The 115,343-nt window shown below is 72.0% G+C and carries 85 protein-coding genes (1 of these 85 running past the window's edge); 42 read left to right on the forward strand and 43 right to left on the reverse strand.

The features are described from left to right. Positions 1-484: 484 nt before the first annotated feature. The gene (locus ACIHFD_RS09270; RefSeq protein WP_397366301.1) at positions 485-1,054 is read left to right on the forward strand and encodes a DivIVA domain-containing protein; all 570 of its coding nucleotides are present in this window, start codon (positions 485-487) and stop codon (positions 1,052-1,054) included. Between the two features lie 132 nt (positions 1,055-1,186). Further along, positions 1,187-2,329: a hypothetical protein gene (locus tag ACIHFD_RS09275; RefSeq protein WP_397366302.1), complete on the forward strand. Its 1,143-nt coding sequence runs from the start codon at positions 1,187-1,189 to the stop codon at positions 2,327-2,329. 126 nt (positions 2,330-2,455) lie between these two features. Here the strand turns inward: ACIHFD_RS09275 and ACIHFD_RS09280 are convergent, their stop codons facing one another. After that, entirely contained in the window at positions 2,456-4,258 is a 1,803-nt protein-coding gene (locus tag ACIHFD_RS09280) for a cytochrome c oxidase assembly protein (RefSeq protein WP_397366303.1), read from the reverse strand. A gap of 184 nt (positions 4,259-4,442) precedes the next feature. Here ACIHFD_RS09280 and ACIHFD_RS09285 point away from each other — a divergent pair, with 184 nt between their 5' ends. Then, the gene (locus ACIHFD_RS09285) at positions 4,443-6,404 is read left to right on the forward strand and encodes a beta-N-acetylglucosaminidase domain-containing protein (RefSeq protein ID WP_397366304.1); all 1,962 of its coding nucleotides are present in this window, start codon (positions 4,443-4,445) and stop codon (positions 6,402-6,404) included. 12 nt (positions 6,405-6,416) lie between these two features. On the opposite strand, the gene ACIHFD_RS09290 is transcribed toward ACIHFD_RS09285, so the two are convergent. Then, positions 6,417-8,267, reverse strand: a complete 1,851-nt coding sequence (locus ACIHFD_RS09290) for a glycoside hydrolase family 35 protein (RefSeq protein ID WP_397366305.1) — start codon at positions 8,265-8,267, stop codon at positions 6,417-6,419. A 91-nt stretch (positions 8,268-8,358) separates the two neighbouring features. Here ACIHFD_RS09290 and ACIHFD_RS09295 point away from each other — a divergent pair, with 91 nt between their 5' ends. The 9 genes from ACIHFD_RS09295 to ACIHFD_RS09335 all read left to right on the forward strand — a co-directional run bounded on the left by ACIHFD_RS09295 (position 8,359) and on the right by ACIHFD_RS09335 (position 18,186). Then, positions 8,359-9,396: a LacI family DNA-binding transcriptional regulator gene (locus tag ACIHFD_RS09295; protein WP_397366306.1), complete on the forward strand. Its 1,038-nt coding sequence runs from the start codon at positions 8,359-8,361 to the stop codon at positions 9,394-9,396. Positions 9,397-9,602: 206 nt separating this feature from the next. After that, positions 9,603-10,925 (forward strand): carbohydrate ABC transporter substrate-binding protein, encoded by a 1,323-nt coding sequence (locus ACIHFD_RS09300; protein ID WP_397366307.1) that lies wholly within the window; start codon positions 9,603-9,605, stop codon positions 10,923-10,925. A 1-nt stretch (position 10,926) separates the two neighbouring features. Further along, positions 10,927-11,820, forward strand: a complete 894-nt coding sequence (locus tag ACIHFD_RS09305) for a carbohydrate ABC transporter permease (protein ID WP_397366308.1) — start codon at positions 10,927-10,929, stop codon at positions 11,818-11,820. 11 nt (positions 11,821-11,831) lie between these two features. After that, on the forward strand, positions 11,832-12,698 hold the full coding sequence (locus ACIHFD_RS09310) for a carbohydrate ABC transporter permease (RefSeq protein WP_350727557.1): 867 nt from the start codon (positions 11,832-11,834) through the stop codon (positions 12,696-12,698). A gap of 29 nt (positions 12,699-12,727) precedes the next feature. After that, positions 12,728-12,907: a DUF6903 family protein gene (locus tag ACIHFD_RS09315; protein ID WP_350727556.1), complete on the forward strand. Its 180-nt coding sequence runs from the start codon at positions 12,728-12,730 to the stop codon at positions 12,905-12,907. An 11-nt stretch (positions 12,908-12,918) separates the two neighbouring features. Then, positions 12,919-14,316 (forward strand): alpha-L-fucosidase, encoded by a 1,398-nt coding sequence (locus ACIHFD_RS09320; protein WP_397366309.1) that lies wholly within the window; start codon positions 12,919-12,921, stop codon positions 14,314-14,316. Then, positions 14,313-15,401: a hypothetical protein gene (locus ACIHFD_RS09325; RefSeq protein WP_397366310.1), complete on the forward strand. Its 1,089-nt coding sequence runs from the start codon at positions 14,313-14,315 to the stop codon at positions 15,399-15,401. The genes ACIHFD_RS09320 and ACIHFD_RS09325 overlap by 4 nt, the downstream gene beginning before the upstream one ends. After that, a complete protein-coding gene (locus ACIHFD_RS09330) occupies positions 15,398-17,767 on the forward strand; it encodes a discoidin domain-containing protein (protein WP_397366311.1) in 2,370 nt (789 codons plus the stop codon). The genes ACIHFD_RS09325 and ACIHFD_RS09330 overlap by 4 nt, the downstream gene beginning before the upstream one ends. A gap of 167 nt (positions 17,768-17,934) precedes the next feature. Continuing rightward, the gene (locus ACIHFD_RS09335; RefSeq protein ID WP_397366312.1) at positions 17,935-18,186 is read left to right on the forward strand and encodes a hypothetical protein; all 252 of its coding nucleotides are present in this window, start codon (positions 17,935-17,937) and stop codon (positions 18,184-18,186) included. Here the strand turns inward: ACIHFD_RS09335 and ACIHFD_RS09340 are convergent. Next, positions 18,166-19,224, reverse strand: coding sequence for an LLM class flavin-dependent oxidoreductase (locus tag ACIHFD_RS09340; RefSeq protein WP_397366313.1), 1,059 nt, complete (start codon positions 19,222-19,224; stop codon positions 18,166-18,168). The two genes, ACIHFD_RS09335 and ACIHFD_RS09340, sit on opposite strands and share 21 nt — an antisense overlap. 134 nt (positions 19,225-19,358) lie before the next feature. Between ACIHFD_RS09340 and ACIHFD_RS09345 the strand changes: the two genes are divergently transcribed. Next, positions 19,359-20,051: a hypothetical protein gene (locus ACIHFD_RS09345; RefSeq protein ID WP_355209769.1), complete on the forward strand. Its 693-nt coding sequence runs from the start codon at positions 19,359-19,361 to the stop codon at positions 20,049-20,051. A gap of 7 nt (positions 20,052-20,058) precedes the next feature. On the opposite strand, the gene ACIHFD_RS09350 is transcribed toward ACIHFD_RS09345, so the two are convergent. Next, positions 20,059-20,685 (reverse strand): TetR/AcrR family transcriptional regulator, encoded by a 627-nt coding sequence (locus ACIHFD_RS09350; protein WP_397366315.1) that lies wholly within the window; start codon positions 20,683-20,685, stop codon positions 20,059-20,061. 84 nt (positions 20,686-20,769) lie between these two features. Between ACIHFD_RS09350 and ACIHFD_RS09355 the strand changes: the two genes are divergently transcribed. Continuing rightward, on the forward strand, positions 20,770-21,972 hold the full coding sequence (locus tag ACIHFD_RS09355) for a cytochrome P450 (protein ID WP_397366316.1): 1,203 nt from the start codon (positions 20,770-20,772) through the stop codon (positions 21,970-21,972). 78 nt (positions 21,973-22,050) lie between these two features. Continuing rightward, on the forward strand, positions 22,051-22,950 hold the full coding sequence (locus ACIHFD_RS09360) for a CHRD domain-containing protein (RefSeq protein ID WP_397366318.1): 900 nt from the start codon (positions 22,051-22,053) through the stop codon (positions 22,948-22,950). A 117-nt stretch (positions 22,951-23,067) separates the two neighbouring features. Here ACIHFD_RS09360 and ACIHFD_RS09365 read toward each other — a convergent pair whose 3' ends face one another. The 4 genes from ACIHFD_RS09365 to ACIHFD_RS09380 form a co-directional block, all read right to left on the reverse strand. Next, positions 23,068-24,363, reverse strand: coding sequence for a hemolysin family protein (locus tag ACIHFD_RS09365; protein ID WP_397366319.1), 1,296 nt, complete (start codon positions 24,361-24,363; stop codon positions 23,068-23,070). A gap of 65 nt (positions 24,364-24,428) precedes the next feature. After that, the gene (gene mgtA / locus ACIHFD_RS09370) at positions 24,429-26,954 is read right to left on the reverse strand and encodes a magnesium-translocating P-type ATPase (protein WP_397366320.1); all 2,526 of its coding nucleotides are present in this window, start codon (positions 26,952-26,954) and stop codon (positions 24,429-24,431) included. Further along, positions 26,938-27,306 carry a metalloregulator ArsR/SmtB family transcription factor gene (locus tag ACIHFD_RS09375; protein ID WP_350727544.1) on the reverse strand — a complete coding sequence of 123 codons (369 nt, stop codon included), beginning with the start codon at positions 27,304-27,306 and terminating at the stop codon, positions 26,938-26,940. The genes mgtA and ACIHFD_RS09375 overlap by 17 nt, the downstream gene beginning before the upstream one ends. 19 nt (positions 27,307-27,325) lie before the next feature. Then, positions 27,326-27,589 (reverse strand): Sec-independent protein translocase subunit TatA, encoded by a 264-nt coding sequence (locus ACIHFD_RS09380; protein WP_397366321.1) that lies wholly within the window; start codon positions 27,587-27,589, stop codon positions 27,326-27,328. A 198-nt stretch (positions 27,590-27,787) separates the two neighbouring features. On the opposite strand from ACIHFD_RS09380, the gene ACIHFD_RS09385 reads away from it, so the two are divergent. Both ACIHFD_RS09385 and ACIHFD_RS09390 read left to right on the forward strand, forming a co-directional pair. Beyond that, positions 27,788-32,521 (forward strand): amino acid adenylation domain-containing protein, encoded by a 4,734-nt coding sequence (locus ACIHFD_RS09385; protein ID WP_397366322.1) that lies wholly within the window; start codon positions 27,788-27,790, stop codon positions 32,519-32,521. Next, entirely contained in the window at positions 32,518-42,015 is a 9,498-nt protein-coding gene (locus ACIHFD_RS09390) for an amino acid adenylation domain-containing protein (RefSeq protein WP_397366324.1), read from the forward strand. The genes ACIHFD_RS09385 and ACIHFD_RS09390 overlap by 4 nt, the downstream gene beginning before the upstream one ends. Before the next feature lie 57 nt (positions 42,016-42,072). Here the strand turns inward: ACIHFD_RS09390 and ACIHFD_RS09395 are convergent, their stop codons facing one another. The 19 genes from ACIHFD_RS09395 to ACIHFD_RS09485 all read right to left on the reverse strand — a co-directional run bounded on the left by ACIHFD_RS09395 (position 42,073) and on the right by ACIHFD_RS09485 (position 66,015). Beyond that, complete coding sequence (locus ACIHFD_RS09395; RefSeq protein ID WP_397366325.1) at positions 42,073-42,777, reverse strand: BTAD domain-containing putative transcriptional regulator; 705 nt, start codon at positions 42,775-42,777, stop codon at positions 42,073-42,075. Between the two features lie 253 nt (positions 42,778-43,030). Continuing rightward, on the reverse strand, positions 43,031-47,125 hold the full coding sequence (locus ACIHFD_RS09400; protein ID WP_397366326.1) for a DUF4157 domain-containing protein: 4,095 nt from the start codon (positions 47,123-47,125) through the stop codon (positions 43,031-43,033). 2 nt (positions 47,126-47,127) lie between these two features. Continuing rightward, positions 47,128-48,450: a DUF6519 domain-containing protein gene (locus tag ACIHFD_RS09405; RefSeq protein WP_397366327.1), complete on the reverse strand. Its 1,323-nt coding sequence runs from the start codon at positions 48,448-48,450 to the stop codon at positions 47,128-47,130. A 10-nt stretch (positions 48,451-48,460) separates the two neighbouring features. Then, on the reverse strand, positions 48,461-50,527 hold the full coding sequence (locus ACIHFD_RS09410; protein ID WP_397366328.1) for a phage tail protein: 2,067 nt from the start codon (positions 50,525-50,527) through the stop codon (positions 48,461-48,463). Beyond that, positions 50,524-53,028: a putative baseplate assembly protein gene (locus tag ACIHFD_RS09415; protein WP_397366329.1), complete on the reverse strand. Its 2,505-nt coding sequence runs from the start codon at positions 53,026-53,028 to the stop codon at positions 50,524-50,526. The genes ACIHFD_RS09410 and ACIHFD_RS09415 overlap by 4 nt, the downstream gene beginning before the upstream one ends. 75 nt (positions 53,029-53,103) lie before the next feature. Beyond that, positions 53,104-55,695, reverse strand: a complete 2,592-nt coding sequence (locus ACIHFD_RS09420) for a putative baseplate assembly protein (protein WP_397366330.1) — start codon at positions 55,693-55,695, stop codon at positions 53,104-53,106. Continuing rightward, on the reverse strand, positions 55,692-56,060 hold the full coding sequence (locus ACIHFD_RS09425) for a GPW/gp25 family protein (RefSeq protein WP_357745506.1): 369 nt from the start codon (positions 56,058-56,060) through the stop codon (positions 55,692-55,694). Before ACIHFD_RS09425 ends, ACIHFD_RS09420 begins: the two co-directional genes overlap by 4 nt. Beyond that, the gene (locus tag ACIHFD_RS09430; RefSeq protein ID WP_397366331.1) at positions 56,057-56,401 is read right to left on the reverse strand and encodes a hypothetical protein; all 345 of its coding nucleotides are present in this window, start codon (positions 56,399-56,401) and stop codon (positions 56,057-56,059) included. Before ACIHFD_RS09430 ends, ACIHFD_RS09425 begins: the two co-directional genes overlap by 4 nt. Before the next feature lie 14 nt (positions 56,402-56,415). Further along, positions 56,416-57,003, reverse strand: coding sequence for a phage baseplate assembly protein V (locus tag ACIHFD_RS09435; RefSeq protein WP_350727532.1), 588 nt, complete (start codon positions 57,001-57,003; stop codon positions 56,416-56,418). A gap of 9 nt (positions 57,004-57,012) precedes the next feature. Continuing rightward, positions 57,013-58,122: a hypothetical protein gene (locus ACIHFD_RS09440; RefSeq protein WP_397366332.1), complete on the reverse strand. Its 1,110-nt coding sequence runs from the start codon at positions 58,120-58,122 to the stop codon at positions 57,013-57,015. Further along, a complete protein-coding gene (locus ACIHFD_RS09445) occupies positions 58,112-58,426 on the reverse strand; it encodes a LysM domain-containing protein (RefSeq protein WP_350727530.1) in 315 nt (104 codons plus the stop codon). The genes ACIHFD_RS09440 and ACIHFD_RS09445 overlap by 11 nt, the downstream gene beginning before the upstream one ends. After that, complete coding sequence (locus tag ACIHFD_RS09450; protein WP_397366333.1) at positions 58,426-59,106, reverse strand: hypothetical protein; 681 nt, start codon at positions 59,104-59,106, stop codon at positions 58,426-58,428. The genes ACIHFD_RS09445 and ACIHFD_RS09450 overlap by 1 nt, the downstream gene beginning before the upstream one ends. Further along, positions 59,103-59,336 (reverse strand): hypothetical protein, encoded by a 234-nt coding sequence (locus ACIHFD_RS09455; RefSeq protein WP_397366334.1) that lies wholly within the window; start codon positions 59,334-59,336, stop codon positions 59,103-59,105. The genes ACIHFD_RS09450 and ACIHFD_RS09455 overlap by 4 nt, the downstream gene beginning before the upstream one ends. Then, positions 59,333-61,441, reverse strand: coding sequence for an ATP-binding protein (locus tag ACIHFD_RS09460; RefSeq protein ID WP_397366335.1), 2,109 nt, complete (start codon positions 61,439-61,441; stop codon positions 59,333-59,335). Before ACIHFD_RS09460 ends, ACIHFD_RS09455 begins: the two co-directional genes overlap by 4 nt. Beyond that, positions 61,438-62,625: a DUF4255 domain-containing protein gene (locus tag ACIHFD_RS09465; RefSeq protein ID WP_397366336.1), complete on the reverse strand. Its 1,188-nt coding sequence runs from the start codon at positions 62,623-62,625 to the stop codon at positions 61,438-61,440. The genes ACIHFD_RS09460 and ACIHFD_RS09465 overlap by 4 nt, the downstream gene beginning before the upstream one ends. Beyond that, positions 62,622-63,311, reverse strand: a complete 690-nt coding sequence (locus tag ACIHFD_RS09470) for a hypothetical protein (RefSeq protein ID WP_397366337.1) — start codon at positions 63,309-63,311, stop codon at positions 62,622-62,624. Before ACIHFD_RS09470 ends, ACIHFD_RS09465 begins: the two co-directional genes overlap by 4 nt. Beyond that, positions 63,308-63,946 carry a hypothetical protein gene (locus tag ACIHFD_RS09475; protein ID WP_397366338.1) on the reverse strand — a complete coding sequence of 213 codons (639 nt, stop codon included), beginning with the start codon at positions 63,944-63,946 and terminating at the stop codon, positions 63,308-63,310. The genes ACIHFD_RS09470 and ACIHFD_RS09475 overlap by 4 nt, the downstream gene beginning before the upstream one ends. 12 nt (positions 63,947-63,958) lie before the next feature. Next, positions 63,959-64,489 carry a phage tail protein gene (locus tag ACIHFD_RS09480; protein WP_192784721.1) on the reverse strand — a complete coding sequence of 177 codons (531 nt, stop codon included), beginning with the start codon at positions 64,487-64,489 and terminating at the stop codon, positions 63,959-63,961. 26 nt (positions 64,490-64,515) lie between these two features. Continuing rightward, the gene (locus tag ACIHFD_RS09485; protein ID WP_397366339.1) at positions 64,516-66,015 is read right to left on the reverse strand and encodes a phage tail sheath family protein; all 1,500 of its coding nucleotides are present in this window, start codon (positions 66,013-66,015) and stop codon (positions 64,516-64,518) included. A gap of 164 nt (positions 66,016-66,179) precedes the next feature. Here ACIHFD_RS09485 and ACIHFD_RS09490 point away from each other — a divergent pair, with 164 nt between their 5' ends. Further along, complete coding sequence (locus ACIHFD_RS09490) at positions 66,180-66,911, forward strand: DUF3592 domain-containing protein (protein ID WP_397366340.1); 732 nt, start codon at positions 66,180-66,182, stop codon at positions 66,909-66,911. 15 nt (positions 66,912-66,926) lie between these two features. Here ACIHFD_RS09490 and ACIHFD_RS09495 read toward each other — a convergent pair whose 3' ends face one another. Both ACIHFD_RS09495 and ACIHFD_RS09500 read right to left on the reverse strand, forming a co-directional pair. Next, positions 66,927-67,592: a carboxymuconolactone decarboxylase family protein gene (locus ACIHFD_RS09495; protein ID WP_397366342.1), complete on the reverse strand. Its 666-nt coding sequence runs from the start codon at positions 67,590-67,592 to the stop codon at positions 66,927-66,929. Then, positions 67,589-68,971 (reverse strand): cytochrome bc complex cytochrome b subunit, encoded by a 1,383-nt coding sequence (locus ACIHFD_RS09500; protein WP_397366343.1) that lies wholly within the window; start codon positions 68,969-68,971, stop codon positions 67,589-67,591. Before ACIHFD_RS09500 ends, ACIHFD_RS09495 begins: the two co-directional genes overlap by 4 nt. 150 nt (positions 68,972-69,121) lie before the next feature. Between ACIHFD_RS09500 and ACIHFD_RS09505 the strand changes: the two genes are divergently transcribed. The 6 genes from ACIHFD_RS09505 to ACIHFD_RS09530 all read left to right on the forward strand — a co-directional run bounded on the left by ACIHFD_RS09505 (position 69,122) and on the right by ACIHFD_RS09530 (position 79,986). Continuing rightward, complete coding sequence (locus ACIHFD_RS09505; protein ID WP_350727519.1) at positions 69,122-69,607, forward strand: SigE family RNA polymerase sigma factor; 486 nt, start codon at positions 69,122-69,124, stop codon at positions 69,605-69,607. Continuing rightward, the gene (locus ACIHFD_RS09510) at positions 69,604-70,776 is read left to right on the forward strand and encodes a hypothetical protein (RefSeq protein ID WP_397366344.1); all 1,173 of its coding nucleotides are present in this window, start codon (positions 69,604-69,606) and stop codon (positions 70,774-70,776) included. The genes ACIHFD_RS09505 and ACIHFD_RS09510 overlap by 4 nt, the downstream gene beginning before the upstream one ends. 160 nt (positions 70,777-70,936) lie before the next feature. Then, positions 70,937-71,869 (forward strand): sulfotransferase domain-containing protein, encoded by a 933-nt coding sequence (locus tag ACIHFD_RS09515; protein ID WP_363971160.1) that lies wholly within the window; start codon positions 70,937-70,939, stop codon positions 71,867-71,869. Positions 71,870-71,888: 19 nt separating this feature from the next. Then, positions 71,889-73,103 (forward strand): peptidogalycan biosysnthesis protein, encoded by a 1,215-nt coding sequence (locus ACIHFD_RS09520; protein ID WP_397366345.1) that lies wholly within the window; start codon positions 71,889-71,891, stop codon positions 73,101-73,103. 21 nt (positions 73,104-73,124) lie between these two features. Further along, a complete protein-coding gene (locus ACIHFD_RS09525; RefSeq protein WP_397366346.1) occupies positions 73,125-74,777 on the forward strand; it encodes a non-ribosomal peptide synthetase in 1,653 nt (550 codons plus the stop codon). Continuing rightward, a complete protein-coding gene (locus ACIHFD_RS09530; RefSeq protein ID WP_397366347.1) occupies positions 74,770-79,986 on the forward strand; it encodes an SDR family NAD(P)-dependent oxidoreductase in 5,217 nt (1,738 codons plus the stop codon). The genes ACIHFD_RS09525 and ACIHFD_RS09530 overlap by 8 nt, the downstream gene beginning before the upstream one ends. Here ACIHFD_RS09530 and ACIHFD_RS09535 read toward each other — a convergent pair. Then, positions 79,967-80,665: a thioesterase II family protein gene (locus ACIHFD_RS09535; protein ID WP_397366349.1), complete on the reverse strand. Its 699-nt coding sequence runs from the start codon at positions 80,663-80,665 to the stop codon at positions 79,967-79,969. The two genes, ACIHFD_RS09530 and ACIHFD_RS09535, sit on opposite strands and share 20 nt — an antisense overlap. Before the next feature lie 69 nt (positions 80,666-80,734). Here ACIHFD_RS09535 and ACIHFD_RS09540 point away from each other — a divergent pair, with 69 nt between their 5' ends. From ACIHFD_RS09540 to ACIHFD_RS09555, 4 genes are all read left to right on the forward strand, one after another. Beyond that, a complete protein-coding gene (locus tag ACIHFD_RS09540; protein WP_350727512.1) occupies positions 80,735-81,457 on the forward strand; it encodes a sulfite exporter TauE/SafE family protein in 723 nt (240 codons plus the stop codon). A 102-nt stretch (positions 81,458-81,559) separates the two neighbouring features. Next, positions 81,560-82,264, forward strand: a complete 705-nt coding sequence (locus tag ACIHFD_RS09545; protein WP_397366350.1) for a molybdopterin-dependent oxidoreductase — start codon at positions 81,560-81,562, stop codon at positions 82,262-82,264. Beyond that, entirely contained in the window at positions 82,230-82,877 is a 648-nt protein-coding gene (locus ACIHFD_RS09550; protein WP_363971171.1) for a cytochrome b/b6 domain-containing protein, read from the forward strand. The genes ACIHFD_RS09545 and ACIHFD_RS09550 overlap by 35 nt, the downstream gene beginning before the upstream one ends. A gap of 48 nt (positions 82,878-82,925) precedes the next feature. After that, a complete protein-coding gene (locus ACIHFD_RS09555; RefSeq protein ID WP_350727510.1) occupies positions 82,926-83,477 on the forward strand; it encodes a CGNR zinc finger domain-containing protein in 552 nt (183 codons plus the stop codon). Positions 83,478-83,493: 16 nt separating this feature from the next. Here the strand turns inward: ACIHFD_RS09555 and ACIHFD_RS09560 are convergent, their stop codons facing one another. Both ACIHFD_RS09560 and ACIHFD_RS09565 read right to left on the reverse strand, forming a co-directional pair. Continuing rightward, complete coding sequence (locus ACIHFD_RS09560) at positions 83,494-84,027, reverse strand: hypothetical protein (RefSeq protein WP_397366351.1); 534 nt, start codon at positions 84,025-84,027, stop codon at positions 83,494-83,496. A 73-nt stretch (positions 84,028-84,100) separates the two neighbouring features. Next, on the reverse strand, positions 84,101-85,555 hold the full coding sequence (locus ACIHFD_RS09565; RefSeq protein WP_397366352.1) for a S10 family peptidase: 1,455 nt from the start codon (positions 85,553-85,555) through the stop codon (positions 84,101-84,103). Between the two features lie 102 nt (positions 85,556-85,657). Here ACIHFD_RS09565 and ACIHFD_RS09570 point away from each other — a divergent pair, with 102 nt between their 5' ends. Together ACIHFD_RS09570 and ACIHFD_RS09575 are read left to right on the forward strand one after the other, a co-directional pair. Beyond that, complete coding sequence (locus tag ACIHFD_RS09570; protein ID WP_397366353.1) at positions 85,658-86,131, forward strand: ATP-binding cassette domain-containing protein; 474 nt, start codon at positions 85,658-85,660, stop codon at positions 86,129-86,131. A 57-nt stretch (positions 86,132-86,188) separates the two neighbouring features. Then, positions 86,189-86,902, forward strand: coding sequence for a PAS domain-containing protein (locus ACIHFD_RS09575; protein WP_363971191.1), 714 nt, complete (start codon positions 86,189-86,191; stop codon positions 86,900-86,902). A gap of 10 nt (positions 86,903-86,912) precedes the next feature. On the opposite strand, the gene ACIHFD_RS09580 is transcribed toward ACIHFD_RS09575, so the two are convergent. The 3 genes from ACIHFD_RS09580 to ACIHFD_RS09590 are packed head-to-tail and all read right to left on the reverse strand — an operon-like array spanning position 86,913 to position 93,671. Next, a complete protein-coding gene (locus ACIHFD_RS09580) occupies positions 86,913-87,428 on the reverse strand; it encodes a hypothetical protein (RefSeq protein ID WP_397366354.1) in 516 nt (171 codons plus the stop codon). Between the two features lie 31 nt (positions 87,429-87,459). Continuing rightward, positions 87,460-93,288, reverse strand: a complete 5,829-nt coding sequence (locus ACIHFD_RS09585) for an NUDIX domain-containing protein (RefSeq protein ID WP_397366355.1) — start codon at positions 93,286-93,288, stop codon at positions 87,460-87,462. Beyond that, positions 93,288-93,671 carry a YbaB/EbfC family nucleoid-associated protein gene (locus tag ACIHFD_RS09590; RefSeq protein WP_397366356.1) on the reverse strand — a complete coding sequence of 128 codons (384 nt, stop codon included), beginning with the start codon at positions 93,669-93,671 and terminating at the stop codon, positions 93,288-93,290. Before ACIHFD_RS09590 ends, ACIHFD_RS09585 begins: the two co-directional genes overlap by 1 nt. A gap of 98 nt (positions 93,672-93,769) precedes the next feature. Here ACIHFD_RS09590 and ACIHFD_RS09595 point away from each other — a divergent pair, with 98 nt between their 5' ends. Further along, positions 93,770-94,075: a hypothetical protein gene (locus ACIHFD_RS09595; RefSeq protein WP_397366358.1), complete on the forward strand. Its 306-nt coding sequence runs from the start codon at positions 93,770-93,772 to the stop codon at positions 94,073-94,075. A 22-nt stretch (positions 94,076-94,097) separates the two neighbouring features. Here the strand turns inward: ACIHFD_RS09595 and ACIHFD_RS09600 are convergent, their stop codons facing one another. From ACIHFD_RS09600 to ACIHFD_RS09620, 5 genes are read right to left on the reverse strand one after another with little or no spacing between them, the layout of a single operon-like run. Then, on the reverse strand, positions 94,098-95,345 hold the full coding sequence (locus ACIHFD_RS09600) for an amidohydrolase family protein (RefSeq protein WP_397366360.1): 1,248 nt from the start codon (positions 95,343-95,345) through the stop codon (positions 94,098-94,100). Beyond that, positions 95,342-96,148, reverse strand: coding sequence for an ABC transporter ATP-binding protein (locus ACIHFD_RS09605; RefSeq protein WP_397366361.1), 807 nt, complete (start codon positions 96,146-96,148; stop codon positions 95,342-95,344). The genes ACIHFD_RS09600 and ACIHFD_RS09605 overlap by 4 nt, the downstream gene beginning before the upstream one ends. Continuing rightward, positions 96,141-97,823, reverse strand: a complete 1,683-nt coding sequence (locus tag ACIHFD_RS09610; RefSeq protein WP_397366362.1) for a dipeptide/oligopeptide/nickel ABC transporter permease/ATP-binding protein — start codon at positions 97,821-97,823, stop codon at positions 96,141-96,143. Before ACIHFD_RS09610 ends, ACIHFD_RS09605 begins: the two co-directional genes overlap by 8 nt. Then, positions 97,810-98,838 (reverse strand): ABC transporter permease, encoded by a 1,029-nt coding sequence (locus tag ACIHFD_RS09615; protein WP_397366363.1) that lies wholly within the window; start codon positions 98,836-98,838, stop codon positions 97,810-97,812. The genes ACIHFD_RS09610 and ACIHFD_RS09615 overlap by 14 nt, the downstream gene beginning before the upstream one ends. A 5-nt stretch (positions 98,839-98,843) precedes the next feature. Continuing rightward, positions 98,844-100,349, reverse strand: a complete 1,506-nt coding sequence (locus ACIHFD_RS09620) for an ABC transporter substrate-binding protein (RefSeq protein WP_397366364.1) — start codon at positions 100,347-100,349, stop codon at positions 98,844-98,846. 290 nt (positions 100,350-100,639) lie between these two features. Here ACIHFD_RS09620 and ACIHFD_RS09625 point away from each other — a divergent pair, with 290 nt between their 5' ends. Beyond that, positions 100,640-101,734 (forward strand): Lrp/AsnC family transcriptional regulator, encoded by a 1,095-nt coding sequence (locus ACIHFD_RS09625; RefSeq protein ID WP_397366366.1) that lies wholly within the window; start codon positions 100,640-100,642, stop codon positions 101,732-101,734. A 48-nt stretch (positions 101,735-101,782) separates the two neighbouring features. Continuing rightward, positions 101,783-103,036: an amidohydrolase gene (locus ACIHFD_RS09630; protein ID WP_397366367.1), complete on the forward strand. Its 1,254-nt coding sequence runs from the start codon at positions 101,783-101,785 to the stop codon at positions 103,034-103,036. Here ACIHFD_RS09630 and ACIHFD_RS09635 read toward each other — a convergent pair whose 3' ends face one another. Further along, positions 103,037-104,167, reverse strand: coding sequence for an acyl-CoA dehydrogenase family protein (locus ACIHFD_RS09635; RefSeq protein ID WP_397366368.1), 1,131 nt, complete (start codon positions 104,165-104,167; stop codon positions 103,037-103,039). It lies immediately after the preceding gene. A gap of 136 nt (positions 104,168-104,303) precedes the next feature. On the opposite strand from ACIHFD_RS09635, the gene ACIHFD_RS09640 reads away from it, so the two are divergent. Next, positions 104,304-105,788, forward strand: coding sequence for an ATP-binding protein (locus ACIHFD_RS09640; protein ID WP_397366369.1), 1,485 nt, complete (start codon positions 104,304-104,306; stop codon positions 105,786-105,788). 95 nt (positions 105,789-105,883) lie between these two features. Further along, the gene (locus ACIHFD_RS09645) at positions 105,884-106,372 is read left to right on the forward strand and encodes a flavin reductase (protein ID WP_350727492.1); all 489 of its coding nucleotides are present in this window, start codon (positions 105,884-105,886) and stop codon (positions 106,370-106,372) included. Positions 106,373-106,386: 14 nt separating this feature from the next. Here the strand turns inward: ACIHFD_RS09645 and ACIHFD_RS09650 are convergent, their stop codons facing one another. Further along, complete coding sequence (locus ACIHFD_RS09650; RefSeq protein ID WP_397366372.1) at positions 106,387-107,019, reverse strand: response regulator transcription factor; 633 nt, start codon at positions 107,017-107,019, stop codon at positions 106,387-106,389. 159 nt (positions 107,020-107,178) lie between these two features. Here ACIHFD_RS09650 and ACIHFD_RS09655 point away from each other — a divergent pair, with 159 nt between their 5' ends. Genes ACIHFD_RS09655 through ACIHFD_RS09665 form a run of 3 tightly spaced genes read left to right on the forward strand, consistent with a single transcriptional unit; the run spans position 107,179 to position 110,331 of the window. After that, a complete protein-coding gene (locus ACIHFD_RS09655; RefSeq protein WP_350727490.1) occupies positions 107,179-108,264 on the forward strand; it encodes a Gfo/Idh/MocA family oxidoreductase in 1,086 nt (361 codons plus the stop codon). Then, complete coding sequence (locus ACIHFD_RS09660; protein WP_397366373.1) at positions 108,261-108,668, forward strand: gluconate 2-dehydrogenase subunit 3 family protein; 408 nt, start codon at positions 108,261-108,263, stop codon at positions 108,666-108,668. The genes ACIHFD_RS09655 and ACIHFD_RS09660 overlap by 4 nt, the downstream gene beginning before the upstream one ends. A gap of 34 nt (positions 108,669-108,702) precedes the next feature. Continuing rightward, positions 108,703-110,331: a GMC family oxidoreductase gene (locus ACIHFD_RS09665; protein WP_397366374.1), complete on the forward strand. Its 1,629-nt coding sequence runs from the start codon at positions 108,703-108,705 to the stop codon at positions 110,329-110,331. 7 nt (positions 110,332-110,338) lie between these two features. Here the strand turns inward: ACIHFD_RS09665 and ACIHFD_RS09670 are convergent, their stop codons facing one another. After that, complete coding sequence (locus ACIHFD_RS09670) at positions 110,339-111,274, reverse strand: NADP-dependent oxidoreductase (RefSeq protein ID WP_397366375.1); 936 nt, start codon at positions 111,272-111,274, stop codon at positions 110,339-110,341. 212 nt (positions 111,275-111,486) lie between these two features. Here ACIHFD_RS09670 and ACIHFD_RS09675 point away from each other — a divergent pair, with 212 nt between their 5' ends. The 4 genes in view from ACIHFD_RS09675 to ACIHFD_RS09690 are tightly spaced (at most 14 nt apart) and all read left to right on the forward strand, a layout consistent with a single transcriptional unit that may run on beyond the window. Further along, positions 111,487-113,055: an ABC transporter substrate-binding protein gene (locus ACIHFD_RS09675; protein ID WP_397366376.1), complete on the forward strand. Its 1,569-nt coding sequence runs from the start codon at positions 111,487-111,489 to the stop codon at positions 113,053-113,055. 14 nt (positions 113,056-113,069) lie between these two features. After that, positions 113,070-114,017, forward strand: a complete 948-nt coding sequence (locus ACIHFD_RS09680) for an ABC transporter permease (protein ID WP_350727485.1) — start codon at positions 113,070-113,072, stop codon at positions 114,015-114,017. Positions 114,018-114,019: 2 nt separating this feature from the next. Beyond that, positions 114,020-114,889, forward strand: a complete 870-nt coding sequence (locus tag ACIHFD_RS09685; protein WP_364248579.1) for an ABC transporter permease — start codon at positions 114,020-114,022, stop codon at positions 114,887-114,889. Continuing rightward, positions 114,886-115,343: the start of a dipeptide ABC transporter ATP-binding protein gene (locus ACIHFD_RS09690; protein ID WP_397366377.1), read on the forward strand. Its footprint extends 1,639 nt past the window's final position; the window shows 458 of its 2,097 coding nt (coding positions 1-458); the start codon lies at positions 114,886-114,888; the stop codon falls past the right edge of the window. The genes ACIHFD_RS09685 and ACIHFD_RS09690 overlap by 4 nt, the downstream gene beginning before the upstream one ends.

The following is a 115,343-nucleotide window of genomic DNA, read 5'->3' on the forward strand; positions in this document are numbered from 1 at the left end:
CCCCGCGCAGCCGGGTGCTGGCGTGGGCCGGGGCGTCGATGATCGCCCCCGGTTTGAGGCCGTCGGCGCCCCCCCCCCGCCCCGCGCGGCCCCCGCCCCCCCCCCCCCCCGGCGCCAGCACGATCACCATCGCGTCGGTGAGCATGGTGCCCGTGGTGATCAGACATGCGCCTTCCTCTCCTCACTTCTACACATGAACATCTGATCAGGCGTTTAAACCGAATGTAGCTTGTCAATTACTCTCCGTGGAGGTTAGGTCGCCCAGAAAGGAACCGCGATGACCACGCACCCCGACCACCACCATCACGACGAAGCGGCCTGCACGGCCGACCCGGACGAGCCGGCGGACGAGAGCACGGCCTGCTGCCACGACGATCACGACCACGACCCGGAGTAGCCCACGCGGGTGTGCCCGCGGCCGCGGCGGCGGGCACACCCGGCCAGCTTCCAGCGCCCACGGCGAAAGGTTCGGTGACGGCCCGCCATGCATGTCACACACGAAGAGCACGACCACGGCCCTCATCTCCCGCACAGCCACGCGTCGGTCGGCGGCGCGCCCGTCCCGCTGCCGGTTCAGGGGAACGTGCCCGGCCAGTTCGCGCTGCTGACCGCGCCCATGGTGCACCACCAGGTCTTCACCGTGGTACACCTGCGTTCGGGCTACGACCTGGCCGAAGTGGACACCTTCCTGGCGCACGTGGAGACCACGCTCGGCCTGCTCTGGCAGGACAACACCCGCCTGCGCGAACGGCTGTCCGCGCCGCCCACCGGCGTCGAGGGAGAGACGATCGCGGCCGCCCAGCGGGAGGCCCTGCGGATCCTGGCAGCGGCCCACGAGGACGCCGAACGACTGCGCGGCGAGGCCGCGGCGGCGGCCGACGCGCTGGCCCAGGCCGCCCGCCAGGCCATAGTGGAGCGGCTCGACAGCGTGATCACCGACCACGGGCGACAGTTGCACCACACCCTGCGCGCCCTGCTGGACGATCTCACCGCACCCCCGCCCGAGGGGACGGCTGCCGTACACACCCATGACGACCCCGCCGCGCCCGAGTGACGCCGGTCCCCAGCCGGGAGCCGTCCCCTTTCCGAACCGCTGCCACCACGCCACAGCACCGCAGTCACGACTCCAGAGCACCGCTGCCACCTCGCCAAAGCACCGCTGTCACCTCGCCAGAAAGGCTGCGCCATGTTCGTGCCGCTCGAAGGCCCGGCACCATCGGTGGCCGCGCAGGAGTCGATGCCGGGCTGGGCGACCTGGGCCGCCGTGGCCCTGGTCGCGCTGTCCACGCTCACCGGCGCCTACCTGGCCAGGCGCAACACCGCGAGCGTCAGTGTCTGGCTGGCCGTCGCCTCGGCCCTGATGCTCGTCACCGCCCTCATCGACCTGCTGCCCGATGCCTGGGAGGAGGCCGAGGCCACCGGCGTGCCGCTGTGGGTGGTGGGGCTGGCCGGGGTGTTCGGGTTCGTGGTCATCACGTACTTCACCCGCAAGGGGTGCGGCCACAGCCATGACGACGGCGGTCCCGGCGGCCGTCACGCGCCCGGCGTGCACCGGCGGGTGAGGCAGGCCGTGAGCGCCGCCGTCTACGGCGGGGTGGGGACCGCCGCCGCGCTGTCCCTGCACCGCATGATCGAGGGCGCCACCCTGGCGCTGGCCGCCTCCGCCGTCGTGGTGGCCGCCCTGGTGATCCACTCGGCCAGTGAGGGGCTCGCGCTGACCGCCCTGCTCGACCTGGCGCGCAAACGGCTCGCACCGTGGCTGACGGTCTCCTGCCTGGCCCCGGCGGCCGGCGTCGTGCTGGCCACCGTGGCGCCCCTGCCGCCCCAGAGCGTGCCGATCCTGCTCGGCGTGATCACCGGGGTGCTCCTGCGTACCGCGCTGATCGGCCTGACGATAGCCCGCGACAGCCGGCGGCTCTCGCGGCGGCACCTGGTCCTCGCGGCCGCCGCCGTGGCGGCCGTGGGCGGTCTGCTGGTTTCGGCGCAGGCTCTGCTCGCGGCCGGCCGCCCCGAGGGGGCCGCGCCCGTCGCCGCCGGGCCGCGCCCGAGCCCGGCACCGCTCTCCCGGCAGCTGACCCCGGCCGAGCTGCGCGTCGCGGTCGCGACCGGACGGATCGGCCTGGAGTCCCTGCTGTCCCGCAGGGACGCGACCACCATCGGGGCCGACGCCGCGGCACTGCTCCGCGTCCTGCCGGGGCACGCCCCCGACGAGATCACCGAGACCCTGCGGAAGGCGCAGATCAACGGTGGCGCCACCATCGGGGACCTCACCCTGCGCCAGCGCCACCTCCTCCTCGCCGCCCTCAGCGACGCGACGCCGAGCCGATGACCAGCAGGAGAGGCCGCACCATGCGGCTGCGGGCGCGCTCAAGGATCAGCTCGCCGAGTCGGCGGGCTTGTGCGTGTGCCTGGCCTCACCGTTCCGGGCCGCGGCGGTGGGCGCCGGGCACATGCGTCACGGGCTTGGGACGTGCCGCGCCTGCCGTACGGCCAGGAGGGCGAGCGGGAGCAGCGGGACGAGCAGGTGGACGGCCCCGGCCAGCTGCTGGTCGGTGAGGAGGTCCGGCCCGTCGTCGGGGCCCACCAGGTAGAACCAGTCGGCCGCGACCGGCGGGCCGAGCAGCAGGAACGCCCCCACGGCGAGCTGCACCAGCAGCACGCCGCCCAGCAGCCCGGCACGCAGCGGCCGGGAGACGGGGCGCGGCATCGGGTCCACGCCGGCCAGCACCCAGAAGACCAGCAGCCCGCCACCCAGGAACAGGGCCATGGTGAGCAGGTGGGCGGCGTGACCGGCCAGCGACCAGACCAGCCAGCCGGTGCGGTACAGCAGCGGGAACGCCACCATGTACGCCGCCGGTAGCAGGGCGAGGAAGGTCAACCTGCGTCTCCGGAGCCGGGCGCCGAGGTCGCCGTACTGGGAGGACTCCGTGGTGGCCCGGGAGGCGAGGGTGAGCGGGGCGCCGAGGCAGAGCAGGAGCGGAGCCACGACGGCCAGCACGACGTGCTGCAGGGCCTGGATCGACAGCATCGCCCGCGCGTAACCGCCGATCCCGGAGAGCAGGACGAGCGCCAGGAGCGCCAGGCCGGCGTACCAGGCGAGCGTGCGGCCGAGCGGCCAGTCCCCCACGCGGCGCACGCCGACCAGGTATCCGACGGCGGGCAGGGCCAGGCAGAGCAGGATCAGCGAGTCCGGGCGCAGCTCGGTGAGCAGCGCGCCGGGCGTGAAGGGCGGCAGATCGTACTCCAGCAGGCGCTCATGCGCGTCGCCGGCGCCCGGCGGCGGGGGCGGCGGCGGGGTGCGGGACAGGCCGACGGCCAGGCCCATGGCCGCCATCATCACGATCATCTCGCCCGCCGCCAGCCGGACGAAGACGTGGCGCGCGCTCCGGTCGGCGACGTGCGCGACCGTACGGCTCCGGTGGGTCCAGCCGAACAGGCCGAGCAGCGCGAGCGCGGCGGTCTTGGCCAGCAGGAACTGCCCGTACTCGGTCTGCCAGAGGTCGGACACGACGCTCAGCCGCACCCACGCCCCCACCACCCCGGAGACGGCCACCACCGCGAAACAGCACAAGGCGATCGTGCTGAACCGGGACAACACGGCCCGCAGGTCACCGGAGCGGCGGAAGTGGATGAGGACGGCGCCCAGCCCGCCGACCCACAACGACACGGCGATCAGGTGAGCCGTCAGCGCGGAGACCGCGACGTCGTGGTCGGCGGCCGAGGCGGCGTGCCCGACGTAGGCGGGGGGCAGCAGCCCGAACGCGGCGACCGCCGGCGCGACCCACCCGGGCAGGCGCGGCAGCCGGGTGGCCAGGACGACCATGGTGATCGCGCCCAGCACCGGCAGCAGGGCCCGCGCCTGCGGGATGGTCAGGCCGTAGCGCAGCAGGCCGGGATCGGCGATCAGGTCCGTGACGGGCAGCGGCAGCACGTACGACATGGTCAGCGGGTAGCTCAGGGCGGCGGTGACCGCCCACCCCAGCGCCCACCACCGGGCCGCCCGCAGACAGGCCGCCTTCTCGGGCGAGCCGGCCGGCGCGAGGACGACGGCGGCCAGCAACGTTCCCAGGGTGGCCACCGCGCACAGGTCGTAGCCGAGCTTGACCAGCGGCAGGGCCCACTCGGTGACCGGGCCGGCGGTGGGCAGACCGGCGATCACCGGCTCCGCGTCAGCACCCCCGAACCGCAGGGCCGCGACCAGCACCACGACCCCCGCCGCCACCACCGAACCGGCGTAGATCCGCGTCGCTGCCCTCATATTCATCGGATACGCGGAGGGGCGCGGGCCGGTTCATTGGCAGGGTTTGCCGGACATGTGCCGCATTGCAACTCTTGACAGTAAAGATGCCGATATTAGGGTGATGATCAGGTTACCGGTCTAGACCGCGCAGAGAAAGGCGCGCCCCCCGACCCCTCATGGGTATAGACCAGTGGAGACTTCCTTGAGCAGACGCAAGATCATCCCTGCGGCGTGCCTCGCGCTGGCCGCGACCCTGTGTGCGGGGGCGCTCCTGCCCGTCCCCGCGGCCCATGCCGCTCCCGTCCCGCCCTTGCCCTCGGTGTCGCCCACCCCGCAGTCGCTGACCGGTGACGGCGCCGCCGCCGCCGTCACCGGCCGGGTGCTCGTGGTCGCCGACGGCCAGACCGACCCCGCCGCCCGCGACCGCCTCGTGCGGGAGCTCAAGGCGCACGGCGCCGGCCGGGTGGACACGGTCGCCCCCGACAAGATCCCCGCGGGCACGTCCGGCCTGCTCAAGGTCCGCCTCGGCCCCGCGGCCCGCCCGGACATCGCGCAGGCGCTCGGCGGCACGGTCGTCCCCGGCCAGGCCGAGGGGTACGCGTTGCGGGTCTCGGGCGGCACGCCGCGCCAGATCGCGCTCGGCGGCAAGGACGCCGCGGGCCAGTTCTACGCCGTGCAGACGCTGCGGCAGCTGTTCATCCCGTCCGGCGGCGGCTGGCAGGTGACGGGGGTCCAGGTCAGCGACTTCCCGTCCATGCCGCTGCGCGGCACCATCGAAGGCTTCTACGGCGCGCCGTGGACCCACGCCGAACGCCTCGACCAGATGGACTTCTACGGCGACGTCAAGGCCAACACCTACATCTACGCTCCCAAGGACGATCCCTACCACCGCGACAAGTGGCGCGACCCCTACCCGGCGGACAAGCTCGCCGAGCTGGGCGAGCTGGTGGCCCGGGCCGGCGCCAACCACGTCCGCTTCACCTTCGCGCTCTCCCCCGGCGTGTCGATCTGCTACTCCGACCGCGCGGACCGCGACATCCTCAAGCGGAAACTGCAGGCGCTCTACGACCTGGGCGCCAGGGCGTTCTCCATCCCGCTGGACGACATCAGCTACACCCGCTGGAACTGCGCGGCGGACGAGACGACGTACGGCGCCGCCGGACGCACCGCCGCGGCGAAGGCCCAGGTCGACCTGCTCAACGACCTGCAGCGCGACTTCATCGCCACCCACGACGGCGCACAGCCGCTGCAGATGGTGCCGACCGAGTACGGCGACCTGACCGACACCACGTACAAGCAGACCATGCGGGCCTCCCTCGATCCCGCGGTCGAGGTGATGTGGACCGGCACCGACACCGTGCCGCCGGAGATCACCAACGCGCAGGCCGAGAAGGCGGCGCAGCTGTTCGGGCGCAAGGTCTTCGTCTGGGACAACTACCCGGTCAACGACTACGGCAACACCAGCGGCCGGCTGCTGCTGGCGCCCTACGACAAGCGTGAGGGCGGCCTGGCCGCGCACCTGTCCGGCATCGTGGCCAACCCGATGAACCAGCCGTACGCGAGCAAGGTCGCGGTCTTCGGAGCCGCGGACTTCACCTGGAACGACAAGGCGTACGACGCGAGGAGGAGCTGGCCGCGCGCGATGGCCTACCTCGCCGGCGGCGACCAGGCGGCCACCGCGGCCCTGCTGGTCTTCGGCGACCTGGAGCACATGGCCCCGACCTTCGGCGGCACCCCCTGGCAGACCCAGGCGCCCGAGCTCGCCGCGCGGGTGGCCGCGTTCTGGCAGGCGTGGGACGCCGGGCGGCGCACCCAGGCGATCACCGCGCTGCGGCCGTACGCGAGGGCCATCGCCACGGCGCCGGCCACCATCCGCGGCGGTGCGGTGCAGAAGGGCTTCACCGACGACACCGCGTCCTGGCTGGACGCCACCGAGCTGTGGGGCCGGGCGATGGTGGACCTGCTCGACGCGCTCCAGGCCCGGGAGGCCGGGGACGAGGCGAAGGCGGCCGCGTTGCTCGCCGGGTCGCGCGACCTGCAGCGGCAGGCCCGCGCCGTCCGGGTCAGCCCGCCGCGCAACCGCTGGGGCGCGGCCCAGCCGCAGGTCGGCGACGGGGTGCTCGACGTCTTCCTGGCCGCGGCCGACGCCCGGCTCCAGCGGTGAGGGACCGGCGGGTCAGCCGAACTCCTCGACGTACTCCTCCGGCGGGCCCAGCTCGGGGCGGTCGCGTAGCTCCAGGGTCGCGCCGAGCCGTTCGAGCTCGAGGACCGTCACGGTGTTGCGGCCCTCGCGGAGCAGCGGCGCCGGGCAGTACAGCGTGACCTGCGGCCCGATGTCCCAGTAGCGGCCGAGCAGGAACCCGTTGACCCAGACGAGGCCCCGCCGGGATCCCGGCAGGGCCAGGAAGGTGTCCGCGGGCGTCTCGACGTCCACCGTCGCGACGGCGAACCCGGCGTGCTCGGCCTGCTCGACCGCGGGGCCCGCGTCGAGCGCGCGGGTCAGCTCGGCGGTGGACCACTCCTGCAGGGCGATCGGCGTGCTGTCCCAGCCCTGCACGATCCGCCGGTCCACGAGGACCGGGCCGATCAGGCCCTTGTGCCGGCCGATGCCGGGCCCGTAGTTCACCCGGCCGAGGCTCTCGACCAGGACCTCCAGGTGGACGGCGGCGCCGGTGCCGCGGACCGGCAGCTCCCGGTGGTCGGGGCCGGCGACGCCGAGGAAGGCGCCGTCGGCGAAGACCAGGGCCCGGTCGCGTACGTCGGTGAGGACGAGCCGGTGCTCGCCCGCCGGGATCCGCGGCCGCGCGCTGTGCAGGACCATGCCCGCGTCCAGCCCGAGCCGCTCGAACGAGGCCGGGCGCGGCCCGGTCGAGGTGGACGCCGGCACGGCACGCAGGCCTGCCAGCAGGCCCGCGCGGTGGACGAGCGGGACGGACGCCGGCGGCAGCGTCGGCGTCCGCGCGGGCATCCGCACGGGCCCGCGCGCACCGAGCGCCTCCCGCACGGCGAAGAACTTGGCGGTCAGCGTGCCGTCCTCGGCGACCGGCGCGTCGGAGTCGTAGCTGGTCACGGTGGGCTGCAAGCGGCCCTCGTGCTCGTTGGCGCCCGCCCAGAGCCCGAAGTTGGTCCCGCCGTGCGCCATGTAGATGCTCACGCTGCCGCCGTCGGCGACGATCTGCTTGAGCGTGTCCACGACGCCGCCGGGGTCGCGGACGTGGTGGCGCTCGCCCCAGTGGTCGAACCAGCCGTTCCAGAACTCGGCGACGACGAACGGCTCCTCCGGCCGCCGCGCCGCGAGCAGTCGCCGGGCGGCGTCGGGCTTGGAGCCCAGGGTGGCGGCCGCCAGGGTCCCCGGCAGGGTGCCGCCGTCCAGCATCAGCTCGGTGGGCCCGTCGGCGGTGAACAGCAGCTCCCCGATGCCGCGCTCGACCAGGGCCGCGCGGTTCCAGCGCAGGTAGGCCTGGTCGTCGCCGAAGCTGCCGAACTCGTTCTCCACCTGCACCGCCACGACCGGCCCGCCCTCGGCGGCCTGGAGCGCGGCGATGCGCGGGGTCAGCTCGTCGAACCAGCGGCCGACCGCGGAGGTGAACGCGGGGTCGGAGCTGCGGATCGCGACGTCACGGCCGGTGAGCCAGCTCGGCAGGCCGCCGTTCGACCACTCCGCGCAGATGTACGGGCCGGGCCGGACGACGACGTCGAGCCCCTCCTCCCCCACCGTGCGGATGAACCGCTCGACATCCCGCCAGCCGTCGAAGCGCGGCTCCTCGTCCTCACGCGGCTGGTGGAAGTTCCACGCCACGTAGGTGTCCACCGTGTTGAGCCCCAGGTCGGCGAGCCGGCGGATGCGGTCGCGCCAGAGGTCGGGGTGGACGCGGAAGTAGTGCAGTCCCCCGGACAGGATGCGATGGGGGACGCCGTGCCGGTACAGGCGGCGCCCGCGCCAGGTGAGCGCGGTCCCAGCGGTCGGGGTCGGGGGCGTGGTCGTCGTCGGGGCCGGCGAGAGGTCCGGCGCGGGCAGCTCGATCACGGTGGGAGAGCCTATGTTATCGATGCCATACGTAACAAGGGCGGTAGGATCAGCTGACGACGTCGCGGGCAGGCCGCAAGAGGGGAGCGCCATGACGAAGGCCACCGAGCGGCCCACTGAGCAGCCCACTGGGCGGCCCACGAGGCAGCCGAGCATGGCTGACGTGGCCAGAGCCGCCGGGGTGTCGGCGCAGACCGTCTCGCGGGCGCTGCGCGACTCGCCGAACGTCAACCCGGAGACCAGGAAGCGCGTGATCGCCGCCGTGGAGCGGCTCGGCTACCGCTTCAACAACGCCGCCCGGGTGCTCTCCTCCGGGCGCACCTACACCGTCGGGCTCGTGCTGCTGCAGTCCGGCGGCTACTACTCGCGCTCGGCGGTGACCGCCGGCGTCGAGGCGGCCGCGGGCGCGGCGGGCTACGCGGTGAGCATCGCGACCATCGCCAGGCTCGACACCGGCCTGATGGAGCGGTCCCTGTCCAAGCTCGCCGACCAGGGGGTGGACGGCATCGTGATCGCCGTGCCGCTCATCTCGGTGACGCAGAAGATGGAGGACATCACCCGCGACATCCCCACCGTCACGCTCGACGGCTCCCGCACCGCGAGCGCCCGGGTGCTCGGGATCGACCAGAAGGAGGCGGGCCGCGTCGCCACGCAGCACCTGCTCGACCTCGGGCACCGCCAGGTGTGGCACGTGTCGGGCCCCGACGAGTGGATCGAGGCGCGCCAGCGGCGGCAGGGCTGGCAGGAGTGCCTGGCCGCGGCCGGGATCCAGGCGCCGCCCCCGCTGGAGGGCGACTGGTCGCCCGACTCGGGATATCGGCAGGGGCAGGTCCTCGCGATGATCCCGGACGTGACAGCGGTCTTCGCCGCCAGCGACGAGATGGCCTTCGGGGTGATCCGCGCGCTGCGCGAGCACGGCCGGTCGGTGCCCGCCGACGTGTCCATCGTGAGCGTCGACGACATCGCCCTGGCGGCCTACTGCCACCCGCCGCTGACGACCGTGCGGCAGGACTTCTACCGCTCCGGCGCGGCGGCCGTGGCCCTGCTGCTGGCCGGCGAGGCCGCCGACGCCCTCGCCACCGCGTCGCTGTCGGTGCGCGACTCCACGGCGCCGCCGCGTCACCACTGAGTCATGTCGCGCTTGTCCGCAAAGTGCCTCTTGCGCCTTCATGTTATCGATGCCACTGTAACAACGTCCGGACCCAGCCGAGAGATCCAGATCCCCGGCCGGCGGCGCGGCGCCCCGTCGTCGTGACCTCCGGCGCGGCCGGACCCCGGACTCGTTCCTCCGCCTCACCCAGGTGGGCAGTCGTCCACGGGAAGGACCCCAGAACCATGAGGAGATCACTCGTCCTCGCGAGCGCCGCCATCTCGGCGCTCGGACTGCTCACCGGCTGCTCGGCCGACGGGGACGGCTCGGGCTCCGGCAGGACGACCCTGAGCGTCGCCGCCCTCGAAGGCGGTTACGGCCGGGACATGTACGCCCAGGTCATCCAGGCGTACAAGACCTCCCACCCCGGCGTCGACGTGCAGTTACAGATCTCGAAGAGCATCGAGGACGAGATCACGCCGAACATGAAGGCCGGGCGTTTCCCGGACGTCGTGGTGCTCGGCCAGGGCCGCAAGGCCGCGCTCACCGAGACGCTCATCAAGGACAAGGCCCTCGAGGACCTGACGCCCGTGCTGAAGGCGAAGGTCCCCGGCGAGGACAAGTCCGTGGGCGACAAGCTCATCGGGGGCATCGTCGGCAACCTCAACACCAACCCGTACGGCACCGGCCAGACGTACACGATGCCGATGTACTACGCGCCGAGCGGGCTCTTCTACAACAAGGGGCTGTTCGCCCAGAAGGGCTGGAAGGTCCCGGCCACCTGGGACGAGCTGTTCGCGCTCGGCGAGAAGGCCAAGCAGGAGAAGATCTCGCTGTTCACGTACCCGACCGCCGGTTATCTCGACGCGTACTTCTTCGCGCTGCTCGCCGACGTCGGCGGGGAGCAGTTCTACACCGACGTCATGACGTACAAGCAGGGCGTCTGGCAGACGCCGCAGGCCCGGCAGACGCTCGACCTCACCACCCGGCTGCTGAAGTACGCCGCGCCGACCACGGTCGGGTACGCCAACGAGCAGGACTTCACCAAGAACCAGCAGTCGATCCTCGACAACAAGACCCTGTTCATGCCGAACGGAACCTGGGTCGTCGGCGAGATGAAGGACGCCCCGCGTGCCGCCGGCTTCCAGTGGGGCCTGACGCCGCTGCCGCCGGTCACCGTGGGCGGCAAGCGCTTCGTCACGACGTCGGTGGAGTCGGTCTGGGTCCCCGCCGCCGCAAAGAACAAGGACGCGGCGAAGGAGTTCGTCGCCTACCTGTACTCCGACGAGGCGGCGAAGATCTTCGCCAGGTCGAACGCGATCCAGCCGATCAAGGGCATCGCGAGCAGCCTGTCCGGGGAGAACGCCGAGTTCTACAAGGTCTACGAGGAGACGGCGGTCGAGGCGCTCGTCGGCGGGTTCGCGAGCACCGCGCCCGTCGAGGGCGTCGACATCAAGGCCGCCCTCTTCGACACCGCCAACAGCATCATCAGCGGCGACAAGACCGAGGACCAGTGGCAGGCCGCGCTCAACGACGCCAGCGAGAAACTGCGCCAGGCAGGTGGGTGAGGTGACCACGCGGCGGCGCGGCGACGGCCTCTTCGTGCTCGCCTGCCTCCTGCCCGCGCTCGTGCTCTTCGCGGTGTTCATGATCGTCCCGACCCTGAACGTGTTCCGGATGTCCCTCTTCACCTGGAGCGGGTTCTCCCCGGACATGCGCTTCGTCGGATTGGGCAACTTCGCCCGGCTGCTCGAGGACGCGCAGTTCGTCCGCGCGTTCCAGAACACCGTCGCGCTCCTGGTCGTCGTGACCGTCGTGACGATGGGCACGGGCCTGTTCCTCGCGGCGATCATGACCCGGCAACGGCTGCGGGGCCGGACGGTGTACCGGTTCGTCCTGTACGTGCCGAGCGTGCTGTCCGTGGTCGTGATCGCGGCGATCTTCTCCGCGATCTTCGACCAGAAGAACGGCCTGCTCAACGGCACCCTGCGGCTGCTGTCGCTCGACGGCCTGCAGCAGATCTGGCTCGGCGACCAGCAGCTCGTCATCTGGTCGGTCGCGATCGCGATGGTCTGGCAGTCGCTCGGCTACTACATGGTCCTCTACATGTCCGGCATGGCGAGCATCCCGGAGGAGATCTACGAGGCCTCCGCGCTCGACGGCGCGTCCGCGGGGCGGCAGTTCTTCGCCATCACGCTGCCGCTCATCTGGCAGAACCTCCGCACGACGCTGACGTTCTTCGTCATGAGCGCGGTCAACCTCAGCTTCGTCCTGGTCCGCGCGATGACCGGCGGTGGGCCCGACGGCTCCTCCGAGGTCCTGCTGAGCTACATGTACAAGCAGGCGTACACGAACTCGTCGTACGGCTACGGGATGGCCATCGGCGTCGTCGTCTTCGCCTTCTCGTTCCTCGTGTCGCTGCTGGTCAGCCGCGCGACGCGGCGCGAGCCCCGCCAGTTCTGAGGACCGCCACCATGACCACGATCAAGCGCGCCGGAAGGCCGCTGACCTACGTGCTCGTCACCGCGATCGCCCTGGCCATCGCGGTGCCGGTCGGCTGGGTGCTGCTCGCCTCGCTCAAGGAGAAGGGCGAGTTCTACGGCAGCCCCTGGACGCTGCCGGAGGGCCTGCACGTCCAGAACTACGCCGACGCGTTCGTCACCGCGCGCATGGGCCAGTACTTCTTCACCTCGGTGCTGGTCACGGTGCTCGGGCTGGTGTTCGTCGTGGCCGTCTCCGTCCCGGCGGCCTACGTCATCGCCCGGTACGAGTTCCGCGGCCGCGGCCTCGTCGAGGTCGCGATGCTGGCCGGGCTGTTCGTCAACGTCAACTACATCGTCGTGCCGATCTTCCTCATGCTCGTCGGCTGGGACCGCGCGCTCGCCGACGTGTTCCCCGACGGCTTCTTCATCGACAACCCCGGGGTCCTGTCGCTCGTCTACGCGGCCACGTCGATCCCGTTCACCATCTACCTGCTCACCGCGTACTTCCGGTCGATCCCGGCCGACTACGAGGAGGCCGCGGCCCTGGACGGGGCCTCCCGCTTCCAGGTCATGGTCAGGGTGATGCTGCCGATGGCGCGGCCGGCGCTCACCACCGTGATCCTTTTCAACTTCCTGGCCTACTGGAACGACTTCATCATCGCGCTCACCCTGCTGCCCGGCGAGGGCAAGACGCTGCAGGTGGGCCTGCTCAACCTGATGACCGCGCAGAAGGCGGCGGCCGACTACGGGCGGCTGTACGCCGGCATGGTCATCGTGATCGTCCCCGTCCTCATCTTCTACGCGCTGATCCAGCGCCGGCTGATCGAAGGCATGGCATCCGGCGGTGTGAAGGGCTGACCGGCCCGTTTCCCAGAGAGGAAACCGTGATGAAGGATTCTACGCGCAGCGTGCTGCTCGTCACCGCTCGCACGCTCGTCGCGGCCGTCTGCGTCGCCGTCGTCGTCGCCGCCCGTACGACGGCCGGGTGGGGGAGCCTCGCGATCATGCTCGCGGCACTCGTGGGGCTGCTGGCCGTGCTGGCCTCGTACAACCGGCGGTTCCGATGACCCTTCGGACATTGACGGCGGTACGGCCGAGCGAGCGCCAGCTCGCGTGGCAGGCGATGGAGTTCTACGGGTTCATCCACTTCGGCATGAACACGATGACGGACCGGGAGTGGGGCGAGGGGCACGACGACCCGGCGGCCTTCGACCCGGAAGGGCTCGACGCCGACCAGTGGGTCAGGGCGCTCAAGGCCGCCGGGATGACCGGCGTGATCCTCACCTGCAAGCACCATGACGGCTTCTGCCTGTGGCCGAGCGACGTCACCGCGTACTCGGTCGCCGCGTCGCCCTGGCGCGGCGGCCGCGGCGACGTGGTCGCGGAGGTCTCGGAGGCGGCGCGGCGGCACGGCCTGCGGTTCGGGATCTACCTGTCGCCCTGGGACCGCACCGAGGCCTCCTACGGCAGCGGGAGCGCGTACGACGACTTCTACGTCGCCCAGCTCACCGAGCTGCTCACCCGCTACGGGCCGGTGTTCACGGTGTGGCTGGACGGCGCGAACGGCGAGGGCCCGAACGGCAGGCGCCAGGTGTACGACTGGGAGCGGTACTACGCGGTGGTCCGCGAGCTGCAGCCGGACGCGGTCATCAGCGTGTGCGGCCCCGACGTCCGCTGGTGCGGCAACGAGGCCGGGAGCACCCGCCCCGACGAGTGGAGCGTCGTCCCGCGGGCCCTGCTGGACGCCGAGCGGATCGCGGACCGCTCGCAGCAGGCGGACGACGGCACGTTCGCCCGGCTGGTGCGCAGCGACGATCTCGACCTCGGCAGCCGCGCCGCCCTGGCGGGGCGCGAGGACGACCTGGTCTGGTACCCGGCGGAGGTGAACACCTCGATCCGGCCCGGATGGTTCCACCACCCGGCCGAGGACGCCCTGGTCCGCCCAGCGGACGAGCTGTTCGCCATCTACCTGCGTGCCGTCGGCGGCAACTCCTGCTTCCTGCTCAACGTCCCGCCCGCCCGTGACGGGCTGCTGCGGGAGGCCGACGTGGCGGTGCTGGAGCAGCTCGGGCGGCGCGTCGAGGACTTCCGGGCGCGGCGCCTGGAGGCGACCGTGACGGTGTCGTCCGGTACGGCGGGCGACGTCGCGACCGCATGGCCCGGAGGGGGCCGTACGCCGTGGTGGCCGGACGACGCCGACCCCCAGCCCGGCGTGCGGCTCGTGTTCGCGCGGCCCGGCCTGGTCGAGGCGGTCGTCGTGGGCGAGGACATCGCGCACGGGCAGCGCATCGAGCACGTCGTCGTCCGGGGCCGCCGGGACGGCCGGTGGACGACGCTCGCGGAGGCGAACGCGGTGGGTTACCAGCGCATCCTGACGTTCACGCCGGCCGAGGTGGACGCCGTGCTGGTCGAGGTGCCGCAGGCCCGGGACACCCCCGTCGTCGCCCACGTGACCGCGATCGGAGCAGCGTCATGAAGGCCGTCCTCGTGAAGAAGGCCACAGGAAAGGGCGCCGTTCGTAGCCGGTCACCCCGAACCGCCGTCCTCATCGCCGCCGTGGTGGCCGCACTCGCCGCGCTGGTGCTCGGCGGCGTGGCGCTCGCCCAGCGTACGAACGAGGTCGCCTCCCTCGACGGGCACGCCGTCACCCGCGACGAGCTGCTCTTCCACATGCGCCGACTGACGCCTCAGGTGGAGAACGAGCTACGCAACCAGTACCGGCTCCAGGGCGCGATCGACTGGAACGCGAAGCCCGGCGACAAGACCGCGCTCCAGCGGCTCGCGGCCCGCGCGCTGGACGAGATCCGGCGGGACAAGACGGCGCTCGTCCTGGCAAAGGAGCAGCACCTGATCGGCTCCGTCGACCACGCGGACTTCCTCGCCGAGCTGGCCGCCGAGAACGAGCGGCGCGCCGACGCCATCGCCAGGGGCCAGGTGGTCTACGGCCTGGCGGAGTTCTCCCCCGAGGAGTATTACTCGCACCGGCTCACCGGGCTCACGACGGGCCTGAAGCAGCGGCTCAGCGCGAACGGCCCGCTCCGGGTGACCGACGCCGAGGTCCGGCGGGCGTTCGACGCCGACCGGGACTCCTGGAGCGCCAACGCGACCACGTACACGTACGCGACGCTCGTGGTGCCGGTGCCCGACGGCGCCCCTGCCGACCACACAGCCGGCTACGCGGCCGGGCTCCAGCGGCGGGTGGCCGCCGCCGGCCGGCTGGCGGAGCTCGCGGACCGCGAGCCCGGCGCCAGGCTCACGACCGCCACGCGGCAGGGCGGCGGCTCGGCCGCCCACGACCAGGAGCTCATGGCCATGCTGGGCAAGCTCGCGCCGGGCCAGATCTCCGGCCCGGTCCCGGGCACCGGCCAGATCACGTACTACCAGCTCAACGGCAAGACCGTCGACGAGGACGCGGCGTTCGCCGAGTACTCGCGGCGGATCCGGCAGTCGCTCATCGAGGAGAGATTCGACCAGTTCCTCCAGCGCCGGGTGGCCAGCAGCGTCTTCAAGGTCGACACGGCGGCGGTGGACGCCATCAACGCAGAGGATGTTCAACAGTGAAACCTGTCGGCACCGCACCCCCCGCCGCATTACCCGCGCCCGCCCGCCGGCGGCCCGTGGCCCGGGCGCTCCGCGTGGGCCTCGCCGTCCTGCTCGCCGCGCTGCTCGCGGGGTCGATCGCGCCCGCCGCGAGCGCAGCCGCAGCCGCCGCCGCAACCCCGGACCGCTTCCCCGCCGCCGCCATGAAGGCGGACTTCCCGGGCAACACGCCGAACCCGACGGGCGGCAAGGACTACTTCATCGACGCCACGACCGGTCGCGACAGCGCGGCCGGGACCTCGCCGCAGACCGCCTGGCGCACCCTGGCCAAGGCGAACGAGACGACGTTCAGGCCCGGCGACCGGATCCTGCTCAAGGCCGGCGAGCAGTGGAACAACGAGCAGCTGTGGCCGAAGGGCTCGGGCAGCGCGGGCAAGCCGATCACCATCTCGGCCTACGGCGACCCGAAGGCCCGCCGGCCGTACATCGCGACGAACGGCCGGGTGCCGAGCCCCTTCAGGGCGGACGGCACGAAGAACCCCGACACGGTCGGCCGGACCGGCGCCATCGTGCTGCGCAACCAGCAGTACTTCGAGATCGACAATGTCGAGCTGTCCAACGACGACAACTTCGCCACCGACATCACCACGGGGACCTACGTCCGCGACGGCATCATGGTCTCCATCAACGCCGACCTGCTGGCGGCCGGCGCGGACAGCGTCATGGACCACTTCCGCATCTCCAACGTGTACGTCCACGACCTCGACGGCCCCAGCACCTGGCAGAAGATCCACTACGGCGGCGTCAACTTCCAGGTCTTCGGCGGCAAGAGCTACAAGTCGTACGGCACCGGCGGCTACTACTTCAAGGACGTCCGGATCGAGAACAACACCTTCGTGAAGGTCGAGCTGCACGCCGTGCAGTTCTCGTTCAACTGGTTCGCCGCCGACGGAGCCGACGCCGGCCAGTACGACGAGAGCGGGAAGTTCCACGAGGGCTGGGAGCAGCTCTGGGTGCGGACCCGCGACCTGTACAGCCGTGACGTCTACATCGGCCACAACTACGCGGAGAGCGTCGGCCAGGGCGCGTTCCAGTTCGCCAACGCCAAGAACATGACGGTCGAGTACAACGAGGTCAACGGCTTCCTCAAGCGCTACAACGCGGTGTCCTGCGGGCTCTACCTGTGGGCGGGGGCCGACTCGGTCATGCAGTTCAACGAGGTCTACGGCGGCCCGGACAACGAGTACGACGGCACCCCGTGGGACCTGGAGTACACGAACTTCAACGTCACCTACCAGTTCAACTACTCGCACGACAACGCCGCGGGCTGGATGGCGTACATGGGCAACAGCTCCAACTCGGTCGCCCGCTACAACCTCAGCGTCAACGACAACGGCGTGCTGGTGAAGAACATGTTGTCGACGAACTACTCGCCGACCTACTTCACGAACAACACCTTCGTGTACGACGGCGCGGACCTCGACTACATGCACGACGAGACGTTCCTGAGCAGGGTCTACTTCCTCAACAACATCTTCTACAACACCTCCGCGACGAGGCCGACGCCCTGGTACCGCCGCACGGGCGCCCTGCGCCAGGCGGTGTTCGCCAACAACGACTACTACGAGGCCGGCGGCACCCACTCCACCCAGGAACCGGCCGACCGGGCCGGCCTGCGCGCCGACCCGAGGTTCGTCGGCGACCCGGCGAAGTACGTCACCGGAGCGGGCGTGGACCGGATCCGGACGGCCGCCGCGCACTTCAAGCTCCGCGACGATTCCCCGCTCATCGACGCCGGCCGCTACAACCCCCACCTGGGCACCGAGGACTTCCTGGGCACCCACATCTACTACGGCGACGCGCCGGACATCGGCATGGCGGAGAGCCCGATCGGCGTGAAGGTCACCAACCCGGTCGACGACGACCCCATCGAGAACGAGCCCGGCGACGGCCGGGTCAACCTCGTCCTCGGCAAACCGGTCACCGCCAGCTCGACCCACCCCGGCCAGAACGGCACGCTCGTCGCCGGCAACCTGACCGACGGCAACCCGGCGACCCGCTGGGCGGCGGCCGACGACGCCGCCTACCCGATCACGCTCGACATCGACTTCGGCACGGCCACCACCTTCGACGAGGTCTACCTGGACGAGTACACCGACTCGGGCACCAACCCGCGGGTCCAGACGTTCGACCTGCGGCGGTGGGACGCCGGGACCGGCTCCTGGGTGACGTTCGCCAGTCGCGCCGACGGCATCGGGCACGACCGGTCCGTGACCGGCTTCGGCAGCGTCACGACCTCCCGGCTCCGGGTGTCGCTCACCGGGAAGGTGCCGAGTGAGGTGTACACCCCGACGATGACCGAGATCGCCGTCTATCGCGCCGCCTAGCGATACGGGCGGGTGGCTGCCACGGCCGCCACCCGCCCGCCGTTCACGGGAATGCCCTCCCCGACATAAGCCACAAACCCGGATACATTGCCCGACCTGCAACAACACTCCGAACAACCACCGACAACCGAGCATCAAACCCGGCAGACCACAACACCGGGAGCACCATGAGAACTGGAACGAGAGCAGCCCTCGCCGTCATCACCGGCGCCCTCACCACGACCGCCACGTTCCTCATCACCGCCGCCCTGAGCCCCGTGCCGACCCCCGCCCAGCCCGGCCTCCAGCCGCCCCGGCCCCACTGCGCCGGCCGCCACGGCACCTGGCACCCCACCAAACGGACGTGCCGCCGCGACCCCGTCGGCCGGTCCCGTGAGCTCAGCCCGGCCCGGCCGGGGTCAGCCGCGCAGCAGCGGTAGGAGCCGGTCGCCCTGGCGTCTGATCTCCGGCAGGTAGGGGGTGTCGGAGAGGACGAAGTGGGTGATGCCGAGGGCCTGGTAGTTGCGCAGCGACAGGGCCACGTCCTCGGCCGAGCCGACCAGCCAGGTGCTGCCCGCGCCACCGCCCCCGTACCTGCCGGGGGCGGTGTAGAGGTTGCCGTCGAGCACCTCTCCCCGCGCGGCCAGGTCGAGCAGCCGCCGCTGGCCGACGGCGGCGCGCCAGTTCGGGTCGCGCGAGATGCCGCCTCCGGCCATCTTCCCGACCCTGGCCTCGGCGTCGGCCCAGGCCTGTTCGGTGGTGTCCCGCACCAGCGTGGTGACCCGCAGCCCGAACTCCAGCGGAGGGTGCTCGCGCCCGAGCCCGTCGCTGAGCCGCCGGAGCCGCTCGATCCGCTCGGCGACGTCGTCGAGCGGCTCGCCCCAGAAGAGCTGGACGTCGGCCTCGGTGGCGGCCACCCTCTCGGCGGCCTCGGAGGCGCCGCCGAAGTACAGCCGGGGGTGCCGGCGTTCGCCCCGGACGACCGTGCGCGGCGCCACGGTGGAGCCGGTGACGCTGAAGTGCTCGCCGTGGTAGGTGACGTTCTCCTCGGTCCACAGCTTGCGCACGATCCGCATGAACTCCTTGGTACGGGCGTAGCGGTGCGCCTGGTCGCCCTCGCTGTCGCCGTACGCCGCCAGGTCGTCCTTGCCTGACACGATGTTGACCAGCACCCGTCCCCCGGTGAGATGGTCCAGGGTCGCGGCGGCGGAGGCGAAGTTGGCGGGCCGCCAGTAGCCGGGCCGGACCGCGATCAGCGGCTGGAACGTCGTCGTCCGCGCGGCCAGCGCGGTGGCGACCGTGAAGGTGTCGGGCCGTCCCCAGCCGGCGCCGATGAGCGCCCCGCTCCACCCGTGCTCCTCGACGGCCCTGGCGTGGCCGCTGAGGGTCTCCAGGCTGTTGTGGTCCGCGACGACGTCGTCGCCGCGATGCCCCGGCCGGGCCTGGTTGGGGATGTACCAGAGGAACTGAAGGCTCATAAAACCCATTATTCCCGTAGGTAAAGCCTAAAACATCCGCGAAAGTTTCACCCGGGGTTGACTGGCCGAGTCAACAAGCGCAAAGTGTCATTTAGTTTGGACGTCAGCCAAACTAATCGTGAAAGGGATCCAGCATGCGCAAGATCGTGCGTTCCGCCGTCCCCGTTTGCGTACTGGCGATGGTCGCCGTCCTCTTCGCCCCGCCCGCGCTGGCCGCCACCTGGTCCTCCACCGACCGATGGGGCACCTGGTCCAACGGCGGCTACACGCTCTACAACAACATCTGGGGCAGCGGCGCCGGCCCGCAGACCATCTGGGCGAACTCCTACAGCAACTGGGGCGTGTGGGCCAACCACCCCAACACCGGCGGGGTGAAGTCGTACCCGAACGCCACCAGGTACGTCGGCAAACGCATCAGCGCCCTCGGCAGCGCCACCAGCAGCTTCAACGTCACCGTGCCGAACGGCGGCTCGTACACAACGGCGTACGACATCTGGGACTCGGCCAACGCGTACGAGATCATGCTCTGGATGAACAAGCACGGCGCCGTCGGCCCGATCGGCTCCCGCCAGACCGGCGCCACGGTGGGCGGCCACAGCTGGGACGTCTACCGCGGCAGCAACGGCGCCAACCAGGTCTTCTCGTTCGTCAGGACCGGCAACACCAACTCCGGCACCGTGGACGTCAAGGCGGTGCTCAACTGGCTGCGCACCAACGGCTGGATGGGTGACGTGACGCTCGGCAACGTGCAGTTCGGCTACGAGATCACCTCCTCCAGCGGAGGGATGGACTTCGTCACCAACAGCTTCTCGGTGTCCGCCGGCTGACCCCTCCCTAGGCCTGGGGGTGGTCGTCCCCTCGGTAGACGGCCATCAGCAGCGGGCGGGTCAGGTCCGCCATCTCGGCGGGTGAGCGCGGGCAGTCGTGCTGGAGCCAGTCGGTGGCGACGCCGATGAGCGCGCCCGCCGTGAACGCGGCGGGCACGTCATGCGGGGTCCGGATCGTGAAGTCGGTCGGGGTGTCGTCCCCGGTGGCCTTGCGGCGCGCGCCGACGTAGGCCGCGACGGTGGCGTGGCGGCGCACGTGGTCGATGACGCGCGCGCTGCCCTGGGGCCCGAGCACGCTGCGGTAGAGGCCGGCGTGCTCGTCGAGGTGGGCGAAGAAGGTCAGCAGCGTGTCGGGGGCGTCGTCCGGGACGTCCCGGACACCGGGGTCGGGGATGGCCTCGATCAGGTCGTCGATCATCGTGGTGCACGCCGCCTCGGCCAGTTCGTGCACGTCACGGTAGTGGTCGTAGAACGTGGAGCGGCTCACCCCGGCGCGTTCGGCGACATCGGCGACGCTGATCCTGGACAGGTCGCCGTCCTGGACGAGGTCGATCAGCGTGCGTTGCAGGGCCGCCTGGGTGCGGCGCACCCGCGGGTCGCTCAGGTCGCTCTTTCTGTCTCTGGTGAGGGCCACGCCTCAGTGTACTGTGCCCTACATCTGTAGGTTAGCCTACAGATGTAGGGAAATTTGGGAATGGCACGCTGATTGGGGACAACCGTGACCGCTGACTCCGCTGAGACGCTCCAGATCACCCGCACCTGCCCGTACGCGCCGCCCGAGCAGCACCTTCGCCTCCTGCGTGAGCAGCCGGTCACCGAGGTCGCGCTGCCGGGCGGTTCGAACGCCTGGGTCGCCGCCCGCTATGAGGACATCCGTACGGTCCTGAGCGACCCGCGTTTCAGCGCCGACCGCCGCCATCCCAACGCCCCCAGGCTGAGCGGCGAGATGGCGCCCGGCGAGTCGCCGCTGCCCAAGATGATGCTGGAGATGGACCCGCCCGAGCACGGTCCGGCGCGACGCGCCGTGATCGGGGAGTTCACCCTCAGGCGCATCGCGGCCCTGCGGCCGCGCATCCAGCAGATCGTGGACGAGCACCTCGACGCCATGCTGGACGGCCCCCGCCCGGTCGACCTGGTGCGGGCGTTCGCCCTGCCGGTGCCCTCGCTGGTGATCTGCGAGCTGCTCGGCGTGCCGTACGAGGAGCACGACTTCTTCCAGACGCACTCGGCGCAGCTGCTCAACCGCGCCGCCACGCCGCAGGAGCGCCACCACGCCTCCTTCGAGCTGGCCGTCTACCTGGACAAGCTGATCAGGGCCAAGGAGGAGGACCCGACCGACGACCTGCTCGGCCGCCAGGTGGTCAAGCAGCGCGAGAGCGGCGAGGTGGACCACGGCGCGCTGCTCAGCCTGGCGTTCCTGCTGCTCATCGCCGGGCACGAGACCACGGCCAACATGATCTCGCTGGGCACGTACATGCTGCTGCGCCACCCCGACACGCTCGCCGCGCTGCGCGAGGACCCGAGCAAGACGCCGGGCGCGGTCGAGGAGCTGCTGCGGCACTTCACCATCGCCGAGTTCGCGATCATGCGGGTGGCCACCGAGGACGTGGAGCTCGGCGGCGCGGTCATCCCCGCGGGGGCGGGCGTGCTCACGCTGGCCAACGCCGGCAACCGGGATCCGGAGGTGTTCGCGGACCCCGACGCGTTCGACATCGAGCGCGACGCCCGCAGCCACCTGGCCTTCGGTTACGGCCCGCACCAGTGCCTGGGCCAGAACCTCGCCCGCGTGGAGCTGGAGATCGTCTTCGACTCGCTGTTCAGGCGGATCCCGGACCTGCGGCTGGCCGTGCCCGCCGAGCAGCTCTCGTTCAAGGACGAGGCCAGCGTCTACGGGATGCACGAGCTGCCCGTCACATGGTGACGCAGAACCGTTGAACCAAGTTCATGAATCGGCCCGTACCTCCCAGGAGTAAGCAATCACCTAACCAAGGGCCGATTCATGAACAAGCGCACCCTCGTTCTTCCTGGCCTGGCCGTCACCACCGCACTGGTCGCCGCTCCCGTGCCACCGGCCGCCGCGCAGACCAGCACTCCCGTCTACCTGGCCGCCAGCCTCGCCGGCAAGAACGAAGTGCCCGCACCCGGCACCAAGGTCGGCGATGACGACGGCGGCGCGCTCGCGGTCTTCCGCATCCACGGAAACCGCGTCGACTATGCCGTCCGCTGGAGCAACGTCAACGCCCCCAGCGGCTTCCACATCCACAAGGGCAACGCCGGCCAGAACGGCGAGGTCAAGATCCCCTTCATCACCACCGCCCTGCCGGCCCAGCTCCACGCCATCAAGGGCACCGTCATCGTCAAGGACCTCAACCTCCTCGGCCGCATCCTCAACAACCCCCAGGGCTGGTACGCCAACCTCCACAACGCCGACTTCGCCGGCGGCGCCGTACGGGCCCAGCTCCAGCGCATCCGCCCCGTCGCCCTGGAGAGCATCCTGGCCCACGGCTTCGGCCGCACCCTGACCACCCGCGCCGACGGCAAGCAGGAGATCCCCGCCCCCGGCACCAAGGTCGGCGACCACAACGGCCGCGCCGCCTGGCTCGTCCAGCCCGAAGGCGACCGCGTCTGGTTCGCCGCCACCTGGAAACACGTCGACACCCCCACCGCCGCCCACGTCCACCGCGCCCCCAAGGGCAAGAACGGCCCCGTCGTCGTCCCCTTCTTCGAGGCCAAGGACGGCCTGCCACCCAGCGTCAACGGCCTGGCCGGCAGCTCCAAGACCGACACCGCCACCGCCCGCCGCATCTGGAAGAACCCCAAGAACTGGTACGCCAACCTGCACAACGCCAAATTCCCCGGCGGCGCGGTCCGCGGCCAGCTCTACAAGGGCGACTGGTAGCGGGGGTCTCCTCGGCCCGGCGCGGGTGCGCCGGGCCGAGGAGGCGGTCTGGCTGGGGCTGCCGGTCCCGCGCGGCTAACAGGCCGGCTCGGCTACGGCCGGATCCGCCGCCCCGGTCTACGCGTCCTGTTCCGCGGCGTCGGGTACGGCGACCGGATGCAGGCGGACCTGCGTGATCGCGTGGCGTTCGACCCCGAGAACCTCGATGCGCCAGCCGGTCACGGTCACCGACTCGCCCGGCGCGGTCGGCACCCGTCCGAGCTCGGCCAGGACCAGGCCCGCGACGGTGGTGTAGTCGCCCTCCGGCTGCCCCTCCAGGTGCACGTCCACGTCCGGCAGGTCGTGCACCGGGAAGCCGCCGGGCATCGTCAGCGTCCCGTCGTCGCCGCGCTGGACGGTCTCCAGGTCGCTGTCGGTCTCGTCGTAGATCTCGCCGACCACCTCTTCGAGGAGGTCCTCCAGGGTGACGATGCCATCCACGGCGCCGCGTTCGTCGACGACGAGGGCGAACTGCTGGCGTTCGGCCTTGAAGCGGCGCAGCGCGTCGGAGACGTGCAGGCTCTCGGGGAGGACCAGGGCGGGCCGGGCGACGTCGGCGGCGGCCTCGGCGTCCTGGGTGAGCAGGTCGCGCAGGTTGGCGATGCCGAGGGTGTCGTCCAGGTTGCGCCCCCGGACGACCGGCGCGCGCGAGTGCCCGGATGCCGCCAGTTCGGCCGCGGCCTGCCGGAGCGGGGTGCCGGCCTCGATCGTGAACACCTGGCGCGGGGGCACCAGGACCTCGCGCAGCACCCGTTCGGTGATCTCGACGGCGCCGGAGATGATCAGCCGCTGCTCCGGGGTAAAACCGCGATGGACGCTGACCAGATCGCGGATCTCCTCCGGGCTCATCTCCTCCCGGTGCAGGTCGGGGTCCCCGCCCATCAACCGGACCGTCAGGTCGGTGGACTTGCCCAGCGCCCAGATGACCGGCCGCGACATGCTCCCCAGCACGCTCAGCGGACGGGCGACCAGCAGCGCCCAGGTCTCCGCGCGCTGCATCGCCACCCGCTTGGGCGCCAGCTCGCCGAACACCAGGGTGAGGAACGTCAGCACCAGGGTGACGAGGATGATCGCCACCGGACCGGCCGCGCCGCCGAGGAAGGACAGCAGCGGCACCAGGGGTTCGGACAGGGTCACCGCCGCGGTGGCCGAGGCGAGGAATCCGGCCAGGGTGATGCCGATCTGGATGGTCGCCAGGAACTGGTTCGGGTCGCGGGCCAGCTTGGCCAGCACCCGTCCTCCGCTGCTGTGCTGCTCCAGGCGGCGCAGCTGGCCCTCCCGCAGGGAGACCAGCGCGAGCTCGCTTCCGGCGAACACCGCATTGATCACGATGAGGACCGCGACCAGGGCGAGTTGCACCCAATAACCATCCACGAAAGGGGTTCCTCCAGACGCCATGACACTTGCTGTATTGCGCAACTATAAAACAAGTGTGGCGTCTATGGCGTTCTGCGGCCTCTGTCCCGGAATCTCCGGCGGGTGATGGCCAGCAACGTGCCGCCGTACAGGCCGACCACCGCCAGCAGCCAGAGGTAGCTCGTGGCAGGCAGCGCGACCAGCCCGAACGCGCCCGCCAGCGGCGAGAGCGGCAACAGCAGGCCGACCGCGGCGAGCGCGCCCGTGGCCAGCCCGAGCGGGCGCGACACCCCGCTGATGGGGCGGAGCAGCAGCATGATGACGGCCTGGGTGAGCATGTTCTCGATGAACCAGCCGGTGTGGAAGGCCGGCGCCCCCTCCACGCCGAGCACCCAGGTCAGGACGGCGAACGTGACGAGGTCCGCCACGGCATTCAGGGCCCCGAACCCGACGACGAAGCGCAGGATGGCACGCGGCCGGAGCCGGAGAGGGCGGCGCAGGACGGCCGGGTCGGCCCGGTCGAAGGCGAGGGCGAGCTGCGCGGCGTCGAAGCACAGGTTCTGCACCAGCACCTGGACGGGCAGCATCGGCAGGAACGGCAGCGCCAGCCCGGCCGCGAGCATCGCGATCACGTTCCCGACGTTGGACGACAGCGCCATGCGCAGGTAGGTGACGATGTTGCCGGTGCTGCGCCGCCCGGCGGCGACCGCGTGATCGACCGCGGCGAGATCCTTGGCCGCCAGCACGACGTCGGCCGCCTCCCGGGTGACGTCCACCGCCCCCCTCGGGCAGATGCCGACGTCGGCGGCGCGCATGGCGGCCAGGTCGTTGACGCCGTCGCCGAGGAAGCCGACCGTGTGGCCTGAGGCGCGCAGCGCGCGTACGACCCGCGCCTTCTGCTCCGGGGTGCAGCGGGCGACCACCGTCGCCCGGCCGACGGCCTCGGCCAGCTCGGCGTCGGCCAGGTCCGCCAGCTCGCCCGCGTTGACCACCGCGCCCACGCTCAGGCCCAGGTCCCGGCAGGTACGGGCGGCGGTCGCCGGATGGTCGCCGGTCAGCACCTTGGGAGTGATCCCGCGGCGGGAGAGCGCCGCCAGGGCCCCGGGCGCCTCCGGCGACGGCTCGTCGGCCAGCGTGACGAAGCCGGCGAAGGAGAGCCCGCGCTCCTCGCCCAGGCGGTGGACGGCAGGGCGGTCGGCCACAGCGACCGCGAGCACCCGCAGCCCTTCCTCGGCCAGCCGGTCGGCCAGGCGGACGGCCCGCAGGCGATCCGGCGGGCTGAGCGTGCAACGTTCCAGCACCGGCTCCACGGCGCCCTTGACCACGACGCGGTGCGCGCCGCCGTCGTGCACGAGCGCGCACGAGACGCGGCTCACCGGATCGAACGGCGAGGCGTCCACGCCCTCGACGTCCCCATGGTCGGGCGCGCCGAGCAGGATCGCCTCGTCCAGGGCGTCGGGCACCGGCGGGTCGGCCAGGTGCAGCGTCCAGAAGCTGTTGATCGCGGCCCAGCGCAGCGCCTCGGGGTCCGGACCGCCGTCCGGGCCGATGGAGTCCCGGAGCACGGGACGGTCCCGGGTGAGCGTGCCGGTCTTGTCCATGCACAGCACGTCGATCGCGCCCACGTCGTGCAGCGCGGCCAGCCGCTTGACGATCACGCCGCTGCGCGCCAGCAACGCCGACCCTCTGGCCAGGGCGGTGGTCACGACGACGGGCAGCATCTCGGGCGTGAGCCCGACGGCCACCGCCACCGCGAACGGCAGCGCCTCCAGCCCCCGGCCGCGCAGGACCGCGTTGGCCACCAGCGCCACCGGCGGGATGATCACCATGAGCCGGACCAGCGTCCAGGAGATGCCGTTCACCGAACGGTCGAACGCCGACAACCTGCGCACCGGCGCGGCGGAAGTGCCCGCGAGCATCGTGTCCGCGCCGGTGGCCGCCACCACCGCCAGCGCGCTCCCCGAGACGACGCTGCTTCCCTGCCGACACAGGTGATCGTCACCCTCGGGCAGGTCGAGCGCCCGCTTGGGAACCGGGGCCGACTCCCCGGTCAGCGGCGCCTGGTGCACCGTCAGACCCCTGGCACGCAGCAACCTGACGTCGGCCGGCACCAGGTCGCCCGGCCCCAGCTTGATCACATCGCCCGGTACGAGCTGATCGACCGGGATCTCCCGCTCCCACGGCTCGGCGTCCTCCGACGCACGCCGCCGGACCGTCGCCGTGGTGGCCACCAGCTCCCGCAGCGCCGCGGTCGAGCGGTCGGCCCGGTATTCGCCGTTGGAGCGGAGCACGCAACTGGCCACGACCAGGAGCACGATGACGCCCGCCGTGCCCCAGGACGCGATCAGGGCCGACACCACCCCCAGCGCGAGCAGCACCATCGTGAACGGGTCCCGCAGGCTGCGCGCCAGCCGCCGGGGCCAGGACACGGGACGACGACCGGGAAGGACGTTCTCACCGTGGCGGAGCAACCGGGACTCGGCCTCCGCCTCCACCAGGCCGCGCGGCCCGCTGTCCAGCAGCCGCAGCACCTGCAGCCTGCTCAGGGACGCGACCTCGTCCCCGGCCGGCCGGGACGGCGTGCTCGGCGCCTCAGGCGCCCAGACCACGGGCCTGTCCCCCCGGGCGGCCCGCCCGCTCGGCAAGGCGTCCCACCAGCACCTGGACCGTGGCGACGATGTCCTGATCGTCGATCAGGTAGACCACCCGGCGCCCCTCGCGCCTCGACCGCACCAGTCCGGCCAGCTTCAGCTTGGCCAGGTGCTGGCTGACCGCGGGAAGCGCGCCGCCCACCCGCTCGGCCAGCCCGGTCACGTCGCATTCGCCCTGTGCCAGCGCCCAGACGATGTGCAACCGCGGAGGCGACGACAGCAACCCGAAAGCGGCCGCGGCTTCGGCCAGCACGTCGGCGGGCGGGTCGCCGACCTCCCCCATCGCCACCGTCACTCCTCCTCCGGACATAGCCGCCCAGTCTAGGGCGTCACGGCTTGGCCTGCCCGTCCTCCCGCATACCCGCGCGCAGCCTGGCCGCCCGCTCCTCCAGCCGCCGCGCCTGCTCCTCCAGCGTCGGGCCGGAGGGCGGCGGCTCGGCCGGTTCGTCGTCGTGGAGCCTGCCGGCCTCGGCCTTGAAGATCCGCAGGGACCGGCCGACGGCGCGGGCCGTCTCCGGGAGCTTCTTCGCGCCGAAGAGCAGCACGAAGACCAGGGCGATGATGAGGATTTCAGCCCATCCGAGATCCTGCATGAGGAGTCCTAACGTTGCTCGGATGCGCAAGTATAGGAGTGTCCGGGCGCATCGAAGACGCCACCTGCCGGTCGAGCGCCGCCGCCTCTGGATCGCATGATCACCAGATGGTTGACAGAGATCTAATGACAAGGTCATTCTGTTCGGCGGCCCACCCCCAAAGGGTCCTAAAAAACTCAACAATCGGCAGGCGTGACAATGACGTCAGATGCACCACCCTTGGCATCTGTTCTGCACCTTTACCAGGAGCAGTTGTACGCGGCCCCCGAAAGGGTCGCTGTTTCGGCCGGGCAAGAACACCTCACTTACCGGCAGTTAGATCGCCTGGCCAACGGCATCGCCGCCCAGCTGCGTCATCTCACGATGACCGGACAGCGGTGGGTCGCCGTGCTCGCCGGCCGTTCCATCCGGCTGGTCGCGGGACAGCTCGGCGCGATGAAGGCGGGCGTCGCCTTCGCGCCGATCGACCCGGCCACGCCCGTGGAGCGGATCCACGCCATGCTGGCGGGAGCCGCGGCCGTGATCACGGCGCCGGAGTGGAGATCGCTGGTCCCTGACGGCATCCCGGTGATCGACACCCCCGCCGAGGCGGACGCCTCACCCCCGCCCGACGTCGAGCCCGACGACCTCGCCTACGTCGTCCACACCTCCGGCTCGACGGGGACGCCCAAGGGCGTGCTCGTCCCCCACCGCGCGCTGACCAACCTGATCGGGTGGTCCCACGAGACCTTCGGCCTCGGTGGCCGTGCCTCGCTGCTCACCAGCCCCAACTTCGACCCGTCGGTCTGGGAGATCTGGATGTGCCTGACCGCGGGCACCACGATGGTCATCCCCACCGAGGAGATCCGGCTCTCGCTGCCCGCGCTCCGCGACTGGATCGTGGATCAGGAGCTGACCACCTGCTACGCGCCCACTCCCATCGCGGAGGGCCTGCTCGGCCTGTCCTGGCCGGAGGAGACCAAGCTCGCGACGCTGAGCACCGGCGGTGATCGCCTCACCACCTACCCGAGGCCCGGGCTGCCCTTCCGCCTCATCAACCTGTACGGCCCGGCGGAATGCGCCGTCAACGCCATCGCCGGCGAGGTGCCCGTCCACGACGGTCAGAGCCGCCCGCCCGCGCTCGGCTCGCCGCTGCCCGGCGTCACCGTCCGCCTCCTGAACGAGGAGATGCGGCCGGTCGACGAAGGCGAGATCCACCTCGGCGGCGTGTGCGTCGGCCTGGGCTACCTCGACCGGCCCGACCTCACCGCCGAGCGATTCGTCCGCGATCGCGACGGGCAGTTGCTCTACCGCACCGGCGACCTGGCCCGCCGCAACCGGGCCGGCGAGATCGAGTTCCTGGGACGCCTCGACGACCAGGTCAAGATCCGCGGCAACCGGGTGGAGCTCGGCGAGGTCGAGACCGTGCTCGGCCGTCACGAGCGGGTGCGTGCCGCCACCACCGCCGTCCGCGGCCACGAGCTGGTCGCCTACGTCGTGGGCACGGCGACCGAGCAGGAGGCCCGCGCCCACCTGCGCCGGTTCCTGCCCGACTACATGATTCCCACGGCCTGGGTCTTCCTGGACGAGCTCCCGCTGACCGGCAACGGCAAGGTGGACCGGGCCGCGCTGCCCGACCCGGTCCGCGCGCCCCGCTCGATCACGCCGCCCGCGACCCCCACGGAGGCGCTGCTCGCCGAGATCTGGCAGGACGTCCTGGGCGCCGGGCCGATCGGCGCCGACGACGACTTCCTGGCACTGGGCGGCCAGTCGCTGCTGGCGATGCGCATCGCCGCCCGCGCCTTCGAGAAGCTGGGCAAGCCGGTCGAGCCCCGGATGCTCTTCGAACATCTCACGCTCGCCGCCCTCGCCCACGCGATCGACGACCTGCCGGAGGCGACGGCCGTCACCGCGGCCGAGGGCGGGCTCACGCCCGCGCAGCGCCGCCTCTGGTTCATCGACCAGGTCGCGCCCGGCTCGCAGTACAACGTGCCCATCCTGTTCGCCCTGGACGGCCCCCTCGACACCGGGCGCCTGGAGAACGCGATCAACGAGATCGTGCGCAGGCATCCGCCCCTGCGCACCCGCTACGAAGAGCGCGACGGCGAGCCGGTGCCCGTGATCGGCGAAGCGGCGCCCGTACGGATCAAGGTCATGGACGCCACCCCGCGTGGCGCGCACGCCCTGGCGCTGCACCACGCGCGTGACCCCTTCGACCTGCGCGACGGTCCCGTGCTGCGGGCGCTGCTGCTCCGGCTCGGCGACGACCGGCACCGGCTGCTGGTGACCGTCCACCACATCGCCTTCGACGGCTGGTCGGCCGGGGTCTTCCTGGACGAGCTGGCGCGGCTCTACGCCGGGGAGAGCCTGCCTGCGGCGGCCTGGCCGTACCGGCGCGGGCAGAGCCTGGACGGCCTGCCGTACTGGAGGAAGGTCCTGGACTCGCCGCCCGAGCGGCTGGGGCTGCCCGCGGACGGCCCGGGACCGGCCCCGGGGTCGGCCCCAGGATCGGCCCCAGGATCGGCAGGGCTGTCCCGGCGCGGCGGCCGGGTCCGGGCCACGCTGCCGGACGGGCTGCTCGCCGAGCTGGAGTCGCTGGGCAGGCGCGCCCAGGCCAGCCCGTTCATGGTGCTGTTCGCGGCCTTCCAGGCGCTGCTGCACCGCTACAGCGGTCAGGACGACATCGTGACGGGCGTGCCGTTCTCCGGCAGGGAGACGCCGGGTGCGGACTCGATGATCGGCTTCTTCGTGGAGACGCTGCCGGTCAGGACCCGTCTGGACGGCGATCCGACGTTCGAGCGGCTGCTCGCACAGGTGCGGGCGACGGTCCTGGCCACGCCTTCGGACGTGCCGCTCGAGGAGATCGTACGAGAGCTGTGCCCCGACGGCCGGCCGCCCTTCGACGTGATGTTCGCGATGCAGGAGCCGGCGGACGCCAGGCGGGGCGACGGGGTGACCTTCCGGATCCTCGAGGAGGTCGAGAACGGCGGCGCCAAGGCCGACCTGGTGCTCTACGCCGAAGGGCGGGAGATGAGCCTGGAGTTCGCCACGGACCTGTTCGAGCGCGCCACCGCGGAGCGGCTGCTGGGCCACTACGTGCGCGTCCTGGAGCAGGTGGCGGCCGACCCGGCGGCGCCGCTCGCCGCGCTGCTCGCCCGCGAGCACGAGCCCCCGGGCCGGGGGCGCGACCAGTGCCTGCACCGGCTCTTCGAGGAGCAGGCCGACAGGACCCCCGACGCGGTCGCCGTCGAGTTCGAGGGCGCCGCCCTCACGTACGCCGAGCTCGACCGGCGGGCCAACAGGCTGGCCCACCTGCTGCGCGGGCTCGGGGTCGGCCCGGAGGTGCCGGTCGCCCTGCACGTACGGCGCTCGCTGGACCTGCCCGTGGCCCTGCTGGGGATCCTGAAGTCGGGCGGCGCGTACGTGCCGCTCGACCCCTCCTACCCCGAGGGACGCCTCACCCAGGTGCTCGGCCGCGTCGACACCCCGGTCCTGGTGACGCACCGGGCGCTGGCCGGCGGCCTGCCGCACGAGCGGCCCGTGCACGTCGACACCGACCTCGACGGACAGCCCGAACACCGGCCGGACAGCGGTGTCACCCCGGACGACCTGGCCTACATCCTGTTCACCTCGGGCTCGACCGGACAGCCCAAGGGCGTGGCGATGCCGCACCGCCCGGTCGCCAACCTCATGGCCTGGCACAGCGGCGCCTACCGGAGCCTGCAGTTCACCGCGCTCGGTTTCGACGTCTCGGTGCAGGAGATCTTCAGCACCTGGGCGTACGGCGGGACCCTGATCATGGTCAGCGACGAGGTCCGGCGCGACCCGGCCGCCCTGCTCGACCACATCGCCCGGACCCGCGTGGAGCGGATCTTCCTCCCCTTCGTGGCGCTGCAGTCGCTGGCCGGCGCCGGGGTCGAGCCGCCCGCCACGCTGCGCGAGGTGATCACCGCGGGCGAGCAGCTCCAGGTCACCCCGCAGCTCGAGCGGTTCGTCAAGCCGTGGATGACGCTGCACAACCAGTACGGGCCGACCGAGGGCGCGATCATCGACATCGCCCACACGCTCACCGGTCCTCCGGCGGACTGGCCCCGGCTGCCGCCCATCGGCAAGCCGGTCACCGGCGTCCAGGCGCTGATCCTGAACCGCCTGGGCCACGAGGTGCCCGAGGGCGTCCCCGGCGAGCTGCACCTCGGCGGCGCCTGCCTGGCCAGGGGCTACCACGGCCAGCCCGAGCTGACGCGCGAACGTTTCATCACCTGGCGGGACGGGCGCCGGCTCTACCGGACCGGGGACCTGGCCCGCCGCAACGAGGCCGGGGAGATCGAGTTCCTGGGCCGCGCGGACGACCAGGTCAAGATCCGCGGTTACCGGGTCGAGCCCGGCGAGATCGCCGCGGTGCTGGCCGGGCATCCGGCCGTGCGCGAGGCGTTCGTCATGGCTCTGGAGGGCAGGCTGGTGGCCTACGTGGTCGCCGACGGGACCCCCGAGCTGCGTCCCTACCTGGCCGGACGGCTGCCCGAGTACATGGTGCCGAGCACGTTCGTCGCGCTGGACGCCCTGCCGGTGAACCCTTCGGGCAAGGTGGATCGGCAGGCCCTGCCGGACCCCGGCCAGAGCGTGCGGACCGTCGCGGCGCCGCTCACCCCGGTGGAGCAGACCATCGCCGCCATCTGGCAGGAGGTGCTGGGCGGGGCGGTCGGGCGGCACGACAACCTCTTCGAGCTGGGCGGCCACTCGCTCAACGCGACCCGGATCGCCTCCCGGTTGCACGAGGCGCTGGACGTACGGGTGCCGCTGCGGACGCTGTTCGCCCACCCGACCGTGGCCGAGCTCGCCGCCCAGCTCACGTCGCCGGACGTGGAGGCGGCGGCCGAGCTCTATCTCATGGTCGCCGCGTATTCAGATGACGAGGCCGAGGCCCTGCTGCGGTCGATGGAAGGTGACGAATGAGCCTGTCAGACCAGCAGCGCCAGCTCCTGGAAGCGTTACGCAAGAAGAAGCAGGCGCAGGCCGGGCCGCTCAGGCCCGCCCGGCTGCCGATGTCCTTCACCCAGCTCCGCGCCTGGTACCTGGACCGGATGGCCCCGGGCGCCGCGCATTACCTCATCCCGCTCGCCTTCCGCATCGAAGGCCCGCTCGACCGCGACGCGCTGCACCGCGCGTTGAACGCCCTGGTGGCCAGGCACGAGAGCCTGCGCACCACGTTCGCCATGGACGAGGACGGCCCGTACCAGATCGTGGCCCGATCACTGGCGATCGACCTGGCGGACGCCGCCGACGGCACGCCGATGGACCTGACCACCGGCCCGCTCATCCGCGCGCACCTGGAGCGCGAAGGCGCGGACCGGCACGTCCTGCACCTCACGCTCCACCACATCGTCGCCGACGCCTGGTCGCTGGACGTGCTGCGCCGGGAGCTGGGCGCGCTCTACGACGGCAGGGAGCTGCCGGCGTTGTCCCGGCAGTACCCCGACTACGCGATCTGGCAGCGAGAGAACGACTACGGCCGGGATCTGGACTTCTGGCGGGAGACGCTGGCGGGCGCGCCGCCGATCAGCGAGCTGCCGGCGGACCTGCCCCGGCCGGCCGTCCAGACGTACGCGGGCGCGGAGCTGCCCTTCTCCCTCGACCTCCCGCGCGAGGAGTTCAAGGCGTACTGCCGGAGCCTGGGCGCCACCCCCTACATGGTGCTGTTCGCGGCCTATCTGGTGGTGCTCTCCCGGCGCTCGGGCCGGCGGGACCTGGTGGTGGGAACGCCCATCGCCAACCGGGACAGGGTCGAGTTCGAGGGCCTGATCGGGTTCTTCACCAACACCCTGGCCATCCGCGCCGACCTGTCGGGCGATCCGTCGTTCGCCGAGGCGGTCGAGCGGGTCAAGGACGCGGTGCTCGACGCTCACGACCACCAGGGGATGCCCTTCGAGCGGCTGGTGGAGGAGCTCAACCCGGAGCGCCGCCTGGACCGCAGCCCGGTGTTCCAGACGATGTTCAACATGCTGCCCGAGGCCACGGCGGCGCTGGAGCTGGACGGGCTGGCGGTCACCCCCGTGGAGATCGCCGAGCACACGGCCAAGTTCGACCTGACCGTGGGCGTCCGCGAGACCCTGGACGGGCTCGTGGAGTACAACACGGACCTGTTCCACGCGGGGACGATCCGCGATCTCGTGGCAGATCTCCGGCGAGTCCTCTCGGCGGCCATGGCCGGGGACGAGGCGCCCGGGGAGATGCCGCGTCACCAGATCTCCCAGCTCGTCACCCGGGCCTGGCGCGAAGCGCTGGGCAGCGACGCCTTCGGCCCCGACGACAACTTCTTCGACGTGGGCGGCCACTCGCTGCTGGTCCTGCAGGTGCACGAGCGGCTGCGCAAGCGGTTCAGCCTGACGGTCACCGACCTGTTCAGGTTCCCGACGATCGCCTCGCTGACGGCCTACCTGAGCCCTGACGCGCCGGCGCCCGCGGCGGTCGCCAGCACCGCGCCCGCCGGCGGCGCGCTCGCCATCGTCGGCATGGCCTGCCGCTTCCCCGGCGCCACCGGGCCGGAGGAGTTCTGGGCGGCGATCCGCGACGGCGTCGAAGCCGTACAGGACTTCACCGACGAGGAGCTGCTCGCCGACGGCGAGGACCCCGACCGGCTGGCGGACCCCGCCTACGTCAGGTCGGGGACGGTGCTGGACGGCATCGACCTGTTCGATGCCACGCTGTTCGAGTTCACGCCGCGTGAGGCCGAGATCCTCGACCCGCAGCAGCGCCTGTTCCTGGAGACCGCCTGGGAGGCGCTGGAGGACGCGGGCTGCGACCCCGCCCGCCACCCGGGGCGCATCGGCGTCTTCGCCGGTTCGGCGATGAGCAGCTACTACATCGAGAACCTGCTGGCCGCGCCCGACGTGCTCAGGGCCGTGGGCGAGTACCAGGTCATGCTCGGCAACGACAAGGACTCCCTGCCGACCAGGACCTCGTACAAGCTCGACCTGCGCGGGCCGAGCGTCAGCGTCAACAGCGCCTGCTCCACCTCGCTGGTCGCGCTCCACCTGGCCAGGCAGAGCCTGATCGCGGGCGACTGCGACCTCGCGCTGGCCGGGGCGGTGCGGGTCAACGCCTGGAGCCGCCGCGGCTACCTCTACCAGAGCGGCGGCATCGGCTCGCCGGACGGCCACTGCCGGCCCTTCGACGCCGAGGCCCAGGGCACGATCGGCGCCAGCGGGGTGGGCATCGTCGTGCTGAAGCGGCTGGAGGACGCCCTCGCCGCGGGCGATCCCATCCACGCCGTCGTACGCGGCTCCGCGGTCAACAACGACGGCACCCGGAAGATCGGCTACACCGCGCCGGCCGTGGACGGGCAGGCCGAGGTCATCACCGCGGCGCTGGCCTCGGCCGGCGTGGACCCCGGCACGATCGGCTACGTCGAGGCGCACGGCACGGGCACCGCGCTCGGCGATCCCATCGAGGTCGCGGCGCTCTCCCAGGTCTTCACCGGGGATCGGCCGATCGCGCTGGGCTCGGTCAAGTCCAACATCGGCCACGCCGACGCCGCCGCCGGGATGGCCGGGCTGATCAAGACCGTGCTGGCGCTCAAGCACCGTACGCTGCCGCCCACGGTCAACTTCGCGACGCCCAACCCGCGCATCGACTTCAGCCCGTTCTACGTGCCCACCGCCGGCGCGGAATGGCCTCAGGGCCAGGGACCGCGCAGGGCGGGCGTCAGCGCGTTCGGGATGGGCGGCACCAACGCCCACGTGGTGCTGGAGGAGGCGCCCGAACAACCCGCCGCCCCGCCGGCGGCCGGCCCGCACCTGCTCGTCATGTCGGCCGCCGGCGACTCGGCGCTGGCGGAGACGGCCACGCGGCTGCGCGCCCACCTGGCCGCGCATCCGGACGCGGACCTGGGCGAGGTCGCCGCCACCCTCCGGCACGGCCGCCGCCAGCTGCGGCACCGCGGCATCCTGGTCGCCGAGGACCACCGGTCGGCACAGGACGCCGAGCTCGTCGCGGGCGAGTCACGCCCGCGCGAGATCGCCTTCCTCTTCCCCGGCCAGGGCGCGCAACGCCGCGGGATGGGCGCGGGCCTGTATCGATCGGAGAGCGTCTTCCGCGCCACCGTCGACGCCTGCTCCGGCCTCCTCGAGCCGCACCTCGGCCTCGACCTGCGCGAGGTCCTGTACGGCGAGGCCGGCGATCTCGACCAGACCTGGCTCACCCAGCCCGCCCTCTTCGTCACCGAGTATGCGCTCGCCCGCGCACTGATCGAGCGCGGGGTCCGCCCGGCGATGATGGCCGGGCACAGCATCGGCGAGTACGTCGCCGCCTGCCTGGCCGGGGTCTTCACCCTGGAGGACGCGCTGCGCCTGGTCGCCGCCCGCGGCCGCCTGGTGCAGAGCCTGCCCCCCGGCTCGATGCTGGCGGTGCCGCTGCCCGAGTCCGAGGTCGGCGACCTGCTCGGCGAGGACATCTCGCTGGCCGCGGTCAACGCCCCCGAGCTGTGCGTCCTGGCCGGCCCCGAGCAGGCCGTCGCCGAGCTGGAGCGGCGGCTGGCGGGGCAGGGCGTCGCCTGCCGCGCGCTGCGCACCTCCCACGCCTTCCACTCCGCCATGCTGGATCCGGTGCTCGACGCCTTCGCCGCCGAGGTCGCCTCGGTGCAGCTGGGGGCGCCGGACCTGCCGTACCTGTCCAACGTCACGGGCGGCTGGGCGTCCGGCGCCGAGACCAAGGACCCCGCCTACTGGGTGCGCCACCTGCGGGAGACCGTGCGGTTCGCCGACTGCGCCGGCGCCCTGGTGGCCGCCGACGCCGCGGTGATCGAGGCGGGGCCGGGCCGTACGCTGACCACCCTGGTCCGCCGCCAGGGAGGCCAGGCGGCGGTCGCCCCGTTCACCGAGCCGGACAGCGGGCAGTCCGCCCTGCTGGAAGGCATCGGACGGCTGTGGGTGAGCGGTGCCGGCATCGACTGGACGGCGTTCGGCCCGCCGGGCAGGCGGGTGCCGCTGCCCACGTACCCGTTCGAGCGGCGGCGCTTCTGGATCGGGCCGCGCGCCCGGCGCTTCGAGATCGCGGCGGCGGCTTCGGCACCGCTGACGGCAGCGGAGCCGGTGGCGCAGGCTCGGGCGGTCCAGGAGCTCGACGCGGTCGCCGCCGCCTGGCAGGACGTGCTCGGCATCGTGCCCGCCGGCCCGCAGGACGACTTCTTCGGCCTGGGCGGCGACTCCCTCGTGGCCACCCAGCTCGCCTCCCGCCTCGGCCTGCCGATCGAGGCGATCTTCGAGCATCCGACGCTGGCCGGCCAGCGCGCGCTCGTCGCCGCGGCGCCCGCCCCCGCGCTGGTCCCGGCCGTCGCTTCGGTGGGAGCCCGCGAGGTGATCCCCGTCGTCGAGGATCCCGGTCCCGCGCCCGTCTCGTTCATCCAGCGGCGCATGTGGTTCATCGACCAGGTGCACGGCTCGGCCGCGTACGCCGTGGCCACGGCGCTGGACCTGCGGGGCGAGCTGGACGTGGAGCGGCTGCACGGCGCCCTGCGAGAGCTGGTTCGGCGGCACGAGTCGCTGCGGACCGTCTTCCGCGCTCCGGACGGCGAGCCGGTGCAGGTGGTGCTGCCCGCAGGGGAGGTGCCGCTGCCGGTCGAGGACTGCGACGACGCCGAACGGGCGCTGAGCGAGGCCGCGGCCGAGCCGTTCGACCTGGCGCACGGCCCGCTGTTCCGGGTCCGGCTGCTGCGGCTCGCCCCGGATCACCACGTCCTGTCGCTCGGCTTCCACCACATCGTCGTGGACGGCTGGTCGATCACCCTGCTGCGGACCGAGCTGGTCGCGCTGTACAACGGCGAGACGCTCCCCGAGCAGCCGGTCAGGTACCGCGACTACGCGCGCTGGCAGCGGGAGCAGGTCGCCGATCTCGGCTTCTGGAAGGAGCGGCTGCGCGGCATCCCGCACAGCCTGGACCTGCCCACGGACCGGCCGCGCCCGCCGATGCAGACCTTCGAGGGGGCGGTCGCCACCCACGTGCTCCCCGCGGAGCTGGCCGGGGGGCTGCGGAAGCTGAGCCAGGAGCGCGGCGCCACGCTCTACATGACGCTGCTGGCCGCGCTCCACACGCTGCTGTACCGCTACAGCGGCCAGGAGGACATCTGCGTCGGCTCGCCGGTGGCCGGGCGCACCCGCCCCGAGTTCGAGGGCATCGCGGGCTGCTTCATCAACACGCTCGTCATGCGGGCCGCGATGGACGGCTCGATGCCGTACACGCAGCTCCTGGCGCAGGTGCGCGAGTATGCCCTGGGCGCGTACGCGCATCAGGAGGTGCCGTTCGAGCAGCTGGTGGAGGAGCTCAACCCGCCCAGGGACCTGTCGCGCAACCCGCTCTTCCAGGTGCTGTTCAACCTGCTCAACCTGCCCCAGAGCGACCTGGACATGAACGGGCCGGCCGTGGAGGAGCTGGCCGTGGAGACCGGCACCGCCCAGGTGGACCTGGTGCTCTACGTCTACGAGCAGGGCGACGAGCTGCTGTGCCGGCTGGAGTACAACACCGCGCTCTACGACGCCGGCACCGCCGGGCGGCTGCTGCGGCACTACGAGACCCTGCTCTCCGCGATCGCCGCGGCGCCCGGGACGGCGCTGTCCGGCCTGGACCTCCTCACCGGCGAGGAGCTGGAGGAGCAGCTGGCCTGCCAGGACGTCGAGGTGCCCGACCTGTGCATCCACGAGCTGGTGGAGGCCCAGGCCGACCGGACGCCCGACGCCGTGGCCGTCACCTTCGAGGGCGTCTCGCTGACGTACCGGGAGCTGGACGAGCGAGCCAACCGGGTCGCCCGGCGCCTGCGGGCGGCGGGGACGGGACCCGAGACGCTGGTGGGCGTCGCGCTGGAGCGGTCGGCCACGATGCTGGTCAGCCTGCTCGGCGTGCTGAAGGCGGGTGGCGCGTACGTGCCGCTCGACCCGATGTACCCGCAGGAGCGCCAGGACTACATCCTCGACCACTCCGGCATCGGCGTCCTGGTCACCGAGCGCGAGCTGGCCGGCCGCTACACCGGCTACACGGGCGAGCTGATCCTCACCGACGAGGGGTTCCCGGAAGAGAGCCCGGAACGGCTGCCCGCGCAGGCCACCCAGCAGAACCCCTGCTATGTCCTGTACACCTCGGGTTCCACCGGGCGGCCCAAGGGCGTGCGCGTCCAGCACTCCTCGGTCGTCAACTTCTTCACCTCGATGAGCCGCGAGCCCGGCCTGACCGGCCAGGACACGCTCTTGGCCGTCACGACGTCCGCGTTCGACATCTCGGTGCTGGAGCTGTTCCTGCCGCTCACGGTCGGCGCCCGCGTGCTGATCGCGAGCCGCGAGGCGGCCTACGACCCGGTGAGCCTGGCCGCCCTGCTGGAGGACGCGACGGTCATGCAGGCCACCCCGGCCACCTGGCGGCTGCTGCTGTCGGCGGGTTGGGAGGGCAAGCCGGGGCTGAAGGCGCTGTGCGGCGGCGAGGCGCTGCCCGCCGATCTGGCCACCGGCCTGCGCGGGCGCGTGGCCGAGCTGTGGAACATGTACGGGCCGACCGAGACCACGATCTGGTCCACCCTCACCCGCGTCACCGACGGGCCGATCACGATCGGCCACCCGATCGCCAACACCCGGATCCACCTGCTCGACACCGCGATGCAGCTGGTTCCCACCGGCGTGGTCGGCGAGCTCTACATCGGCGGGGCGGGCCTGGCCCGCGACTACCTCCACCAACCCGAGCTGACGGCCGAACGCTTCGTCACCTGGCAGGACGGCAGCCGGCTGTACCGGACCGGTGACCTGGCCCGCCGCCGGGCCGACGGCTCGATCGAGTTCCTCGGCCGGGCGGACGGGCAGGTGAAGGTCCGCGGCTACCGGATCGAACTGGGCGAGATCGAGTCGCTCCTGCTGGCACATCCGGCGGTCCGCGAGGCGGCCGTGGTGGTGCGCGGCTCGGACGAGGACAAGAGCATCGCCGCCTACCTGGCCGCCGATTCCGACCATGACTGGCGCGAATACCTGCGGCGCAAGCTGCCCGACTACATGATCCCTTCGGCGTTCGTGCCGCTGGAGGCGCTGCCGCTCACCCCCAACGGCAAGGTGGACCGCAAGGCGTTGCCCGAGCCGGTGGGCCAGGCACGCGCCGAAGGCACGGCGGCGCGGACTCCGGCCGAGGTCAAGCTGGTCGAGCTCTGGTCGCAGATCCTGGGCGTGAAGGGGATCGGGATCGACGACGACTTCTTCGCGCTGGGCGGCGACTCCTTCAAGGCCGTGCGCGCCGTACGGGACTCGGGGATCCAGGCGACCGTGCTGGACCTCTTCAAGAACCCCACGATCCGAGCGTTCGCCACGCTCGACGGCTCATCGCACGACATCGGCCTCCTGCATGAACTGACGCCTCCGCGTCCGGCGGCTTCGCTGACCCTGGTCTGCGTGCCGTTCGCGGGCGCCGGCGCGATCACGTACCAGCCGCTGGCCGCGGCCCTGCCCGAGCACATCACCATGCTCGCGCTGGAGCCGCCCGGCCACGACACCGGCAACCCCGGCGAACCCATGCTGCCCTTCCACGAGCTCGTCGAAGGCTGCGTCAAGGAGATCAAGGAGAAGGTCGACGGGCCACTCGCGCTCTACGGCCACTGCATGGGCGGCGCGCTCACCGTCGAGCTGGCCCGCAGGCTGGAGGAGGAGGGCGTCGAGCCGGAGAAGGTGGTGATCGGCGGGCACTTCCCGGCGCCCCGCCTGCCGGGCAAGGCCTTCGCCTGGTTCCGCAGGACCTTCCCGATGGAGCGGTGGACCTCCAAGCGTCAGGCGCTGGAGTTCCTGCGGGCCATGGGCTTCTTCACCGAGGCGCTGAACCCTCAGGAGCGCGACTTCATCATGGGCGTCTTCCTCCACGACACCCAGGAGGGTGAGGACTACTACACCGAGCTCTACCAGGCGCCCATCAAGAAGCTGTCGGCGCCGCTGGTGTGCGTGGTCGGCGAGAACGACCGCGCCACCGAGCTGCACGAGGAGCGTTTCCGCGAGTGGGATGCCTTCTCCGACTCGGTGTCGCTGGAGGTCATCCCCAAGGCCGGGCACTACTTCCAGAAGCACCAGGCGCCCGAGCTGGCCGGGATCCTCGGCGGCGACGACCGGACAGCGGCTCCGCTGCCGCCCCGCTACCAGCAGGCCAGCCTGAAGACGTTCTCCCTGGTGGCCTTCGGCCAGCTGGTGTCGCTGATCGGCACCGGGCTGACCACGTTCGGCCTGGGCCTGTGGGCCTACCAGCAGACCCGGTCGGTCTCGATGTTCGCCCTCGTCTCGGTCATGGCCCTGCTGCCCGCCGTCGTGCTGGCGCCGATCGCCGGCGCGGTGGCGGACCGCTTCAACCGCAGACTCGTCATGATCACCGCCGACTCGGCGGCGGGGTGCGCCTCCGTCTCGCTGGCCGCCCTGCTCTGGACCGGCGGGCTCCAACTCTGGCACGTCTACCTCATCGTCGCCGTCGGCGCGGTGTCGACGGCCTTCCACCAGCCCGCCTACATGGCGGCCGTGGCCCAGTTGGTGCCCAAACGCTATTACGGCAGGGCCAACGGCCTGACCCAGCTGGGGCAGGCGGCGGGAACCGTACTGGCGCCACTGCTCGGCGGCGCGCTCGTGGCCGCCGTCGGGCTGAGCGGCATCGTCCTGATCGACCTGTCCACCTTCGCCTTCGCGGTCGTCGTGACCTTGGCGGTCCGGTTCCCGGACACGCTGTTCAAGAAGCGGGAGGAGCCGTTCTGGCAGGAGGTGACCGGCGGCTGGCGCTACATCAGCCGCAGGCACGGGCTGCTGGCGATCATCCTGTTCACGGCGTTCCTGAACTTCCCGTTCGCGATGGTCGAGGTCCTGTCCACGCCGCTGCTGCTCAGCCTCACCGACACCCGCGGCCTGGGCGTGGCGCTCTCGATGACCGGCATCGGGCTCCTGCTGGGCAGCCTGATCATGACGGTGACCGGCGGCCTGGCGCGGCGCACCAACGGCATCCTCGGCTCCTTCATGGCGCTGGGCGTCGCCTTCGCCGTCATCGGGATCGCGCCCCACCCGGCGCTGCCCGCGATCGGGCTCTTCCTCATCGGGCTGCTCACCGCGTTCCTGAACGCGCACTGGTTCTCCATCGTGCAGCAGAAGGTCGGGCTCGACCTGCAGGGCCGGGTCATCGCCACCAACCTGATGCTCAGCTGGGCGCTGGTCCCGGTCGGGTTCCTCCTGGCCGGACCGCTGGTGGAGCAGGTCTTCAACCCCATCGCCGGCTCCGCGCACGGCCGGGGGATCGCCCTGCTCACCATCGTGGCGGGCGCGGTGACCGTCCTGATCGGGCTGGCGGCCTTCCGCTATCGGCCGGTCCGCTTCCTGGAGGACGAGCTGCCCGACGCGACCCCCGACGCGGTGGCCATCTCCGACAAGGACCTGATCCAGCAGGAGGCCGACAGACAGCTCGTCGCGTGACCCCTCCTCTCCCCCGGTACGGCGTGTGCCGGGGGAGAGCCGGCCGCCTGAGCGCGGTCAGCTCGGCGCCGGAAGCTCGACCAGGCCCGTGAACTCGGGGCTGGGCCGGACCTTGATCTCCCGCCACAGCAGCTCCGTGAACGCGCGCACGGCGCGCACCGCCTCCACCAGGTTGCCCTCGGCGAGGTGGATGCGGACGACCAGGCGCTGGGAGCTCTCGCGCAGCGGCTCGTACTCGACGGCGGCCAGCGCGAGGTCCAGTGCGCGACCGTAGGCACCCTGGGCGAGCTGCCGTTCGGCCATGGCCTCCAGGGTGTGCAACTGGAGCTGACGGACGCGCTCGCGGACGGCGACGACCCACTCGTCGTACCAGCCGGGCAGCAGCACGCCGCGCGGCGGCACCCACGAGCCGTCGTCCTCGGCCTGCGCCGGTCGCCGCACGTGCAGCCGCTGGCTCAGCGCCTGCAGCTCGTCGACGTCGACCGAGACCCGAGGGTCCAGCCGCATGGCCGGGCCGCCCGTGACGATCAGCCCCGGGCAGGCCCGGCCGGCCCGCCAGAGGGTGGTGCGGAGGTCGGCCTGCGCGCGGGCCTCGCTGGAGTCGGGCCACAGGCTGCCTGCGGCGAAGTCACGGGTCGCGGTGCCGTGCAGGCCGAGAAAGGCGACCAGCCGCCGAGCGCTGTGCGGGAGCTCGCCCCACCGTGCACCGCCCGTTTCAGCGCATGCCGACACCTCGAAGGTGCCCAGCAGACGCAGGCTCACCGACCCCTCCGGCCGTGCATCGTACGCCGCGACAGCAGAAGTGCTGTCCATCGGGCGCCCCTCCTCTGCACGAACAGATCCCCCTGGGTTTTATGCCGTCCACAGATGATCTGTCAATAGGGCGTAACTTTTCGTGAGCCAGGCGGTCATGAGCTGGGCTTTTGAGCTCCATTCAGGCAACCGATAAAATCCGTTGAAACTGCCGAAAATCCCATTCGCCGTTTATTCCAAGCGATATCGAAAAGCACGTGGCTCAGCCGTATTTGGTCAGTTCCGGGTGGCGGCGCAGCGTCTCGTAGGTCTTGCGGTCGGGGGCGTAGGCGTCGGCGCGCGACCCGTCCTCGCCGCGTTCGCGGAAGACCTCGCGAAGCCTGTCGACCAGCGGGTCCCACTGCGTGTAGACCGGCTTGAGCTTGTTGAGCGCCTGGATGACGGAGATGACGTCCGGGCCCCGGTACCACGGCGGATGCTCGAGCTCCTTGCGCACCTCGGCGAAGACCGCCCTCTCCTGGTCGCGCAGCGTCATCATGGCGGGGATCAGGCTCCGGAGCTTGGCGTTGCGCTCCTCCACCGCTTCGGCGTCAGGAGCGGGCGCGGGCGGAGGCCCCACCGTCTCCTTCTGCGCGGGCGCGGACGCGGGCGCCAGTGCCGCTTTGAGCTTGCGCAGCTCGCCGCGGATCTCCGTCTGCCTGTCGCCGATCCTGCGCAACATCTCGGCCACCGCCGCCACGTCGGTGAACTGCTCGGAGGCGGCCGTGATGGCTCTGGCGGCCTTGTCGAGCCTGAGGTTGTCGGCCTTCAGGCCCGCCTGGGCCTCCTCGAAGGCCCCGGCCGCGGCGCGGGCCTTGAGCTGGGCGACCCGGTCACCCACCACGATCGTCTCGAACGCCTCCCGCTCCTTGGCCAGCTCGGCCGGCCAGTCGTAGCGCACGCCGCCCTCGGCCTGGCCCTGCGGCCGGACCACCGCCTGCACGGCGTCGGACGCGCCGTCGTTGTGGCTCGCGTACTCGGCGAGCGCGCGGCTCATCGCCTCCCTGTCCCCGCCGCCGGCGGCGATCCTGCGGCCGAGGCGCTGCCAGTCCTGGAAGCTCGCGATCCGGCCGCGGAAGGCGTGGTTCCACCTGCCGGGTTCCCGGGAGATCGACGCGATGGTCGCGAAGTCGTCGTCCGACAGCTTCATCCCGATCACCTCGGTGCGCGACTGCAGCAGCTTGCTGCCGCCGGTGGCCAGTTTGAGCGAACTGGCGACGGGCGACTGGTCGGCGGCGGAGGCCAGCGCGCGGGCCGAGGCCCCCAGGTCGGTCTCCGAGGTCGTGGTGCTGACGTCACCCGTGGCCTTGTTGCCGGGACCGACGGCGGCGGTGACGGCCTGCTCGGTCCGGTACTCGAGCTGCGGGCCCGACGCCGCTCCGGCCGTGAGCGCGCCACCCGTCGCCCCGGAGAACAGCTTGTGCGTGCCCGTCTCGTCGACGACCGTCTTCTCCGCGAAGGAATGGGTGGTCGAGATCAACGCCTCCAGCCCCCCGACGCCGACCTTGGGGGTCAGCGTGGTCGACCAGCCGGTGCCGGACTCCGTACCGGCCACCCGGGTGGGGTCGGCGGCGGCCAGGGCGGTCAGTTCGGCCGCGCCGTCGACCGCGAGGATCCGGTCGAACCTGGTCTGGTAGTCCGGGTCGCCGGGGTTCAGGCGGAAGGTGACCGCCCTGGCCTCCGACGTCGTCCTGCCGTAGCTGAGGCCGGCGCTCACGGCTCCCGACGAGCCGGACGCGCCGATGGACTTCGCGGTCTCCGACACCACCTCGACCGTGACGAGCACGGCCCCGCCCCTGCGCGCCACCGTGCGCTTGAGCGACCTGCTCCTGCTGTAGGAGACCTCGGCGCCGACCGGCGATCTGCCCGCGCCGGTCACGCCGAGCGAGCCGCCGACGCCCTTCCTGGCCTCCAGGCTCGCCTGGTCGCCCTCGCCGAGCTTGGCCGCCTCGGCGGCCGACAGCGGAGCCGCCAGGGTGGTCAGCAACTGCCGCGCGTCGTCGACGCTGCCGCGCGCGACGAGGTTGACGATCCGCAGCTCCTGCTCCGCGCCGCCCGACCCGTCGCGGGCCAGGTCCCCGAGGTAGCGCTTGGTCTCCGCCTCGCTGAACCGGTGGACGAACGTCCCGGTCACCGACCCCGTGACCGACAGCGACGCGCTCGCCGTGCCCTTCCGTCCCGCCCCGCCGCCCACCCCGCCGCCCACCGTGCCGGTCGCGCCGATCGTCACGGTCACCATGAGCTGGTACGCCGGCGGCTCCGTCGCCTCCACCCGCGTGGCCTTCACCACCACGCGGGCGTTGCCGGCGACGGACCTGGTGGTGGTGAAGCCGTTGCCGTACGCGGTGGTCCGCTGGGCGCTCGCGGCCCCCTGCCCGCCGAACCCCTCGGGACCGGCGACGACGCCGGCGCTCGCCTGGCGGCCGGTCCGGGTCCCCTGCTGGAGCCTGCCCTCCTCGTCGAACGTCCCCGTGCTGGTGTCCTTGCTCCGAGTGAGGGTCAGGCTGCCCTCGTTCCGTGCCACCGTCGTCCCTGTCGTGCTCTTGGACGTGGCCTCGGGGGCCCCCTTGGAGGGAGCCTGGACCCCGGGCGCCGGGGCCGCGGACGCTTTCGGCGCCGTACCAGGGGGCGGGGTCGGCACGGGGGTAGTGGGAGCTTTCGGTGCCGTAGTGGGTGCCGGGGACTTGGCCGGTTTGGGGGCCTGCTGAGGAGCTTCCGGTTTCGGCTTGGCCTTGGGCGCCTTCGGCTGGGCCTGGGCCTGCTGGAGGATCCCGTCGTCCGCATCGGCCGGGACCGGGAGGGTCACGATCCTGCGCCGCCGCGGCTTCGGAGGCGGGTCCGGCTGCGGCTTGGCCGTCTCCGGGCGCGCCGGGCGGCGCTGCTCGACGACCGGTTCGGGCCTCGGCAGCTTGCGCGGGAGCTTCTTGATGGCCTCCAGCGCCGGGGAGATGTTGGCGGGGACGTGCTCGCGCTCCGGATCCTTGGCCCGGGGGCTGGCCCCGGTGGCTCCGGCCGCCCCCAGCTTGGCCGCGCAGTGCGGGCAGATGTTCGAGCTGGCGCCGACCGCGACCAGCTTGATCCCGTGCTTGGCCGCGTAGGCGATCAGCCTCGCCTCAGCGTCCTTGCGCGCCTGCTCCGCAGTACGCTTGCGCTTCGGCTCGTCCGACTCCGACGTCTCCCCTTCGGCGGCCTCGCCCTCATGCCGGCCGGCGAGATGCGGTCCCGGCGGGGACACCGGATCGGTCTTCGGCACCACTCCCGACAGAGGCACCGGTTCCGACTTCGGCACCACTCCCGACTGAGGTGCCGGCTCGGACTCGGGCTCGGGGTCATGAGCGAGCGCGAGCGCCGACCCGGGTGTGGGCACCGGGCCGGGAGCCGGCGAAGGGGCGGGCTTGGCGGCCGGAGCCGGTGCGGCAGGGTCAGCCGGTACGACTTTGAGAGCGGGAGCTGCCGCCTTCTGTTTCGGTTGGCGCACGGCCGTGGCCCACGTCTCCTCCGGCTTCAGTTCGTCGTCCACGAACTTGCGGCGGCTGCCGTTGGAGGTGGTGACGAGCTGGTGCAGGTTGCCTTCCTCGTCCACGCCATAGGCGACGCCGACGGTGACGTTACCCCGGGCGAGGCCCTCATCCGCCTTATGGCGCTCCTCAGGGGTGCGCTTGTCGGGTGGCAGTGTCTTGCCCTCCTTCGCCGCCTGGGCGATCTTCGCCTCCCGGGCCGCCTGCCGCTGAGCGACCTCCTTCCGGACGACATGACCCATCAGCTCCAAAGCCCGCAGGTCGGCGGCGTCCTGGAACTCCGACAGCCGGGCGAGCGCCTCCACGTCCTCCGGGCTCGCGGGGCCGCCCGTCTCCTCCGCCATGGCCAGCCCAACCGACGCGCTGCCGCCGACGGCCACGTGGCCGCTCTCTGGCCCGCTCTCGTGCGCCACCGCGTCGGCCGCCGCGTGGGCCGCGGCCTCGAGCCCGGCGTGGCGGGTCGGCCGCGGGCCCGCGCCGCCGCGCTGCTGGATGACGTGGGCCAGCTCGTGGGCGAGCAGGTGCCTGCCGTCGGGGGTGTGCGGCGCGAACCTGCCGGGGCCGAAGACGATCCGCTCGCCGACCGTGTACGCGCGGGCGCCCAGCTCGCGCGCCGATCTCCCGGCCGAGCCGTCGGAGTGCACCCTGACCTGGCTGAGGTCCTGCCCGAACCGCTGCTCCATGGCCGTACGCGTCACCCGGTCCAGCGGCTCGCCCCTGCGCGCCAGCTCCCTGCGGGCCGCGGCGGGGACGGGCGCCGAGGCCCGCGCGGGTTCGGCACGTCGGTCGCCGGCCGCCATGGTCACAGTCCGTGCGTGAGCGGCAGCGCGAACGACGTCCGCCAACCGGTGACCGCGTCGCCCTCGACGACGGCCAGCGGCGCGTAGTGGTAGGCCACGCCGTGCGGGCCGCGGCCCTGGGGGTGGTGCCAGATGACGTCACCCAGCGTGCGGCGCGCGGGGAAGACCCAGTAGTCGCCCGTACGGTAGCGGTGCGGGTTGCCGCGCTCGCCGGTGAGGAAGCGCACCTCGACGCCCCGCTCCAGCGGGATCCACCCCGTATCCTTCCTGGCCGCCTGCGCCTCGGTCACCGGAACGGCCCCGTCGGGGGACTTGCCGGGCGGCGTGTGGTCCCAGCGCCGAAGGTACGGGTGGCGGCGCCGGTCGATCGCGGGCGGCGGCGCGTCCAAGGTCACGGTCGACAGGTCCACGTCCACGTCGACCACCTGCCGCAGCGGCGCGGCCGGACGCGGCCAGCCCAGCTCGCGGCGCAGCGAGACGGCGTCGTCCACGGCCTCCACCCACTGGCCGACCTCCAGCGCGGTGTGCCGGTCGCGGCCCAGGCTGCTCACCTGGACCACGGGCCCGTCGCTGGCCAGGATCGGATAGATCACCGAGCCGTTGTCCCGCGACCAGGCGAAGCTCGCCCCCTCCCGGGCGGTGCCGCCGCTGCGGATCTCCACCCGGTAGAGCTGGTTCTCGCCGGTGTACCCCGCGTCGGACGGCGCGGTGCACGGGTCGTCGTCGGCCTCGTGCGGGCGCGTGGCCCGTACCTGGAGCACTCCCCGGTGCTCCGCCGACTCGGCGGCGGCGATCCAGTCGGCGACCCAGGTCTCCACCGACACGTCGCCGGTCGGCACGGGCACGGCGCGCACCTGCCAGACGACCTGCGCGCGGCTGCTGGTGTCGGGGTGGTGCGGGCCGAGCGCGGGCTCGTGCAGCGTGGGGTCCTCCACCTCGGTGACGTGCCGCTCCCAGACCTTCAGGTAGACCAGGTACCTGCCCTTGGGCAGCCGGTCGGCGCCCGCGACGTCCAGCACGGCGTGCGGCTGCTTGGCGTAGGTGGTCTCGGCCGGGTTCTCGACGCCGATGCCGTTCACGTAATAGTGGCCCGCCCCGATGGTGAAGTCCGCCACGGCCGGGTCGCCGATGGCGAAGCCCAGCCCGGGGCCCGCCGGCCCGGCGTGGGGGCCCATCAGGTCGGCCAGCGCGCCGCGCAGCTGGTGCAGCAGGAGCGCGGTCTGCTCGTTGCGGTTGGCGTCCAGGCCGACCCTGCCCTGCAGGTCGAAGACCGCGGAGTAGCCGCGCTCCGGCGAGAAGGTGATGTTGGAGAAGTCTCCGTGCACAGCGGTCTCCCTAGGTGGCGTTGATGACGGCTGCATCGACACCGAGGGGGACGAACCCGTCCAGGTGGTCGACGAGGTTGGCGAGTCTGCGCGCCTCGAACAGGTCGTGGAAGGCGCCCATCTCGGCGCCGTCCTCCGCTCCTGTGCGGATGGCGTCGGCACAGGTCTCGTGCAGCCGGCAGTAGCCGGGCGTGCCGTACCTGACGCTGGTGAACCTGGGCCGCAGCCGGTTGTCCGCATCGGGCGGGCACCGGTAGCGGGGCGGGCCGCCGTGGCAGGCGTAGGAGACGTAGGAGTAGCGCGCGCAGCCGGCGTCGCGCCTGGCCACGTGCACGCAGCCGGTCACGATGCTGTCCTCGGCGAGCCTGAGCAGGTAGACGCGCACCTGACCGAGCACGGTGCAGCGGCGCAGGGTCAGGTCTGCGTAGGCGTTCCTGGCGTCCACGCCCGTCACGGCGGCGAGTTCGCGGCCGGTCGCATCGATGATCGAGTCGTACGCCTCGACGATGAGCGGCTCCCCCGCGGTCTCGTCCTGGTCGACGAGGATCGTGCCGACGATCGACCGTTCGACGCGCAGGCGGGCGGTGGTGCGGCGCAGCTCGATCGACGGCTCCTCGCCGTGGCGGGGCTCGCACCGGTCGTCCAGCTCCCAGCCGGGCACGAGGGTGCAGTGCCTGATCGTCACCTCGCCCACCTGCCCCGTGATGTCGACGCTGCGGCCCGAGATCACGAGCCCGTCGAGGAGCAGGCGGGGGCGGCGCGCGGAGGGCGGCGGGCAGTCGGCGGCGCCGCCCGGCGGCGGGGTCTTGGAGCGGGCGCGCACCGAGAGCGCGTCGAACCTGTTGGCCCGCTGGTTGAGCAGCCTGATGACCGGCCGCTGGTACGGCGCCGCCCGCAGCTCCAGCCGGTCGTCCAGGTCCAGCTCGACGCAGAGCGCCTCGGTGTAGTCGGCCGAGTCGACGATCTCCACGAGCGCGTCCTGCAGCGACGGGTCGGCCTCCTTGTCCTCCTGCCACTGCCGGAGCGCCGCGGTGATCGAGCCGAACCCGTCACCGCCGACGACATACCGGCGGCGCTCGCCGACGGGAGCGGTCGCCCTGGCGTAGGCGCCGCCGCCCATGCGCTCGCTGAAGCCGTAGCACCAGCTCACCCACACCCCCTCCTCCGGCGCCTCGTCCGGCGGGAAGGCGATCCTGCCCAGCACCGGGTCCACGACCACCTGGCCCGGCTGGGGCCGGTAGCGCCAGTCGCTCAGGTCGGCGCCGACGATCCGGTTCGCGGGGACGGGGTTGTCCAGGCTGTCGCACCAGATCCGCAGGGCGCGGCCCGGGCCGTAGTACTCGGTCACGGCCGCGGCGAACTCCTCGCGGCCGATCGGCTGCGGCAGGTCGGCGGGTCCCGACAGGTGGGCGGCCTTCGGCCCCGTCCCCTGCGGGGCGAACAGCTGGGTGTCGATGCCCAGCACGTTGACCAGGTAGCGGCTGTAGCGCTGGTCGACGCAGAACGCCGGGGCCCGGGTGACGGGGAAGGACAGCAGCCACCACACGTACAGCGCCAGGCTGGGGATGTTGGGCAGGCCCCGGGTCAGCTCGCTGTTGATCCGGCGCACGTCGGGCAGCCTGGAGGCGGTGTCGAAGGGGCCGCCGACGCGCTCGCAGGCGACGAGGTCGCGCACGTCGAAGGTGGCCGGCCGGTCCGGCCGCAGGTGCCGGAGGTGCTGGTCGCGCACCAGCATCCGGTACGTCTCCACCGCCCGCGCGGGCCGGCCGGCGACGTCGAAGGCGAGCTGTTCCAGCGCGGCGGCAGTGCCCTTGCGGCGGCGTACGGCCACCGCGTCCGCCACCTCGGCGCGGGAGACGCCCTCCCTGTCGATGCCGACCAGGGCCGCGATGTACGGCACGATCCACTCGTCACAGGTCTCGACGAACCAGTTGGCGTACCAGGTGTCGAGGTCGTCCTCGATGACGTGTACCTGCTCCTCGATGACCCGCAGCAGCGCCCGCAGCGGGTGGCCCCGCTCCTCGTCCCTGCTGCGGTGGATGGCGGGCAGCAGCGCGGCCAGCTCGTCTCGGGTCATCGGGCCACCTCCACGTGCAGGACGACGAACCCGTCCAGGCCAGGTGTGATCAGGACGAGCTCGGCGGGGTCGATGTGGACGCCGTCGGCCCGGGTCCTGGCCGGTCTGGCGGGTATCCGTTCGGCCACGCCGGTGACCGCGGCGGCCTCGGGGGCGCTCGTGCCGAGGGTTGCGCCCAGCCGCACGACGTCGGCGAACGCGACGCCGGGCACGCGCTGGAGCTCCGCGACGACCTCGGACAGGTACAGGCTGCGCCCGAGAGCGCGCGCGTCGAACCCGAACGCCGCCTCCAGGGCCGCGCGGGCCTGCGGGCCGACCAGGTCGGGGGCGCGGTCGGCGTCGATCCACACGTTCGCCTCCAGGACGATGTTCCACAGCGTGCGCGGCGCCGCGGCGACCGGCACGCCGGGGTCGCCGTAGCGGCGGCAGGCCGCGAGCAGGCCGCGCAGCAGGTCGGAGTCCGGCTCGATCGGCGCGTCGTCCACGCCCGCCACCGTCACGTGGACCAGTTCCCTGCCGCCCGCGCTCAGGCGGGCCGCCGCGGCCTTGCCGACACCCGCGCGGGCCAGGGTGAAGTCCGCGTAGTCGCGCAGGCCCACCAGCCGGTCCATGGCCAGCGTGGGCAGCGGCGCCCGGCCGCGCAGCGCCGGGTCCGCGTCGTGGTCGGTGCCGCCGCTCGCGCGCAGCGGGTTGGTCACCGCGCTGACGCCCAGCGGTTTGGTCTGCAGCTGGCTGAGCTGCCCGGCGCGTACGTTGCCCGCCCTGCCGATGCCCACGCGGTAGGTGAAGGCCACATTGCCGGTGCCGGTGGGCAGCCGCGATCCGCGCCTGCCGTCGCCGAACTCGACGGTCGCGCCGCCCGCGGCGTCCACGCTCAGCTGGTAGGCCCGCTCGGAAGGCCCCGCCCAGGCCAGCTCGGGGACCTCGTGCCAGGCGATCCCGCCGACCCTGACGATCAGCTCCGCCTCGGCACCGTCGGCGTCGGGGGTGGCGATGTACGTCAGCGGCTGCTGGCCCAGGGTGAAGCGCTGGCCGGCCGCGCCGGCGTCGCCGCTGCCCGCCGCGGGTTCGAGCTTCGTCTCGCCGTTCGTGGCGCGTACGACGTTGGCCCAGACGGTGACGGTGGAGCGGCGGTAGCTGCCGCGCAGCGGGGCCGCGAGGTCCAGCACGGTGTGGTCCGGCACGCTCCCCGACGAGGAGACCCGCCGGGTGCCGATGACCCGCGCGACCTCGCCGCTCGGCGGGGTGAGCGGGCCCGCGTCCTGCGGCATCCCGGACACGACGATCGTGCGGCCGGTCGGCAGGTCCTCGATCACCACTCCGAGGTCGATCGAGCCGCCCTCGACGGGCCCCGTGATGGGCTCGTCGGCCAGGGCGAGAGGCTCGGCCTGGACGTAGAAGGTGTAGCCGCGCAGCTCGGACAGGGAGCGCCCGGCGTCGCCGTGCTCCTCGGGGAACCAGGGCGCCACCAGCACGAGCGCGGTCACCCTGCCGGAGATGCCGTAGCGGGCCAGGCCCAGCGTACGCACCTCTTTCACGAGGTTGACGTTCACGAGGCCGTCGCCGGAGACCACCACGATCCAGCTGCCCGGGAGGATGCGCGGGTAGTCGGCGTCGAGCGGGAGCAACGTGCGCGCGCCCGCGTCGGAGTCGTACAGGCTCTCGTCGAGCTCCCAGTCGGGGTCGTCCGCGGCGACCTCGCCGATCACCCCGCCGGATGTCGCGGGCGGGAGCGGGGCGGCGGAGCCGAACGTGGCCGCCTTGGCCCGCAGGACCTCCAGCCGGACGAACTCCGCCTCCTCGTCGCCGTCCTCGGCCACCCCGGCCGGGGACAGCTGGAGCCTGGCGGCGGTCACCTGCGCGTCCAGGTCGGTCTCCGCCGACTCGACGATCCTCAGCAGGGGCGATCCGTCGGTGAAGTGGAAGAGCAGGCGGTCGTTGGGCGCGAGCCCGGTCGCGATCCCTTCGACGTGCACCACCCGCAGGGAGGCCACGCGGCAGCGGGTCAGCCGCGTCGGGCGGCGCAGCCTGGGCGGCAGCGCGCCCCACGACGAGCGGGCCACCAGCTCCTCAGCCGTCTCGAAGATCTGCGGCTTGGCGCCGGGGTCGGGCACGCTCTGCACCCTGGCGCCCGCGGGCACGCGCACGAGCGGGTCGGCGGGGTCGGGGTCGAGGGTGTAGGCCAGCCAGGCACTCGCCGCCAGCCCCGGCCGGGGCCGGTAGCCGACGAGCGCGGCCAGCTCCACCAGCGAGCGCCGCTCCTTGGCCGTCGCGAGGTAGCCCTCGTCGGCGATGCGTTCCTGGTAGAAGGTCAGCACGTCGCCGACGCAGGCCCACGCGTCCAGCAGCGCCAGCGCGGGGTCGTCGGGGGCGCGCGCGGTGAGGCTGGCCAGCTCGGGATGGTCGGAGGAGGCCAGCCTCCCGATCATCCTGGCCAGGAACGCCGCCCGGGTGCCCACGCGGACGCTCAGGCTCGACCGCCCCGGCGGGTTGGCCGTCACCTTTCCGGGCGGCAGCGGTGTCCCCGAAGCGCACCGCCCGCAACATCCCGCCGCTTCACCGCAGCTCATACCGGCTCACCGCCCTCCCACGAGATCCAGCGTCAACGTCCCGGCCGAGGGGATCTCCAGCGGGCCGAACGCGAGCGCGCCGCCGGGAGGCACGGGCGGCCCGGTGGAGACCGTGCGGGCCAGCCGGACGACGCTCGCCGACACCACTCCCGGCACGGCCATGGCCTCGGCCAGGATCCGGCTCACGTACAGGCCGGTGCCGAAGGTGAGGCGGTCGGGGTCGAACATGCCGCCCGGCGCGTCGCCGAGCCGGGCCCGCAGCGCGACGGTGACGGCCGAGCGGGGCGCGTTCGCCGCCAGGCAGACGCGTAGCCCGAGGTCGACCGCGACCAGCCGGGGCGGGTCGGCCCGCAGGTCGTGCCCGATCCGCCGGACCTGCTCCAGCCGGGTCCGCACCGCTTCCAGAGGGAACTCCTCGCCGCAGCCGCCGCGCAGGGGGTCGATCGCCACGTCGGCCTCGTACCAGCCGCCGGTCCAGGCCAGGTCGGTGGCCGCGCTCTGGACTCCGGGCTGGGCGGCGGCGATCGTGGCGTAGTCCTCGGCGGTGACCGCCCGTATCAGGCGGTGCCGGTAGGCGGTGGGGCCGAGCAGGCGGGCTTCGGCGACCGGTTCGGGGTCGATGCCGCCCGTGGCGGGCAGCGGGTTGCGTACGCCGGTCACGGGCACCGCGATGGGGCACGAGGCCACCAGGTGGGCCACCGCCTCGGGGCCGACGTTGCCGGCCGTCCCGTTGCCGACCCGCAGGCGCAGCTCGAACCGCTGGCCGGGGCGGACCCCGCGGCCGTACTTTCCGTCGCCGAAGCGCAGGTGCGAGTTGCCCTCGTCGTCCACCTCGACGACGACGTGCCGGTCCTCGGGGCCGCTGCCGATCAGGTCGGCCCGCACCGTCCACGTCTCGCAGTCGGAGGTGAGCCACAGCTGGGCCGGCGCCGTACGCGGGTCCTGGGTGAGCGCGGCGGCGGCGGGACCCGCGGCGACCGGCTCGGCGGGATCGAGCCCCGCGCCGGCGCCCCAGGTGGCGGCCACCTCGGCCGCGTCGGCGGCGTCCAGCGGCAGGCCGAGGCGGGCCTGGGCGGTCAGCCTGGCCAGCCTGCCGAGCGGGCGGGGCCGGGGCGCGGTGCCGGTGGGGATGCGGGCCAGCGTCAGGGCCTGGCCCGCCGCGACGATCTCGGGAGCGGGGTAGGGCGCCCGGCGGGTGAGGGGCGCGTGCGGCAGCACGGGCTCGAAGCGCACCCGTACGGGGTCGCGCTCCGGGCGGCCGAGCCCCTCGCACCGCACGGGACCGGGCTCCCCGTCGGGCACGGTCAGCGTGCCGGTCACTGTGGCGCCGTGGTCGACGAGGACCACGTTCGCCCTGGCCACGCTCACGTCCTCGAACAGGCAGCACTCCTCGCCGCCGATGGCGGCCAGGCACAGGTCGAACGTCAGGGCGTCGGCGCACGCCCAGCTCACCCGGAGCAACGGCTGGTCGTAGACCGGGTCGTCGAGCTCCTCGACCTCGGTCAGCCGTACGGCCTGGCGGTGGGTGACGTCCGCGTCGCCCGGCACCCCGGTCAGCGGGCCGCGTACCTCCTCGAAGATCACCACGTCGCCGGGGCACAGGCCGAGCAGCCGCTCGGACCGCTCCTCGTCGCACCAGCCGTCCACCAGCGTCGCGGCGGTCGCGCCGCGCGGCAGGCAGCACTCCTCGCCGCCCCAGGTCCACAGCCGGATGCGGTTACGGGCGGGGCTGACGGCCACGTCGTGCTCCAGCACGGGTTCGTACACCTGGTAGCCGCCGCCGGGCGCCAGACGGCGCAGCTCGCCCTCCGAGACCATCGGGCGGCCGCCGAGCGCCGGGACCGCCGTCACGAACCGGTAGCCGCCCGCGTACAGGACCCCCGGCTCCTCGACCTCCAGGTGCACCCAGGCGCGCGCGTTGCAGCCGTCGTGCATCCGGTAGTCGACCAGCCGCAGGTGCCGCCGCACCGACGTGCGCAGCCGGGCCGTGCCCAGGTACGCCTCGGTGGCCACCGCGTCCTGGCGATAGGAGAGCTGGTCGCCGACGTAGGCGAGCAGCTCGACCAGCGTGACGCCCAGGTCGGGGATCTGCCGGTCGGTCCAGGCGGGGGAAGTCAGCGCGAGCCGGTCCAGGATGAGCCGCCGGAAGCTCGCGTAGTCCTTGGCCAGGTAGTCGATGACCGCCCGGTCCTCCTCGCCCGGCGGGCAGGGCGCCGTCGCGCCGCAGTCGCTCTCCTCGCCGCAGTCGCCGGTGAAAGTGAAGGCGGCGCGGGCGTACCGGGGGTCGAGGTCCTGCGCGCAGGCCAGCTCCACCTCGTACGGCGAGCGGTCCCCGAGCCGGTCGAGGTGCACGACCAGCTCGTCGTAGCGACCGGCCCGCGCGGCGACCACCTCGACGTGGACGGCCCGCACCACGCGCCCAGGACCGGTGATGGCGACGTCGTCCGCCTCCGGCACGGGCTCGGGAGCCTTGCCGAACAGCAGCAGCCGCAGCGTGCGCGCCTCGTTGTCGACCTGCACGCCCGCGATGCCGCCCCATCCGCAGGCGCGGTCCCGTTCCCGCCGCGCGCGGGGCGGGCAGCCCTCGTCGGCCGTCATGGCCCGGTCCTCCGTTCGACGGTGACCGAGTTGAGCTCCCCGGTCAGCAGCAGCACGTACGCCACCGACACCAGCAGTGCCCCCTCCTCGGCCCGCACGTCCACGCGCTCGACCCGCAGGTCGTCGGGCAACCACTGCTGCAGGGCGGCCTGGAGGGTGTACTCGACGGCCCCGGCCAGTTCGGGGCTGTTGGGGGCGAAGACCAGCCGCAGGACGCCGGTGCCGAAGTCGGGCCGGTTGACCCGCTCCCCCGGGATCGTGAACAGCAGCTGCTCGACCATGTCGCGCACGTGGTCCTCGTCCGTGGTGGTGGCCGACCTGCCGTGCGCGTCGACGTGGAAGGGAAAGTCGAGGTGAGTGCTCATGATCCCGCCGCCCTGAGCTGCGTCGAGGTGATGACCGGCGTGCCCTGGGGGGCCTTGGCCGCCGACTGGCTGACACCGGCGCCGGGCCCCGCGGGCTCCAGGACGACCGGCTTGCCGAGCACGAAGACCCGGGTGGAGGCGGCCAGCGCGAAGTCGACGGTGACGCAGGGGCTCGGCGGGGTCGAGCCCGACAGCGAGCAGCCCGCCACCGCGACCACGTCGCCGACGGTCACCACCGGCGCGCCCCCGGCCAGCACCACGGTCTGGCCGGGGACGATCGTGGCCTTGCCCTGGTGCAGGCAGGTCACCTGCGAGGCGACGGTCAGGAGGAAACCCGGCATCGTCGGCACCCCTCTCAGGCCGGCTTCACGACGAGCGCGCCGTTGTTGATGTTGACGAGCCCGACGAGGTTGATGGCCGGCGCGGTGATGGTCACGCCCGAGGTGTCGACCGTGATGGCCGCCGACTGGGACTGCAGCAGCACACCGCTGCCCTTCATCGGGGCCACCGGCGTGTCGGACAGGGCGATCTTGCTCTTGCCGATGGTCTCGATGAGGAGCGCGGGCGCCGCCGGGGGCAGCAGCTTGGCGGTGGCGGGCGCCTCTTCCCGGCTCCCCCAGAAGAAACCCACCCAGATGGGGCTGTCGGGGCTGCCCTGCTCGAACTCCACCCAGACCCCGGCACCGGGCGGCGGCACGGCGAAGAAGCCCATCTGCAGGCCGGCCAGCGGCACGCACGGCATCGCCCACGTCGACGGCAGCACGCCGAGCACGTCGGGCACGCTGACCAGCAGCCGTCCCTTGCCGAGAGGGTCGATGTTGTTCAGCACCGAGCCCCGGTACTTGCCGTAGAAACGTCTGGTGCCCGGCGGCTCGGCGTCCTCGCGCTCTGCGGGGCCGAAGAAGCCGGGAGACTCGACATAGCCGAGCTCGTCCATGTTCATGGCAGGTCCTTAGGAGAGGGGCAGGAACGCGTTGCGGGTCAGGGTGAACTGCTGGGTGTAGCCGCCGCGCGTGATGTCGTGGGTGACGCTCTTGACGAAGTACGTGCCGTCGTAGCCGAGGCTCGCGCCGCGCACCGTGACGGGACGGCGGGCGCGCAGCGGCTGGCCGTAGCGCAGCACGTCCAGCTTGCCCTGCCCGCTGATCACCTCGTAGCTGTCGGCGGCCCTGGCCAGCGCGACCAACCCCGCCTCCAGGGGGGACAGCTTGGCCAGGCCCCTGACCACCGACGCCTTCAGCGGCAGCGGCCTGCGGGCGCCCATCGGCGGGTTGACCGGGGTGATGTCCGGGATCGGGACGGGAATGGGGAACTTGGTGACCGGCTCCTGGACCAGCGCCACGTACTGCGTCGCGGAGAACCCGTCGAAGGTGAACGTCAGCGTCTCGACGTTGGTGGTCGCGTCGGCGTTGGCCCACAGGGTGGGTTGTGGCGGCCCGGCCTTGACCAGCGGCCCCCAGTACGCGTAGTTGACCCCGGGGTCCGGCCCCGGCTCGACGTAGAACTGGTAGCCGACCTGCGCCGCGAGCGCCTTGACGTAGGCCAGGTCGGTGCCCTGCTGCGCGGGGATCGACTCCATCGGGTTCGGGGTGATCAGCTTGACGCTCGGCACGATCTTCGGGACGAGCCCATACATCGGGTATTTGGCGCAGATCAGGGCAACCCGCACCTCCGGCGGCAGCCCTATGTACGGCACGCCAGTGAAGTCGACGATGTCCATCATCCGGGAGACGTCCTCGCCGGTGAGCGTGAGCCGCGCCTGGCCGGGCTCGGCGGACGGCGTCACCTCATGCCGGGTGACGACGCCGTCCATCAGCACGGTGGCCTGGCCCCTGATCGTCACGACGATCTGCGCCCTGGCCGGCGGGTCGAGCGCCCCCGAGGGCAGTAGCTCGCGGAACAGGAGCGACCGCTTGCCCATGCCGAAGGACAGCCGGAACCCGCCCGGCTGGCCCACGCCCTCGCTCACCTGCACCGACAGCAGCGCGTCCACGACCTCGCGCGGCACCCGCTCGGCTCGCACCGCGCCGAGCCTGAGCGACAGCAGCAGCTCAGAAGCCATGCGGGCTCCCGATGGTCGCGGTGGGCAGCGCGACGTCGAGCCGCCGTCCCGGGCGCGCGGTGAGGTCGGCGGGGTCGAGCACCGGGTTGGCGTCCGCGATCTGCCAGAAGCGCTCGGGGTCGTCGAGGTGCAGCGCGGCGATCCGGTCCAGGCGGTCGCCGTCGCGCACCACGTGCACGGCGATCACGGTGAGCGTGCGCCGGTCCGGCAGGAACCTGCGGCGCACGTACGGGATCGGCTCCCCGCCCTCCGGCCGGTGGGTGGCGATCTCGATCCCCTGGTAGCGACTGGTCGCGGTGAACATCAGGTGCCTCCTGGCGGGCCGTCGAGGCCGAGAGTGCGCAGCTGGTCGGACGGGTGCAGCGCGGCGAGCTGCTCGCGGCGCCGCTGGTGGCCGATGAACAGGCCGCTCCCCCGGTGGGTGAACCCCAGGTCGTCGACGGTGAGGATGCGCATCGACAGCGACACCTTGGCCCTGATCGGGTTGAGGTTGGAGTCGAACGCCTCCTCCGTGACGGTGAACTCGGTGAGCCGGACCGGCACCACGCGCTCGCGGCTCCACACGAAGACCGTCAGCGGCGACTCGACGGGAACGATCTCGAAGGCGCCCTTGCGGGCCGCCTCGTCCTGCGCGATCAGGGCGTCGGCCGTCGGGTTCACCAGCAGGTCCAGCGTGGCCAGGACGGGCAGCAGGCCGTACGCGGCGACGGCGTCGTTGCCCGGCGCGAAGGGGTCTTCGAGCTGCGTCGTCGCGTCGAGCTCCGCTTCGAGCTTGATGGTCTCGTGCGCGGGCCCGCGCAGCCGCAGCGCCTCGCTGCGGTCGCCGGGTTCGGCGCCCACGCCCTGGGGCTGGAGCGTGCGGGTGATGGTGTCCGGGTTGTACTGCAGGGTGATGACCCTGAGCACCGTACCGTTGGCGGGGTCGAGCAGGACGAGCCCGCCCCTCGGCACCACGGGCGTCCCCGGCGCGAACTGCGCGCTCACCACTGCCCGCCTCCCGCCAGTCCCTGGATCCCGCCGACGACGGCCTGTGCCAGCCCCGGCGTGGAGCCGTCGGCGGCGTCCACGCTCAACCGCCGCCGGGCGGCCTGTCGAGTGGGCCCGCCCGCCAGATCCCGCCGTACGGCCTCGGTCAGAGCGTCGATGAGCTCCTGCCGGGAGAGGCCCGCCGAGTCCAGCACGACCCTGTCGATGTGCAGCACGATGCGCGTCACCGGCCCACCCGCTCGGGGTGCGGGACCGTCAGCGGCAGGCCCAGTTTCCGGAACTCCGCCCGCGCCGCCGTGAGCACCGTCGCGGTGTCGACGGGCTCGCCGGCGTCCGCGGCGAGGAACGCGGCGCCCAGCGCGATCGCCTGTACGGCGGCCCCCGTGACCGGCAGGTCCACCAGCGCGTCGAGGTCGAGGCCGCCGAGCGGCACACCCGCGGGAAAGGCCGCCGACCACAGCCGTCTGCGCTCCTCCCGTCCCGGCATCGGGAAGTCGACGACGAACCGCAGCCGCCGCAGGAAGGCCGGGTCCAGCGCGGCACGCAGGTTGGTGGCCAGCACCGCCACCCCCTCGTAGGCCTCCATCCGCTGGAGCAGGTAGCTGACCTCGATGTTGGCGTAGCGGTCGTGGCTGTCACGCACCTCGCTGCGGCGCCCGAACAGCGCGTCGGCCTCGTCGAACAGCAGCAGCGCGCCGCCGTCCTCCGCCGCGTCGAAGACCCTGCGCAGGTTCTTCTCGGTCTCGCCGATGTACTTGTTGACCACGGCCGACAGGTCGACGCGGTAGAGGTCCTGGCCGAGCTCGTGGGCGAGCACCTCGGCCGCGAACGTCTTGCCCGTCCCGCTGGGGCCGCTGAACAGCGCGGTGACCCCGTTGCCGCGTGCCCGGCGCTCTCCGTACCCCCAGGTGGACATGACCGTGGCGCGGTGCCGCACCTGCGCGACGAGCCCGCGCAGCAGGTCCGTCTGCTCGCCGGGCAGCACCAGGTCCTCCCACCTGGCCTGCGGCACCGTGCGCTGGGCCAGGGCCTCCAGCCTCGGCCTGGCCGAGCTGCGGCAGGCCGCCCACAGGCGCGCCCGCCCGTCGGGGGCGTCGAGCACGGGCCGCAGGGCGGTGGCGATGCGGTGGACGGCGGGCACGCTCAGCCGGAACTGGCCGGCCAGCGTGCGCGGCGCCCCCTCCAGGGGCAGCCCCGTCGCGGCCGCCCACAGCTCGGCCTGCTCGGCGAGGGTCGGCCGGCCGACGTCCACCACCGACGTGGCCCGGTCGGTGACCGGCCACACCTCGCGCGTGGCCAGCAGGACGAGCCCGCCCACCTGGGACAGGAAGCGCCGCAGCGCCGCAGCGGTGGCGGGGTCGGCCAGGTCGGCGTCCACGGCGTCGAGCAGCAGCGCCATCGGCAGCAGCAGGCTTTCGCGCTGCCACAGCCTGGCCACCAGGTCCTGGTCCGCCCCCGCCGCCACGAGCGCGCCGACCGGCAGGTGGTACAGCTCGCGGTTGAGCAGCGCCATGGCCCGTACGGCGACCAGCTCGCAGCTCGGCTCGTCGCCGCCGAGCAGCTGGATCACCGGGAAGCGGCCGTCGGGCGTGTCGGTCAGCGCCGCGCCGACCAGGGCGTCCGCCGCGGCCTGCGACGAGCGGGGCAGCCCGAGGCCCGCCGCCGGGTCGGGGCGGTGCTCGACCAGCCCCGTCAGCCGCTCGTCGAGCCGGTTGAGCCCTCTGATCAGGTCGACGATCCGGTCGTCGGCCCGCAGCGGCACGACGGCCAGCGGCTGGGCACCCGCGCCCACGGGCTCCACCAGCCGCCAGAACCGCAGGCCCCGCTCGGGCGAGAGCACCTCCCAGCGGGCGTCGTCGAACAGGCGCAGCGCCAGGGCGAAGGTGGGGGCCGGCTCCCCCTGTGCCGCGGCGATCAGCGCGGTGATGCCGGGCTCGATCGCGGGGGCGGCGCACAGCAGCAGCACGTCCCGTTCGAAGGCGCTCAGCCCCAGCCGCTCGGCGATCTGCACCAGGGCGGGCGCCCCGAGGCCCGCCATCGCCCGAGCCGCCGCCTCCCGCGCGCCCGCCATCGCCTGCGCCGGGGTTTGCGGAGCATCCGCCATCGATCGAGCCGCGGTCTCCCCCTCTGGCGTGTCGCCGGTGCGGGGGGCCTCGCCGGAGCGGTCACGGGTCCTGCGCCAGCCCCTCCTCGTCTCCAGCGGCTCCGGCTCAGACCGCTGGGCGGGACTCGGGGGTTGCGGGGTGAGGCCGGCGAGCCGGACGGCCAGCCAGTCGAGGGACGCCTTCAGGTAGGCGCCGTTGGCCTGCTCCCAGGCGGGCGCGTCGGTCATGGGATCACCACCTCTGCCGTGGGGCCGGTCTTGAAGGCGCCCGTGGCCCGGTCGACGATGTCGGTGTCGACACCGTCCACGCGGACGCGGACCTTGTACGTGCCGGGCGGGATCGCGGCGACGACCGAGAGCGTTCCGGTGCCGGCGGTCAGCAGGGGCACCGGCAGGTGCAGACCGCCCACCAGGACGGCCGCCTGCTGGCCGACCAGCACCGGATCGGCGACGGTAGCGGTCACCGTGGTCCTGGCCGGGGTGCCGCCGGCCGGGGTGGCGGCGAGGGCGATGATCTCGGGTGCGACGGCCAGGGGAACCTCGTTGGTGGGCACCTCGCCGGACGCGGGCGTCAGGGAGATCGCCCACGGTCCCGCGGGCAGCCCGGTGGCGGGCAGCGCGACGGCGACCTCGTCGGTTCCCGGAGACGGGAGGTGGACCTCGGCCGTGACCGGCACCCGCAGATGACGCAGGTGGGCCACGAGGGCGCCCGCGGGGAGGTTGCGGACGCTCATCGTGACGGTCTCGCCGGGCAGCGCGACCGGGCTCCCCGGCACGCCGTACCGGATGCCGGTGAGCTCCGGGAAAGGCGAGGTGGCGTCCGGGTGGGCGACCGGCGACCTGCCGTCGGGGCCGCGCTTGAGCACGGGCAGCGGCGCGGCGCCGGGCGCGGGGTTGTCGATGAGCACCGCCGAGACCTGGTAGGACGCCGAGACCCGGTACGGCGTGGCGAATGCGGTCCACATCTTCGCGATGTCGTCCTGGCTCAGCGACTCGAAGCTGACCTTCACGTTCTCGAGCTGCAGGTGCAGGTCGCTGCCGGGCAGCGGGATCGCCGTGGCGGCCCGGATCTCCTCCCCCGGCAGGATCGGGGTGTCGTGCAGGGCCAGCATCGCGGCGCCGAGCAGCTCGTGGGCGGTGCCCTCGTCGGTGCTGTAGGCGGCCAGCAGGTAGTGCAGGACCAGCGGGAGCAGCGGCCTGGGCGACTCCCCCGGCGGCGCGCCCGGCGGGTCGGCGTTGCGGAAGGAGGGGTGCATGTCGGTGCGGTACAGGAACAGGTTCACGTGGTCGCCGTTGACCTCGTCGGGCGCGCGGTCCGGCGGCACGATGGTCACCTGCGGGCCGCCGAGCCGGTTGAAGATCCTGGCGCGCAGCGCGGCGGTCACGGCGGCGATGGCGAGGGAGTTGCTCATGCCAGCTCCCCCTTGCTCCGGCCGCGCAGGTACGCCTGGAGCACCGAGGCGTGGTCCTTGCGCGGCGGCTTGGCCTGCGGGGCGGCCTGGGCCTGCGGGGCGCGTACCTCGAGCCGCCCGATCGAGATCTCGACCACCGACGGCACGGGGGCGTCCTGTGCCGCCTGGCCGGGCGAGGGCCGCGCCGCCGCGGCGAGCACGGGGCCCGCGGCGACCCGCAGCAGCGGGGCGCCCGCCGCGCGCCTGGCTTTGGCGATGTCGGGGAGTGGCGAGTCCGGCTGATGAGCGGGGGCGTGCGGCCGCGGCGGGGTGGCGGGGGTGCGGCGCCCGGCGCGCGGCGCCTGGGCCGCGGCGATCGAGTCCACCACATCGGGCCTGGTCACGGACGGCACCGGCGGGGTCCGCTCGCGGCCGGGTTCCTCGGAGGCGCGCGGGGGCCGTTCCATGTCGATCTCGGGCTCCTCGTACGCCTCCGCCTCCTCCGCCGCGGGCCGTCGGAGCCTCGTCGCGGGGACGGCGGGCGGCCGGGTGGCAGGGGCGGGGTCCGGCACGTCGGAGAAGGCGGGCGGTTCGTCCTGGACGCGGCTCATCGGCGGCTGGTCCTCGTACAGCGAGGCCGGGCGGGGGCGGATGCCGGTCACCGGTTCGCGGCTGCGCGCGATCAGCCGCTGGAGCAGGCCGCTCACGATCTCACCAGCCCCAGGTAGCACTGCCGCCGCCAGGCGCTCAGCGCGAGGACCTGCGGCTCGGTCCAGCCGTAGGCGGCGGCCAGGTCGTGCACCTCCAGCAGGGTCCTGCGGCACCAGCCGTCCAGCTCCGACCACAGGTAGCTGACGATGTCGAAGGACTCGGCCCACTCCAGCCCGCAGTCGGGGCACGACAGGCACAGCTCGACGTCCACCAACGGGTCGGCCGCGGCCCAGGCCGCGGCCGTCTTCTCGATGTCCTCCGCTTCGGAGCAGCGGCCGACGAGGGCTTCGCACGGGTCGCGCTCGGACAGCGCGGCGGCGACGTCGGCGCTGGTGGGCAGCCGGCACGGTGCCGAGGACGGCGGGTCGAGCAGTTGCTCCTGGTCGAAGGAGACCTCCACGTCCGTGCCGCACTCCGGGCACGTGGACACGCCGTCCAGGCTGGAGCCGAATAGCGCGGCGCGCAGCTCGAACAGAGCCCGGTCGCGCTGCCCGACGGTCAGGTGGGCCAGCTCGCCGGGGGTGCGGCCCGTACCGGCCGCGAGCAGGGCGAGGCCCCGCTCCAGCGGCGTGCGGTCCCAGCCCGCCTCCCACGCGTCGAGCAGCTCAGCAGCACCGGCCACCACTGTCACCAGGACCGCCCCTCAGGAGTCCTGCTCGGTGGGCTCGGTGACGCTCAGGTCGCGCACCCATCCCTCGTTCTCCAGCTTCAGGTGCTGGATCGCGATGGCGTTGGCGTTGGCGTCGAGGTCGGGCAGCGCCTGGAACTCTGACACCCAGCAGCGGAAGACCTGGTACGCCAGCACCTTCTGGCCCGCCTCGTTGAAGACCTCGATGACGAGGTCCTTCCTGAAGGAGGCCAGCGCCACCTCGCGGTCGCGCTGGTCGGGGCCGGCCTGGGCGTTGGCGTAGTTCCACACCTTGTTGGCCCACTGCTCGAACTCGGGGTCGTGGGTGACCCCGCGTTCCAGGGTGATCGGCTCGTACTTGGTGCGGCCCGGCGACTTGCGCGAGCTGGAGTGGTCGCCGCCGTCGCGGTGCTCGACCACCTCCGTGGTCCGGCGCAGGGCACTGACCTTGCTGATCCCGGCGACGTACTTGTTGTCCCACTTCACCCGGAACTTGAAGTTCTTGTACGGGTCCAGGCGAGTGGTGTTGACGGAGAACTGAACCAATGTCGCTCCTAGGGAGTGGCCGATCGTCAGGCGTCGGGACGCTTCTGCTGGATCCGGATGCGCACGAACTCGGCGGGTTTCAGCGGCTGGAAGCCGACGTCCACGTTGACGACGCCGACGTCGATGTCGGCCTGCGGGTTGTTCTCCCTGTCGCACTTGACGAAGTACGCCTCCCGGGCCGTCCTGCCCTGGAAGGCGCCCTGGCGGAACAGGCCGTCCATGAAGGCGCCGACGTTCAGCCGGATGGAGGCCCACAGCGGCTCGTCGTTGGGCTCGAACACCACCCACTTGGTGGCGCGGAACAGCGTCTCCTCGATGAACAGGGCGAGCCTGCGGACGGGGACGTACTTCCACGGGTCGCCCACCTCGTCGTTGCCCCGGCAGGTCCGCGACCCCCACAGCACGTGCGAGTAGACGGGGAAGGTGCGCAGGCAGTTGACGCCCAGCGGGTTGAGGCCGCCGTTCTCCGCGTCGGTCAGCGCCACGGTCGCCGAACGTACGCCGGCCAGCGCCGCGTCCACCCCCGCCGGCGCCTTCCACACCCCGCGCAGGGTGTCGGTGCGGGCGAACACCCCGGCCACGGTGCCGATGGGCCCCACGGTCAGGTCGGGGCCGCCCGCCGGGTCGGAGATCGTGAGGCGCGGGTAGAAGACGGCGGCGTTGCGCCCGGCGACGCCGGTGACCGGCAGCCCCGCGCCCGCCCCCGAGGTCGCGTTGGCGACGCTGGTCCAGGAGAAGGGCGGATCGAGCAGCAGCATCGCCCTGCGGTCCACGCACAGCCGGGCCGCCGCGTCGATCACCGGCGCCCACCGCGAGTCCCTGTCGTCGGGGCTCCCGGACGCGGGGGGCGCGAGCTGCGGCGGGATCACCAGCAGGTTGAAGATCGGCACGTCGAGCAGGGCCTGCATGCCGGTGCGCCGGACCGGGTCACCGATCACGTCGGCGGCGCTGAGCGTCACGTCGGCCGCCGGGGTGGTGGTTTTGTCCCCTTCGGGGGGCCGCCTGTCGACCGCGCTGCCGTCGGCCGGCCCGACCAGCCGGGAGGTCTCCAGCGCCCGGTCCAGCCACCTGCCGCGCAGGGCCGCGTCGATGGAGATCTCGTACGTCTCGGTCGCCTTGCCGGAGACCTTGATCGTCAGGGTGTAGTGCTTGCTGTCGGCGGGGTCGTGCTTGACGGTCGCCGTCAGCGTGTTGCCCGCCGTGCCCGGGGCCGTGGCCCGCAGCTTGACGCCGTCACCGAGGTCGATGGTGGCGTACTGGGTGTCGGCGCCGACCCGTACGACGATCGCCTTGGCGCCGCCGTTGAGGAAGAACTGGTAGACCGCGTAGCTCAGCTCGCTGCCGGTCCACAGCCCGCCGAAGGTGCTGTCGTACTCGGTCCAGCTGTTGATCGTCGTCGGGGTGCGCGGACCCTCCAGCGCCAGGCCGACGAACGCCGCCACGGACGTGTCGACGCCGACGATCGGCCGGACCGCGCTCTCGATCTCCTCAAGATAGACACCGGGATAGGTGAATCTCGTCGCCATCGGCCTTCCTCGTCCTGTAGCCGCAGAGCCTCTGCCGGTAGTGTCGGCCCAGGCCATAACCCGGCCGTCACCTCACCGTCACTGCGCCATCACCCAGGCCCTGGACGAGCCGTTCCCTGGCTGGACCGCCGCGGCCCGCGGGGCCGATCGGGCACACTCGTCCTATGCGTAACGGACGGCTCTTCACCATCGTGGGCGGGATCTTCGGTCTGATCGGGCTGGTGCTGCTCTGCGTCGGCATCGCGATCGCCGCCTCCACGGCGGGCTTCCTGGCCTCGGCCGAGCGGACCGACGGCACGGTGGTCGAGCTGACCGCGCGGACCAGCACCACCCGGAGCTCCGACGGCCATACCCGCCGCGCGACGTACTGGTACCCGACCGTGGAGTTCACCGTCGGCGGCAGGCGGTACGCGTTCCAGAGCTCCACCGGCAGCAACCCGCCGTCCCATCAGAAGGGCGAAAGCGTGCCCGTCGCCTACGACCCGGACAATCCGTCCGACGCGCGGATCGCGTCGTTCTCGTCGGCGTTCCTCGCTCCGCTGATCGTCGGCGGGCTGGGGGTGGTGTTCACCCCGATCGGTACGGTCCTGTTCGTCAAGGGACGGCGGATCGCCCGGCTGCGTGCCTGGCTCCGGGAGCAGGGACAGCAGGTGTGGGCGGAGATCGAGCACGTGGGACGCGACTTCAGCGTGCGGGTGAACAACCGGCACCCGTACGTCGTCCATGCGACGTGGCAGGACGAGCGGACGGGCCGGACGTACACCGCGGCCAGTGACCACCTCCGCGACGACCCGAGTCCCCGCCTGCGGGGCCGGACCCGCGTTCGCGTGCTGTACGACGCCGCCGACCCCGATCGCAACCTGATCGACCTGGACGCGCTTCCGTCCCCGTCCTGACGGCCCGCGAGCCGGCTAGAGAGGCGCGCCGATCGCGAACACGTCCATCAGCTGCGCGAGGGTGCGGTAGTAGCCGATGAGGACGACCAGCTCCACGACACCCTCGCGTCCGAGCGGCCCCGCCGCGGCCGCGTACTCCTCGTCGTCCAGCGGGCGCGGGTCGTCCTGCAGCCGCCGGCACAGGCGGTAGGCCGCCGCCTCGGTGGGATCGGCGGAGGTGAAGGTGCCGGAGGCGAGCGTGGACAGCTCCTCTTCGGTGAGCCCGGCCGCGCGGCCCACCCGCTCGTGGGCGTACCTCTCGAAGTCGCTCCCGGTCGCCGCGGCGACGGCGAGAATCGCGATCTCGCGGGTGCGGGCGCTCATCCGCGTGCGGTAGCGCAGCGCCGCGCCCAGCTCCTGGAGCGGGCCGCCGAGGAGGGGCGCGTGCAGCATCACGCCGAAGGGCCCGTTCAGCGCCCCGTCCTGGTCCTGGAGCGCGAAGAGCTGGGGCCCTGCGGCGCGGGGACCCGAGGTGATCTGCCGGTAGAGGGCCAGCTGTTCCTCGCTCAGCTCGGCCTCGGTCAGTTTCGGAAGCCGCGGGGCGGGCGTGTCGCGCACGTCGATGTCCTGTTCGCCGGTGTCGGGTCGGAGATGTGTGGTGAAGAAGCCCGCGACGGTGGGCAGGGCGAGCGTACCTGTCATCGCCCTGAGGTGATCGCCGGCTCCCGCCGCGCCGGCGCCAGCCGTTCGTGGAATCCGCCGTCCGGCGACCGCACGATGATCCCGGTCTCCACTCCGTGCTCGGCCACGTCGCGATCCGTCTGCTGGAGGGCCATGCAGATCCACCGGGTGATGACGAAGGCGATGACGGGGCCGATGAGCACGGCGTACCTGAAGAAGATCGTCACGGCATCGACCGTGAGCTGGAACTGGTGGGCGAACTGGTCGTTGGCCGCGGCCGCCCACAGCAGGCCGTAGAACGTGACGCCGGCGACCGCGACGGCCGTCTTCACCGGCGTCTCGCGGGGCCGATCGAGCAGGTCGTGCGCGAGCGTCTCGCGGGCCATGCGGCCGGTCGTCTTGGGCCGGCCCAGCGCGTCGCGGCGGCCCCGTCGCGAGGCGAGGAAGCGCTCGGCCATCGGGTACGCGGCCAGGGCGGTGAAGAACACCCCGGGGATCACCAGCGTGGGGACGATGACCGCGAGGCTGAGCGTGTAGTCCCCGACGGTGAGCTCCCACCCGGGCATGATCCGCAGAGCGCCGTCGAGGAACCCCATGTACCAGTCGGGAACCGAGCCCGCCGAGATCTGCGTCGGCGTCGCCGGGCCGTACAGCCATATGGGGGCGATCTGGAACCCGAACCCGAGGATGATCAGCATGCCGATCGTCGCGAGCGCCATCGTCGGGCGCACGCTCCGCCGCGCCGGCAGCGAGGCGACGAACCGGGAGTGGCCGTGCCGCCGTACCAGCAGCTCACGGGCGATCAGCAGCGCGGCCATGATCACCGCGACCAGCAGGTGGCCCCCGTACATGACCGGAATGACCCTGTCACCGGGGAAGTCCGGGCCGAACAGCAGCGACAGCGCCCAGGTGCCCACCACGGGGATGGACTGCACGACCGACTTCATCAGCCACAGGCTCCCGCCCGACAGCAGGTCGTCGGGCAGGGCGTTGCCGGTCTCGCCCGCGGCCATGCCCAGCGCCAGCAGGGTCACCCAGATCAGCCACTGCCCGGTGCGCGGGCGGCGGAACGCGCCGGTGAGGAACATGCGCAGCAGCTGCACCGCGACGGCCGCCACGAAGACGAGCGCCGCCCAGTGGTGGACCTGGCGGATGAGCAGGCCGCCGCGCACCTCCAGGCTCAGGTGCATGGTCGAGTCGAAGGCCCTGCTGACGAGGAGTCCGCGCAGCGGGCCGTACGAGCCGTCATAGGTCACCTGGGACATGCCGGGGTCGTAGAAGACCATCAGCACCGCCCCGGTCACCGCCAGGACGACGAACGACCAGACGGCGATCTCGGCGAACATGAACGACCAGTGGGAGAACTGAAACGAGCGGCGCTTGGCCGGCAACGAACGCATGTGAGCCCCCTAAAAGTGCCTCACTCACAAGACGAAATCGGGCCGGGAGGTGTGACACCGAAGAGGCGCCGGTGACGGTGATTCACGTCACCACGGACCAGATTTCGCGGAGGCCCCAACCGTTCACCCCCTCTGGGACGTCTTCTCTACATGACGGATTCCGAGGCGTTCGAGGCCTTCGTCACCGCCTGGCACCCGCGGCTGCTGCGGGCGGCCATCCTCATCAGCGGTGACAGGCATCTCGCCGAGGACGTCCTCCAGGATGCCCTGATCAAACTGGCGCGCCGCTGGTCGAAAGTGCATACCGACCCGGTCAATTACGTGCGTACCACCCTGTACAGGGACGTGGCGTCCAGCTGGCGGAGGCGGCGGGAATTCGCCTACGGGGAGCCGCCCGACCTGGCGGATCACGACACCTCGGGAGCGTCGGACCTGAAGGTGGTGTTCGCCCGCGCGCTGGCCAGGCTGCCGGTGAAGCAGCGGGCGGTGCTGGTGCTGCGCTTCTACGAGGACCTGCCCGTCGGGGAGGTCGCCGCGATCCTCCGGGTCTCGCCCGGGACGGTGAAGAGCCAGACGCACGCGGCGCTGAAGCGGTTGCGCGAGGTCGCTCCCGAGCTGGAAGAGGTGTTGATATGACGGACCAGAGGCTGCGGGAGCTCTTCGACGATCTCGCCGAGACGCTGCCCGAGGGGACGTCCCGCGCGGGCGAGCTGTGGCGGCAGGGTACGCGGAGCCGGGCCCGCCGCCGGTGGACGGCGGCCGCGGTGGCCGCGACGCTCACCGCGCTCGTCGCGGTGGGGATCGTCGTGTCCCCGGAGCCGGTCGAGCGCGGCATCACCGTGTACCCCAGCGCCACCCCCACGCCCACGATCCCGTCGACCCCGCCCATGGACACGGCGCCGCCGCCCAGCGACGAGGCGGGGCTGCCCGCGCTGGCGACCGGGCTGCCGCAGAAGTGGGCCGGCATCCCCGTCGTGACCTCGGTTCCCGGACCCGTGCTGGCGCTGGCCGAGTTCGGCGACGGGCGGATCTATCTGGTGAAGTCCGACGGCCGCGTCCCTCTCGATGTGAAGCTGAGTGATTCGGTGGACTCGGCCGGCAACGGCGGGACTGCGCTGAAGCCCAACTCGCTCTCCCCCGACGGGACGATGGCCGCCTTCCCGCAGAAGGACGCGGTGGTGGTCGTCGACCTGGTGATCGGCCAGACCCGGCGCTACAAGGTGCCGGGGTTCAACGAGGTGGTGCTCTGGCGCGGCGAGCAACTCCTCGTCGAGCAGGAGAAGGCGAACTACCTGCTCGACCTGGCCACGGGGAAGGCGCGGCGGCAGTCGTACCAGGACTTCACGGGTGTCGCGGGCTATCGCGACCTGAGGATCGTCTCGCCCGGCGAAGGCGGCCGGACGGTCATCCAGGAGGGCGGGTCGGAGGTGGCGCTGGACGTCCGGGGCCTCACCGGCGAGGGTGGCATGCCCGTGGGCGTCCTGGGCAACCACGGATGGCAGCACGGCGACCTCGTCGCCAGGTCCGCGTTCGCCCGCGGCGACCAGGCGGAGAACGCCGACGTGGTCGTCGTGGCCGACGCCGACACGGGACGGGTGGTCAGGACGCTGCTCCTGCCCTGGGGCGACGCTCCTGACACGAGGTGCGGGAAGGGCGGCTGCCCCGTACGCGGCTGGATCGGCCAGGACACGGTGATCATCGAGAGCGGGGACAGGCTGCTCGGCTGGAACATCGGCACCGGCGCGCTGTCCCGCGTCGCCGAACTGCCCGATGAGGTGACCGCCTACTCCCTGCGCGGTTGGTGAGCCCGCGATTTGATCATCAAATGCCCAGACAGGAGGGTTTACCGGAACAATTACCCGCTAGTCAGATCAGTAATATGGCCAAATCCCAATTCCTATACGGAATGCACACGCACAATCACATACCTTCCGTAACTCATGTCTAGTGATTAAACTCACACAAATGACGACGCATCTAGCTCGTTACCTCACACCGATGGAGGACAGCTCTCGGTGGGACGGGTTCCAATTCCGGCCTGGCGACATCGTCATCAATTCCCCGGCTAAGTGCGGCACCACCTGGACCCAGATGATCTGCGCGCTCCTGGTCTTCCAGACGCCTCAGCTGCCCGCGCCGCTGTCGAGCCTCTCACCGTGGATCGACATGCTCGTACGTCCGAAGCAGGAGGTCTGGGACCACCTGTCCGCGCAGCGGCACCGCCGTTTCATCAAGACCCACATCCCGCTCGACGGCATCCCGACCGATCCGCAGGTCACCTACATCACGGTGGGCCGGGATCCGCGCGATGTCGCCATCTCCCTGCGCAGCCACGGCAAGAACCTCAAGCGTGAGGTGATCCGCCGGCTGATCCACCAGGCCGCCCAGCCCGGCAACGGGGCGGCCGAGGCCCCGGTCGACGGTCACGACGAGAGGGACCTCCTCGACGAACGGACGTACTTGTTACGTTGGGTCGACAACGACGACTCGCCGTACGCCAACCTCGACTCGCTGCGCGCGCTGATCTGGACGCAGAGCCGCGCATGGGTCCGCCGCTCGGAGCCGAACGTCATCCTGCTCCATTACGCCGAGCTCTCCGAGGACCTCCCCGGCCAGATGCGACGGCTCGCCGGACGGCTCGGCATCGAGATCGACGAGAGCAGGTGGCCGGAGTTGGTCGAGGCAGCAACGTTCCAACAGATGCGAAATCGCGCGGACGAACTCGCACCCGATGAGCAACTGGGTTACATCCGCGATCGCGAACGCTTTTTCCGCAGCGGTAAGTCGGGCCAATGGCAGCAGTTCCTCACCGTTGAGGATCGAGCGCACTACGACCGCCGGATAGCCGAGTTCGCGGAGCCAGACCTGCTCGAATGGCTCCATCACGAGCCCGGCTGACCGTGACTGCGGTGTTTCGATGACGCACCAGAAAATTCCAGAAATACAGCCAGAAGTGCCCGGGCTCGTGACGGTCGAGCGCGTCCCCTCGTTGGACGACATCGCCGGGCGTGCGTGGGATGACGTCGCCGACCCGCAGGACCTGTTCCAGAGCCGCGCGTGGCTGCGGGCTCTGGAGCAATCCGGCGAAGCACCCGTCACCTACCTGATCGCCCGACAACCCGGGCACCCTCGAATCCTCGGCGCCCTTCCCCTCTATGACTCGCTCCCCAGTCGTGGTGACTTCCTGTACTGGCCGGAGCTCCACTTCCAGGACCTCCTGCACGCCGCGGGTCCGCCCGGCGGCCGGCTGGGACTGCTGGCCGGTTCCCGTGCGGGATTCAGCACGCGGCTCATCGTGGACCGCACCCTGCCGGCCACGACCAGGACGGTGGTCCTGCACGCGCTTCGGGACGCCGCCTGCGCCGTGGCGGTCGAGCGCGGGCTCCCGTACACCTTCTTCCTGTTCCTCGACGCCTCCTCATGGAGAGATCTCGCTCCGGTCGTCGGCGACGGAGATCACCACCGGCTGGCGAGTGTCGCGCAGACCGAGCTGGAGCTCCCCGGTGAGGGCTTCGAGGACTACCTCGCGACGCTGCCACGGAACACCCGCACCAGCGTCCGCAGGGAGGTTGGGCTCTTCGCCAGGACCTGTGCGACCGAGACCGTCCCTCTCCGCGAGGCCATCGCGACCGTCGCGCCGATGATCGTGAACGTGCGGGCCAAGCACGGGATGGCGTACGGCGTGGACGCGGTCACGCGCCGCCTCGCGCAGTACTCGGCCGCGCTGGGAGACGCCGCGGCGACGGCCGTGCTGTGCCGGGTGCGGGGCCACATCGTCGGCGCCGGAGTCCTGTGCCGCTGGCATGACCGGCTGTACGTGACGGACTTCGGACGCCTCGACGACGACGCGCCGGACCCGTTCGTGTACTTCAACGCCGCGATCTACGAACCCGTCAGGCACGCCTATGCGATGGGGCTGTCGAGCGTCGTCACCGGGGCCGGGGCGGAGCTGGGCAAGGCCCGGCGTGGTTCGGCCGTGCTCCCGCTGATGCACTTGGCGTGGGCGACGGCCGGGGATCACCCGGACCGCCGGATCGACACCGCGCCGGCGGAGCAGCGCAGGAAGCACTGGAGCGAGCTACGCGGCGCGCACCCCAGGTACTTCCACTCGGCGTGGGATGAGCTGTTATGACCCGATCCGAGGGAGGCTAGCGTGAGCCGAGGGGACGACCTGATCAGTCCCGTCCGTGACCCGGCCGGCACTGCCGCGCCGGGACTTCTCGGACGGGTGCCACGTGACCCGGGCAGGGTCGCCCTGGTCCACGAGGGCCGTGACATCACCTTCGGCGACGTCGCCGCGCTCAGCGAGGACGTCGGCGACGCCGTGCGGGCTCACCGCCTGGAGGGCCGCGTGGTGGGCGTGCCGGCGGAGCGGAGCCCGGAGTTCGTCGCGCGGATCGTGGGGGTCTGGCGCGCGGGCGCCGTCCCGGCGATCCTCGGGGACTGGGGTCCTGAGCGGGTGCGCGGAGCGTTGACGGCCACCGGCGCCGCGGCGACCTTCGGGCCCGCCCTGACTGATCTGGAGCCGCTGGACACCGGCCGGCAGCTCCATGGCGAGGACATGGGAGAAGTCAGCCATGTCCTCTTCACATCCGGCACGACGGGCAGGCCCAAGGGGATCGTCGTCGGACGGGCGGCCTTCGAGGCCGCCGGCGTGGCGTTCTTCAAGGAACTGCCCATGGACGAATCCGATCGGATCGCCTTTCTCAGCAGGCCCGGCCACGACCCGAGCCTGCGGGAGCTGATCGCGCCCTGGCTCACCGGCGCGACGTTGTTCATTCCCGACGGCCGCACGGCCTCGGATCCCCGGCTGACGGCGGCCTGGCTCGCGAAGCATTCCATCACCGTGCTCCAGGGCTCGCCGGTCCTCCTCCAGCTCATGGCCGGCTCGTCGGGGCTTCCCGTCGAGAGCCTGCGGCTGGTCTGCTCGGTGGGGGCACGGCTCACGGCCGCGGCGCTGCGGTCGACGGCCCGGTTCGCCCCGCGTGCCACCATCGCCAACTGCTACGGCGCGTCGGAGACCCCGCAGGTCGTGTGCATGCACCAGGTGCCGCCCGGTGAGGGGGTCGCGAGCGAGGACCCGGTTCCCATCGGACGCGCGCTCGGCCACGCCTCTGTCAAGATCGACAGTGCGGGCCGGCTGCACGTGGAAGCCGCCGCCTGCGCGCTCGGCTACACCGACGGAACGCCGCTGCCGGCTCCCGGCCACGACGGCCGGCGCTGGTACGACACCGGCGACATCGTCCGCCGGCTGCCGGACGGCTCGATGTGCTTCGTCCGGCGGGCGGACCGGCAGGTCCAGGTCAACGGCACGCGGGTGGAGCTGGACGAGATCGAAGGCGCGGCCGCCCGGGTCGCCGGCGTCGTCGACGCGACGGCGACGTTCGTCGAGGACGGCAACGGGGTCGGATCCGTACGCCTGACCGTCGTACGCGGCCCCACGGCGGCGGTCGACGGCGACGACGTTCGTGCGGTGCTCGGCGACTGCCTGGACCCCGCGGTCATGCCTTCGAGCATCGAGGTGCGCGACTCGCCTGGCGGGCAGGGTGCGGACCGGGCGGCGACGCTGTGGGAGGTCCTTCACGAGAGCGCGCAATCCGCTCTCGGCCGAGGCGGAGGCCGGATCGACCCCGACGGCGGGTTCTTCGAGGCGGGTTTCACCTCGATGTCTCTCATGCGTTTCGTGGCGGAGGTCTCCGTGCGTCTCGGAACGGAGATCTCTCCCGTGCTCGTCTTCCAATATCCCACCCTGAATGCCTTTGCCGATCACCTGCGGGAGAACCTGAAAGAAGGACGACATGGGTGACCTCGTTGAGCCGATCGCGATCATCGGGATGGCGGGTCGTTTCCCGGCCGCGGTCGACACCCGGCAGCTCTGGAGCAACCTCGTCGCCGGGGAGGAGGCAGTGCGCTTCCCGTCCGCGGACGAGCTCCGGTCGAGCGGCGTGTCACGCGAAGCGCTGGACGACCCGGCCTACGTGCGGGCGGTGGCGGAGCCTGAGGGCATCGACCTGTTCGACGCCGAGTTCTTCCGCCTGACCCGGCGCGAGGCCGAGGCGTGCGACCCGCAGCTGCGGCTGTATCTGGAGACCTCGCACGCCGCCGTCGAGAACGCCGGCTACGACGCTTCGAGGCTCGGCAGAGCGGGCGTGTTCTCGTCGGTCGCCGCGAACCGCTACGGGATCGGCCGCGTCCTCGGCAGCCTGGAGGCGCTGCGGAGTGCCACGGGCATGGCGGCCGGCATGTGGAACAACCCCGACAGCGCCTCGACGCTGGTCTCGTACAAGCTGAACCTGCACGGCCCCAGCATGACCGTGCAGAGCGCGTGTTCGAGCTCGCTCGTGGCCGTGCATCTCGCCGTGAACGCGCTTCGGCTCCACGAGTGCGACGTCGCCCTGGCCGGCGGCGCCGACGTCGAGTTCCCCGTCGGTCACGGGTACTGGTGGGCCCAGGACGGCCCGCTGAGCCGGGACGGCCACTGCCGCCCCTTCGACGCCGCGGCCGGCGGCACGATCTTCGGCAGCGGCGTCGGCGTCGTGGTGCTCAAGCGGCTCGCCGACGCCCTGGCCGACGGCGATCGGATCTCCGCGGTGATCCGCGCCGTGGCCGTCAACAACGACGGCGCGAACAAGGTCGGCTTCACCGCGCCCAGCGCCGATCGGCAGGCGGAGGTCGTGCTGAGGGCCATGGAGGTCGCCGGCGTGGGTCCCGGGGACATCGGGTACGTCGAGGCGCACGCCACCGCGACCCGGCTGGGTGACGCCATCGAGATCGCGGCGCTGCGGAAGGCGTTCGGCGCCCGGGCGACGTCGGGGCAGTGCCCCATCGGATCGATCAAGGGGAACGTGGGCCACCTGGGTCACGCGGCGGGGATCACCTCGCTGATCAAGGCCGCGCTGTCGCTGGCCCATGAGCAGATCCCCGCGAGCATCAACCTTGAGGAGGTGAACCCGCTCCTCGGGCTCGGGGACTCACCGTTCTTCGTCAACGACACGCTGCGGCCCTGGCCTCGATCGGCCGGCCGCCGCCTGGCGGGGGTCAGCTCGTTCGGGATCGGCGGCACGAACGCGCACGCGATCCTCGAAGAGGCGCCGCCCCGCGCGGTCGCCCCGGCTCCGGGACCCACGCAGCTGATCGTGTGGTCAGGACGGACGCCGTCCGCGGCCGAGGCCTACCCGGAGCGGCTCGCCCGTTCCTTCGAGGAGAGCGCGGACCCGCTCTCCGATGTCTCGTTCACGCTGCAGAAGGGACGCACGCCGCACCCGGTCCGAGGCGCCGTGGTGGTCGAGAGCCTGTCCGACGCGGCCACCGCCGTGCTCGACCGCGCGAGGCGGATCGTCACGCCGGAGGAGCCGGCGGACCGGAGCACGGTGTTCCTGTTCCCGGGAGAAGGGGCGCAGCACGCCCGCATGGCGGCGGAGCTCTATCGCACCGAACCGGCGTTCGGCGCGGCACTCGACGAGTGCTTCGAGCTCTTCGAGGCCCACGGGCCGGCGCAGCGGCGGATCTGGGAGGGGGCGTCGGAAGGGCTGGAGGACACCACCGTGCTCTTCAGCGTCGAGTACGCGCTGGGGCGGCTGTGGCTGGCGCTGGGCATCGAGCCCGACGTGCTGCTCGGCCACGGCATCGGGGAGTTCGCGGCCGCCGCGCTCGCCGAGGTGTTCACCCTCCAGGAGGCGGTACGGCTGGTGAGCGCCCGCGCCCGGGCGATGGGCGAGGCGCCCCAGGGCGCGATGCTGGCGGTCGCGGCCGACCTGGACACCGTGACGCCGCTGCTCTTCGGGAGCCTCGGCGTCGCCGTGGTGAACGGCGACCGGCAGACGGTCGTCGGCGGCTCGGTGGAGGACGTGCGCCGCTTCGAGGACGAGGTCCTCGCCGGGACGGGGCTCGCCGCCTCCCGGCTGAGAGCGCGGCACGCCTTCCACACCCCGGCCATGACGGGCGCCGCCGAGCGGTTCCGATCGGCCTTCGACGGCATCCGGCCACGCAGCCCTCGTTGGCAGGTCTGCTCGGCGTCCACAGGCGGCCTGGTGGAGGCGGCACAGCTGCGCAGCGTGGACTTCTGGGTCCGGCAGCTCACCCGGCCCGTCCTGGTCAAGCAGGCGCTCGATGCCGTGTTGTCCGGCGGTGACCGGGTGCTGGTGGAGGTGGGCCCCGGGCGGACGCTCACGACCCTCGTACGGTCACATCCTCAGGTGCGCGCCAAGCGTCACCTGGCGGTGCCGACGCTCCCGAACGGGCCGTCGAAGGGCGCCACCGAACGCGCCTCGTTCCTTCACGCGCTGGCCCGGATGTGGACCCTTGGCGCGGACGTGAACTGGTCGGCGCTGAGTGCCACGGGTCCTCGGCAACGCGTGCCTCTGCCGGGCTACCCGTACCAGCGCGAGCGGCACTGGATCGAGCGGGCGTCGCCGGGCGGTTCGCCCGCTCAGGAGGCGCGGGAGCCGGCGGGCCGCGCGGTGTACCGGCTGCCCACGTGGGTGGAGGCCGCACCGGGCGGGCACCGCGACACCCCCGCCCGGGACCGGCCGCTGGTGTTCCTGCCCGACGATCCGCGACGAGCCGGCGAGCTGGCCGCCCTGCTCGGCAAGGCCGGGTGGGACGCGTTACGGGTGCGGCACGGCTCCTCGTATTCGGAGGCGGCGGACGAGTTCGTGATCCGCCCCCGGCACCCGGCGGACGTCGTCCGGCTGCTGGACGAGCTGAGAGAGTCGCGGCGATACCCGGACCTCATCGTCGACGCGACGCAGCTCGGAGATCCGGCCGAACCTGACCTGGGCAACATCGACGACCAGCTCGACGCCGGTTTCCACCGGATCGTCGAGCTGCTGCAGGAAGCGGCCCGGCGGGCGCCCGACAAGCGCGCCCGCGACGTCCTGGTGGTCACCGAGCTGTCCGCGGACGTGACGGGCGGCGAGACCGTGCATCCGGTGCGGGCCATGCTGCTCGGGCTCCTGCGGAGCTACATGCTCGAGAACCCGCGTGCCAGGTGCAAGCTCGTCGACGTCCAGGGGGGCGCGATCGACGATCGGCTGCTCGGGGAACTGCGCGGCCCCGAGCGATCGGAGATCGTCGCCCTGCGGGGGGATCGGCGTTGGGTCCCCGGCGAGCGGGAGCTCGTCCCTGGCGGCGTGGGCCCTGCCGACCTGCGGCGCGGGGGTGCCTACGTCATCACCGGCGGGCTGGGCGGCCTCGGCCTTGCCGTGGCGCGCGGCCTGGCGGACACCGGCCTGCGACCGCGGTTGCTGCTGCTGGGTCGCCATGCGACAGGCGGGCACGACGCCGAGCTCGCCGAGATCCGGGCGCTCGGAGCCGAGTGCCGCGTCGAGGCCTGCGACGTGACCGACGTGGAGGCGCTGCGGCGCGCGATCGACCGGGCGTCGGACTCCTTCGGGGGCGTCAACGGGGTGTTCCACCTGGCCGGCGTGGCGGGAGGGGGCATGCTCCAGTTCCGGACGCGGGAGCAGGTGTCGGCGACGCTCGCGCCGAAGGTCCACGGTACGTTGGCCCTGGTCGAGGTGCTGCGGGGCCGGACGGACCTCGACTTCTTCGTGGCCTTCTCCAGCCGCGCGGCGCTCAGGGGCCTGGTCGGCAGCGCCGACTACGCCGCGGCGAACGCCTTCCTCGACGCGCTGGTGCGCCGCCAGCCCCTGGCCGGCTGCGCCTCGATGACCATCAACTGGCCGTCCTGGGCCGAGGTCGGCATGGCCGCCCGCCAGGGGCGGCAGCCGCAGGCCGGGCGCTCCGGACCGGGGGCGGAGGTGCGCCGGTGGTCGACCCCGCTGTCGGCCGAGGACTATCCAATCCTGGACGAGCACCGGATGAACGGCGTGCCGGTGCTGCCGGGCACGGCCCAGGTCGACTTCGTCCTGCGCGCCTTCCGCGAGGCGATCGATCACCCGGACGGGCGGCCCGCGCAGCTGCGCCACATGGTCTTCCGGCAGCCGATCACCACCCCGGAGCCCGTGTCGCTCGAGGTGGGCTTCGAACCACATGAGGACCTCTGGCGATTCACCGTCCGCTCCGCGCCGCTCTCGCCGTCCCCCGACGCGTCCGGCGACTACCGCGTCCACACGACGGGTGAGATCCGGCTGGCGGACGCCGGTGCGGGCACGGTGGACCTGGACGGGCTGCGCGCGTCGCTGCCCGAGCGGCGGGTGCCCGCGAACGACCCTGACAACCGGCTGTTCACCATCGGTCCGCGGTGGCCGGGAGAGGAGATCTGGATCTCCGGGGAGGACGCCGGCACGAAGCTCGCCGTACTCACCTTTCCCGAGGCGTTCGACCATGAGCTCGACGAGCACGCCCTGCACCCCACCCTGCTGGACGCGGCGGTGTCCCTGGCGCGGGATCCTGACCACGAGCCTCCGCACGCGCCCTTCGCGTACCAGTCGATCGTGGTGCACCGGCCGATACCGGGGCTCGCGTACAGCCACATCCGCCGGCGTCCGAGCGGTTCGGACACGATCGTGGCCGACATCGACGTGCTGACGGCCGGCGGTGACGTCGCCGTCGAAGTCAGGGGCTTCACCATGCGCCGCGTCGACGAGTCCATGGTCGCCCCCGAGACCTACCGTGAGGAGCGGGACCCGGGGATCACGCCCGCGGCCGGGGTCGGCATGTTGCTGCGCATCCTGGGCGGGCCCGGCCACAGACAGGTGGCGATCACCATGGCGGGCGAGGACGCGGTGCTGAAGAACCCCGAGGTCACGCCGGACGACGATGCGGAAGAGGACGCATCGCCCGATCGCATCACGGATGAAACGCCGTCGGACGGGGCGTCGCTGGAGGCCCGGCTGACGGAGATGTGGTGCGCCGAATTCGGTGTGGAGTCGGTCCGCCCCGACGAGGACTTCTTCGAGCTGGGCGGCGACTCCTTCGCCGCCGTGGGGCTGGTGGAGGAGATCCGCAGGGGTTTCGACGTGGACGTCGGCATCGCCGTGATCTTCGACCACCCGACGGTGGCCGAACTGTCCGCCGAGTTGCGGCGGCTGCTCAGCCGCGAACCTTCCTGACCCATTCGCGCAGGGTCTCGGCAGGCAGCTCCTCGACGACCTGGTGACCGCCGTCGATCAGGTGGACCGACAGCCACTCCGTCGTGTACCGGCTCCAGTCGTCGAGGCACTCGGTGTCCCAGGAGCTGGCATCGTCTCTGGCGCCGACCGCGACGATCGGCGCGTCGAGCACCGGGCGCGGGTCCGACTCCAGATAGCGGTTGAGGAGGCGGTACTCGGACCGCCAGAGACGTGCGTACTCGGGGAGGGCCACCGTGTCCAGGATGTGCGGCGGCGCCTCGATCTCCTCGGCCAGCGCCCGGTCGGGCAGCTCCGCCAGAGGCGAGACAGGCGTGCGATGCGGCGGGTACTGGCACATGACGACGATGCCGCGAACCTGCCGCTCCAGGTGCCTGGCCGCCTCCAGGCAGACCAGAGCACCCATGCTGTGCCCCACGAGCACGACCTCCGTGACACCGGAGTCCGCGACGAGGGACGCGAGCGCCGCACCGCGCACGTCGACGGAGGGCACGCTCATCGGCTCGCTCCAGCCGGCCCGGCGGATGACAGGTTCCCGGCCCGGTTCGTTCCACCGGTCCACGAACTTCGTCCGGCCTCCCAGACCGGGAACGAAGATGACGGCCTGGTCGCCATCGAGTGACGGGCTGACGACGTAACTCGCAGATTCCTGACCACTCATGTAATTCGCTCCTAATTAACCCCTGACAATACTGGATCATTTAAATGGATCTATGGCAAAGTGTGATAGGTGTCCACGCTGCTTGCTGCCGCCGTGATCATCCTGATTGCTTCAACGGTGCACGCCGTGACCGGGTTCGGGTACGCCCTCGTCGCCACCCCGCTGCTGGCCCTCGCGGTCGACCCCCATACAGCGGTGGTCTCCACCACGATGTCCGCCCTGGCCATGACCATCACGATCGCCGTGCGCCAGCGTCACCACGCCGAGTGGAAGGTGGCCATGATCGCCATGGCCGGCATCGTGCTCGGCCTGCCGATCGGCCTCTGGGTGTACGGAGTGACGTCCGAGCGATTGCTCACGGCGCTGATCGGGGTCGGAGTCTTAGGCTGCACGGTGATGGTGTGGCGGCGCGTGAAGGTGCCCGGAAATGTCCCCGTATTGGTGGGAGTCGGTCTCGTGTCCGGCGCGCTTTCGACGTCCACCGGCACCAATGGGCCGCCGATGGTCGCCGCCTTCCAGGGCATGGGCTATGAGCCCGCGAAATTCCGCGCCACCCTCTCGGCGGTGTTCGCCGGCACCAGCGTGTTCAGCCTGATCGGGTTCGCCGTGGCCGGCCAGGTGAACACCCAGTCGCTCTGGATCGGGCTGGTGGGCCTGCCCGTCGTGCAGCTGGGGTGGTTCGCCGGCAACGCGATCTTCAGCCGGATCGATCCGGATCGTTTCCGCAAGGTGGTGCTGGCCGCTCTCCTCGTCAGCGCGGCCGTGACCCTCGCCAGCGCGCTCAACGGCTGACGCCGGCGAGCGAAACGCGCACTCGGGGACAATAGTGACGGAAGTCTTACGGGACTCCGCCTTTCCGCGCGGCCCGGAGCCGCGGGTGCTCGAATCGCCCATGTGACTCATGAACGACATTCGGCGGAGAGCGGCCCGCCCATCGCGCGACGGGTGATGCTCTCGATGCTCGGCGCGGGCGCCGCCGGCCTCGCCGCCGCGCCTCTCGTGCGGAGCGACTGGGAACGGCTCCTCGGGGCGGCCTCCCAGAACGACCCCACCGGGCTCAGCGGGCTGCTGCCCAACCCGGGCGGCTTCCGGTACTACAGCGTCGCGGCCTCGGTGCCCAGGAAGACCGCGGCCGACTACCGGCTGGAGATCGGCGGCCTGGTCGAGCGGCCGGGGACGTACACGCTGGACGGGCTGCGCGCCCTGCCCCAGACCCGGGTCGTCGGCGAGGCACGGTGCACCGACGGCTGGCGGGTGCCGGACGTCCCCTTCTCCGGGGTGCTGCTCTCGCACCTCCTGGACGCGGCGGGGGTGCGTCCCGAGGGCAAGGCGGTCCGCTTCACCTGCTTCGACGGCGTCTACAGCGAAAGCCTCACGCTCGAACAGGCCCGCCGGGCCGACGTGCTGGTGGCCCTGGACATGCTGGACGCGCCGGTCACGCACGCCCACGGCGGCCCGGTGCGGCTCTACGTCGCCCCGATGTACTTCTACAAGTCCGCCAAATGGCTGTCCGGCATCTCCGTCACCGACCAGGTCATCCCGGGCTACTGGGAGGAGTACGGCTATGACGTCGACGGCTGGCTCGACCCGGCGGCCTGAGGGCTCGCGGCGGCGGTTCAGCCGGGGCGAGCGGCTGGTTCACCGCGCGACCGCCGGGCTCATGCTGCTGTGCGCGGGGACGGCGGCCTGCCTGTACTTCCCGCCGCTGGCGCAACTGGTCGGCCGCCGCCATCTGATGGTCGTCGTGCACGAGTGGTCGGGGCTGCTGCTGCCCGTGCCCGTCCTGCTCGGTCTCGCCTCGCGGGCGTTCCGGGCCGACCTGCGCAGGCTCAACCGGCTGGCGCCGTACGACAGGGAGTGGCTGCGCGGGGTACGCGGGCGGATCCCGGGACCGCGCCCGGCCGGCAAGTTCAATGCCGGGCAGAAGGTCTACGCCGGGTGGATCGCCGGCGCCGTGCCGGTCATGACGTTCACCGGCCTGCTGATGTGGTTCACCGGCCTGCTGCCGGGGATCCCCCGCGCGAGCGCGATCTTCGTGCACGACCTGACGGCGGTGGCGATCGCCGCCGTCGTGATCGGGCACATCCGGCTGGCGTACCGGGATCCGGAGGCGCGGCGCGGGATGCGTACGGGCTGGGTGACGACCGCGTGGGCCAGGAAGCACCATCCCCGCTGGCTCGACGACGGGACGGACGGCCAGTCACCGGCTTGAGCGGTGATGGCGATTGCACGGCGAGACGTCACCTGTCAAACTGGTGATGTGAAGCATGTCTTTCTGTGCGGCAACCCCGCGCTCGACCTGGCCTGCACGCTCCGGGCCCGCCGCACCACGCGCTTCGAGACGCTGGACGCCCCGGACCGGCTCGACGCCTGGTATCTGGAGTCCGGCATCGTCGACGCCGTCTCCCCCTGCCAGGAGGCGGACCTGGTCCAGGCGGTGGCGGTGCGGGAGGCCGTCTACGCGCTGGTCACCGCCCGGCTGGCCGACGACGGATATGACGACGAGGCGCTCGCCCTGGTGAACGAGACGGCGCGCAAGCCGCCGGCGACACCCCAGCTCACCGCCGAGGGGCGGTGGGTCGAGGCGACGCCGGCGCAGGCACTGTCCACCGTGGCGCGGCACGCGATCGAGCTCCTCAGCGGCCCGGAGGTGCCGTTGATGAAGGAGTGCGCCAACCCCGAGTGCACCAAGGTCTTCATCGACCGCTCGCGGGGCGGGCGGCGGGAGTGGTGCGGCATGGAGTCCTGCGGCAACAAGATCAAGGCGGCGGCCTACCGGGCCCGCAAGAAGGAGACGGCCGGGGCCCGCTGACCCCGGCCGGCGGCGATCAGGCGGGGTAGTCCTTGGGGTTGATCTGCGAGGTCTGCGCCTTGCCGCCCTTGACCGGGTGGAGGGTGATGGTCCAGATGCTGTACGAGGTGGCGGTGGTGACGAACTTCAGCCGCTGGTTGAAGCGCTGGTAGGCGGCCCCCACGGCGAACCTGCGCTTGCTGGTGCTGAAGCGGGAGCCGGTGGTGAAGTAGATCCGGTACGAGCCGTCCCTGACGTCCTTGATGCTCGCGGACGACTTCGCGCGGACGTAGATGCTGATCGCCTTGGTCCTGCCCTTGACGAGGGTGACGACGCCGTCCCTCGGCGTGCCGTTCTTGATCTTGAGGACGCCGCGGCCACCGCTGAGGCCGTCGTAGATGATCCTGCCGTTGCCCGGGCGGGCCGCGGCGGCGTTCTGCGAGGCCAGGGCGACGGACTCGGTGCCGGTCGCGGCGGTGGCGCCGGCCGGTAAGGCGGTCAGCAGGCCGGCGGTCAGCGCGACGGCGACGGCACCGGCCCGCAGGGCGGCTCCTTCGAGAGGTTTCTTCACGACGAACATCTCCTTGGGCACATGGTCACAGCCAGGGACAAACATAGAAGAAACCGGGCGGATCGCGTACCTGTTATGTCACAGGAGCACTCTTCACGAAGTCGCGGAGGTCGCCGGACAGCTCCCGCAGGCTCGCCTCCACGCTGTACATCATGTGTCCCCCGGCGTAGGCGGCCGTCCTGACGCGTTCGCGGGGCCAGGCCGACTGGCGTACGGCGTGCCGGGCGGCGCCGATCGTCGTCGTGAGGTCGAAGAGGCCGGTGCAGATGAGCAGCCGCATCGCCGGCGCCCGCGTCATCGCGCGGGCGATGGAGTCCATGTAGGGCCAGTCCCCGAAGGGGGACGTCGCGCCCCACCGCCAGACGTCCGCCGGGGCGCGGCCTTCGGCGTCGGCGGGCGGCTCCATGCCCCGGTAGTCGCCGGGCCGGCCGGTCTCGAGGAAGTCCTTCAGGTGGGTCGCGATGGCGGGTTCGAGCGCGTCCACGATCGCCGAGACGCCGGTGGGATTCACCGGTCCGCCGACGCGCGCGCTGAACGACCCCTCGACGGCCGGCTCGGGCACGGCCGGCGGTCCCGCGTACCGGCCGTCGTACATGTAGAGGACGAGCCCTTCCGCGGCCAGAAGTTCGGCCCGGAAGTCGTGCTTGGACAGGCGCAGGTTCCGCTCCGCCCAGCGGCTCGCCGGGATCCCGGTGAGCGACGCCAGCCGTTCCGCCAGGCGATCCCGCTCCCCGGCGGGCAGGTCGTCGCCCTGGAAGAGCCCGGACAGGTATTCCGTGTCGGCGAAGTGCGAGGACTCCGTGATCACGTCGTCGAGGGTGCGGCCGGCGCGGTCGATCTTGCCGTGGTACCAGGCGATCGCCGTGAGGGTGGGCAGCGAGACCGCGTAGCTGAGGATGTTGGCCGGCCGCCAGCAGGTTTCGATGATGTTGGTCGCCTGGCTCACCAGGACGACGCCCTCGACGTGGACCGGCTCGGCGAGCGCGGTCAGCAGTTCCGAGACCACCGCGACCCTGATGGATCCGTAGCTCTCACCCACCAGGTACACCGGGGAGGCCGACCGGTCGTGGTCGCGCAGCCAGCCCTCGATCCACGTCGCCATCTGGCGCGCGTCCGCGTCGACGCCGTAGTACGTCGCCGGGTCGACGCCCTCGGCCACCCTGCTGAAACCGGTGCCGGCCGGGTCGAAGAAGACGAGGTCGGCCACGTCAAGCAGGCAGTACTCGTTGTCGACGATCGGGAAGCCCGACACGTCGGCGGCGAGGTCGTCCGGGTAGGCGATCCTGCGCGGCCCGAGCCCGCCCATGTGCAGCGGTGTGGCCGCGACGATCGGCCCGCCGTTGCAGGCGAAGATCACCGGGCGGTCCGCGGGGTCGCCCTGCCCGGCGGCCACGTACTGGGTCGACACCACGTACGCGCCCGGTTCGCCGCCCTCACGCGGGACGGCGGCCTCCCGGACGGTGGCGGCGTAGCGCAGCCGGCGGCCGTTGAACACGCCTTCATGAAACGTCGTCACCGGCTCACGCACGGGGGTTCCTCTCCAGTCGGTGCTTTCACGACCGCGCGAAGGTCGGCGGCCAGACGTTCGCGCGACTCGCGCCCGAGATAGGGCATGTGGCCGGACTCGTAGGTGCGTACGCTGACCCGTTCCGGGTCGATGGGGGCCTGCGCGGCGCTCACGGAGGCGCTCGCCGTCGGCGGCACCGGTCAGCGGGTCGGCGACCTGCTCGACCTGGTGGGCCTGCCCGCCGCCTACGCCGCCCGCAAGCCGAGCGCGCTGTCCGGCGGCGAGCGCCAGCGCGTCGCCATCGCCAGGGCCATCGCGGTCCGGCCCCGCCTGCTGATCTGCGACGAGCCCGTGGCCGCGCTCGACGTGTCCGTCCAGGCGCAGGTGCTGGAGCTGCTGCGCGAGGTACGCCGGGAGCACGGCACCAGCATGCTCTTCATCACCCACGACCTGGCGGTGGTGCGGCAGATGACCGATCGCGCCATCGTGCTGCGGCACGGCGAGATCGCCGAGAGCGGGGACACGGGCACGATCCTGGACTCCCCCCGGCACCCGTACACGATCAGCCTGGTGGAGTCCGTGCCCCGGCACGAGTGAACACTTCGACATACTGTTGAGATCGATCCTGCGAGACACGAGACAGGGGTACGGCCAATGACAGCCACGTCCGCGGACGGCGAGCCGACGTTCACCACGAACGAGCGGGCCCACGCCGCCCTGGTGGTCGAACTGCTGGGCCCGGTCATCCCGGCGCTCGCCCAGGCCATGGGCCCCAAGACCGAGGCGGTGCTGCACAACCTGACCACGATGCCCAACACGATCGCCGCCATCGGCGGCACGCTGACCGGCAGGGACATCGGCGGTCCGCCCACCGACCTGGGGCTGCGCACGTTCAAGGCGGGCTGGACCGAGCACCTGATCGGCTACCGGTCGGAGACCGCCGACGGGCTGGTGATGCGCTCGTCGAGCATCTTCTTCCACGCCCCGTCCGGCAAGTCGGTGGTGTGCCTGTGCGTCAACACCGACATCGGCGACCTGAAGCGGGCCGAGGAGATCCTCCATGCGATGACCGCCCTCGCACCCGGGGCGGGCCCGATGCTCGACGCCCCTCCCGGCAGGCCGGCGGAGACCTTCCCGGTGTCGCTGGAGAGCCTCGGCGAGGGGATCCTCGACAACGCGATCAACGGGGCCGGGGTGCCGGTCGACCTGATGAAGAAGTCGCACAAGGTCGCGGTGGTCGAGGACCTCAACAAACGCGGCTTCTTCACCCTGCGCGGCGCGGTGGACCAGGCGGCCCAGCGGCTCAACGTCAGCCGCTTCACGATCTACAACTACCTCAACGAGCTCCAGGCCGAGACCGTCGACTGAACGTCCGGCCTCAGGTGTCCTCCCGCGCTCCCACGACGATCACGCCGGCCGTGTGCAGGCTGGTCAGCAGGGTCCAGTCGTCGGCCGGGTCGAGCCAGACCTGGAGCTCCGCCGGCCCCGACGGCCGCGGCAGCGCCCCGGCGGGCTCGTAGAAGGCCGAGACCAGCACCAGGGGCACCGGCGCCTCCCACCGGGAGGGGGCCGGTGGCTCGTGCCGTCCTCCGAGCAGGACGGCGCGCTCGGCCTCGTCGCAGGCGTCGAGCTGCGGCCCGGCCGCGAGCTGGGCCTGCACCCTGACCTGCACGTCCATCGCGAGGCCGACCCGCGCCGCGGCGCGCTCGCCGTCGGTGGCGAGCGAGGCGTAGCCGGGGATGAGCATCCCGGTCAGCTCGGCGGCGTCGTCGGCGTAGCCGCGGTAGGTCCCGTCCGCGTGGATCATTTCGTAGCGGTACGGCCGGCCGCCGCCGTTGACCGGGGCGGGCGGAGGCGGCTCCGCCGCCGAGGAGTTGCGGATGATCACGGCCACCGGCCGGCCTCCCGTTCCTTGGTGAGGTCGTTCATGCCGCGGGCGCCCAGCGCGTGGCGGCGAACAGGGCGGTGAGCTGCTCCTTGTCGGCGGCCCGCCAGAACAGCTCGTCCATCAGGACTCGGAAGGAGAGACTTCCCTGCTCGGTGAGGTCCAGCCCGGGATCCAGCTTGAGGAGCTCGGCGTGGGCGCCCAGCTGGTCGAGCCGGCCCAGGTTGGGCAGCCGGCCCAGCGTCGCGGTGCGGAAGGCCGCCTCGACCTCCGCGAGCGACACCTTCACCCGGGACTGGATCACGGCGGGGTCGAGCGAACCGTCCCACAGCCGCCACTCGACGTGGTCTTTCGCGGTCCCCTTCATGCTCTCCATGTTCATCGCGGACTTGCGGCCGTTGAGATTGCGCACCGGGGCTATCGACCGGTAGCCCTCCGTGGGGAGCCGGTTGGGCTGGCATTGCGCCACGCCCCGGTGGCTTTCCCGCTCCGGATTGTGCCCGAGCCTGAACAGGGTGTCGGTGTGCAGGCCCCCGTGATTCAGCAAGCTGGTGTAGTTCTCCACGATGTGGTCGAAGTCGTGCGTGCTCACGTGGACGTGCCCGCCGGTAGAGGCGCCGGCCGTGCCGCCGTGCGCGCGGATGATCTCGGTGGCGACGAGGAGGTTCTCCCACGTCGCCGGCTCGTCGTACAGGATGGGTGAGATCAGCTCGCCGTCGACCGTGCCGTCCTGCTCCAGCCTCCAGAGGCCGCGCCCGCCGTTCTTGCCCGACCGGTAACCCTCGTCCCGCATGGTGTGGTAGTTGTCCACCTGGGCGTCGCCGGTCAAGCCGGCCTTGTGCAGGGCACGGGCGATGGCCTGCAGGGCTTGGCGGGCGTTGTGTTTCGGCAGCTCGAACTCGATCTCCACCCCGAAGCCGCGCCCGCCGTCCCTGGCCGCCAGGGACGCGGTGGCGTTCTCCCGCATGTAGGGGATCACCGCCTCTCCCCTGACCGCGCGTTGCACCGCCTGATCGTAAGCGTGCCGGTACGCCGCGAAATCCCCCGTGAAAGAGACCTCCGAGCGCTCCGGCCAGCGCTGCCACGCCCGGGTGCGGGCCTCCAGCGAGGCCACCATTTCCTGCCTGGCCACGACCAGCGGGTCCTGGCCGACCAGGCGCGACACGGTGCGGCGCAGGGAGGACTGGTGGAAGGCCTCCTTCGCCTGCGCGTGCGCGTGGACCGCGGCCTGCCGGGCGTCCCGGACGGCCGCGGGCGACAGGTCGTGCAGGCCCGGTGGGACCTGCTGCGGATCCGGCCGTACGACGGCGTTCGTACCCAGGACGTCGAGCACCCGCTGCCTGTCGAGCGGCCCGAAGGGGTCGACCCCGTGCGGTAGTCCCACGGCGGCCTGCCGCACCAGCTGCTCGACGGAATGGTGGTAACCCGCGTCCCCCGCCAACCGGCGCAGCGGATCGAACACCCAGATCCGGGACGGCGACTCGGAGGCGGTGATCTCTGCGAGGCGGGAGAGGATGCGCGCCTCGTCGTTGCTCAGCCCCGTGAGGCCGCGCTCGGCCGCGACCCGCAACCCGTCCCAAAGGTACGGGTCACGCGCCCGGTAGGCGGCGAGGCGGCCGACGAGATCCTCGCGGTCGGCCGCCCGCGCCAGGTCGGCGCCGTCCGCCTGCGCGTCCGCGGCCAGGCGGACTAGCTGCTCGGCGGAGCGTCCCAGCCCGAGGTCGCCGGCCAGGCCCTCCAGCGGCGGGACGGCGTCACGGCCGGAGTGCGCGACGATCTCCTCCAGGCGCGCGGACAAACGCGCGGTCGGGTCGCGCAGCTCGGGCAAGGAGTATCTGTCGGCGAGCAGCAGCCCGTTCCACAGGTACGGGTCGTCCTGCCAGAACCGGTCCATGGCCGCGCGGAACTCCGCCTCCCCGGTCGTCCCGGCCGGGAGGTAGCCCTTCTCGTGGGCGGCCCGGACGACCGGGAGCAACTCCCTGACGTCGCCGAGGCCGTGCCGGTCGAGCACGGGTTTGACGAAGTTCCGAACCTTGGCGGAGGTGACGGGCTCGCCCATCATCTCGACCATGAGCCCGATCGTGCGTGCCTGCGCGGGGGTCGCCTCGGGGAGGGAGAACCGGGCTTGGTACTGCTGCCCCGTCCAGCGGTAGGAGTCCGCCGCCATGGCCGTTCTGAGAGCGTCGACCAGGTCCGTACGGCCGGTTGCTCCGTCCGGGTTCATGCCGAATCGCCGGGCGTTCTCGTAGACCTCCACCAAAGCGTCGAGATCGACGTTCAGGCCGAGTTCGGACGCCAGGTCGTGGAGGGCCCTGCGCGGGTTCGGCCAGTTGAGGGTCCGGCTCATCGAGGCCAGGGCTCTTGCCGTCGTGTCGCTCCCGTCGATGACGGGCAGCTCCTCCACCAGGCGCCGGCCCTCCGCCAGGAGGACCTCGTCCGCCGCGGCCGGGGGGTTGCTCAGCAGGTGTTCGATCCGGTTCGGCGGGCCGCCCTGGTGCGGGCCGTTCTGGTGCGGGCGGCCCTGGTGCGGGCGGTCGTTGCCGGGTGTCCAGCGGTGGACGGTCGCCGCGGCCTCGGCGAAGTTCCGTGGCCGCGGATCGGCGATCGGCGAGAATCCGTCGGTGTCGGGGAGGCCGGGCATCTCGTGCGTGTTCGCCGGGTGCGGTGGCCTGGGACGGGTGTCGGAAGCCGCCAGGACGCGATCGAGTTCCGTGCGTACGTCCGGCCAGGCCCGGGCCAGGTCGGGGTGCAGGTTGAGGGCCAGCACCTCCTCCAGCGGCACCCACACGTTGTCGAGCGACTCCCGGGAGGCGGGCCAGACGTCGGCCTGGTGGGACATCTCGCCGATGACGGTGTCGTACGCCCAGCCGCCGTGGTCGTCGTGGTGGACCCCGCGCACCTTCACCTCGCTCGGGTCCAGCCGGTTCTCCTCGCCGGCTTCGCGGAAGCCGCCGTCGACCGGGTCCTCGCCGCGGTGGAGGGCGCCGCCGGGCAGCCCCATGGTCCCTCCGTGCTGCGTCTCCATGGAACGCAGCTGCATGAGGACGTGGACCTCGCCGCCGGGAGCGCGGTGGAAGAGCAGCAGACCGGCCCCGCCTTCCGTGCCCCAGTGCCGGTGGCCCTGCTCGCACTGGGTCCATCCGTCGCTGGGCTTCGAGACCTGCCAGCCGGGTGGAAGGTCGGAATACGTGGCGGGCGTCTCGCCGACGTGCGGGGGTCGCAGCACGGTGACCTCGCCGGGCGTGGCGAGCACGACGAACTCGTTGAGAGGCAGCTGGCCCATCCCCGTCCACGGGGTGGACAGCACCTGGGAGGCCGGGAAGACCCCCGCCATGACCGCCCCCTCCCCCAGACCGGTGTACCGCTTGGCGACCCCGGGCATGGCGCTCCACGCCTGCAGCGGCAGCGCCGGCGGGGCCGGCACGACGTCGCCGTTCGCGGCCTCCGCCAGGACGGGGACCGGATGCTGGTCGAACGTGATCCCCCGGTAGAGCACCAGCTCCTCGATGCCGCGGCTTTCGAGCTCGCGCTGCGTCTGCGCGTACTGCTGCCGCAGGAAGTCGCGCAGCATGTCCCCGGAGCGCACGTGGATCTTCGCGGCCGTCCTGGCGCGGTTGAGGTCACCGTACGCCGACAGGTCGAGGACCCCGGTCAGCCCGAACTCGTCGCGCGCGGCCATGTGCATGGCCAGCCGCTCCGGCAGCATCTCGCTCGCGCCGTATCCCCACGTGCGCAGCAGCTCCTCGACGGCCAGCCGTCGCGCCGTCCGGTGCGCTTCGGGCGAGTCGAACGGCAGTTGCTGGATGATCTGGCGTTCGCCTTCCGCGTACGTGCGGGCGCCTTCCACGAAGGCCGGGAGCTCGCTCCGTTCGACCACCTGCCAGGTCCTGATGGTCTTTCCCATGACGCGGACCTGGCTCTGGACGAGGTCGCTGGCGGGGTCGCCGACCGCCGCCTGCAGGCTTCGTTTGCGGCCCACGCCGAGCATGTCCTTCGTCGAGGACCGCATCGTGTCCGCCAGCCGGTCCACCGTGGCGGTGTGGGCTGCCTCCCAGGCGGGACCGCTGATCGGGTCGTAGGTGCCGTCCCGGCTGAGCAGGTCCGCCACCTGCCGCGACACCGGCTCGATCCGGCGCGGGTTCTCGGGCAGCGGGCCGGACCTGGGCACGACGGTCTGGCCGCCCTGGAGATCCGTACTCGCGTGCTGGGGCGTCGTTGTCTGCCGGCCGGTCGCCGGCGGCGGATCGCTGTCCTCGCGCGCTGAGGGAGCGGAGTCGTCCGTGTGCCGCTCCTGGGCGGCCGGCGCGGTTTCGGCGGGTGGGCTGTCCTGGGTCTGGTGGTGGACGTCCTGTTCGGCGGCGCCGTCGGGGGTGGGGGTGATGATCGCCGGGACCGTGGCCGGGAGCAGTGACGTGTGAGGGAGGCTGCCCGGAGTCGCGGGCTCGGCCCGCGGGACGGCAGGGGTGGGGTCGCCGATCGGGGCCCGGGTGGCGGGGAGGTTCTGCTGGGGTCGTGCGAGGGTGCCGCCCGGCTCGGCTGGGCCGTGCAGGAGCACGTCGTGGCGCCGGGTGACCTCGCCGACGATCACCTGGCCCTGGTGCGGCTGGGGGAGGTTGGTCCCCGGTTCGGACGGCTGGCGGTTGATCAGGGTGGCGACGTCGGCGTGCTGGTCGGTCCGAGGGTGGTGCTGCGCCAGTGCGGTGGTGTCGTGCCCTGCGAGCCGCGGTGCGGTGTCGTGCGCTACGGGCGCCGAGGCGGCGTCGTGCGGTACAGGCAGCGGGGCGGTGTCGTGCGGTACGAGTCGGGGCGAGGACCGGAGCGCAGGCGAGGATGAGGGCGGGGGCTGGTTGCCGGATGACGGCGGCGGGTCGGCATGCGGGGCCGTGGCGGACGGAGTGTCGCCGAGCTCCGCGACCGCCCGCATCGGGAAGTGGCTCACCCGTGCCGACGCGGGGATGTCGAGGCCGCCCGCGACACCGGAGATGAAGGTGTACGCCAGGTGCTCGCCGTCGAGTTGGCCACTGATCGCCAGCCCCGGGACGGCTCCGGCGGTGCCCGCCACTCCGCCCAGCAGCGCCTGGCCGTACATGCTCTGCGCGATGGCCGCGATCTTGTCGCGTACCGCCAGTTCGGCCTCGGAGGCGACGTACACCATCCGCCGGCTCAGCAGACGGGACAGGGCCGCGTTCGCGCCGGCGAACAGGGCACCGGTCAGCGCGCCGCTGCCCACCGACATCGCCAGCGACGCGAGGTCGAAGTCCCCCGCCTCGCGATCCCCCCAGATCTGCTGCGCCACCTGCACGCCGAAGTCCAGGCCGCCCATGATCCCGGCGAACTTCAGCATGTTGACCAGGATCAGCCGCTTCAGCGTCTGGATGTTCACCTGGGTCATCAACGTGTTGTGCTGGATCAGCCGGAGAACGGCCGGGCCGTTGACGTAGATCCACACCAGCAGCTTGACGATCATCGCGCCGAGCAGCGCGAGCGAGGCGTAGATCATCCACTCGGTGTGCTGCATCCGCACGCCGTGCTCGCGCAGGGACGCCGCCTCCTCCCGGAGCGCCTTCTCCAGGAGGTCGATCAGCGTCTCGTCCGAAGGGGGGCCGTCCGCGTCCGGCTGTCCGCCGAGCACCTTGAAGACCTGCTCGAACGTTTCCTTGGCGGCGCCCTGCCATTGGTGGTCGCGCAGCGACCGCACGACCGCGGCGGCGTCGTCCGACTTGATCGTGGCCAGCAGGTCCGCCAGGTTCTCCAGCGCCTGCGCCTCGGCGATGACCCCGTCGACGTCGGTCTCCGGAAGCGCCCCGCCCGTCAGCGGCGGCGCCAGCGGCCGCACGATCTCGGGCACCAGACTGAGATCGAGTCCCATCACCGCGGCTCGGGCGTACCGGGGTGCGGCAGGAACGACTCGAAGTTCGTTCCCTCGCCGAACAGGTCCTCGAACGGGAGATCCGGCACGCCGAAGGGCTCCATCAGTTCCTTCATCTCGATGGAGACCTGCCTGGTCGCCCGCCCGATCTGCTCGACGACGGAGGCGGACAGCTCCGACGGGGACAGCTTGCGATAGACCCGGGGGTCGAACTCGATCGTGCGCACCTCACCGCGGGGACCGACGGTCACGGTCACCATGCCGTCCTTGGACTTCGCCGTCGCCGACAGCTCCCGAACCCTCTCCTGCATCTTCTTGAGCTGTTCGGTCTGCTGGTTGACCTCCTGGACGAGTTGTTCCAACAGCCGCCACGGTTCGTCCATCGTCACCTCCGTCCCTCACGAGCACCAAAAACCTCAGAAGCCCATTCTTTCCCGATTCTTCCACTGATGTCTGCACATGCCAGCTAGGCTCCCGAACCGTGGAGTTCGACGGCGTCGTCTACAGCAAGACCCACCTCCACCGGCTGGCGAGCGCGGCGGACGGCATGGCCGGTGACGTGTCCGGCGCCCACACCCGGTTCGAGGCGGCGTCGAGCGCGGCACATACCGCCGTCGGCGACGACGATTACGGCCGCGCGTACTGGCAGGCGCGCGGGCAACGGATGGAGAGCATCGGCAGAGGGCTCGACCTGCTCGCGAGCGCGCTCAGGGAGCAGGAGAACCGGCTGCACCTGGCGACGAAGACGTACAAGGCCGGCGAGGACGCCAGCACCCTGCGTACCTGAGTCCGACGGCGGGCCGGACTGCCTACGTGCCAGTGCGTACCAGGCTGAGGTCCTTGACGATGGCGCCCGCCTTCATGACGATCTCGATGTGCCCCGGGTCGGCCAGCGCGTGGATGTCCCGCAACGGGTCGGCGTCGGTGACCACGAGGTCGGCGAGCTTGCCGGTCTCCAGCGTGCCCACCTCGCCGGAGATGCCGAGCAGTTCGGCGGCGGTCCGGGTCCCGGCGACGATGGCGGCCATCGGGGACATGCCGAGCTCGACGAGATGCCCGAGCTCGCGCAGGTTCTGCCCGTGCGGGCACACGCCGGCGTCCGTGCCCAGCGCGATCCTGGCTCCGCGCGCGATCGCGTGGCCGATGTTCCTCTTGGTGATCTCGGACCACTTCACCTTCTTGGCGTAGTGGTACGGCTGCATAGTCTCCTTGTTGATCGCGAACACGGTCGACAGCGTCGGCACGAGGAAGGCGCCGCGCTCCTCCAGGAGGTCGAGTCCTTCGTCGTCGATGCCGTACCCGTGCTCGACGCTGGTCACCCCGCCCCGGAGGGCGGTCAGGATCCCCTTGCGTCCCTGCGCGTGCGCGGCGATGGGCTTGCCGCCGTGCCGGTCGAGCTCGTCGGCGATGGCCCGCACCTCGTCCAGGCGTAGGCCCTCGTCGTCGGGGTGGTCGTGCCTGCTCCCCATGCCGCCGGTCGTGCAGATCTTGATGAGGTCGGCTCCCTGGCGCAGCACCCGGCGCGTCGCCTTGCGGACCTCGTCGACGGTGTCGGCGATCTCGATCAGCTCGGGCACGGTGGGCGCGATCGTCCCGCCGTACAGGTGCATGTCCCCGTGCCCGGCGGTGTGGCTGATCGGACTCACCGCGAGCTTCAGCCGCGGGCCCGGGATCAGCCCGCGCTCGATCGCCTCGCGGAAGCCCGAGGACAGCCCGCCGAGGTCGCGCGCGCTGGTGACGCCGGCCTCGAGGGTCGCCCGGAGCCGCGCGGCGGACTCGAGGACGGTCAGGGCGGGGTCGTTCTGGAGGGCGTGGAAGGGGCCGTTCCCCAGGGAGAAGCCCATATGCACGTGGCAGTCGACGAACCCGGGCAGGAGCGTCCTGCCGCGCAGATCGCGTACGTCGGCGCCGTGGACCTCCGGGGCCTCGGCCGCCGGGCCGGCGAACGCGATGGCGCCGTCCGGGGTCACGTCGAGGACGCCGTCCTCGACGGGCGGCGCGCCGGTGCCGTTGATGATCCTGACGTTGGCGAGGCGGAGCTTTCGATGGGTGGTCAAGCGGAGTCCTTCTGACGGGGTTCGATGTCGAAGCCTGGGGCGCCCGGTACGGAGTCGAGCAGGGTGCGGGTGTACTCGTGCCGCGGACTCCGGTAGAGGTCCGCGGCCGGGGCGTGCTCGACGACGTCGCCGTGGTAGAGCACCACGACCTCGTCGCTCACGTGCCGGACGACGGCGAGGTTGTGCGAGATGAAGAGCATGGTCAGGTTGAGTTCGCGACGCAGCTTGGCGAGGAGGTGGAGGATCTCCGCCTGGACCGAGACGTCGAGCGCGGACGTGATCTCGTCGGCGATCACCACCTCGGGCCCGATCATCAGACCTCGTGCGATCGCGACCCGCTGCCGCTGCCCGCCGGAGCACTCGTAGGGGTAGCGGTCGATGGTGTCGGCCGGCATCCTGACGGCCTCGAGCCACTGGACGATCTCGTCCCGGTGTCGCCGCACGTCCGCCCGGCGCGGGTCCACGGCCTCGGCGAGCGCCTCGCCGATCGTGCGCCTGGGGTCGAGCGACGAGTACGGGTCCTGCGGGATCATCTGGACCTTGCGCCGCAGCGCCCGGCGGCCCGCGCCCCGCGCGGAGGAGATGGGGACGCCGCCGATCCTGACGCTCCCCGCGGTCGGCCGGACGAGCCCGACCAGCGCCTTGGCCAGCGTCGACTTCCCCGATCCCGACTCGCCGACGATGCCGACCGTGCGGCCCCGGGCGACGTCCAGGGTGATGCCGTGCAGGACGCGCGTCGCGTTCTTGCCCCACCCGTAGCCCACCTCGAGGTCGCGTACCTCGACGGCCGTCTCCTCATCCATGCGAGTGCTCCTTCGTGCGCGGCGGGGTCCACGACGCGTCGATGTCGGGGGTGGCCTCCAGCAGGGCCCTCGTGTACGGGTGACGGGCGGTCTCCACGGTGAGCTCCCCGGCGGCGACCTCCTCGACGATCTCGCCGCGGTACATCACGAGGACGCGGTCGCACAGCGCGCGGACCACCCCGATGTCGTGCGAGATGAACATGATCGAGGCGCCGAACTCGCGGTTGACGCGCTTGAGCTCGCGCAGGATCTCCGCCTGGACGGTGACGTCCAGGGCCGTGGTCGGCTCGTCCGCGATGATCAGACGCGGCTCGACGGCCAGCGCGGCGGCGATCATGGCCCGCTGCCGCATGCCGCCCGAGAGCTCGTGCGGATGCTGCTTCATGCGCTGCTCGGGCCTGGTCAGGTGGACCACCCGGAGCGCGTCGAGGATGCGCTGCGCGGCCTCTCGCCCGCCGAGGCGCTTGTGGGTGCGCAGCACCTCCGTGAGCTGGGTGCCCAAACGCAGCGCGGGGTTGAACGTCGAGCCCGGGTCCTGGTAGATCAGGCTGACGGCCTCCGCCATGAGGGCCGGCGGGACGGGCCGGCGCAGGTCCAGGTCGCCGACCGCCATGCGGCTCGCCGTCGAGGTCAGGCCGTCCGGCAGCAGCCGCGCGAGCGACATCGCGGTGAGGGTCTTGCCCGATCCGCTCTCCCCCACGATGCCGACGATCTCGCCCCGCCCGATGCCGAAGGAGATGCCCTTGACCAGCGGCGTGTCGCCGGCGTGGATCCACAGGTCGCGGACGTCGGCGAGCTGGTCGCTCGTCGCCTCCTGCGCGGCCGGGGGTGTCTCGCTCCGGCCCGGCGCCGTGTGCCCCCGCGGGTTCGCCGCCGCCGCGAGGCCGTCGCCGATCAGGATCGCCCCCAGCCCGGTCAGGACGATGAGGCAGGCCGGGCCGACCATCTGGAAGGGCCGGTCGGCCAGGAGCGAGGGCAGGGCCTCGTTCAGGAGCTTGCCCCAGTCGTAGGAGGGCGACTGGACGCCGAGGCCCACGAACGACAGCGCGGAGATCGCCGTGAGCGTGGCCGCGAACGTCGAGGCCGTCAGCACGAGCAGCGGCTCGGCCATGTTCGGCAGCATGTGCCTGATCGCGATCCGGGCGCGGCTGACGCCCAGGAGGCCCGCGGTCGACACGTACTCCTGCTGCGAGACCTTCGCGGCGAGATTCGCCGTGAGACGCGCGAAGTAGGGGATGCCGGACAGGCCGATGGCGATCACCGCCGAGGAGCCGCCCGCCCCGAGCACGGCAGCCACGACGAGCGCGAGCAGGAGCCCGGGGAAGGCCACCATCGCGTCGATGACGCGCAGGCAGACCTCCCTGACGCGGGGCCGCACGAGCCAGACGCCGGTGCCCAGGACGACGCCGAAGACGACCGACATGGCCGTCGCGCCCACGGTCATCAGCAGGGTGAGGCGGGTGGCGACCAGGCTGCGCAGCAGGACGTCGTGGCCGGCCGCGTCGGTGCCGAGCCAGTGCCCGGACGAGGGCGCGGCGAACCGCGGGCCCAGCACGGCCGCCCGCTCCGTGAACAGGATCGGGGCCAGCACGGCGATCAGCACGATGCCGCCCAGCAGGGCCAGGCCGAGCACGAGCCCGGGGTTGCGGCGGCGCGGCCGGCTACGCGGAGACATGCGACCCCCCGAGCGTCCGCTGGTCGATCAGCCCGAGCAGGACGTCGACGAGGAGGTTGACGAGTGCCGCGATCATGCCGATGACCAGCACCATGCCCTGGATGACCGGATAGTCGCGGTCGAGGATGGCCTTGATGATGCCGCTGCCCAGGCCGGGCAGCGCGAACACCGACTCGATGATGATCGCGCCGCCGATCATGCCGGTCAGGATCAGCCCGCTCAGGGTGAGCGTGGTGGTGAGCAGGTTCGGCAGCGCCCATCGGACGTGGCGCCGGAAGGCGGGCAGCCGCCAGCCGCGGGCCGTCCGCATGTAGTCGGTGTCGAGCACGACCGCCGTCTCGCGGCGGACGACCCGGGAGATGGTGCAGATCGGGCCGATCACGATCGCCGCGACCGGAAGCACGAACGACGCCGCCCCGAAGCGGGGCGCGTAGGCCGGCGGGAAGAGCGGCACCAGCCCGATGCCGAGGGCGAACATCACGACCAGGAACGACGCCATGATGTAGCCGGGGATCGAGTCGAGGAAACCGGTGACCACCCCGAAGGCGGCGTCCAGCCACCTGCGCCGGCCGCCGCGCGTGAGGACGCCGATGACCATGCCGAGCGGTACGGCGACCAGCAGGACGACGGCGATTCCCGTCACCGCGATGGTGGCGGTGAAGGGGAGACGGTTCATGATGATCGTCTCCACCGGCTGCCGGTACATGAACGACGTGCCGAGGTCCCCGGAGAAGACGCCGCCCGCGTAGACGAGGAACCGTTCCCAGATCGGCCGGTCGAGCCCCAGCTCGATCCGGACGCGCTGGACGTCGGCGAGATCGGCGTTGGCCCCGGCGACGCCGACCGCCGGGTCACCGGGAATGAGCTGGACGATGAGGAACGACACGACCAGCAGCGCGACGAAGATCACGACAAGGCTGGTGAGCCGCCGCACGGCGAAACCGAGCCAGGCGGAGGCGCCCCGCGACCGGGCGCTCGGACCAGGCGTGGAAAGACTCGGGGAAAGAGAGGTCATGTCGGCTACTTGAGGATGCGCAGGGTGGCGGGGTCGAGGTAGTCGTCGAAGGTCCGGATGGCGAATCCGTCGGCGACGACGGTGGTGGTGGGCAGGGTCGAGAGCGGGATCGCGTCGACCCGCTGGAGGAACGACTTCTGCGCGGACTGGAGGGCGGCGCACTGTCCGCCGCTGTCGGTCACGCTCATGGCCTGGGTGACGAAGCCGTACCCCTTCTCGTTGACCGATCCCGTCTTGTTGCGGCCGCCCTTCTCGGTCACCGGGCCCATCACCCGGAGCAGGGAGGAGGTGAGGGTGCCCAGCTGGTTGTTGTCGCCCTGGACGTTGATGTCCCAGTCCGAGCCGCCGGCCGTGGTCACCGTGGCCCAGTTGGCGTTGTCGAGGGAGCTGACGGTGACGTTCGCGCCGGCGTTGCGCAGCGCCTCGCCGATGTAGTCGTTGCCGCCCTGCAGCAGGGTCGTGCCGACGATGCGGACGCGTACCCCGGCCAGGGTCTTGGCAGCGGCGCCGGAGTCCTGCGGGACCAGCAGCGACCGGTCGGTGTTCACGCAGGGGAGCTTGGCCGAGCCGACGGACAGGATCGTGCTGCCCCGCTTGCCGCTGATGATGTCGCTGAACGCCTGCGGATCGACGGCCTGGGCCACCGCGGCGCGCAGCTCGGGCCGGTCGGCGAAGGCCGTTCCCGGACGCTCGTTGAACAGCAGGTACGTCGTGGTGTTGGAGGCGCTCGACGTGGAGAACCGGGTGTTGCCGTCGAACCGGGCCACGTTCTCGTCGGAGACCACGCCGACGTCCAGGCTGCCGGCCAGCAACTGGGTGGCGATGGTCGCGTAGTCGGTGATCGGCGTGAGGTTCAGCTGCTTGGCGGGCACGCCTTCCAGGGGCTTGGCGAACGCCGGCCAGCCCGCGTAGCCGTCGCGCAGCGTCAACTGGTAGGACACCGCCGCCTGGGACGAGGTCAGCGTGTACGGGCCGGAGAACGCCCCGGCGACCTTCCCGGCGGCGAGTCCCTTGAGATCGCTCAGGCCCGCCGGGCACACGATCCCGGCCTGCGGCAGCGTCAGCCCGGTGAGGAAGTCGGACCACGGGACGGACAGGGCGGCCTTCACCGTGTTCGCCTTGTCGTCGGCGGTGAACGTCGCGGTGCCCGATCCCAGCGCCAGCGTGCGGCCCGAGGAGCCCGTCTCCTTCGCCGCGAACCGCGTCAGCGAGGCGGCCACCACCGACGGAGTGATCGGCTTGCCGTCCGAGCAGGTCAGACCGCCGCGGATGGTGAACGTGTAATGCGCGGCGTCCTCCGCCTGCCAGGCGGACGCGATGCCGCCGACGAGGGAGTTGCCCGAGTCCTTGCGCACCAGCGTGTCGAACAGCAGCCGGGCCATGCCGAAATCGTCGCCGCCCTTGGCCAGCGCCGGGTCGAAGGTCGCCGGATCGGTGTTCAGCGACATGTTGATGGTGTCGGTCGCCCCTTCGGCGACACCGCATCCGGCCAGGCCCGCCACGAGCGCCATCGCGAGAATGGAATTGCGAAACACTGATCCTCCAGCGCACTCGCGAGAATGAATGGCGCCGAGCCTAGGTGTCGCCTGCCGAATCCAGGTCTTCCGTGACGCAGAGTGCACGGAATTGAGTGATATCGCGGCCCGGGCGCACGATCTTTCCCGCGGGCTTCGCCGGAGGTTTCCCTCGCGTTACGGCTTCCTGCACATGACCGTGTAGCTGTGAGCCGATCCTACGCGGCGGTCCGGCAGGCGATACACGGTCATGGGCGGATCCGGCGTGTCCGTGCAGGATGAGGCGCATGGTCGACGGGCTGGACTTTCAGATCATCAACGCGCTCCAGATCCATCCCCGGGTCCCGTGGGTCCAACTCGGGAGGATCCTCCGGGTGGACCCTTCGACGATCTCGCGCCGCTGGTCGGCCCTCACCCAGCAGCGGCAGGTGTGGACGAGCTGCTTCGAGTGCGAGCCGCGCACCGGCCAGCAGGAGATCTCGGCCCTGGTCGAGATCCGATGCGCGCCCGGCCAGCGCGGCGACGTGATCGCCGAGCTCAGCCGGCAGGGACCCATCATCAGCGTGCACTGCACGTCGGGCGCCCGCGACCTCTATGTCATGATCTCGATGCCCACCCTGCTCTCCATGGACCGCTACATCGACGAGCACATCGCCGGCGTCCCCGGCATCGTCGGCACGCGCACCCATTACCTGCGCAGGATCTTCCTGGAAGGGTCGGGCTGGCGGCTCAACGCGCTCTCCGACGAACAGGCCCGCGCGTTGCACCTGCTGCGGCCGTCCGAGCCGCCCGAGCACCGCAAGCCCGCCCACCTCGACGTCATCGCGGCGCTCAGCACGGACGTCCGCCGCACCGCCGCCGACATGCAGCGGGAGCTGGGCCGCTCGATCTCGGTCATCTCCCGGGACATCGACGCGCTGCTCGCGGCGAACTGGGTCCGATGGCGCGTGGACCTCGCGCACACCCTCCTGGGCTGGTCGGCGGCGGCGGTGCTGTGGCTCGACGTCAAACACCCCGACCTGGAACGCCTCATCTCCTCGCTGCGGCTGCTCTGCCACGTGCGGATGTGCGCCTCGGTGACCGGTGAGGCCAACCTCGCGGTCTTCCTGTGGCTGCGCAACCTGCAGGAGCTGGACGAGATCGAGGGCAGGCTGTCGTCGATGTTCCCGAAGCTGCTGGTCAAGGACAGGTGGATCGTGCCCAGGATCGCCAAGCGCACGGGCTACATTCTCGATCTCGACAGCCGGCGCCTGCGTTACGTGCCCGTCGGCGGCCAGCCGGTGTTCGACGAACAGCTTCGTGCGGGCTCGGCTCGAAAATCCGATGTTTCATGCGGGATCAACGCCGATCGACGCCCATTCGCGGCGCCTTTCCTAGCCTGAGCGAAACGACCGCCCGGCCGTTGATCAGTGCGCAGAGAAAGAGGTCGTGTGGACATCGAGGAGCTCAGGGCATTCCGGCGAGAACTGCACCGCAATCCGGAACCGGCATTCGTGGAGATCGGGACGGCGGCCCGGATAGCGCGGGCCGTCGAAGACCTGCCGGTGACCGTCCTGACCGGAAAGGACGCCCACGACCTCTCCCCCGTCGTGAACTACCCGTCGCCGCGCACGCTCGCCGAATGGGCGGCCCGCGCCGTCGATTCCGGCATCCCGCCGGAGAAGGCCCGGTACTTCCAGGAGAACGGCACCGCGCTCGTCGTCGACCTGGCCGGCGTCCGGCCGGGGCCGCGATGGGGCCTGCGCGCCGACATCGACGCGCTGCCGATCCGGGAGTCCGCCGATCCGGCCCATTTCCCGGCCGCGAACGGCTTCGCGGCGGCGAACGGCGCGATGCACGCCTGCGGCCACGACGCGAACGCCACCATCGGCGTGGGCCTGCTGCACCGCCTCGCCGACCGCGACTTCGCGGGCTCGCTGAGGGTGCTGTTCCAGCCCGCCGAGGAGGGGGTACGCGGAGCGCAGACGATGATCGACGCCGGGGTGGCCGACGACATCGACGTCATGCTCGCCGTGCACATGGCGGGCGAGCTGGGCGTCGGCCACGTCGTGGGCAGCTTCACCGGCGGCATGGCCACCCGCAAGCTGAAGGTCGACTTCACGGGCCGGGCCTCCCATGCCGCCGGCTCGCCCGAGTCGGGGCGCAACGCGCTGCTCGCCGCCGCCATGGCCACGCTGGCGATCATGGCGCTCCCCCGCTACGGGTCCGCGGACACCAGGCTCAACGTCGGCACGCTCGTCGCCGGTGACGGCGTGAACATCGTCCCGGCCTCGGCGGTGATGACCTGCGAGGCGCGCGCCACCGATGACGAGGTCGTGGACGAGCTGGTCGACCGGATCCGGTCCATCGTGGACGGCGCCGCCCGCACGCAGGACGTCGAGGCGGCGCTGGTCGTGACGGGCAGCTCCGCCACCGTGACGCCCGACGACGACCTGGTCGACCGCATCGTGGACGTGGCCGGAGCGCACCCCGGCGTCGTGGAGGTGATCAGGACCCAGGCGTTCGCCGGCAGCGACGACGCCAACCTGCTCATCCGGCACGTCCAGCGGCGCGACGGCAAGGGCGCGTACCTGATGATCGGAGGCGGCAGCCCGGGCCCGCACCACAGCGCGGGCTTCGACGTGGCGGAGGAGTCGATCCCGCTCGGGATCGACCTCCTCGAATCGCTGATCCGCCAGGGCTGATCAGCGGAAGGCGGGGACGGTGGGCGGCAGGCCCATGAGTACGGCGCCCGCGGCGTCGTACATCGCCGGGCTGAGGAAGGCGTGCTCCTGCGGCACCAGCGCGTCGCCGAGCAGGGCGGGCAGCGGGTGGTCCTGGTAGATCGCGGCGGTGCCGGACAGCGAGACGACCTTGTGGACCACCTCCGACGCGGTCCGGGCGAGGTGCGCGGCGGACAGCCGCAGGTGCGCGTTCTGCTCGTCGCTGACCAGGCCGCCCGCGACGAGCGTCTCCCAGGCCTCGTCGGCGGCCTCGTAGAAGTAGGCGCGGGCGGAGCGCAGCGTGGCCTCGGCCTCGGCGATGCCGGCGCGGTAGTAGGCGCGGTCGGCGAGCCTGGGGGCGCCGGTGATGCTGCCCCGGCCGCTGCCGGCCCCCTCGGCGAAGTCGAGGGCGGCTCTGGCGACGCCGGCGGAGACCACAGAGAGCGACTGGGCGACGTACGTGATCGCGGGGTAGCGGTAGAGCGGCTCGTCGACCACCGGCTCCCCGCCGCGGATGAAGGTCCACTCCCGGTCGACCTCGACGTCCTCGGCGATCAGGTCGAAGGAGCCGGTGCCGCGCATGCCGACGACGTCCCAGTCCTGCACGATCTCCAGGCGTTCCGGACGTACCAGCGCCCCGCGCGGCTTGCCCGAGGTCAGGTCGTCGCCGGGGATGCCGACGCAGATGATGTCGGCGGCCATGCAGCCGCTGGCGAACTTCCACCGGCCGTTGACGAGGAAGCCGCGCTCCGTCGGGGTGGCCTGCTGGATCGGGAACAGCGCCCCGGCGAAGACGACGTCGGGGCCGCCGGCGTACAGCTTGGCCTGGGTCTCCAGCGGCAGCGAGCCCAGGTAGACCAGCTGGGAGCCGAAGCTCGCGACCCAGCCGGTGGAGCCGTCGACGGCCGAGATCCGCTCGATCTTCTTCAGGAACTCGGCGGGCGCCATCGTCTCGCCGCCGAACCGCTCCGGCGTCGCGCAACGGTACAGGCCGAGCCGCTTGAGCCGCTCGACGAAGTCTCTGGGGACGTAGCGCTGCTCGCGGAACTCCTCGCGACGCTCGGCCAGCTCGGCCAGCATCGCGTCGAACGCGGCGGGATCGTCCTGCGCCATCCTTGCTCCTCATGGGTCTGACGGTGTGATCCGAGGTTAGGAAGAACGCTTGCACCCGTCAGTCGTCATTTCCTCACCTTGACGTAGGGGATATCTTCATCCCCGGCTCCCACACCGGGTGACCTACCCTGTGTCGATGCGAGTAGATCCGCGGGCTCCCGAGCTCGTCGCCGCGGACTTCGTCGCGATGATGAACGCCTCCCGGATGTGCGTCCTCATCCACGACGCGGCGACCAAGAACATCCTGTGGGCCAACCCGGCCGCCTGCGAGCTGCTGGAGTTCGGTCTGAGCGAGATCCGGCCGCTCAAGGCCGATCACATGAGCAGCTCGGCGCAGCAGTACGACCGGGTGATCGGCCGGGCCTGGCTGCAGGACGCCGTCGAGAAGGGCGCCAGCCGGATCGAGTGGCACTACCGCTCCAAGTCCGGCCGGGTGATCCCGACGGACGCGCTCGCGGTGCGGGTCGAGCTCGCGCAGGGGCCGGCGGTGATGGTGCAGTTCCGCGACATCGAGCGGGAGCAGCGGGTGGAGCGCGAGCTGCGGCTCACCACGTCGTACGTGGACGCGCTGGCCCACTACACCTCCACCCTCGCCCTGATGCTGGACGAGACCGGCACGATCAGGTTCGCGACCGACACCGCGCTCACCGCGATCGGCGCTCCGGTGGACGGGCCGATGCGGCCCTTGACGGCGTTCGCGCGGCTGCGGCTCGACGGCCGCGACGCGAGCTGGGCGGACGTGCTCGCCCGCGCCACCCCGGTCACCCCCGTCCAGCTGGAGGCGGGCCGTCCCGACAACGGGCGGGTGTGGCTGGAGGGCTCGCTGGAGCGGCTGCGGGAGGAGGACGCGACCGCGCTGCTGATGATCCTGCACGACGTCTCCGACCGGGTCCAGGACCAGGTCCGCCGGGCCAGGGAGCTGCACCGGGAGAACTACCTGGCCCGCTACAACGCCATGGGCGACATGGCGATGGCGATCGCCCACGAGCTCGGGCAGCCGCTGGCCGCCGCCGCCAACTTCCTGGCCGGCGTGCACACCCGGGCCGCCCGGCTGCCGGAGGCCGGCGGGCTGGCCCAGGGCGTCGCCAGCGCGGTCAGCCAGATCGAACGCGCCGCGGCGATCGTCAGCTCGGTGCGTGCCTTCGTCGGCCATCTGGAGCAGGTGGAGCAGGTGGCCGACCTCAACGACGTCGTCGAGGAGTGCCTCTACTTCGTGCGGCTGCGGGCGGCGCCGCTCGGGGTCGAGGTCCGGGTCCGGCTCGCCCCCGAGCCGGTCCTGGTGCGCTGCGAACGGGTGCTGACCGGCCAGGTGGTGCTCAACCTCTGCTTCAACGCCGTCGACGAGATGGGGCAGTCGCCTGCGGCTCCGAAGCAGATCGACGTGGCCACCGCCCCCGACGGCACCTTCACCGTCGACGACCGGGGCCGGGGGCTGCCGCGCGACCCGTTCGCGGAGTCGTTCACGTCCAAGGAGCACGGCAGCGGGATCGGCCTGGCGCTCAGCCACCGGATCATCACCCGTCAGCACGGCACGATCCGGGCCGAGAAAAGGGCGGAGGGCGGGTCGCGGTTCGGGTTCACGCTGCCGCTCGCCGAGCCGGAGCAGCCTGCCGGCGCGTAGGGGAAATCCTCAGCCGGCGTGGATGAAGTCTCGATTTCGGCCCCGGCGGTCGCGGCCTAGCTTCGGAGGCAGCCGATCACTTTCAGGAGGCAGCCGTGACCGAGGCGCAGCGCCGTTTCCGTGCCGCGATGGCGAACCTGTCCGCCGCCGTCAACGTCGTCACCACCGATGGCCGGCACGGCCGGGCCGGGGTGACCGTGAGCGCGGCGTGCTCGGTCACCGACTCCCCGCCGACCATGCTGATCTGCGTCAACCGCTCCAGCAGCTCGCACGACATCGTCATGGCCAACGGGCGCGTCTGCGTGAACGTGCTCGGCACCGACCAGGAGGAGCTGGCGATGCACTTCGCTGGTGCGACGAACGTGCCGACCTCCGAACGGTTCGGCGCGGGCTCCTGGGACTTCGGCACCTACGGCGTGCCGGTGCTGCGCGACGCGCTGGCCTCGGTCGTCGGGCGGATCGTCACCAGGCGCCGGCAGGGCTCGCACACGGTGGCCTTCGTCGAGATCGACGCGGTCACCTCACGCCTGGACAGCGGCGCCCTGGTCTACTTCCAGCGCCGCTTCCACAGCCTCACCGCCTGACGCCGCCGGGCTCGTCAGAGCTCGATCCGGCACTGGAGTACGTCGCGGACCAGCGCGCCCAGGCTGTCCGCGCCGGTCTTGGCCTTGATCCGGGCCCGGTGCACGTCGACGGTCTTGACGCTGGTGCCGAGCCGGCGGGCGATGAGCTGGCTGGGCAGGCCGTCCACGACCAGCCTGAGCACCTCGCGCTCCCGCGTGGTGAGCGACTCGACCCGCTCGCCGACGGCCCGCCGGTCGGCGTGCTCGCGGAAGCGTCGCTCGGCCTCCCGCAGCTGTTCCTGGACGACGTCGAGCATCTGCTGCGGTTTGTACGGCTTCTCCAGGAAGTTGACCGCGCCCTGCCGCAGCGCTCGTACCGACATCGCGATGTCACCATGGGCGGAGCAGAAGATGATCGGGGCGGGATAGCCGAGCCCGAGCAGCCGCTCCTGCAGCTCGAACCCGCTCAGGCCGGGCATCCGCACGTCCACGATCAGCACGGCGGGCTCGGCGGCGTCGTACTCGGCCAGGAACGTCGCGGCGTCGGGATAGGTGAGCGCCTGGACCCCGACGCTCTCGAAGATGAAGACGAGCGAGCGCCTCAGGTCGTGGTCGTCGTCGACGATGTGCACCACCGGGCCTGCCAGGGCCGATTCAGTACCGCTCATCTTCCCGTCCTCCGCAGGCCACGTGCTCGTACTATGCGCAGCCCGCCGGATCGGGGCAATCCCGCCGGTTCGGCCAGCGGACTGGCGAGCTTGGTGAGCGGGCCGCGCCGGACGTTGACTTCCATCGGTCCCGTACGCAACCAGAAGGACGGAAAACACGTGCACCACCGCATCGGCATCCTCGGCACCGGCAACATCTTCGGCCGCTACGTCACCGGCATGGCCCGCTACCCGGAGCTGGAGATCGTCCGCGTCGGCGACATCGACGTCGACAGGGCCAAGCGGGCCGCGGAAGAGCACGGCATCCCCGCCTGGGGGGACGGCGACGAGCTCTACGCCGACGACTCGATCGACATCCTGGTGAACCTGACCCCGCCGGCCCACCACGCGAGCACCGTCATCCGGGCCCTGGAGTCCGGCAAGCACGTCTATGTCGAGAAGCCGCTCGCCGCGACCGTCGCCGAGGCGCGGGAGGTGCTGGCGGCGGCCGGGAGCAGCGGCCGCGTGCTGGGCTCCGCGCCGGACACGTTCCTGGGCAGCGCCTCCCAGACCGCGCGCAAGGCGCTCGACGACGGGCTGATCGGCGAGCCCATCGGCGTGTCGGCGTTCATCCGGCACAGCAAGGCCGAGACCTGGCATCCGGACCCGCGGTTCCTCTTCCAGCGCGGGGGTGGGCCCGTCCTGGACATGGGGCCGTACTATCTGGCCATACTGGTGAACCTGCTCGGCCCGGTCAGGTCCGTGGCGGGGGCCGCTCGTGTCGGCGCGCCGGTGCGCGCGGTGACCGCGCCGGACCGCGTCGTGGACCGGATCGACGTCGAGGTGGCGACCCATGCCTCCGCCGTCCTCGTCTTCGATTCCGGGGTCATCGGCACCACGCTGATGAGCTTCGACGTCTGGGACAGCGATCTGCCCGCCATCGAGGTCTACGGCACCGAAGGGACCCTCACCTTGCCCAACCCCAACCACTTCGACGGCGACGTACGGGTGCGACGGCACGGGGACGCGGACTGGTCGGTCCTGCCGCCCGTCGTCGGCCTGTTCGGCGCGGTCGGCACCAAGGAGCAGGCCCGCCGCGGGCTCGGCGTCCGGGATCTGGCCGACGCGATCGAGGGCGGCCCCCACCGCGCGAACGCCACGTTCGCCTTCCACGTGCTCGAGGCCCTTTCCGCGATCGACGGGCCCGGCCAGGTCGTCCGCCTGGAGAGCACGTGCGAGCGCCCGGCCCCCCGCTTCGCGGAGTGACCCCGGGGCAGGCCGCGACGCTGGGCGCGGTGGTCGACACGATCGTCCCCGCCGACGATCATCCGAGCGGCACCGAGGCTGGGGTCCTGGACTACCTCACGGGGCAGTTCGGCCGTGACCTGGCCGGTCTGCTCGCCTTCTACGAGGCGGGCCTCGACGCCGTCGAGGCCGAGGCGCGCGAGCGGCACGGCGCCGGCTTCCCCGAGCTGCCGCCCGGGCGGCGCGAAGAGCTGCTGCGGGCGCTGGAGGCGGGCGACACCCGCGTGCCGTGGCCGTTCGACGCGGCGGCGTTCGTGGAGACGGTGGTCGGGCACGTCATGGAGGGCTTCTACGGCGACCCGGGCAACGGCGGCAACCGCGACGCCGTCTCCTGGCGGATGATCGGATTCGAGGTACGGGACTGATGCGGGCCGTGGCCGGATGCGAGGTACGGGGCTGATGCGGGTGGACGCGGTCGTGATCGGGTCGGGCGCCGGGGGCGGGGTCGCCGCCGCGGTCCTGGCCGAGGCGGGCAAACGCGTGCTCGTGCTGGAACGCGGCCGCGACCTCACCTTCGCGGAGATCGGCCGCGACCATCTGCGCAACCACCGCCTCACCCGCTATCCCCACCGCTCCGGGCCCGACTACGAGGACGGCCCGCGCGTCGTCGTCGACGCCACCGGCGGCGAGCACGTGGTACGCCCGCACGAGCCGGGCTTCCACGGCAACGCCACGCTGGTCGGCGGCGGCACCCGGCTCTACGGGGCGCAGGCGTGGCGGTTCCTGCCCGCCGACTTCACCATGGCGAGCACGTACGGCGTGCCCGCGGGCAGCAGCCTCGCCGACTGGCCCATCGGATACGACGACCTGGAGCCCTACTACGAGCGCACAGAGTGGGAGATCGGCGTCTGCGGCGACCACGCGGCCGGCAGCCGCCACTGGAGGCGCGCCAAGCCGTACCCGATGTCCCCGCTCCCGGAGGGCCTGCAGGCCGCCGCCCTGCGCAGGGGCGCGACCGCCCTCGGCTGGGACGTGCTGCCGGTGCCGCTGCTGATCAACTCGGAGCCGTACGGCGGACGGGCCGCCTGCACCCGCTGCCAGCACTGCGTCGGCTTCGCCTGCCCGGCGGACGCCAAGAACGGCTCCCACAACACCGTGCTGAGCCGCGCGCTCGCCACCGGCCGTGCCCGGCTGCTGCCGGAGGCCGTCGCCGAACGCGTCGAATGCGACCCGTCGGGCCGCGTCACCGGCGTGCGCTGGGTGGATCGCTCGGGGGCCCGCCACGTCGTCGAGGCCGAGGTCGTGATCTGCGCGGCCGGCGCGATCGAGACGGCCCGGCTGCTGCAGAACTCCCCGACCCGGCGCGAGCCGCACGGGCTGGGCAACAACCACGACCAGGTGGGGCGGCACCTGCAGGGCCACGCCTACGCGTGGGCGCTGGGCGAGATGGACGAGCCCGTGCACGACGGGCTGGGCCCCGGCGTCTCGCTCGCGACGCTCGACTTCGTCCACCACAACGACGGCCTGGTCGGCGGGGCGATGCTGGCGGACGAGTTCACCGTGCTGCCCCTGGCCTTCTGGGCCCGGAACCTGCCGCCGGACCTGCCTCGCTGGGGCGCGCGTAACAAGCAGTACATGCGCGACAACTACCGCCGCGTCATGCGGGTGGGCGGGCCGGTCCAGGAGATCCCCGACCCGGAGGCGAGGACGCGGCCCGACCCCCGCGTGCGCGACCGGTGGGGCATCCCGGTCGCCCGCCTGTCCGGCACGACCCATCCGGAGACCCTGCGTACCGGGGACTTCATCGCCGAGCGCGCCCGTGAATGGCTGCTCGCCTCGGGCGCGCGCCGGGCGTGGGCGGCACGGGCGCCCCTGGGCCTGCACGCCGGGCAGCACCAGTCGGGGACGTGCCGGATGGGCGACGACGAGCGGACGTCGGTCGTGGACCGGTGGGGCAGGGTCCACGGGCACGACAACCTCTATGTCGCCGACGCCTCCGTGCACGTCACCAACGGCGGGGTCAACCCCGTACTGACGATCATGGCGCTGGCGTTCCGGACGGCCGAGCGACTGTGCGCGGAGTGGTGACGCCTGCTCAGGATGATCGTGTGGTGACGTCGAGCACCACCTTGCCGGTGGCGTGGCCGTCCTCCACGAGCGCGAGCGCGTCGGCCGCCGCGGCGAACGGGAACACCCGGCCCACGCGCGGATCCAGCTTGCCCGCGACCACCAGCCCGGCCAGGGCCGACAGCGTCTCCGGGCCGCCGATGCGCGAGAGCGGGCGGGCGCCGAAGCGGGCGGCGGTCTCCTCGCCGGCCACGGTGAGCACGCGCGTGCTGGCGGTGAGGACCTCCGCGACACCATGGAGGGCGTCGCCGCCGACCAGGTCGAGAACGGTGCCGGCGCCTTCGGGAAGGAGCTCCCGCAGCCGGCCCGCGACGTCCTCGCGATCGTAGGCGACCGCCGTGGCGCCGAGGGATTCGACGAACGCGCTCTTCGCCCCGCTCGCCGTGCCCACGACGCGTACCCCGTCCATGACCGCGAGCTGGGCCGCGACCGTGCCGACTCCCCCGCCGGCGCCCAGGATCAGCAGCGTCTGACCGGGGGCCGGGGCGAGGGCTGCGAGCCCCTCGTAGGCGGTCCCCGCCGCGATCGGCAGGGCCGCCGCGTCGGTGAAGCTCAGCCCGTCCGGCATGCGCGCGGCCCGGTCCTCCGGCAGCACCGCCAGCTCGGCGTAGCCGCCGCTCCCGCCGGCCGTGCTACCGAAGATCGTGTCCCCGACGGCCATCCGGGTGACTCCGGGGCCGGTCCGCACCACGGTCCCGGCCACCTCGCGCCCGAGGATCGCGGGCAGGCTCAGCGGCAGGAAGGCCCGATGCATGCCGGCGCGGACCTTCCAGTCCACCGGGTTGACGCCGACCGCGTGCACCTCGACGAGCACCTCGCCCGGTTGCGGCTCGGGCGCGGGAACGTCGAGGTAGCGCTGGACATCCGGACCGCCGTAGTCGATGAACCCGTAAGCGAGAGGCATGGTCAGGGACGCTACCGACCGGGTGCGAACCGGGGTGAAGGCCTGTTCCGGTCAGCGAACCGGCGCGGGAGCCGCCCGAATCGTCCGGCTCTAGGGTTTGAGCCCACCACCTGAAGAACGGTGACTCCGCGTCCGGCAACAATTCGGGCAATTAGTACGATGCCCGACACCTCGTTACACCGCACGCCCCCAGATTGTCTCGAGGAGTACCTATGTCACTGACGAAGTCAGTATGGCGCCGTCGTCTCGCCGCTGGCGCCACCGGCGCGGCCATGCTCGCCTCCGCCGCGTGCAGCGCCGCCAACCAGGGCGCCATCGGGAACTCCGCGAGCGCGAGTACAGGCCCGGTGCGCGGGGGCGGCACCCTCGTCGTCGCCCAGACGAGCGACGCCGACCCGGGTTCGTTCCTCAAGACCTCCTTCGGCAACGTCGTGGCGGAGTACGCGGTCTTCGAGACGCTGACCCTCATCGACGGCAAGACCGGGCAGCCCAAGGGCGTCCTGGCCGAGTCGTGGACCCTGGCCCCCGACGGCAAGAGCCTGGACCTCAAGCTCCGCGACGACGTGACCTTCCACAGCGGCCGCAAGCTGACCGCGGACGACGTCGTCTTCGCCATCCAGAAGGTCCAGGACCCGGCGACCGGCGCGGCCAACCAGTCGATCGCCGCCCAGATCTCCGACATGAAGACCAAGGGCGAGCATGAGCTGACGCTGACGTTCAAGCAGCCGCTGCCGAACATCTTCGATCTCTTCGAGACGATGCCGATCCTCAACAAGGACTCCTACGGCGACTATGCCGCGGGCACGAAGGTCGACGGCACCGGGCGCTTCACGTGGAAGTCGTGGACTCCCGGCGGCAAGCTGGTGCTCGGCAAGTACGCGGGCTACCGCGACGCGGCGGGCACCCAGCTCGACACGATCGAGATCAACCTGATCAAGGACCCGACGGCCATGGTCGCGGCCATCCGCAGCGGCCGCGTCCAGTACGGCGTCGGCATGGCGGCCCTGGACGCCAGGACCCTGAGCCAGCAGCCGGGCTTCTCCCTCGTGACCTCGGGCGGCGCGGCCATCCCGCTGGCGTTCGACGTGACCAAGCCGCCGTTCGACAACAAGGCCGTGCGCCAGGCGGTCCATTACGCGATCGACCGCGACCGCATCGTGCAGCAGGTCATGGGCGGCCAGGCCGACCCGACCAACGTGCCGTGGCGGGCCTCGACGGTCGGCTACGACGCCGCCCAGGCCAAGCAGTACACCTACCAGCCGGACAAGGCCAAGCAGCTGCTGGCCGAGGCGGGGGTGAAGAACGTCTCGTTCGACGTGCTCACGCTGAACTCGCCCGAGGCCACCGGCGTCTTCCAGATCGTCAAGAACAACCTGGCCGCCGTGGGGCTGAACGCCAACCCGGTCGTCGTGCCCGTGGCCGACTACGACGCCAGGATCGCCAAGAAGGACCTGGGCGCCCCCGCCTTCCTCATGCAGAACAGCAACGGTCTGTCCCCCGCGACCGCCGTCGTGAGCCGGCCGGAGCTGCTGGCGGACGGCAACGTCTCGCACTTCAAGAGCCCCGAGTACACGAAGCTGGTCAAGGCGGTCACCAGCGCCAGCACCACGGAGGACCAGCAGAAGGCCCTGCGCGACTACGACGCCTACTTCATCGACCAGGCGTTCGTGCTCCCGCTGGTCACCCGACCCACCCTCACCCTGCGCGCGAACTCCGTGAACGGCATCAAGTCCACGCAGATGGGCTTCCTCGACCTCAGCCAGGCCTGGCTGTCCAAGTAACCGGAGGCAGGACGATGGTCCGGTTCCTGATACGCAAGCTCCCTTCGCTGGTGTTCGTGCTGCTGGCCAGCTCGATCGTGGCCTTCGCCCTGCCCCGGCTGGCGCCGGGCGACGTGGCGGTCACGCTCGCCGGAGCCGACCCGACCGCGGCCAACATCGCCGCGATCAGGCAGCAGCTCGGCCTGGACCGCCCCCTGGTGATCCAGTACGCGGACTGGATGGCCGGGCTGCTCCAGGGCGACCTCGGCCAGTCCTACCTGCTGCGACGCAGCGTCGCGAGCCTCATCGGCGACCGGCTGGGGAGCACGGTCGAGCTGGCCGCCCTGGCCACGTTGCTGGTCATCGCGATCGGCACAGCCCTGGGCGTCGTGGTCGGCTCGGTCCGCAGCCGCTGGGCCCGGGCCGGCCTCGACCTGGTCAACAGCGTCCTCGTGGCCGTCCCGTCGTTCGTCACGGGGCTGGGGCTGATCCTCGTCTTCGGCGTGCTGAACCGCTGGCTGCCCGTCAGCGGCGAGGTCGCCTTCCTCGACAACCCGGTGATCGGCTTCCAGTTCCTGATCCTGCCGGCGATCGCGCTGGCGCTGCCGCCCGCGGCGGTCGTGGCCCGGCTGCTGCAGGCGGAGATGCTGGTCGCCAGGAACGAGGACTACGTGGACCTCGCGCTCAGCAAGGGAGCCTCGGGCGCCCGGATCACGATCCGGCACGTGCTGCGCAACAGCGTGGGCACCGCGGTCGTCGCGGTGGGCCTGCAGGTCGGCAACCTGCTCGCCGGCGCCGTCATCATCGAGGCGATCTTCAACCGCAACGGCCTCGGCCAGCTCGCCGTCTCCAGCGTGCAGACCCGCGACTTCACCGTGCTGCAGGTGCTGATCCTGGCCGTCGTCTTCGTGGCGGTGATCTGCCAGATCCTCACCGAGATGATCCTGGCAGCACTCGACCCCCGGATCACGTTGGGAGCGTAGGCATGGCAGACATTCCGCTCGAAGGGGGAATCCCGCGCGCACGCCGGCTGAACCCGACGCTGGCGCGCTACCTGTCGGCGTTCCGCACGCCGAAGGGCGTCATCGGGCTGTCGATCCTCGCCGTCATGAGCCTGGCCGCCCTGCTCGCCCCCGTGCTCTTCCCCGGCGGGTACGACGAGCAGGGCCGCGAGGCGCTGACCGGGATCTCGGCCGGGCACATCTTCGGCGTGGACGAGTTCGGCCGCGACATCTTCGTCCGCAGCGTCTACGGCCTGCGCATCGACCTCAGCCTGATCTTCACCGCGGTGCCGCTCAGCATGGCGATCGGGGTCCTGCTCGGGCTGAGCGGCGCGCTGTCGGAGCACCTGGGGTCGGCGGTGCAGCGGCTGCTCGACGTGATCATCGGCTTCCCCGGCCTGATCCTGGGGATCTGCCTGGTGGCCATCCTGGGGCCGGGCTGGCCGGCGCTGTTCCTGACCATCCTGATCAGCGGACTGCCCACCGCCGGCCGGCTGGCCCGCGGCGCCTGGCTGGCCCAGCAGAGCAGGGAGTACGTCCTCGCCGCCCGGGTGCTCGGCGTCTCCCGCCCGCAGCTCCTGGTCCGGCACGTCCTGCCGAACGCCATGGACTCGGCCGTCGTCAACGCGGCCGTGTGGATGGTCGTCGGCGTCTACATCGAGGCCGGGCTGAGCATCGTCGGCCTCGGCGTGCAGCCGCCGACGCCCTCGCTCGGCGTGCTCCTGAACAACGGGCTGCGGTTCGTCACCCAGTCCCCCACCTACATCGTCGGCCCCGCCCTTCTGCTGCTCCTGGTGGCGGTGGGCTTCAGCCTGGTGTCCGACGCGCTCAACGAGGCGGTGAACCGCCGGTGACCTCCACCGAACCCCTGGCCCCCGTGACGGCGAAGGACGTGCCGTTGCTGCGGGTCGAAGGCCTGCGCACCGAGTTCCGGCTGAGGAACGGCGGCGTCAAGGCCGTCAACGACGTCAGCTTCGACATCTACCCGGGCGACGTGCTCGGCATCGTCGGCGAGTCCGGCTCGGGCAAGTCCGTGACGGCGCGCTCCATCATGCGCATGCTGCGCCCGCCGGGCGAGGTCGTGGCCGGCTCCGTACGGCTCGGCGGCGAGGACCTGCTCGCCCTGCCCGAACGCGAGATGCGGCGCCGCCGCGGCAGCAAGGTCGCGATGGTCTTCCAGGACCCGCAGGCAGCGCTCAACCCCGTCATGAAGGTGGGCGACCAGATCGCCGAGGCCATGACGCTGCACGGGGTCGACAGGCAGACCGCGCGCAGGCGCGCCATCGAGCTGCTCGACCAGGTCGGCAT

It is taken from the genome of Nonomuraea sp. NPDC051941, from assembly GCF_044593615.1.

Excerpts from the sequence above, each read along its gene's own strand:
- ACIHFD_RS09550 (WP_363971171.1), top strand. The coding sequence starts at position 82,230 with ATGACGTCGACGGCTGGCTCGACCCGGCGGCCTGAGGGCTCGCGGCGG.
- ACIHFD_RS09635 (WP_397366368.1), bottom strand. The coding sequence starts at position 104,167 with ATGGCGCAGGACGATCCCGCCGCGTTCGACGCGATGCTGGCCGAGCTG.
- ACIHFD_RS09585 (WP_397366355.1), bottom strand. The coding sequence starts at position 93,288 with ATGGGACTCGATCTCAGTCTGGTGCCCGAGATCGTGCGGCCGCTGGCG.
- ACIHFD_RS09575 (WP_363971191.1), top strand. The coding sequence starts at position 86,189 with ATGACAGCCACGTCCGCGGACGGCGAGCCGACGTTCACCACGAACGAG.
- ACIHFD_RS09640 (WP_397366369.1), top strand. The coding sequence starts at position 104,304 with ATGCGAGTAGATCCGCGGGCTCCCGAGCTCGTCGCCGCGGACTTCGTC.
- ACIHFD_RS09315 (WP_350727556.1), top strand. The coding sequence starts at position 12,728 with ATGAAGGATTCTACGCGCAGCGTGCTGCTCGTCACCGCTCGCACGCTC.
- ACIHFD_RS09510 (WP_397366344.1), top strand. The coding sequence starts at position 69,604 with ATGACGGACCAGAGGCTGCGGGAGCTCTTCGACGATCTCGCCGAGACG.
- ACIHFD_RS09340 (WP_397366313.1), bottom strand. The coding sequence starts at position 19,224 with ATGAGCCTTCAGTTCCTCTGGTACATCCCCAACCAGGCCCGGCCGGGG.
- ACIHFD_RS09665 (WP_397366374.1), top strand. The coding sequence starts at position 108,703 with ATGCGGGTGGACGCGGTCGTGATCGGGTCGGGCGCCGGGGGCGGGGTC.
- ACIHFD_RS09445 (WP_350727530.1), bottom strand. The coding sequence starts at position 58,426 with ATGTTCACCGCGACCAGTCGCTACCAGGGGATCGAGATCGCCACCCAC.
- ACIHFD_RS09685 (WP_364248579.1), top strand. The coding sequence starts at position 114,020 with ATGGCAGACATTCCGCTCGAAGGGGGAATCCCGCGCGCACGCCGGCTG.
- ACIHFD_RS09300 (WP_397366307.1), top strand. The coding sequence starts at position 9,603 with ATGAGGAGATCACTCGTCCTCGCGAGCGCCGCCATCTCGGCGCTCGGA.
- ACIHFD_RS09390 (WP_397366324.1), top strand. The coding sequence starts at position 32,518 with ATGAGCCTGTCAGACCAGCAGCGCCAGCTCCTGGAAGCGTTACGCAAG.
- ACIHFD_RS09310 (WP_350727557.1), top strand. The coding sequence starts at position 11,832 with ATGACCACGATCAAGCGCGCCGGAAGGCCGCTGACCTACGTGCTCGTC.
- ACIHFD_RS09490 (WP_397366340.1), top strand. The coding sequence starts at position 66,180 with ATGCGTAACGGACGGCTCTTCACCATCGTGGGCGGGATCTTCGGTCTG.
- ACIHFD_RS09420 (WP_397366330.1), bottom strand. The coding sequence starts at position 55,695 with ATGACGGCCGACGAGGGCTGCCCGCCCCGCGCGCGGCGGGAACGGGAC.
- ACIHFD_RS09620 (WP_397366364.1), bottom strand. The coding sequence starts at position 100,349 with ATGGCGCTCGTGGCGGGCCTGGCCGGATGCGGTGTCGCCGAAGGGGCG.
- ACIHFD_RS09325 (WP_397366310.1), top strand. The coding sequence starts at position 14,313 with ATGAAGGCCGTCCTCGTGAAGAAGGCCACAGGAAAGGGCGCCGTTCGT.
- ACIHFD_RS09500 (WP_397366343.1), bottom strand. The coding sequence starts at position 68,971 with ATGCGTTCGTTGCCGGCCAAGCGCCGCTCGTTTCAGTTCTCCCACTGG.
- ACIHFD_RS09345 (WP_355209769.1), top strand. The coding sequence starts at position 19,359 with ATGCGCAAGATCGTGCGTTCCGCCGTCCCCGTTTGCGTACTGGCGATG.
- ACIHFD_RS09505 (WP_350727519.1), top strand. The coding sequence starts at position 69,122 with ATGACGGATTCCGAGGCGTTCGAGGCCTTCGTCACCGCCTGGCACCCG.
- ACIHFD_RS09425 (WP_357745506.1), bottom strand. The coding sequence starts at position 56,060 with ATGAGCACTCACCTCGACTTTCCCTTCCACGTCGACGCGCACGGCAGG.
- ACIHFD_RS09530 (WP_397366347.1), top strand. The coding sequence starts at position 74,770 with ATGGGTGACCTCGTTGAGCCGATCGCGATCATCGGGATGGCGGGTCGT.
- ACIHFD_RS09360 (WP_397366318.1), top strand. The coding sequence starts at position 22,051 with ATGAACAAGCGCACCCTCGTTCTTCCTGGCCTGGCCGTCACCACCGCA.
- ACIHFD_RS09675 (WP_397366376.1), top strand. The coding sequence starts at position 111,487 with ATGTCACTGACGAAGTCAGTATGGCGCCGTCGTCTCGCCGCTGGCGCC.
- ACIHFD_RS09590 (WP_397366356.1), bottom strand. The coding sequence starts at position 93,671 with ATGGACGAACCGTGGCGGCTGTTGGAACAACTCGTCCAGGAGGTCAAC.
- ACIHFD_RS09375 (WP_350727544.1), bottom strand. The coding sequence starts at position 27,306 with ATGTCCGGAGGAGGAGTGACGGTGGCGATGGGGGAGGTCGGCGACCCG.
- ACIHFD_RS09435 (WP_350727532.1), bottom strand. The coding sequence starts at position 57,003 with ATGAACATGGACGAGCTCGGCTATGTCGAGTCTCCCGGCTTCTTCGGC.
- ACIHFD_RS09535 (WP_397366349.1), bottom strand. The coding sequence starts at position 80,665 with ATGAGTGGTCAGGAATCTGCGAGTTACGTCGTCAGCCCGTCACTCGAT.
- ACIHFD_RS09400 (WP_397366326.1), bottom strand. The coding sequence starts at position 47,125 with ATGGCGGCCGGCGACCGACGTGCCGAACCCGCGCGGGCCTCGGCGCCC.
- ACIHFD_RS09335 (WP_397366312.1), top strand. The coding sequence starts at position 17,935 with ATGAGAACTGGAACGAGAGCAGCCCTCGCCGTCATCACCGGCGCCCTC.
- ACIHFD_RS09680 (WP_350727485.1), top strand. The coding sequence starts at position 113,070 with ATGGTCCGGTTCCTGATACGCAAGCTCCCTTCGCTGGTGTTCGTGCTG.
- ACIHFD_RS09280 (WP_397366303.1), bottom strand. The coding sequence starts at position 4,258 with ATGAGGGCAGCGACGCGGATCTACGCCGGTTCGGTGGTGGCGGCGGGG.
- ACIHFD_RS09625 (WP_397366366.1), top strand. The coding sequence starts at position 100,640 with ATGGTCGACGGGCTGGACTTTCAGATCATCAACGCGCTCCAGATCCAT.
- ACIHFD_RS09650 (WP_397366372.1), bottom strand. The coding sequence starts at position 107,019 with ATGAGCGGTACTGAATCGGCCCTGGCAGGCCCGGTGGTGCACATCGTC.
- ACIHFD_RS09460 (WP_397366335.1), bottom strand. The coding sequence starts at position 61,441 with ATGACCGACGCGCCCGCCTGGGAGCAGGCCAACGGCGCCTACCTGAAG.
- ACIHFD_RS09440 (WP_397366332.1), bottom strand. The coding sequence starts at position 58,122 with ATGGCTTCTGAGCTGCTGCTGTCGCTCAGGCTCGGCGCGGTGCGAGCC.
- ACIHFD_RS09520 (WP_397366345.1), top strand. The coding sequence starts at position 71,889 with ATGACGCACCAGAAAATTCCAGAAATACAGCCAGAAGTGCCCGGGCTC.
- ACIHFD_RS09410 (WP_397366328.1), bottom strand. The coding sequence starts at position 50,527 with ATGACCCGAGACGAGCTGGCCGCGCTGCTGCCCGCCATCCACCGCAGC.
- ACIHFD_RS09385 (WP_397366322.1), top strand. The coding sequence starts at position 27,788 with ATGACGTCAGATGCACCACCCTTGGCATCTGTTCTGCACCTTTACCAG.
- ACIHFD_RS09605 (WP_397366361.1), bottom strand. The coding sequence starts at position 96,148 with ATGGATGAGGAGACGGCCGTCGAGGTACGCGACCTCGAGGTGGGCTAC.
- ACIHFD_RS09275 (WP_397366302.1), top strand. The coding sequence starts at position 1,187 with ATGTTCGTGCCGCTCGAAGGCCCGGCACCATCGGTGGCCGCGCAGGAG.
- ACIHFD_RS09485 (WP_397366339.1), bottom strand. The coding sequence starts at position 66,015 with ATGGCGACGAGATTCACCTATCCCGGTGTCTATCTTGAGGAGATCGAG.
- ACIHFD_RS09495 (WP_397366342.1), bottom strand. The coding sequence starts at position 67,592 with ATGACAGGTACGCTCGCCCTGCCCACCGTCGCGGGCTTCTTCACCACA.
- ACIHFD_RS09380 (WP_397366321.1), bottom strand. The coding sequence starts at position 27,589 with ATGCAGGATCTCGGATGGGCTGAAATCCTCATCATCGCCCTGGTCTTC.
- ACIHFD_RS09430 (WP_397366331.1), bottom strand. The coding sequence starts at position 56,401 with ATGCCGGGTTTCCTCCTGACCGTCGCCTCGCAGGTGACCTGCCTGCAC.
- ACIHFD_RS09515 (WP_363971160.1), top strand. The coding sequence starts at position 70,937 with ATGACGACGCATCTAGCTCGTTACCTCACACCGATGGAGGACAGCTCT.
- ACIHFD_RS09615 (WP_397366363.1), bottom strand. The coding sequence starts at position 98,838 with ATGACCTCTCTTTCCCCGAGTCTTTCCACGCCTGGTCCGAGCGCCCGG.
- ACIHFD_RS09610 (WP_397366362.1), bottom strand. The coding sequence starts at position 97,823 with ATGTCTCCGCGTAGCCGGCCGCGCCGCCGCAACCCCGGGCTCGTGCTC.
- ACIHFD_RS09465 (WP_397366336.1), bottom strand. The coding sequence starts at position 62,625 with ATGAGCAACTCCCTCGCCATCGCCGCCGTGACCGCCGCGCTGCGCGCC.
- ACIHFD_RS09270 (WP_397366301.1), top strand. The coding sequence starts at position 485 with ATGCATGTCACACACGAAGAGCACGACCACGGCCCTCATCTCCCGCAC.
- ACIHFD_RS09670 (WP_397366375.1), bottom strand. The coding sequence starts at position 111,274 with ATGCCTCTCGCTTACGGGTTCATCGACTACGGCGGTCCGGATGTCCAG.
- ACIHFD_RS09295 (WP_397366306.1), top strand. The coding sequence starts at position 8,359 with ATGACGAAGGCCACCGAGCGGCCCACTGAGCAGCCCACTGGGCGGCCC.